The sequence below is a fragment of the Nocardia sp. NPDC006630 genome (genome assembly GCF_040611495.1).
In the GTDB taxonomy this organism is placed as follows: Bacteria; Actinomycetota; Actinomycetes; order Mycobacteriales; family Mycobacteriaceae; genus Nocardia.
Genome location: NZ_JBEXOK010000009.1, coordinates 284519 through 397638, shown reverse-complemented (window position 1 = coordinate 397638; position 113120 = coordinate 284519). Strand labels below are relative to the sequence as shown.

The following is a 113120-nucleotide window of genomic DNA, read 5'->3' as shown; positions in this document are numbered from 1 at the left end:
AGCCGCCTCGTCCGGGTCGATCCGCCCGTCGTCGGGCACCTGCCCGCGATAGAACAGCCGCGACCACACACCGTCCGGATAGTCGCCGTCGAATCCGGTGGCGGTCGGCCACACCGAGAAGCCGTATTCGTCGACACTGAGTTCGGTCACCCCGGGTGCGAAGGTGTCACCGCGCATCCCCGCCCAGGTGACGTGGTAACCCGAATCCTTCAGAATCCGCAGCAGATTCGGCTCGTGCGGTTGCAGCAGGTGGGTGAGAGTCCGGTGGCCGGCCGTATGCGGATACCAGCCGGTGAGAAAGGAAGCACGGCTGGGGGAGCAGACCGGATGCTGCACAAAGGCATTCGTGAAACGGGTGCCGCGCTGCGCCAGTGCGTCGATGTGCGGGGTGTCGATGTGCGGGTTGCCGAACACGCCGAGTGCGTCGGCGCGCAGCTGATCAGGAATGAAGAAGACGAAATTCGGACGTTGAGACATGAGAGTCCTCACTGGTCGGCGGATGCGGCCGCGGCGCGGGCGGCGGCCAATTCGGTTCGGAGTGCGGCTGATTCGCGGTGGTAGGGGCGGTACATGAGGGTGATGAACAGGCCGTTGCCGACATTGACGACGACGATCAGCCACAGGAACGCTGCTTGCAGGCCGACGGAATCACCGAAATATCCCAGCGCCAGCGTGCTCAGGGCCCAGCCCGCGGATTCCGCGCCGAGCATGAGCGCGAAAGCGGCACTGCGCAGTTCGGGCCGGGTCACCGCCATCAGAATGGGCCGGGTGCTGCCCGGGCCGAAGCCCTGCAGCAGGCCCAGGATCGAGAACACGACGATGTAGTGCCACAGCCCCGGCCAGGCGACCTGCGAGGCCAGCGCCGCAGAGCCCGCCCAGCCGAGTACCGCGGCCTGCCACACCGCCAGGCGTCCGGCGCTGGGAAAGCGTTGTCCGGCACGGTCTCCGGCATAGCCACCGGCGACGGTGCCCAGTACGTAGGTCAGCATGGCGAACGGGGCCACCAGTGCTGCGTGCGCGGTGCTGAAATCGCGGACACTGACCAGATAGACCGTGCCGAAACTGAGGAAGGCCAACTGGGTGGCCGTCAGTCGCTGCACCATCATCAGCCGCAGGGTGTGACTGCCGAAGGCCGCGGTCAACTGGGCCCGTCCCCGTGTGCTCTTGCCCAGCAGGGGCGCGGCATCGCTGGCGCCGACGCCCGGATCGACAAAATAGCGCCATACCAGCAGCCCGAACAGCACGGTGATGGCCCCGCAGGCGAAGAAACCGTAGCGCCAGCCCTCCGGTATCCGCGACAACTGGCCGAGCAGCGGACTGATCACCGCGCCCAGCACCGCGAATCCGGCATAGAGCCAACCAGCAGCGCGACCTCGCTGATGCTCCGGGAACATATCCGCGAGCAGACCGTTGACGAGGGGACCTCCGGCCGCGAGGCCGACCGCGCCGATGGCGTAGAGCAGCAGCAGCTGTGGGAAGTTCTGCGCGAATCCCGCTGCGACAGACCAGATTCCCCAGAGTCCGCAGAAGATGACCAGCACGTTCTTCCGGCCCAGCCGGTTCGCGACAGCGACCCAGATCGGGCCGAAGATCATGCCGATCACCTTGCTGACCGCCACCAGGATGCCCAGGGCGGACAGCTTCAGATCCAGCGCGGCTCGGATCGCGGGGAAGAGGGTGGAGACGACCGCGCCTTCGCTGTTGTCCATGCTGATCAGTCCGCTGAGCAGCGCGAGCTGTCGCCAGCTGCGGGCGTCATCGACCGGTGCCGCACCGGGGCGCGCGCTGGCCGGCGTACCAGCTGCGAGCGCGGACCCGAGCGGGGCATCGTGGCCCGGGTTCGTGCCGATCGGCGGCCCCTGGGCAGTCGCGGGGCTCATGGTGGCGGTGCGGTCGGTCGAATCTGGAGATACTGGTTGCATGGCGACCTAGTCGTTTGGCGGCATGGCAGCGAGAGGCCGAAAGCCACTGGGGGAGAGATAGATACGTTGTTCGTCCGGAAATTCGAGGACGATGCGCACGGGACCGGCCGCTAGGGGCCGAGATGATCACCGATGCTCTGAGAGGTGCGCCGAACCCGATTCAGTCGGAGGCGTGCGCCGAAGCCGGTTCGGGCCGGTCGAGCGATCGCTGCGCGGCGGCCTGTGCCAACTCTGCCCAGCGCTGAACGAGTGCCGCGGTGCGCGGCTGGTCCGCGGCATGCCAGGACACCGGGATCGCGTAGTTCCGCAGCCGCTGTTCCAGATCCTCGGCCAGATGGGCGCGGCCGGTTTCTCGAAGGTGCCGCGCGTAGGTGACGGGATCGTTGTAATAGGTGGGCCCGGTTTGCAGGGTGGCCTGCATGGGATCGGGCAGGGCGCCCGGACGTCCGGCGTAGGTGTTCCACCATCCGGCCAGCCGAGATCGCATGGCGGCGAGCAGATCCGGTTCGGTTTGCAGCAGATCCTCGGTCAGATGCGGATCTGCGGTGACGTCGAACAGCTGCTCCCATTCGGCTCGGAAGCAACCGGGGTGATAGGTGCGAATGTAGAGGTGATCTCGGGTACGCACGGCGCGCTGATAGGTGTGTGCGCCATGTCCGAGTACCAGATAGTCGCGTGATTCGAGGGTTTCGCCACGTACGGCCGCTGCGAACGATTCACCTTGCCAGCCTGCGGGTTTCGGTAGCCCGACCAATTCGCACACGGTCGGCGCGTAATCGATGTTGTAGAGCAGAGCGTCATTACGGCGATCCGCATCGGGCAGTGTGTCGGTGACGCCGGGCCAGTAGAAGACCAGGGGCAGCCGGTGCGTGGGTTCGTTAGCGAGACCGTGTTCGGCGTAGGAACCGTTCTCCCCGAGGGATTCTCCGTGATCGGCACTGACGATGATCGCCGTCTCCTCGGCGATGCCGAGCTCCTCGAGCACCGCGAGCAATTGCCCGAAGTGGTGGTCCCAGTATGCAATAGCGCCGTCGAAGCCATTGATCAGGTGCTCGAAGTCGGCCCGCGAGGCAATCGCGTCGGGCATATTGTGCGGCACCGGTGAGCGCCCGTCGCCGCGCAGCGAGTAATTGAGATCCAGAGCGCTTCGCGGACCGTAGATTTCGGCGTGGGCCGCGATGGTGTCGGCATCGGGCCACGCCTGGACCGGCCCGGATGCGGCCATCCGGTCGGTCCACTCCACCGGCTGCGTGTAGTCGGTGTGCGGTTCCCAGTAGGTCAGGTGCAGATACCAGTCCTCCTGATCGGCATGGCGGCGAATCCAGTCCATGGCCGCACGATTGACGTCCGCGGCATCCTCGTCGCCCCAATTCGGCGTGGCCCGAATGGATTCGCGGAAATTGCCGTGAAAATAGTAGGCCCGGTGGCGTTCGGCGAACACCGACACGGCCGCGGTGTGATAGCCGCCGAATTGCAACAGCTGACCGAGCAGCGGACGGTCGGGTTCCGGGCCGTGCCCGGCGTCGAGCCGGAACCGCGCCGCCTCGCCGAAGTGACCGATCACGCCATTGGTGATGCCGAATTGTCCACTGGTCAAGGCTGTTCGCGAGGGCATACACGGGGAGTCGGAGCAGTAGTACCGGTCGAAGACGACCGACTTGTCGGCCAGGCGTTGCAGATTCGGCGTGGTCGGGCGGTGGTAGCCGTAGGGGGTGGTGTGGTCGGCACGCAGGGTGTCGACATCGACGTAGATGATGCGCATGGCGTTCCTGATGGAAAGTAGGGCAGGGCGAGCCGTCAGCGCGGCCGGCCTGCTTCCAGGCGGGCCAGAGTGAGTTCCAGCCAGACGATGAAGCCGGAGGCGTACGCATAGCCCTGTTCATGGGTCATGGTCTGAATCTCGCGGGCCCACTGCGGGTCCAGTTCGGGCAGTTGCGGATCGTAGGAGTCGGGGATCGGCGCGAGCGGCGATTGCGCATCGTGCTTCTTGCGGTAGTCGAGTTCGGTGCGGACGATCTCGATGGCGATGTCGCGGTCGAGCGAGCCGGCGAAGAGGAAGCGCAGCTTGAAGTCCGGATCCATCGGCCGCGGGGAGGGCTCATAGGGTGAGCGCGCCCACTCCAGCAGGGCCTGCCTGCCTGCCTCGGTCATGGTGTAGACCTTGGCGTCCGGTCGGCCGTCGCGCGGATCGACCTCGAACTCGATCCAACCGCGTTCGGCGAGTTTGGCCAGGCGCCGGTAGATCTGCGGAAGTTGGACCCCGTAGCCGAGATAGCGGCCGGGGCCTTCCATCCAGCGACGCAGGTCGTATCCGGAGCAGCGGCCCAGCGCCAGCACACCCAGGATCATGTAGTCGAGCTGCATCGAACTTCTCCTCATTCTATGTTCTTAGGAACATATGACCACCATCACATTTTCGCTGTGAGGTGTCAAGAGCCCGCCGGGTCGGCGGCACAGCGGAATCCGGCATGACCGCTCGAGCTGTCCGGGGTATTGGCCGAGCGGGCCGCCACGCGGTAGCGGAAGCAGTACGAGTCGTGGCACATGTGCGAACCGCCACGAATCACCTTGCCGCTACCGGACTTCGGGCCCCGCGGATCGATCAGCGGTGGTGCTCCGTGGTCGACGGTCCACCAATCCGCGCACCATTCCCACACGTTGCCGCAAGTGTTGTACAGGCCGAAATTATTGGGCGCGAACGCATCCACGGGCGCGGTGCCGCGAAAGCCGTCGGCGGCAGTGTTCTTTGCCGGGAACGTGCCACGCCAGATATTGCAGTGGTATCCGCCGTCCGGATCCAGCTGGTCACCCCATGGGTAGCGGGCCTGCTCCAGGCCGCCACGCGCCGCGTATTCCCACTCCGCTTCGGTGGGCAGGCGCATCCCGGCCCACGCGCAGTACGCCCGGGCATCGTTCCAGGACACGTGGACGACGGGATGGTCATCGCGATCGCCCAGCGTGCTGCCCGGTCCTTCCGGCGATTCCCACGTTGCTCCGGATACCGCACACCACCAGGGAGTTCGATCCGGCCGCGGCGATTCGCGGCGCAGCGCCCCCGGAACGAACCCGGCGAAGACATATGACCAGCCCAGGCGCTCGGCCTCGGTGCGATAGCCGGTATCGGCCACGAAGGCCGCGAACCGCTCGTTGGTGACCGCACGGGTGTCGATCAGGAAGGGGCTCAGCCGAACCGATCGCACCGGGCCCTCGCCGTCGCCGGGGTAGCCGGCGCTGTCGGTGGTGCCCATCAGGAACTCGCCGCCCGGCAGCAACACCATCTCGCCGGAACGTCGGCGGTCAACGACGCTGCCGCCGATGTCCCGCGGGGTCGCCGCTCTCACCGGTGTGTCCACTTCGGACAGTGCGATCGTGTCGTCCCGGGGCGGAGCGCAGCAACTTCGGTGTGGTTCGCCGGACATGGCGGCTCCCTTCTGCATCTGCTCGGATTATATTCCTGAGTACATATGGCTAGTCGCAGGCGTCAGTCAGGCCGGCGTAGAGCTCGGCGCTGTGCGGGTGATGTCGGCGAGGTCGGTGGCAATGGCCCGCAGCTTCTCGGCTGTGAGCAGGCCGCGTGCCACCGAGGCCACATCCAGGAGCGAGGCCCCGGTGAGGGCTTGCAGGATCTCACTGTCGGCGAAGGCCGGGATGTGCCGCCGGAGTACTTCCCCGGCCGCTCGGTGGGCCAGTAGCTCCTGGATGGGGGTCTGCACCGAGAGGGGACCGGACGGGAAGTCCTCGGGGCGGGGTGCCGGTGCGGCGGACTGTTCGGCGATCTCGCGCTGGGCCCGAACCAGCAGGTGCTCGGTGGTGACCGGCCCCGTCGTCGGTAACCCGAGACGCTCGAACTGACTGTGCGGCGCGTCGGTGTCACGCATGAGCGCCACCAGCAGACCCGCCATGCGCAGTTCGATTGTGTCGTCGATGATCGGATTCGACTGTGCCGGATCGGTTTCCAGATCGAACAGCAGTGTGCCGAACTGGTGGGCGTTGATGAGTGCGCGACCGGGCACCCGAATGGTCTTGAGCCCCTTCGTGAACGAGAAGGGCTCGGCCAGCTCCATATCGACCAGTTCCGCCGGCGAGAATCGCCCCCGCATATGGGTGGGCATCAGTGTGTGCTCGTGCAGCGGCTGATTGCCGGGGTCCGCCGGAGCGCGCATGTAGACGTACCTGCCGTCGGTGACATTGACGTGACCGCCGTGCATACCGAACAGTCCGGCCTCCCGAATCGGGTCGTCCGTGGCCGTGGGCAGCGGCCTGCCCTGCATATCGGGCGTGGGCTCGATGCCGAAGCAGTCCAGGATGGTCGGCGCGAGATCGATGGTCTGCACCAGCGCCCCGCGGCGCTGCCCCGCCGCGTCCGCGCGCGGGTCCCAGACGAACAGCGGCAGCCGGACCAGCTCGTTGTACCAGGGCTGCACACTCTTGGCCCACCAACCCTTTTCGCCGAGCAGGAACCCGTGATCGGTATTGACGATCAGCAGTGTGTCGTCCCACATCGCATGCTCGTCCATGAAGTCGAGCACCCGGCCCAGCGAACGGTCGCACATGGACAGCAGCGCCGCGTATTCGTAGCGGGCGTGCTGGACCTGTTCCTCGGTCTCGGTCACCCGCTTGTAGTCGGGCCAATCGAAATGCGGGCCGTCGTAGTCGTGCGGGTAGAGGTCCTTGTACTGCTTCTGAGTGAAGAACGGCTCGTGCGGATCGAAGGTCTCGATCTGCAGGAACCAGCGGTCCTGCGCCGAATTGTCGTGCAGGAACTCCAATCCGGCGTCGAAGGTGAGCGTCTGCGGTTGCTTGTCCTCGGTGTCGAGATACCGGCGGTTGATCCAGTCCTGGCGATAGGCCCGGTGCCGCAACCGCTTCAGATCCTCGGGGATCTCCGGATCGGCGACGTGCCCCTTCCAGGGGTCGCCCTCCTGCCCGCGGAAGAACTCCCAGGTGTCGTAGCGGGTGTGATAGGTCGCGCCGCCGTCCTCCCAGTAGTGCTGATGGTCGCTGGCCAGATGGCTGTACACCCCGGCGCGGCGCAGCAATTCGGGCAGCGAGTCGTCGAACGGTTCCAGTGGACCCCAGCTGCGGTGCAGGAAGTTGTAGCGGCCCGTATGGATTTCGCGTCGCGCCGGCATGCAGGGCATGGAGCCTGCCCAGCAGTTGTCGAAGGTGGTGGTGCGTTCCGCCAGCCGGGCGAAATTCGGGGCGTGGGTCCAGTCGCCGCCGTAGGGCGGCAGCATATGCCGGTTCAGGCTGTCGAACATCACCATGATCGCTCGCATCAGGTGGCTTCTCCGATCATTCCGGAAGGTCTCTATATGTTCTTGGGAATCTAGCTAAGACTGGCAGCCGCAGTGAGGGAACGTCAATGCCACGATTCATATTGATTTTTAGGCGGTGGAAAACCAAGGGGGAGCGCCTGGGGTCGATATGTGTATGTTCTCTAGAACATAGTGCGGAATCTTTCGATCGACCCCGGCCCTCGTGAGTCGACGCGCGAGGTCAACGCCGCGTGATGAGGAGGTCGCGGCGCAGCACTGCGGTCAAGGTCCGCATCGCACCGGCCATATCGAAGGATTCGTCCTGCAGCCATTGCTCCTCGAGGCCCGACATGGCCGCGATGACGATCCCGGCCACCGCGACCGGATCCACGTCGGCGCGCACATCGCCGGCCGCGATTCCGGCCGCGATGACACCGGCCAGATTCTCGCGGAAGGCGCGGATTCGTTTCTGCGCCCAATCGCGGGCGAACTGCGGGGTGTCCTCGCCCCCGAGGTTGCCCAGGTGAGCCAGGCGCGTGAGCTCACGATTGCGCTGATTGCGGTCGACCAGGTCGTCGATGATCTCCAGGGCCCGCAACAGTGCCGGTCCCTCGTAGTCACGGCCGATCTCGACGGCGTCGAACGACTGCTCGTCGCGTTCGGCCAGGGTCGCCGCGAGCAGCGCCTCTTTGCTGGAGAAGTGGTGCAGCAGACCGGATCTGGTGATGCCCGCGGTATCCGCGACGGCGGCCAGCGACGTGCCGCGATAACCGTGGGTCGCGAAGAGGGAGAGGGCGGCGGTGACGATCTTGGCCCGGCGGGCCGCACCGGTCTGTTCCGCATCGCGGGTTCTCGCCACTGGTCCGGACTCCTCACACTCGACTGCCTGGGGTTTCGTACCGAGCCTAATATCGCGGCGCGCCGCCGCGGTGCGGGCATCACCGTGCACTCTTGATGGGCAGCACCGCGAGCGCTCCGGCGCCCGCGACCACCGCCACCGCGGGAAACAGTGCGCCGTAGCCGCCGGTGGCCGACACGATCCCTGCGGCCGCGAGGGGAGCGATCACATTCGGGAGTGTGGCCGCGATATTGACGATGCCCAAATCTTTGGCGAAGGCCTCTTTGTCCGGGAGGATCTGCGAGACCAGTGCTTGATCGACCGACAGGAAGATCCCGAAGCCGATGGTCACCACCACGCCCCACAGCAGCAGCCCCGTAACCGTCGGCAGCGCGAGTGGCACCAATGCGGACGCGGCGATGACCAGCCCACCGGCCAGGGTGAGCGGTTTGCGGCGGCCGGTGCGGTCCGACCAGGGCCCGGCGACGGCGATCGCCACCAGCAGGCCCGGCAATCCGACCAGCCCGATCAGCGGAACGAGTTTCGCCGCGGATGCGGCGCTGAGTCCGACGTACCCCTGCGCGATATACATGGTGTACGTCAGGACCATGTAGTAGCCGCCGAGAATCAGGAAGCGGCCGAGAAACGCCCACCACAGGTCCGGACAGTGGCGGGGGTCGATCCACAATGCCTGCGCGGCAGTCTTTGCCGAGAATTCGGGCCGTGGTGCGTCGCGGTTGTCGGGCTCGGGATTGAGCACCACGAAGCCGACGACGGCAACAACGATCAGGCCCGCGAAGAGCAGATAGCCGAGTGGTATGCGCGCCGAGAACGCCGATGCGGCAAGGGGTCCGAGCATGGCCGCGACGATCGTTCCCAGCCCGGCAAGCGTCGAGTACCGTCCGCGGAGCCGGACCGGAACCCGGTCGGGCAGGATCGCCGAGAGCGGTCCGTATACGGCATTCGCGCCGACATGCACCACCATCACCGCGATCACCAGCATTGCCAGTGAGGTCGAGAGTCCGGCGGTGATCAGGCCGACCGCGCCCATCAGTACACCGATCAGCATCCAGGGCGCGCGGCGGCCGAACGCGGACCGAGTCCGGTCGGACAGGACACCGACCAGCGGTTGTGTGACCAGCGCCGCCGTGGCGGCGGCGACATGCACCACGGCGAGATTCCCGACCTTGGCCGCCTCGTCGATGTGCTGAACCTGCAGTGCGGCAAAGTAATTCGACACGGCGAAGGTCAATTGCGGAGCGGCGCTGACAAACGGCACGGTGCGCAGCAGTCGCCGCATACCCGTGCGGCCCTCAGTGTTCGTGCGTGACATGCGTTTCTCCGGGCACGGCCAACGCGTCATCGGCCAGTCGCCACATGCGCTCGACCTGCGCGCGGAAGGTATCGCGGCTGTATTCGGGTAGCGCGAAAACGACTGGGGCGTCCCGGCGAATGCCCTCCATCGCCAGGCGTGCCACCTCGGCGGGCTCGATGCTCATCGGAATCACCCCGGTGCCGAAGGGCTCGGCGGCCGGGCGGCCGAACGTCGCGGGGCGGGTGCGCTGGGCATCGAGGATGCGGGTGGCGGCCTGGCCCGGGCACAGGGTGGTGACGCCGATGCCTTCGGCGGCGAGTTCGCCGCGCAAGCCCAGGGATAGCCCGAGGATGGCGTGCTTGGTGGCGCTGTAGAGCGCGGTGCCCGCCGGATCGGGCAGAAAGGCGTGGGTGGAAGCGGTATTCATAATCTGCCGCCACCCGCTCGCGGCGCGCATGCGGGGCAGGAACGCGTGCAGGCAGTTCAGCATCCCCTCGATATTCACCGATGACAGCCAGCCCCAATCGCCGATCGACGAGTCCGCGACCGATCCGAACAGCAGCACTCCGGCGTTGTTGCACAGCAATTCGACCGAACCGAATGCCTCGCAGGCGGCTTGCGCGAGGGCCTCGGTCGATTCCGGGTCGGTCACGTCGACCTGTGCCCCGAGCGCTTCTATTCCGTCTGCCCGCAGTGTCTCGGCGACCGCCCGTGCGCCGTCGCCATCGATATCGGCGACGATGACCGACATACCGTGTGCGCCGAGCTCGGCCGCCAATGCCGCACCGATTCCGCCCGCCGCACCGGTCACGACCGCGCTGCGGCCGGCGAACTCCCCGGAGTCGGGGTTCTTGATTTCGGACATCGGCGTCCCTTTCCTCGGTGGATAGACGCACGCAAGCTAGCACACTGACTCGTCAGTCGGTTAGCCTTCGTGGGATATGCCGGATCCTCCGAGAAAGAGTTCGATCATGCTCCCGTATCGCGTCCTGGCGGTCGCGCTCCTCGCCTTCGCCACTCCGATATTCGTGCCCGCTTCCTCCGGTGCCGACCCTGTGAACTCTGGTTTTGCTGTGCCGGAGCGGGATTCGTTCTACGCGCCGCCCGCGGACCTGGGCTCCTACTCGCTCGGGGGACTCATCAATTCCCGCGCGATCACCACATCGCTGCGGGTACCGGTCAGCGCGTGGCAATTGGCCTTCCGCAGCAACGATTCCCGCGATCAGCCGCGGCTGGCGGTCACCACGGTCCTGGTTCCGCTCACACCGTGGCCGGGTCCCGGCCCACGTCCGGCGGTCTCGGTGCAGGTGGCCGAGGATTCGACCGGCGCACAGTGCGCACCGTCGTATCAGCTGGCCTCGGGGGGATTTCGGGGCGATACCGTCGAAGGGCTGCTCGCCCGCAATTGGGCGGTGGCGGTACCCGATCACGAGGGGCCCGAATCCGCTTTCCTGGCCGGAATGCAGGCCGGGCACACGGTCCTGGATGGCCTTCGCGCAATCGAGCAGTTCGGGGCGGCGGATCTGGGCCCGGACACCCGCTGGGGATTGACCGGCTACTCCGGCGGCGGCTTCGCCACCGCGTGGGCGGCGCAGCTGCAACCTGGTTACGCCCCGGAGCTCACCTTCGCGGGCGCCGCGATCGGCGGGCTCCCGGCCGACCTGCCTGTCGTGGCCGCCAATGTCGACGGAAGTCTGTTCGCCGGCTTCGGTTTCGGCGCCATGGTCGGCCTGCGCCGAGAGTTTCCCGAAGCAGATATCGACAGCGTACTGAACGATCGAGGCCGCGCGGACCTGGCCCGCGCCGACGGCAAGTGCATGCTCGAGCTGCTGGCGAACTTTCCCTTCCAGTCGGTCGCCGCGGGCACGGCGCTCGCTGATCCCTGGCACGATCCGAGATTGATCACTGTGCTGCAACACAATTCACTGGGGGAGGGGGCGCCGGTGATGCCCATCTACAGCTATCACTCGATGGCCGACGAGGTGGTGCCCGTCGGTCAGGACGACGACCTCGTGCGTACCTGGCGCGGGCGAGACGCCGATATCGTGATTGTCCGCGATCCGGTCGGCACGCACGCCCAGGAAGCGTCGAAAGGTCAAGCGGGAGCTGATGATTACCTCGCAGGCCGGTTCGCCGCTGTGCCACGCTGACCGGACGAGGTACGGCCGCCGCGGCACCGTGTTCATCGGTTTTCAGGGATGTGCGGCGGCGGCCACCGCACTGGCGGCGAACCTGTTCTGGAGAAACTCCTGCGCTCGTGGCATGTGCTGGATCGATTCCAAGCCGTGCTCGCCGATCGGGTCCCGGACCGAAACTATCGCCGCGCCCCCGGCCCGCCACTCGGCGACCAGGTTGTCGCTCTGGGTAACCGGAATGATTTCATCGGTCAGCGCGTGGTAGTTGTAGATGGGCATGGTGGGGGCTGATGCGCCGAGTGAGTTGTCGCGCAACAGATTCGCGAGCCGGGGATCACGCAGTGGGTCGGCGACCACGCTGAGGTCGGTCAATCGGCGGAATGGAAATCCGTACAGCAGGTCGTCGACACAGGAGTTGCCGGCGGCGGCCAGGGTCGCACGACCACGCTCGTTCAGTAGGGTGCCGATTCCGGCCTCCGGGAACTCGCGCTCATAGCCGACCAGGATGTCGATGTTGTACGAGGAGAAGATGCCGCCGTCGAAATGCGCCGTGAGAGCGGTCAGGTCCGCTGGTACGCCGCCCATCGCGGCACCGGCGAAGCTCAGCTCAGGAGCGTAGTCCGGTTGCAGTTGCGCGGCCCAACCGGTCGCAGCGGCACCGCCCGAGTAGCCGTCGAGCGCCCAGACGGCGTCCCGGCCCACACCTGCCGGGCCGAATTGCTCCACCGCCCGAATACCGTCGAGGACGGCGTGAGCCGATTGCGGTCCGGTCAAGAATGTCGACTTCGGTCCTTCGAAATCGGGTACAGCGACCACCCAGCCCCGCATCAGCATCCGAGTTACCGCTTCGCCGGATTTCAGATAGCCCTTGGCAATTCCGTACGACGGTGCACAGCGAGTTCCGGTGGAGTCCTCCGGTATCTGCTCCGAGACGATCGGCCGCGGCCCCGGGCCGGACCACGGCGCGGTGGGAACCAGCACCGTTGTGACAGCGAGCTCGGGCAGATCGCGAGAGTCGTTGGTGCGGTACGACAATTGCCACGCCCGCACCGGCACGCCGATATTCGCGGCGACCTCCCGGCTCGACGTCAGTTGCCCGTCACGATAGGACGCGAGGTCCGGAGGTGGTGCGTAGAACGGATCCGCTTCGGGCACAACGGAACCGGCAACGAGGGGAGCGTTGTCGGCCCAGGCCGGTGCGGCTGTGGAACAGGCGAGGGCGAGGATCGCGGCGGCCGCTACTCGGGTGATCATGGATTCTCTTTCAGCCGGCCGGGCGCAGGCAACTGGCGAGTGCGTCGACGAGGGAGCACCAGGTCGAGGGGTGCACCGGTATGTAATTCGCGGGAACGCCGCCCTGAGCGATCAGCGTGCGGTAGGTGTCGACCGCCTGGGTGGGCACACGCGTGAGCGCCGGATCGTTCTTCACATCGACGGTGTACAGGCCGAAACGGGGTGCGTAACTGCCCCATTCGTAGTTGTCGGTGAGACTCCAGTAGTTGTAGCCGATGACGTTCATACCGTCCTGGACGGCGCGTTGGACCCAGTAGACGCTGTCGGCGAGATGATCTGCGCGCCCGTAGCCGTCCGGTCGCATCGCGCCGTTCTCGGTGGGCATTCCGTTCTCGACGACATAGAGCGGACGTCCCGGATACGCCTCGGCGTAGTGCCGCAGCGCGTAGTAGAGGCCGTCGGGAGCGGTCGTGGCCTTCCACGGCTCGGAGAAGGTATTCGCGTAGCTGAGGTCCGTCGGTGACATCGAGTAGTAGTAGTCCAGCCCGATGAAGTCGAGCTTGTCCGCCACCCGGTCCAGGAAGGTGGTGTCGACCAGGGATTCGGCGACCGGGAAGTAGGCGATATTCGACGAGACCTGGGCGTCGTGCTGTTTCGAGTGGATGTAGTCGTAGATCTCGCGGTGCACCCGGACCCACCGATCGAGGGCGCCCGGTACGTCCGGCGCGCCCAGTCCGCCGACCTGCATCTCCTCGAACGCGTACGCGGACGGTTCATTGACGGTGATCCAGAGCGGGTCGGCGCCGGCGTAGCGGTCGACGACGCGACGGGCATTGGCCAGCCACTGCTGCGTCATTTCTTCGTTCCGCCAGCCACCCCGGTCGAACACCCAGCCCGGATACACCCAGTGGTCGAGCGTGATCATCGGCCGCATACCGGCCGCGCCGATCGCCGCGATCACATCGTCGTAGTACGCCCAGGCCGCCGGATTGTACTGTCCCGGTGCGGGTTCCAGCCGCGCCCACTCGATGCTGACCCGGAACACGCGCGCCCCGAGATCGTGCGCGCGCTCGATATCCGCACGGTACCGGTGCAGGAAGTCGACCGAGGTGCCGATCGCATCCCGGGTCTTGCCCGAGGCGGCGAAACGCGACCAATTGCTGTCAGGCGAGGTCCCCTCGGATTGGATCCCGAACCTGCCACACCCCACAGGAATCCGGCGGGCAATGGCCCCACGGGCGGGCTACCGGAAGGTTCGGCGGTCGCCGGTGCCGCCGACAACATCGCCAAAACCAATACGACAGACGCGATTCCAGCTCTTCGCCGCACCAATGCTCCTCACGCTCGACCCTCCACCGGTGGTGGAAGAGATTGCGCGAGATACTAGCTGACTGATGAGTCGGTCTGCTAGCTTTGCCTGATTTGATGGGGCAGTTGCGTGCGGTGATAGGCAGAAGCTCTCAGATCTGAGATCGGCGGTGCGGGTCGTCATCGGGCAGCCAGGCGTCGGGGCGGTGAATGCCGAGATCGCCGACGCTGTCGCAGAGTGCGTCGACCACCGCGAGCACGGTGGCCCGCTTCTCGTTCGCGCGCCGGACAAGTGACCATGTCCAGTACACCGCCGGTGAGACGATCTCGCGGCGGACCAGGTCTGCCGGAATGGGTGCGGCCATATCCTTCGGCGACCGCAGCACGGGCCGGGTGCTGCGGCGGACGTGATCGAAGAACGCCGATCCGGTGATGCCGCCGTCGCCGATCCGCGCGCTCTGCGCGCCGGTATCGCGGGCCAGCTGCTCGGCGTAGACGTTCCAGGAGGACCAGGAGGTGGTGTCGTCGTCGAGCAGCACGAGGGTTTCGGCTGCCGGCACGGCGGTGGTCCGGGTGCCGGACGAGACGGCGTGCAGTCGATCGGCTCCGATCAGTCGAGCGTGTAAACCCAAGTCCGCCAAGTCTTTCGACCGCACCCAGCACACCGCGAGATCGAGGCTGCCGTCCGCGACCCGAGCGGCCTGGGTGTGCGATGGCGCGACCCAGGCATCGAGATGGATCCGCGCAACCGCGGTGGTGCGCGCAGTCAGATCCGGGGGTAGCCAGCTGACGTATCCCAGGCGCACCTTCTCGGCTCCGGACAACCGGCGGGCGTTCAACTGCAGGTCATCGGCGCGAGTCAGCAGGGCGTGCACCTCCGGCAGCAGAGTCGCGCCCGCCGGTGTGAGCGTCACCGATCGGCGGTCGCGATCGAACAGCCGCACGCCCAGATCCCGCTCCAGCGCCTTGATCTGCTGCGACAGCGACGGACCCGCGATCAGCAGCCGTGCGGCGGCCCGGCCGAAGTTCAGCTCCTCGGCGACCGCGACGAAGTACCGCAGCTGGCGTAGTTCCACCTCTCGATGCTACGTCGGTAGGAGGCTGTGCCTAATACAGCGGAGGAAGCCGGTCGTGGTGCGGCTGGGGGCCACAGGCACATGATGAATGCACCCACTCGTGAATGGAGACGCGCCGTGCAAGAGTTCCTGGTCGAGATCACCACTACGGTGCCCGCGGGCACCGAGCCGGCCGAGGCGGATCGCCGGCGTGCCGCCGAGGCCGTACGCGCCCGTGAACTCATCGCCACCGGGCATCTGGTGCGACTGTGGCGGCCGGTCGGCGAGCTGCGCAGCATCGGCATCTGGCGCGCCGCGGACCGGACCGAGCTGGATGAGGAGGTACTCGGAACCCTCCCGCTCCGGGCATGGATGTCGGTGAAAGTCACAGTGCTCGAACCACATCCGAACGATCCCGGCCCGACGGGCGCCGCCGGGTCTCGCCGCATCGACGAGTAACGGGGCAACCCATGACTCAGCAATTGCCGGCTGTCTCCACATCGCGGCCCGTGGTCCGGAAAGCGCCGTGGGGCTTGGTCATTCAGGCCGCCGCCGCATTGGCCGCGGGCATGGGGGTGGGCCGGTTCGTCTACAGCCCGATCCTCCCGCTCATGCACGCCCGGGCCGGATTGTCCGCCGTCGACGGTGCGCACCTGGCCACCGCCAACTACATCGGATACCTCGCCGGCGCACTGCTGGGCATCGCCGCGCCGCGGTGGGGGCGCTCGCCGGTCGCGCTGCGCATCGCGTTCCTCGCCCTCATCGCGAGTCTTGCCGCCATGCCGTGCACCGAGAGCACGCCGATCTGGATGACGCTGCGGCTCATTGCCGGTGTGGCGAGCGCTCTGATCTTCGTCATCACTGTCAACTGTCTGCACAGCCGCCTGGACGGTCACTCCGGCCATATGGCGGGCTGGGCCTTCGGTGGCATCGGCGCGGGCATCGCACTGTCCGGGGCGCTGGTTCTCGCACTGCGCCTGATCGCGGACTGGCGAGCAGCGTGGTTCGGCGCGGCTGTTCTCGCGGCGATCCTCGCGGCAGCCGCCTGGCGGCTGCACCCGGACTCCGCCGCTGCGGTCGAGTCGAACAAGGTTGCGCCCCAGTCGCTTACGGCACCCTCGCGGCGCCTGTTCGCGGCACTGTTCACCTCCTACACGCTGGAGGGCGTCGGATACATCATCGCCGGCACCTTCCTGGTCGCCGCCATCGAGCAGAGTTCCCCGGGCGGTCTCGGCAGCAGCGCCTGGGTTCTCGTCGGCATTGCCGCCGTCCCCTCGGCGGCCCTGTGGACCTGGCTGGTCCGCCGCTATTCCCGCTCGGTCCTGCTGAGGGCCGCGCTGCTGCTGCAATCCCTGGGCATCGCTCTCCCCGCCCTATCCGGCAGTCCCGCAGCCGCATTGGCCGCCGCGGCACTGTTCGGCGGCACCTTCGCGGGCATCAGCGTGCTGGCCCTGGCCGCCGGCGCGACCCTTCGAATGCCCCATGCGGTCGCGGTCTTGACCAGCGGCTATTCGGCCGGCCAGATAGCCGGCCCCCTCCTCTCCGCGCCACTCCTGCACAACGGCTACCGCCCCGCCCTCCTCCTGGCGTCCGCAATAGTCCTCACAGCTGCTTTCGCTGCCCTCCCGCTTCGGAAATCGTGACCGGAGGTCACCCCTCCACGGCGTAGTTGTCGGTGACGCTCTCCACGGATTCGACGAACGGAAGGGCCCCGACCTGATCGATAGCGTTCTCGGCGATACCGATTACCAATGGGTCCGGATATGTGCCGTAGACAACCATTCCACCCAGTGCTCTGAGCTGAACGCGAAAGGCCTCCGCGTCAGTGACAGCGGGGCTCAACGGCGAGAACCGCACTCGATACACACCTTCGTCGACCATGCCGCCTCCTTGTCGATCCGGACTGACTTTGCGGTTGTGGTTTGCCCGTTTTTCCGCTGCGTACACATTGTTCTTCGCATACACATTGCTCCGGTGCGATTGCGGGCGGGATGCCGGGGTATCCGGACGAAGGAGGTGGACCATATGCCGAAGGAATGGGCGAGGCCTGAGGACACGACGTCTTCGGCGGAGCCGCCGCGTACGCGAATCACCCTCAGTCCCGATGGCCCGGCGATGGTCGAAGGGCCGGTGGAATTGGTGCGAGCGGATGGTACGACTGTGTGTTCGGACCGATTCCTGGTCGCTTTGTGTATGTGCCGGCGCAGCAAGAGTTTCCCGCTGTGCGACACCAGCCACCGCAAGCGGGCCAGGCGCACCGCAGAGTAGGGAGCTGCACCGCGTCAGCCCGTGGTGGAGGGGCGTAGTGAGCTGTGCCCCGCGCGCCAGCTATCGAGCGTATGCCGGCTGAAGCGGTCCTCGAGCAGATTGGTGGCCTGAATACCGAGCACAACCGATTCGGTGAGCCCCGGTTCGCGAGCGAGCAGATTGGCGACCACGTCGTGGCGCATCACCTGTTCATGCACCGCGTCCGCTTCGACATGCTCCGCATAGAAAATCAGGCACTCTGGTGCGGCGCCGAGCCTTTCGAGCGCGGCGATCATCCGGCGCGCCCCGGGCGAGGAGGTGATCTCGGCTGCGGCGAGGTGCCCGACCAGTGCGCCACGGTGTTCCCGATGCAGCCCGAACAGCGACATCATGTTCACGATGGCCAGCATCGGAGCCGGGACAGCGTCGAGGTAGTGCAGATACTCGGTGTTCAAACCGGCTGCGGCCATGAGGTTCACATACAGCTGAGCGTGGATGCGGTCACCGCGCCCCCCGCCGAATTCATCGAACTCGACCGCGACCAGGGATGCCTTCTCCTGGCCTCGCAGACGGGGGATCACCCACGCATGCGGGTCGCCTTCCTTGTGATGGTAAATCGAACGGTGCACGAAGAATTCGCGGAGCTGCTCGTGATCTCCTTCGGCGAGGAGATAGTCCGCGATGCCCGAATCATCGGCAGGCGACACCAGCAGGGCCCGGATTTCCTGTTGCACATCGGAGCCACCAGCCACGCTGTCGCGCAGCGCATCCAGGAACGGCTGTTCTATGGCAGCGCGAAAACGCAGCAGATCAGGGTCCCATTCCCAGGCGGAGTCCACGGCGTGAAAACTCTGATAGTGCAACTCGTAGCAGATATGCAGCGCCAATTGCAGGTCATCGCCATAGGGGTCGGCGTTGCCGGGGTGGGGTAGTGGGGTGCGAGTGGGTGGTGCGGTGCGCAACACGTTCACGACTGCCGCGGACAACTCGCCCCGCGGCACGGGCAAGCGCCGAGGCTTGTGAAGGACATCGTTCAGCGTTGACTGCGCCGGGTATGGCTGGACGTTGGTCACCGTTGATCACGCTCCTGCTTCGAGGCTCAGTTCCGCCAGGGCGAATTCGCTTGTCAGCCGAAAGGATTCGACGAGCCCCGGCAGGCCGGACGCCGCAGCGATACGTTGCCGGGTGGCACCGGTGCCGTGCTGGTGCACTGCGGTCAGCAGTCGCGTCGCCTCAGCGGTGTCGCCGACTTCCTCGAGTTCATCGGCGATCCACTCGGTCAGGTTTTTCACCATCTGCACCGCGGGAACTTGCCTTTGCTCGATCGGATCGATCGCGGGTCCGTCGAGACCGTAGCGAGCCGCCGCCCACACCGCGGCCGCGGCCGTCTGATCATCGATAGGGGGTCCTTCGATTCCGGCTTCCAGCTTGCGAATCGCGGTGTGCACCAGACCCCGGGTCAGCAGCGCCTGCAGGACGGCGTCGTCGACGGTGGCGGCGGTGTCCACTGCGCGCACTTCCACGGTGGGATAAGCGTCGGAGGGTCGCGCCATCCAGAACGACATATGGTCGTCGATGAGGACACCGCACTCCATGAGGATTGCTATCCGCTCTCGATATTCGTCTGCTGAACGCGAGAACGGCGGTAGCCCGGCACCGGGAAACCGGGCCTGTTCCGCGATCCGCCAGGAGCTGTAACCGGAATCGCGGCCGTTGTGGAATGGTGAATTGGCGCCGATCGCGACCAGAATCGGCAGCCAGGGCCGCAGGTGATTCACCACGGCGACGGCTTGCTCCGCGCTGTCGACGCCGACATGCACATGAGCCCCGCACGCGGTGTAGGACCGCGTCATTTCCCCGTACCGCTGGTGAATCCGTTCATATCGACTGTGCGTGGTGACGTCTTCGGGAGCGCCGCAGGCCGGTGCTGTTCCGACCGGCAGCACGGCCAGGTCGCACTGATCGGCCGCGGCCGCGAGTCGTTGCCGGGCGGTGCTCAGATCAGAGCGCAGCCCTTTCATGCCGGTATGGACGCCCGATACCGATTCGATCTGAACTTTCTGCAGTTCCGGTTTGAACCTCTCGGATTCGCCGGGATCGAGATCGGCAAGCAGCCGACCCAGAACCAGATCCGCCTCCGGTGTCGGAACTCCGGTGGCGTCGACAAGGAGAAACTCCTCCTCGAATCCCACTGTGCGCCCATGGTTCATCGGTTCCGCCTTCTGCCGAGGTGCCTGATTTCGGCTCGGACATGTTTCTTCTTCGCTACCGAACCGCGGTGTCGGAGTGACCGGCGCGCCGATTCGCGAATAGCCCGTATCGGCAAGATCAAACAGGTCCGCGCCGAAACCACTGCGGCCGACGGTCTCGTCCGCTGAGGACCGCCGCCCATAGATTCGGGCTATGACTGCATAGGAGGTGAGGGGCTACCGGGTGGACGGCGCCGGGGGCACGCTCGAATGGAACCCGCCGATGCAGCGGACGAGAGGAGTCGATCATGACCTGTCAGCGCCGTCGCCCCACCTTCCCGGAATGGCTGGGGTACACCGTCGGTCGCCCCATGCCGGAAGATCTGCGCGGCTGGGTACTGCATGACCTGACCGGAAAGCACGCGTACACAAGGCATCTCGTGCGCGGCATGGTTCCGTTCCTGCCGATCTTCGCCGTCTTCCTGCTGCTGTTCCCCGGGCCGCTGTGGCTGCGCGGCGCCATGACACTGCTGGCGCTGATCCTGGCCCTGTTCTACTGCGCGGCCTATATGGCCCCGAATCGCGCCTACCGGCTGACCCAGCACGGTCTGCCCGCCGATCTGGACGCGCCGGGAGTCCTGCACGCCACCAACCTGGAGCGGGTTCGCTACGCCCACAACCATCCGCACTGACGACACACAATCCTTCCGCCCGAGACGCGCCGTGACGTCGAATTCATTCGGTCGCATATCTTCTCGCCTGGATGTTCGATTGTTTCGTCTCGGTATCGAATCCGGATTGGCGGACGTTCGCGAGGTAGCGTCGAATCCGCACTTCACACAGTGTTATTCGTGGAATCGGAGGCGCGGATATGCGTGGTGGCGGTCGTGTAATTGTTCCGAGGCTCGTCAGTGAAATTCTGGAATTCTGTGATCGTTACCGCGTCGCATCGATCGTGAGGAATCTTCGGTGACCGCGCTGATCGATCTCTCGATAGTCGCCGAACCCCGGGTTCGGACTGTCGAGTGCCGCACGGTCGAAGTGCTCACTTGCATCGATGACATCGACCGTTTGCGGGCGGTGGTGGCGCCTGTAGTCGAGCGTTGCCATCGGAGGTGGTGCGGGCGAAATGATATTGATGCCTTCCCGCCGATCGGCCGCTGGCAGCATATCGAGCGCCCACCGACGCCGACCGGCTGCCGCACCCCGAGGGAGCACATCCGCATTGCCGCGCTCGGCCGCCGCCAGCACCTGGACCCGGTCCACGCACTCGAAGCCGCGCTCATGATGACCTCGGGCTGCCCGGCCTTCGTCATCGCCGGCGACCCGGGCCAGGATGCTCGCCTGCCCCGCAGTTCCTCCGGGGCCCGCACGCTGGTGATCACGCTCTTCGCGCTCGATGGTGATGATCTCTCGCTGGCCGAGGGCCTGCTCACCGCGGTCCTGGAACTGTGCGATGCGACGCTGCTGCGCCGCAACCTGCGCCACGATCAACTGGCCCTCACCGACTGAAGTTCCACCCCGGCAGCAAGGCGGCGGCAATCGTCGCCGGTAGCTCGCGTCGGCGGCGATCAGCAGTAATGCCGTCGCCCCCGATGCGATACCGCCGGAAATGGAATCTTACCTAGGGTCATATGTATTGACCCTCAGCGTGATTCACAAAATTAGTGAGTATGCGCTCGATGCGGAAGATGTGATCCTCGCGCGTCGCCCAGTTGAATTCGGCAGGCTATTCGACAAAGGCTTTGATACGTTCGAGCGTCTCGCGCATGCCGTCGGTATTGGTCTTGCCCCGGGTGAGACCTGCCACCGCCCAATACAGCCGCAGCACCGGTGTGCGGTGCAGTCGGAACGATTCGGTGACGTCGGTACCGCCCTCGACCGGTTCGAACACGTAGCGCCAGGTATTGATCTCCATACCGCCGGGGCCCAGCACGGTGAAGGCGAATTCCCGGCCGGGTTCGCAGGCGATGATGCGGCAGACAGTCCAATACTTCAGGCCCCACCCGTTGCGGTTGACATGCCCGCGGAATTTCACCCCGACAGCGGGCGCCGTCGCACCACCGACCCATTCTGCGGCGAAGGTTTCCGGACTGAACTTCCCTGTGTTCGTGATGTCGCTGACGAGCCGCCAAATCTCTTCGGCGGGAGCGGCCATCCGAACTGTCACACTGCCCTGCATGCCCGTACGCTAACAGGCCGCCGAGTCTGCTGCCGCGTGGTCATACTCCGCACAGCGGCGTGATGTCCGGCCGGCCGCCGGTCGTCGGCGAGGTCAGGTAGAGGCACGGATTCTCGTCGGCGCGCACGATGGCGGCGCGCACCTGTTCCCACTGCGATGGCTCCAGGCCCGGGGTTCGTGACAGGACGAAGCCGGATATCCGTCCGGGATCGGTGACCAGGGCCCACGAGTAGTCCTCGCCCAATGCGGTGACGATGTAATTGACCGGCCCGTCGAGCTGGTCCTGTGTCGGCACGCCGGGGAAGCTCACATGCAGCTGCGCTCCTGTCGCGGCATCGGCGACGCGGGCGGTGCCCTGTATCTCGTTGCGAGCCCCGGTCCACGTGGTGCACGTATTGTGTACGGACACATCGCCATTGGCGTCCTGCGCGTAGTCGGCGCGGGTATCGCGAGCGCAGATCAGATTGAAGTACTGCGGTATCGCGGCCAACTGATTCCAGGCACCGAGATAGCGGGTCAGCTCCAGGCTGGGCACCGGTTCGGGCGCGGGAGCGGCATGGGCGGAAGCCGGTGCGGCCAGCGCGGCGAGGCTCAGAGCGCAGGCGATCGGCCGAAGTCGGCGAGCGAGTTTCACGAGTCTTCTCCTCCATTGGCGCAGTCGGATCGATACTACATAAATCGATGCATAATCGATTCAGAACCAGGCGCATCGAGCATCGACTCTCGCGCTCCCCGGCGGATCCGGCTGCCCGCGAGGCCGTAGTACGGGATCTCGCCGCGAGAAAGGCAGAATAGGACGATGACCGCACGTTCCGTTTCTCCGGCCGAGAGCGGGCTCAGTTATCCCGTGCGGATTGTCGCCGAGCGCCTGGGCATCCCGACCGCGACGCTCCGGACCTGGAATCAGCGCTACGGCATCGGGCCGGCCGCCCATCAGCCGGGCCGGCATCGCCTCTACACCGAGGCGGATATCGCTCTGCTCGAACGCATGCGCGCACTGATCGATGCGGGGGCGAGCCCGTCCGGCGCCGCCGAGCTGGTGCGCGCGGGCAGCGCGCGGCGCGGCGACACCGCGCCCCTCCTGCGGGCGGCATTCGCTTTCGACACGGCGGCGGTGTCGCGGCTGCTCACCGCGCATCTGCGTGATTTCGGTGTGACCGGCACCTGGGACCTGCTGTGCAGGCCCGCCTTCGCGGACATTGTGGCGCGGCAGGGCGAGGGCGAGGGCTGCATCGATGTCGAGCATCTGCTGTCGTGGTGCGTGATGTCGGTACTGCATCGCACCAATCCGCCTCCGGCGAGCGGGGTTCCGGTGCGGGTGCTACTGGCCTGCACCCGCGGGGAGGCGCATTCCCTGCCGCTCGAGGCATTGCGCGCGGCCCTGGCCGAGCGCGGCGTGGGCGCGCACATGCTGGGCGCGGATGTGCCGACCGACGCGCTGTCCGGCACGCTCGGGCGGCTCGAGCCCGGGGTGGCGGTCATGCTCTGGTCGCAGCAGGAGTCCACGGCGCTGACCTCCGCGGTGCGGGCCGGGATATCGGCGGGCGCGCAGGTCCATGTCGGCGGTCCGGGGTGGGCGGCGGTCATCCTGCCGGAGCAGGCGATCCGGGTCGCGGACCTGTGGGATGCCGTCGAGCGGCTGAGCTGATTTCCCGGCGCGTCAGGTGCCCACCTGCGCGGACTCGGTGGCGTCCGCCGTGCGGCCCAGCAGATGACGCAGTGCCGCTTCGAGTTCCGGGGTGCGGAATCGATGGCCCGCGGCGTGCAGTCGAGCCGGAACGACCCGCTGGCTCGCCGCGGCGAGTTCCCGGGCGCCCTGTCCGCCCAGTAAAAGCGCCGGTCCGAAGCCCGGTACCGGCAGGATCGCGGGGCGGTGCAGTACACCGGCGAGCACCCGCGTGTATTCGCTGTTGCGCACCGGTTCGGGCGCGACCGCGTTCACGGCGCCCGACAGCGAGTCGTCCCACAGCGCACGGTGATACACGTCGATGAGATCGTCGATGCCGATCCACGACAGCCACTGCCGGCCGTTGCCGATCCGGCCGCCGAGGCCGAGTGTGAACAGCGGCCGCAGCAGGCGCAGTGTGCCGCCGGCCGGTGACTGGACGATCCCGGTCCGCACCCGCACCACGCGGCATCGCGCGGTCTCGGCGGCCTCCTCCCAGTCGGCGACCACATCGGCGAGGAACCCGTCGCCGCGTGCGCTGTCCTCGGTCAGCGACTCGTCGCCGCGGTCGTAGCCGTAATAGCCGATCGCCGATGCGCTGACGAAGGTGGAAACGCCTGCGCGGGTGGCGAGTTCGGCCAATGCGCGGGTGGGTGCGATACGGGAGTCGGCGATATCGCGCTTGTGCCGCTCGGTGAAGCGGCCCGCGATGGACGCGCCGGCCAGATGGATGACCGCATCCACGTTCGCGAGCAGATCCGGCGCCGGTGCGGCGGGATCCCAGCGGCGTTCGCCGGGGTTCCGGGGAGCGTGCCGGACGAGCCGGATGACCGTGTGGCCGCCGGTGCTGAGAAATGCGGTCAGCGCGGTCCCCACCACGCCGCCGGCGCCGGTGACGGCAATGGTCGAGCGCGGGAATCCGTGCTCGGCCGCGATTCGATGGGCAGCCAGATCATCGGCCAGCTGCTGATAGCGGTAGTCGAAGGTGGGGCGTAGCAGCCCCGCGGGCACCGGTGTCTCGACGCGGTCGAGGACGCGGGTGTGCGTATCGTCGACCGCCTCGAACTCGTGCGTGTGCCGCCACCGGACCGCCACTCCGGCCGGCATGGAGGCAAGGCCGTCCACCCCGATCTCATCGGCGAACCGATGCGGTGGGTCATAGGCGTTCGGGTCGTGGCGGGCGACCCACCGCAACCCGCCCGGCAGTGCCAGGACGGCCTGGCCGTCGGCCAGCGACGCGGACTCCCGGATCAGCGACAGCGGCTGCCACGGTGGCGACAGCCGGGTGAATGCTCCCGGCCGGGCGAACCAGTCGAAAACCTCGGTCAGCGGTGCGGCGACAGTGCTCGAACACTCGATGCCCATGTCTCGACTGTAGCCAGACCGCCGGCAGATGCAACGTTTATGAATCGTTTCACTATGCGAATCGAAGGCGGAGCGGACAGAATGAACCTATGGTTACTGCGCAGACGCGGCAGTCATTGCCGCCGAATGAGTTCCGCTCAGGTCGCGTCTGCTGGGTCAACTCTGATCGGTCACCGTGTCGTGGTGTTCGTGCAACGCCAGGATCACCGCCGTGAGCACCCGATGCGCGGCCAGCAAATCCTCGGCGGGGAATTCGCTCATGGCGGCGCGGACGCGCTGTCCGACCGGGATGAAGAACTCCTCGGCGGCCTCGCGGCCCCGGATGTCGTGATACAGGATGACGCGTCGCCGGTCACCGCTGTCGGAGCCGCGACGGAGGTGGCCGGAGGCGATCATCCTTTCCACCAGGTAGGTGACCGCCGCCGGCGATATGCCCATCAGCTTGCCGAGCTGGCCGGGGGTCAGCGGCCGTCCCGCGAACTCCGCTGTCGCGATGTGCAGCAGGGCGCGGAAATCATTGGGGCGCAGTTCGTTCGAGCGTGCGAACACGTGACCGAGCTGTTCGGATATGGCGGTCAGTGCGCGGATGTCGGCGCCGATCCCGGCTTCCAGCGCCGCTCGCTCCGGTGTTGAGCCGGTATGCGCGGCTGCCGTCAGGTCGCTCTCGGTCACCGTCGAAGCCTATCGCCACGAGGTATCTCTCTTGTCCGATAGTTAAGAATCTGAAATAGTTCACCGGGTGGGTGCATGGGATCGATATGCGGCGCTGATGACTTCCCGCCGGTCGTGGGCGCTGCTGGTGGCGCTCGCCGCTCTGGGCGCGGCGCTGATCGGCGGAGTCGGGAACAACAATGCGTCGGGCGATTCGCCCGAGTCATTGCCGCACAGCGCGCAGTCCGCTCGCGTGGAGCGTGCCCTGGCCGAATTCCCCGATACCGGCGTTGCGTCGGCTATCGCGGTCGTGACCCGAGTCGATGCCGGACCATTGACCGAAGCCGACCGGTCGGCCGCTGCCGCCGCCGTGGCCCGCGCGGTAGCCGCCGGTGCCGGTGGGGCCGGCGCCGCCGGCGGGCTGCGCCCGGCTCCGGACGGTGGGGCGGTGATCGGGCAGATTCCGGTTCCCTCCGACCTGAGCGGGCGTGCACTGACCGACCGCATCGACCGGATCAGGGCGGCGGCCCATGCGGGGCTCCCCGCGGACCTGACGCTGCAGATCACCGGCGGACCGGCATTCGCCGCCGATATCGCCGACTCGTTCTCCGGGGCCGATGTCACTCTGCTGGCAGTCACCGCGCTGGTCGTCGCGGTGCTGCTGATCATCACCTATCGGTCGCCGGTGCTGTGGCTGGTGCCGCTGTTGCTCATCGGCGCGGCAGATCAGGTGGCGAGCAGCGTGGGAATCGGTCTGGCGCGGTTGACCGGCTTGACCCTGGACGGCTCCACCTCGGGCATCACCAGCGTGCTGGTGTTCGGTGCGGGCACCAACTACGCGCTACTGCTGATTTCCCGTTATCGCGATGAGCTGCACCGCAATCCGGATCATCGGGCGGCATTGCGCCGGGCGGTGCGCCGCGCCGGGCCCGCCATTCTGGCGAGCAATCTCACCGTGGTCATGGCCTTGCTCGTGCTGTTGCTGGCCACGGTGCCCAGCACGCGGAGTCTCGGCGTGTTCGGCGCGGCCGGCCTGCTGACGGCGCTGATTTTCGTGCTCCTGGGATTGCCCGCCGCGCTCGCCCTGTGCGGGCGGAATATCTTCTGGCCCTTCGTTCCGCGCCCGGATCAGGGGGATGTGGCCGAGGAGGGGGTGTGGCACGCGGTGGCGACACGGGTGGTCGCGTCACCCGTGGTGGTCGCCGCCACCGCGGCAACGGTGCTCGCGATCTTCGCCTGCGGGCTCTTCACGGTCGATATCGGGCTGTCGCAGACCCAGCAATTCCGGGTGCGCGCCGAATCCGTCACCGGATTCGACACGCTGGCAGCGCATTTCCCCTCCGGGTCCGCCGATCCCACGGTGGTGCTGGCACAGTCTTCGGCGGCACCGGCGGTGACCTCGGCATTGACCGGCACCGCGGGTGTGGTTCAGGCGACGCCGACGGGCACGTCGCCGACGGGCCTGGCGAGATGGTCGGTGGTACTGGACGCCCCACCGGCGTCGGACCACGCGTTCACGATCGTCGAATCGCTGCGCTCCCGATTGGCCGCGGTGCCCGGCGCCGACGCGGTGGTCGGTGGCGGAGACGCGAAAGCGTTCGATGCGCGCTCGGCCGCTGGACATGACCGCTGGGTGATCATGCCGCTCATCCTGGTGGTGGTGCTCGTCGTGCTGCTCGGCTTGCTGCGCGCTGTTCCCGCCGCGCTGCTGCTGGTCACGGTCACGGTCATGAGCGCGGTCGCCGCGCTGGGACTGGGTAGTTGGATCAGCGTGCACGCCTTCGGTTTTCCCGCCGTGGATACGAACGTTCCGTTGTTCGCCTTCCTGTTCTTGGTCGCTCTCGGTGTGGACTACACGATCTTCCTGACCAGCCGGGCGCGGGAGGAGACGCCCGCGCACGGCACCGAACAGGGAATGGTGCGGGCGGTGTCGTCCACCGGCGCTGTCATCACCAGCGCCGGCGTGGTGCTCGCCGCCGTGTTCTGCGTCCTGGGTGTGCTCCCGCTGATCACTCTCACGCAGATCGGCATCGTGGTGGGTGTGGGGATCCTGTTGGATACCTTCGTGGTCCGCACAGTGATCATTCCGGCACTGTTCGCCATTATCGGTTCCCGGGTCTGGTGGCCGAGTCGCCTGGCGCGGACGCACACAGATCGTGAATAGCGGTGTGCGGGTCAGCGGGAGGTGACAAACCCCTGCGCGACCATCCAATCGCGTGCGACGTCGGCGGGCTCACGACCTTTGACGTCGACCTCACTGTTCAACGCGGTGATCGATTCATTGGTCAGCCGCGCCGAAATCGGCGCCATGATGGCCGCGATCTGCGGGTGGGCGTCGGCGAAGGATTTGCGCATCACCAGTGCCGCATTGTATTTCGGGAAGAACCCGAGATCGTCCTGCAACAGCACCAGCCCGAGCGCGGGAATGCGGCCGTCCGTCGCGGCGACCGACCCGAACTTGCACTGCGTGGCATCAGCGGTGGCCTGGTAGACCACCGCGTCCTGCACGATCTGCTTGTGCACCTTGCCGGCGTCGATCCCGTACTTGTGCGCCATCCCCGGGAAACCGTCCTGGCGCACATTGAATTCAGTGCCGACACAGGTTGTGGCCGCGCCGGGATCGGTGGCGATGAGCCGGGCATAGTCGGAGAGGGTCACCACCCCGGTCTCCTTGGCGGTGCGGGCGCTGGTGACCATCGCATAGGTATTGTTCATCGGCGCCATATCCGCCCAGACGATGCCGTGTGCGGCCAGATCGGCATCGCGGACGGCGTTGAACTGCCCGGCCTCGTCCGGAATCGGGGTCTCGTTGCCGAGATAGTTGATCCAGCCGGTGCCGGTGTATTCGTAGGAGATATCGATCTGCCCGTTCAACTGCGCATCGCGAACGCTGTTGGAGCCCTGGATATTTGTCAGATCGCGGACATTCGCTCCGGCAGCGGCCATCGCGAACTCGATGAGATAGCCGAGGATGTTCTGCTCGGTGAAGTCCTTGGAGCCCACGGTGATCGACACACCTTTCAGTTCCGGCACCGGGTGAATGCTGCCGGGCCCCACCTGCAGTGGCACCGCGCTTCCGGATTCCAGGCCGCACCCCGCGAGCACGAATATGGCCACGAACCCCAGCGCCGCCGCACGCAACGCGCGCGTCCTCACTTCAACCCCCGGGGACCGAGGAACTGTTCCGCCAGTGCACCGAGCCAGTCGACGAGCAGTGCCAGCGCGACCGCGAGTACCGCGCCGACCACCAGGGTCACGTTGTCCCGCAACTTGTATCCGGTGTCGATCAGGATGCCGAGACCGCCCGCGCTCACCAGGAACGACAGTGTCGCGGTGCCGACGGCGAGCACCAGGGACGTGCGCAGTCCGGCCAGGATGTACGGCACCGCGAGCGGAAATTCGATGCGGCGCAAGACCGTCAGCGTCGACATGCCCTGGCCGCGCCCGGCATCGATGAGCGTGGCATCCACCTGCTGGTAGCCCAGAATCGTATTGCGCAGCACCGGAAGCAGTGAGCAGAAGGCGATGGGCAGTACGCCGATCCAGAAGCCGGTGGTGCGGGTGGCGAGGTAGAACAGCACGATCAGGCCGATGGCGGGAGCGGCCGCGCCGATATTGGCGATGCCGATGAAAAGCGGTGCCAGACGGCGATATCCGGGCCGGGTGAGCAGGGTGCCGAGCGGTACCGCCACCGCGATCACGATCACCACGACGGTCGCCGAGATCAATACGTGCTGCCAGGTCACATGGGCGATATTGGAGACGCTGATACTCGCCTGCTGGGTGACGGTGAGAGTGCGCCGGAACGCCCACACCAGGACACCGGCGGTGAGGACCAGCACGATTACCGGTTGGATGAGCAGCCGCAGCCGTTCGGCCCGGCGAACTGTCGCCGGCGCGCTCGTGGCCGGTGCGGCGGTGGTGGTGATCGCGGCCGTCACTGTTCGGCGCTCGTATGTGTTGCGCGCAGGGCCGACAGATGTCCGACGAGCGTATCGATGGTGATCAGTCCCGCGTATTCGCCGCGACGGCCGGTGACCACCGCCGTGGCCGTCTGCTCGGCGAGCAGGGCCGCCAGCGCCTCCTGCAGTGTCGACTGCAGCGCGAGCGGTTCGCCGATCGGCAATCCGATACCCCGCAGCGAATCCGCATGCGCCAGTTGCTCGTTCGACACCCAGCGCAGGGGCCGCTGCTGCGCGTCGCAGATCAGCGCCCACGGCCATTCGCGTCCGGCCAGCGTGGTCCGGAGCGTCTCGACGGTATCGGTCTCGGTGACGGTCGGGCAGTCCCCGAGTTCGACATCGCGGACTCGCGTGAGCGTGAGCTGTTTGAGCGAGGCGTCCCCGCCGACAAATCCGGCAACCGTCTCATCGGCGGGATCGGCGAGGATCGCCGCCGGGGTGTCGTACTGCAGAATGCGGGAGTGGTTGCCCAGCACCGCGATTCGATCGCCGAGCTTGACCGCCTCATTGAAATCGTGGGTGACGAAGACGATTGTTTTACCCAGATCGGACTGCAGCCTGAGCAATTCGTCCTGCAGCAGCCCACGGGTGATCGGATCCACCGCGCCGAACGGCTCGTCCATCAGCAGCACCGGCGGATCGGCCGCCAGCGCGCGAGCCACCCCGACCCGCTGCTGCTGACCGCCCGAGAGCTGCCGCGGATACCGGTTGCGATAGGTGCCGGGATCGAGGCCGACCAGCTCGAGCATCTCATCGGTGCGCGCGGCGACCTTCTTGCGATCCCACCCGATCAGACCCGGCACTGTCGCGATGTTTTTCGCGACGGTGAGATGGGGGAACAGCCCGGCCTGCTGAATCGAATAGCCGATGCCGCGGCGCAAATGGTCCGCATTCACCGAGGTGACATCGCGTCCGCCGATGGTGATGGTGCCCGATGTCGGCTCGATGAGCCGGTTGATCATGCGCATGGTGGTGGTCTTGCCGCAGCCGGACGGCCCGACCAGCACGACGATCTCACCCGCGGGGATGGTCATCGACACCGAGTCGACGGCCGGATCGTCCTGTCCCGGATAGCGTTTGGTGACCTCGGTCAGCACGATCTCGACACCGGACACCGCCGATGCCGTGCCGTCGCCGCGGATTTCGGTGTCAGTCACGAATTCCCCTCGAAGTGGTGAACCGTCCGATGAGCACGAAGACCGCGTCGAGCAGCAGCGCCAGCACGACGATCAGAATCGTCCCGGCCAGCGCCTGCGGCAGCGCGTTCGGACTGCCGAGCCGGGCCAGGCCGGAGAAGATGAGATTGCCGAGCCCCGGCCCCTTGGCATACGCCGCAATGGCGAGGATGCCCATGATCATCTGGGCGCTGACCCGCATGCCGGTCAGGATCGACGGCCAGGCCAGCGGCATTTCTATGCGCGCGAGCACCCGCAGCCGGTTCATGCCGACACCGCGCGCGGCATCGACGATCGCCGGATCGACCGAGGCCAGCCCGACAATGGTGTTGCGCAGGATCGGTAGCAGGGCATAGAGCACCAGCGCGGTGACGGTCGGCCCGACGCCCAGCCCGAGCCACGGAATCAGCAGCCCGAGCAGTGCGAAGGAGGGCACCGTGAGGATCGCGCTGGCCAGTGCGGTCGCCGCCGCCGAGCCGATCGGACTGCGATAGACCAGCACTCCGATCAGTACGGCGATCACCGTCGCGATCAGCAGTGACTGCACCACTGCCGAAACATGCAGGTACGAATCGGTGACGAGCTGCGCCCGCCGGTGCACCACGAATGTCCAGAGTGTGTCCAGGGCCCTACCTCCCCGTTGCCCGTTATACCCGGACCCTAACCCGATCCCGCGTCCCTGGGGACGGAAATCGGCCCGCTCGGTGCCTCGATCATGATCCGCCGAGTATTTGCGCGCCGGGCGCGGCGGGGATGCCTCCGGGATCGGCCGGATCGCCGGGGTAGTAGGCGGCGGTATGTGTGCCGTCGATGAAGTCATCGGTCCAGCCGGACGTGAGTCGTTGCAGCACCGTGACATTCGCCGCCTGCGGTACGCCGCACAGGAGTTCGCCGATACCGTCGGAACTGGCGCCCTCCGCATCGGTGTGCTCGCCCGCGGGGATGCGCACGCCGATGAAGGGCCGGTGCAGCAGGGCTTCCATGGCTGCGGTGCCGCCGCCGAAGTTATTGCACAGCGAGGGCGGGGCCGACACTGTGAGCATGGGCAGGCCGGTCGCATCCAGATCGGTGAGCGCGGTTTCGGTGTTGTTGCCCAGGAAGGACTTCACCGGGTCCAGCAGCACCAGGCCACGCAGCTTCGACCAGGTCGCCGGGGCGGTGGTGTGCAGACGATGCGCCACGTATTCGACTGCCTCGGCCCCCGCGGAGTGGCCGATGAACACCAGCTGTCCGGGCATGGCCGGGACCGGCCGTCCGGAACCGGCCGCAGCGGTTTCGAGGCTGCGGGCCAGGGGTCCGGCCGGATCGTCCGCGGTGGCGAACAAATCGGCCACCTGATTCAGGAACGGGGTGTTGTCGCCGAGGTTCTGCAGCGTGCAGCCGGACAGATTCAGGAACGGCAGACTGGGCGCGAACGCGAGATATCCGGCGTCCGCCAGGGTTTCGGCGAGGGCCGCGACATTGTCGTTGTCACGCGCGAAACCGTGCTGCACCCAGACCAGGCCACGCGGTTGTCCCGTGGGCAGGTACCAGGCGGCGCTCTGATGCAGAGTGCTCGCAGCGCAGGCTATCTCGACCGATCCGGGTAGTCCTGGCGGTTCGGCGGTGCCTACTCCGGTGACGGCGGCGGTGCACACCGCGGCGAGGATGGTCAGGGTCGAACCTCGAAGGCTCATCGCGACTCCAGTGGCGAGCACGCCGGTTTCCCTTGACGGAATGGCGTTTCTGATATTCGGACGATCATTGGCGGGCATACGAAGGGTGTCAATAGCCTGGCTGGGTAGACGATAAAAGCTGGACAGCGCCGCATGATTGCGGATATGTTTCGATCAGCGAAACGGTGTTTCGGAATATGAACAGGCGTCGTGTGCCGCGCCCGCTGTGAGGAGTCGCCCGGTGAGATCCGCGCTCTACGTTCCCGGTAATCGTCCGGAATTGTTCGACAAGGCGCTCTGTGGCCCGGCCGACGTGGTGCTGCTGGACCTCGAGGACGCGGTTCCGCTGGGGGACAAGGACTCCGCGCGAGCGGAGGTGACAGCTTGGCTGCGCACTGTCACCGCCGCCCATCCCCGCATCTGGGTCCGGGTGAACTCCGGTGCCGCCGCCGAGCGGGATCTGCGCGCCGTCGCATTGCCCGCCGTCGCGGCGATCTGCCTGGCGAAAGCCGAATCAGCGGAACAGGTTCGGGCTGCCGATAGCATCCTGAGCGCACACGAAGCGGTGCCCGGCCGTATTCGGATCTGCCCGCTGCTGGAGAGCGCCGCTGCCATCCTGGCGGCCGCCGAGATCGCCGCCGCGCCCCGAGTATCCCGATTGCAGCTGGGGGAGGCCGACCTGTGCGCCGATACCGGAATCGACCCCGGCGATCGTGACGGGCTGCTCGCCGTGCGTACCCAGGTGGTTCTGGTCAGCGCGGCCGCCGGCATCGATCCACCGGTCGGACCGGCCGAGACCGACTTCCGCGATCTGGACGCGCTGCGTGAATCCACGAAGGTGCTGGCGCGCATGGGCTTTCGTGGCCGCTCGTGCATTCACCCGGCCCAGGTGCCGATCGTCAACGAGGTGTTCACCCCCACCGCGGCCGAACTCGCCCGCGCCCGAGATCTGGTGGACCGCTTCGAAGCCGCGAATGGCGGCATTGTGTTCGATCCCGAGGGGCGCATGGTGGACCTGGCCGTGATCCGGCGGGCCCGTAGGCAATTGGCGGACGCGCCTGCCGGGTGAGCGCTCATGTTCCCTGACTTCAGTGCTCGCGCAGCAGCCGGCCCGCGCCTTCGACCCGGTCGTCCAGCCCGTGTTCGCGCAGCGCGTGCCACAGTGTCGCGGCGTTGATCGCGATGACCGGCTTGCCCAGTTCGTGTTCGAGTTCGTCGGCGAGTCCGACGAACGAGAGGTTCGTGCCCACCTGGACGATGGCCTCGATATCCGGTCCGTCGAGCGCCGCGACCACCTGCCGCAGCCGGTCGGATTGCACCCGTGCGATATCCATGGCCGTCGGGCAGCGCAGCCCGGTGATGGCGGCGACGTCGAAGCCCGCCTCGGTGAAGAAGGCGCCGACCTCCCTGTCGGCAATGGGCTGGTACGGGGAGAACACGGCGATGCGCTGACATCCGAGCGTATGCAGCGCTGCCCGGCAGGAACTCGCGCCGGTGGTCACCGGCAGGCCGGTGCGGTCGCGCAAGCGCTGTTCGAAGGCCGCATTGCCGTCGACACCGCCCCAGAACGTCTCCGCGGACATGCCCATGACCATGCGATCCGGCTCGGCGGTGAGCACATCGCGGACCGCGGTGTCGATGGAGGCGCGGATCTGTCCCAGGAGCGCCTGGAAGTCCGCGTCGTTGCCCATGACCGGATCCGGGATGTACATCGATCCCGCGCGATAGCTGATGCCGGGCAGCCCGGCCTTCCAATAATCGTGCTCGACAACGGTATTGGTGCTGGGCACGATCACCCCGAAAACGGCTCGGGTTCCCACGGCATTGGTCATCGTTTTCCTCGGTGGTGCGCGGTATCGGGAAGATGTTCAGGCGGTGCGGGTTGCTGTGCGGGACAACGCGTCCGCCACCGCGCGATGGGCGCGATCGCGGTCGGCGGCGCGATCGAGGAGCAGGGCATCCACGAGCAGCGGGGCCACGATGGTCATGGCGGTCTCCTCGACGAGCGCGGCATCCTCGATACCGGCCGCCCGGGCCGCGGCGCGGAAGGGTGCGAGTAGGTCCAGGACGTAGCGCTGGCGGAGCTCGGCGCATTCCGGATCGGTGGCGGAGGCGGTCACCAGCGCGCGCAGGAAGGCGGCAACGGGCTTGTCGCGCAATCGATCACACAGCAGATCCACCTCGGTGTGCAGATCGGCCGCCGGGTCGCCGGTGGTCTGGGGTGACGGGTGCGGGGCCACCGCGATCAGAGCGGCGAGGAAGTCCTTGGGTGCGGGCCAGTGCCGGTAGATGGTTGTGCGGGCGACCCCCGTAATGCTGTGCAGCCGTTGCGGAGTCAGCGCGCCCGCGCCCTCGGTGAGGACGAGCTGCAGGGCTGCGGTGAGCACGATCGCTGTGGTGTCGGCGGCGGGTCCGGCCGGTCGTCCGGGTCTGGTCACGGTAATAAACGATACATCTTGTTTTGCTTATTCGTAAGCGCTACATTCTGTATCGGAAACACTGCTTCCCTCAGGAGGACCCATGCGTCCGCATGTCGAACTCATCGACGAAAAAGATCTGATCTGGCATCTCGCCGAACTCGAGCACGGCGCCGGTAGCGCGCAGCAGCGCAATCTCAGCTATGACGAGGAGGATGGCTCGGCCTCCCTCAAGGTCCGGTTCACCAGCGATTGGACCCGGCCCGCGGGCGTGCACCGCGCCGAGACGGAATGGTTCGTACTGTCCGGGCGCGTCACCATCGGTGCTACCGAACTCGGCCCGGAGGGCTACTGGGCGGCTCCGCCCGGAGTGTGGACGCCGGAGCTCTCGGTGGCGGCGGGAACCGAGATCCTGCTGTTCCGCGAATTCGGCGACTGGCACTTCGATATCGCCGGCGCCGACCGCGAATTCGTCCGTCCCGACCAGAAACTCGTCGTTCTGGATTCGGCCGCGATGCCGTGGATCGACGTCAAGGACGGCAGCCCGATGCGGTTCGATCTGGGCGGCACACCCGTGCCCGGGCTCTACATCAAACTGCTGCACCGCGATGAGAAGACCGGGTTCTACACCCGCTTGATCAAGGCCAAACCGGGCTGGCGGGAGGTGCCGCTGGCGCATCATCCGTGCAGTGAGGAGGCGTACTGCCTGGACGGTGGTTTCGAGTACAACTTCGGAACCATGTGGCCCGGTACATATTTCTGGCGCCCGGCCTTCATTCGCCACGGTGATTTCACCGCGGACGCGGAGCGGGGCTGCACGTGGCTGCTGCGCTCGGACGCCGACCTGGTCGACTGGTACACCGACAATGCTCAGGTCGTCATGACCGGTGACGCCACGAATTGGGGCCCGGATTTTCCGCAGAGCATCGCGCCGCGGTTCATCTCACCGGTTCGCTCCGCCTCCATCGGCGCGTGGGCTGATCCCACTCATCAGTGACACACCGTTTTCGGGCCCATCCGAGGTGATCGGATGGGCCCGAAGAAGTTCGCCCGGAGTAGAGCATCCGGGGTCAATGGTCGCGCAGCAGCGACCCGGCGCCCTCGATTCGGTCCGTGATTCCATTGTCCCGCAGTGCCATCCACCACGTGGCGGCATTGATGGCCAGTACCGGCTTGCCCAGCCAGCGTTCGGCCTCATCGGCCAGCCCGACCATGGACAGATTGGTCCCGCACTGCACGAGCGCATCGACGCCGTCGCTGTCGGCCTCCAGCAGCGCCTCGCGGAGCCGATTCTCGGGGACGTGCGCAATGGATACCGCTGTGGGGCAGCGCAATCCGATAATGGTCTGCACCTCGTACCCGAGTTCACCGAAGAACCGCACCACATTCTCGTCGCCGACCGGCTGATACGGGGTGACCACGCCGATCCGCTGTGCCCCGTACAGCTCCAGGGCCCGGCGGCACGCCTCGGCCCCGGTCGCTACCTCGAGCCCCGTCACCTCGTGGATCTGCGCGACGAATCGCCTATTGCCCTCCACCCCGCCCCAGAAGGTTTCGGCCGACATGCCCATCACCATGTAGTCGGGCTCGCAGGTCAGCACCCGCTCGCAGGCGGCGACCAGCTCGGCGCGGATCTGGTCGAGCAGCCGTCCCATACCGGCGTCGTCGCTCATATTCTGATCGCGAATGTGAATGCGGCCGAAGTGTGCGGTCACTCCGGGCACGCCCATGCGCGCGAAGTCCGGCTCCACAACGGTATTGGTGGACGGGGCCAGTACCCCGAATTTGGTGCGCCAGCCGAGCACATCGGGCATCGGATCATCTCCTGGTAGTGCGGAGTCGTATCAGTCGGCGAACAGGTCGCGTGTGTGGAAGGGGGCGGCGGCGAAGCGGCGCAGTACCTTCCCGGTGGTCAGCCACTGCACGTGTGCGCCATTGCGGGTGCGGGTGACGGCGCGCTCGGCCAGCCAGGGGGCCACGGTCTCGACGCGGTCGGCGAGAATGTTGAACACCTTGCGCGCCTTCGCCAATTCGGCGGGGTCGCGGTATCCGTCGACGAGCAGGTCGGTGACCACCATGCCGGGGCTGAGCAGTCCGACGGTCACCTGATCGGGGGATTCCTCGGCGAGCGCCTCGGTCAGATAGGTGACGGCGCGCTTACTCGCGCCGTACACCCCGAGTCCGGGTACCGACCGGCCGTCACTGCCCAGACCCTCCATATTCCAGATATGCCCCCGGCCGCGCGCGGCCATGGCCGGTACCGCGACGGCGCAGCCATTGAGCACGCCGAGGAGATTGGTGTTCAGCACTTTTCGCGCCTCGTCGGCCGTCAGCTCCCACATCGGTGTGCGCGGGTGCGAGACGCCCGCATTGTTGATCCAGATATCCACACCCTCGAAACGCTCGGCCGCCGCATCCCAGAACCCCTGCACCTGTGCGCGATCGGTGACGTCGGCGGCGTGAACCAGTGCGCTCTCCGGCAATTCGGCGCGCACCTTGCCGATCCGTTCGGGGTCGGTACCGCATACCGCGACGCGATGACCGCCGGCCAGCAGCGCCTGCGCCATGCCGAATCCGATGCCGCGGGTGCCGCCGGTGATCGCCACGGTCTTCATTCGCGCTCCAGGACGCCGTGCAGGACGGCGGACAGGCTGTTGTGCTGGAAGAGCTGATACACCACCGCGAGCGTGCCGCCCGCACCCATTCCGGGCTCGGCGTCGATCATGAACTCCCGCCCGACGAGGCGGCGTCCGTCGTTCCGGTGCAGGCGCACGAAGTTCGCGCGCCCGTAGGCCAGCCCATTGCCCCAGATGTCGGGGCCCTCGTGGAAGGAGCGAATACCGTCGCGGCGCACCGTGAATCGCGAATCGGATTCGATCGGTCCCGAGAGGATCAGGTGATGCTCGGCGGCCAGCAGGCTGAGCGGATCGACCGCGAGCGTCATGCGCACCTTGCCGAGGGCCTGCTGCTCGGCGCTCCACAGCTCCAGATCGCCCGAATACCGGCTCTCGTCCTTGGTGGGCACCGTGAACGGCACTGCTCCACAGCGGGTTTCGGTATCGATGCGGCCAGGCACCAGTTCGGGGTCGCGGGTGTAGACGCCATTGAACACGCCCACCACCGCCGGGCCCTGGTACAGCACCGAGGAGTACACCTGGGTGTCGTCGATGGTCTGGTTCCAGGTGTTGAGCGATACCTGCCAGCCCGGGCCGTAATAGCCGGCATCGACGAATCCGCCGTAGGGCTGGCCCGCACCGTAGAAATCGGGCCCGGTGTAGATCCGGTCGCCGTCGGAGTCGATCACCCCGAATTCGAAGGGGGCGCCGAGCGCGAAACGCCCGGCCAGCTTGCCACCGCCGGTGAGCCCGCCGTCCATGAAGTAGGTGGTCTCACCGTCGGCGAAGACCGACGAGCGGCGGATATCCTCGAACCCGAGCCAGACGCCCTCCGCGTCGAAAAGTGAAGGCCGGCCCACCCATTCGCCGGTAATACGCTGCTGCCAGCTGCTCGGTGCCGCGGTCATGACTCGAGCTCCCGGCGCACCCGTTCGGATTGTTCGGCCCCCAGCAGCCGGGTGACCTGCGCCCATACCGGATCCACCTGTGGGCTGAAGAGATTGGCGCGATTGGCCAGGTCCCGGGCCGGGAGATCGGCATCCACGGCGGGAACTCCCTTGTCCACCAGTGTGAGCCAGTGCCGCAGATACGCGTCGACGCTTGCACCCAGCGCGCCGAACGCGGTTTCGGTTGCCCGGCAGACCACCATCCACGGCGACATGAGCGCTCGCTGCCGCGGCCCGATCGCCGCGGGCGAGACGCCGTCGATCTCCCAGGCCGTCTCGAGCACCGGCGTCAGCGGTAGAAAGGCGGCGTCGAGATACTCCAGATTCACCGCCAGATCCACGCGTGGAATGAGATCCAGATGCATGGCGTAGTAATCGCCGCCGTACACCGAGTCCAGCGTGAAATGCGGTACCGCGGAATCGGTCCCGGTGAACGCGAAGATCATATGGCTGTCCAGCCCGATCGGCGGCACCACCAGATCGACGGTGACGGCCTTGTCGATCGCATCGCCGTGCAGCACGCGCAGCCGTCCGACCGGCTCCGGCGATAGGGCACCGGTCAGCGCGATGTCCTCGGCGACGGTCAATCCGAGTGCGGTGGAGAGTGTTTCGAGGGTGCGCTCACTGAGCGCGGCCGGCAGGCTCATAACGGTGTTCCTCCATTGCGCGCCTTGTGCACCCAGGCGCTGGCGAGTTCGGGATTGTCGCGGCGGCCCGGTGAGGCGATGACGGTGGCGGTGCGTCTCGGGGCGTCACCGGTGATGAGGTCGTCGCCCTCCACCCACCAGCCCTGTTTGATGAGCTCCGCGCGCCGCCGCCGATAGGCGACCTGCAGTGCGTCGCTGCGCACATGCAACTCGTCCGAGAGGTCGAAGGGCAGCAGCTCCGGGCGCTGGGATTCCACCACCGGGCGATCCTGCAGCAGGATTTTCTCGATGCGCTTGCGGGCGTTGGCATCGGCCCACGAACCGGTGAAGAAATTGCGGAAGCCGAGGATCTTGACCAGCGTCCGGTCCTGGGACAGCGGAATATTGAAGTCGTAGAGGATCAAATCGCCGATCGGCAGCCGCACATGCAATTTCACGATGTTCGGCAGATACCAGGCATTGGTGACGGTGACGTATTCCGGTTGCGGCTTGCGTTTGGCGAGCAGGCCCCACAGCCCCTTGGGCGGCGGCGGGCTGAGCTGGAAATCGGCCTCGGCCGACCAATCCGTCTGATTCACCCGGAAATCCGGGATCTCGGGCTTATCGGGGTTGCCGAAGGCGGTGCCGTGCACGAACGGGGTGTGCGAGGCGTCGGCGACATTCTCGAAGGTGCGCTCGTAGTTGGCGTCGATCACCATATCGACCTCGACCGCGCGGAATGACGGATCGTCCCACTGCGGTATTTCCGGAATGGGCGGGCGCTCCGGCTCCGGCAGATCGCCGAGGAATGCCCACACCATGCCATGGCGCTCGAGGGCGGGGTAGCTGTCCACCCGGGCTTTGCGCGGGATGGTGCGTTCGGGCGCATTGGCCGGAATGCGTACGCAGACGCCCTCGGCGTTGTACTGCCAGCCGTGGTAGGGGCAGGTAATACAGTCACCGGTGACCTTGCCCATGGACAGCGCGCCGCCGCGGTGCACGCACAGATCCGACAGGCAGGTGACGGCTCCGGATTCGGTGCGGTAGAGCACAAAATCCTGTCCGAGGCAGGTCACCCTGCGTGGTTCGCGACCGACTCGATCAGCGAATTCGACGGCGTACCAGAAGTTCTTGAGCACTCGATCTCCCTATCGCCGTTTCAATAGCATGCCGTCGTCGAAGCCTGCGAGTTCATCACGCGCGGTGGCCGAATCACGCAGATGCGCATGCAGGAACAGCGAGGTGAGCCGCGCGAATCCGGGAAGCGCGTCGGTATCGGCCGGACCGTCCAGGAATGCGCGCGCGGCGGTCGGATCGGCGTCCGCGATGCCGAAGTGGTTGGCGCCCGGCACGATGGCGAGCAGGTGGTCGCCCTCCGGCAGGGCCTCGGCGAAGGTGCGCGCCACCGGGTCGGGCCGGTCCTCGCCTTCGCCGTAGCGGTCGGCGCTGCCCTTGATGACACCGTCATTGGTGCCGACGCCCAGCAGCACCGGACAGTTCACCTGCGCCGGCAGCACCGTCCCCGGATCCCAGCCGAGCATGGTGGCCACCATGGTGTGCGCACCCCAGGCGAAAACAGCACGCACGGAAGGGAAATAGCCTGCCGACTGCAGTACTACGGTGCCACCGGCGGAGTGGCCGCCGAGCGCGATCCGATCCAGATCCAGTGCGCCGCGCAGTGGTTCGGTCTCATTGAGTTCGGCGAGCGCTGACAGCACTGCCGGAATGGTGGGACAGGTGGGCCGAGTGCCGTAGGTATCGGGCCGGGCGGCGGCGATATCGACACCCGGGGTCAGGCCGCGCACACCGCCGAACAACTCGGCCACCCGATCGAAAGTCACGACGACGAAACCGGATTCGGCGACCGCGGTGGCGTATCGGCGATAGGAGTCCTGGCCGACATTCACCCCGGACAGGAACACCACCACGGGGTAGGGCGCGGCGGCGGGGTCCGGGGCGAAGACGCCACTGAGCCGTTCGGCATCGGAACCGGAGGCCACCGCCGGGTAATACACCTTCATATGGGCGGTATCGAACGGCGCCGCACCCTCGGTGCGCACCGACCACCACAGCGAACGGATCATGTTCACGCCACCGGTCTCGGGAGAACGCGGTCGCCGCCCCACAGGGCGCGCACCAACCGCTGGGTCAATTCGGGTCCGAACATGCGCTCGCCCATGACATTCGCGGGGTCACGCTCGGCGATATTGCGGCGGATCCGCAGATCCCGGGCCGCGAGCGCCGCCTGTTCGGCAGCGGGAACGGCTGCGGCCGCATCGACCCAGCCGAGCCACTGGTCCACCTTCGCGGTCAGCAGGTCCCGCACGGTGTCGAGATTGGGGCGGGTGGCGGGGAAGGAATAGCAGTAGGCCGTGGGGGAGAGGCTGGCGCGAATGAAACCGGTGCGGCTGGTGAACCAGGTGAAGTCCGGATGATCCTGCTTGAACTGCAGCCACGGGGCATCCGCGTCCGCGTAGTAGCTGTCGAAGTAGTCGCCGTCGCCGACCAGATCACCGCGCGGGACGCCGTCGACATAGAACCAGCCCTCCGGCCAGAGCAGCAGCGCCGAGCCCAGATGGGGTACGCGAACCTGCGGGCCGAGCCAGGCGGTCAGGTGCAGGTTCACGAAACCCGTTCGCGGATCACCGATCCAGGAATGCACCAGCCAATCGATCTCCGGACCGGAGTAGGCGGCGAGACTGCCGGAGGGCCCGGTGGCCGGGTCGCCGTAGGACTGGAGGTCTTCGGTGCAGGGGTCGCGATGCAGTTCGAAGCGGTCGGCGATCTTGTCCTTGAGCTCACCCAGCAGGGCCTGCCACTCGAGGAACGTCTCGGTCACATCGATTCTGGGTGCTTCGTCGACCATCTGCTCGACGTGTTGCACGGTTTCGCTCATGGCAGCTCCGGTTGGGTGGTCAGGGTGGCGGGCTCCCGGATGAGGGCGGCGAGCGCGGGGCGCGGCCGTCCGGCGACCAGGTCGGTGCCCTTGGATACATTGCGGTTCACGGCTTGTGCGGGGCGGACCAGTGCGTGCACCCGGGTGGCTCCGGGCGGGGCGGTGGTGATCTCGGGGTGACTGATGACGCCGGTGAAGGGGCCGCTCCAGGCGGTCCAGAGGGTGAAATCGGGGCTCAGTGCGTAGACGGCCGCGACCAGGCCGCCCTGCGGATCCAGGCCGGCGGCGACCACATTCAACCGGTTCTCTGCCGATCGCTCCGGCAGGCCCAGCCGGGACTCCCATCGTTCGACGGGGGAGTGCGGGACCGCGACCACATCGACGTCCTGGATGGCGGCCAGTCGGAATGTCTCGGGGAACAAGGCATCGTCGCCGACCACGAGCGCCAGTCGGCCCCAAGGCAATTCGAAGACCTCCACCCGGGAGCCGGTGTCGGTGAGCCAGGGGTGCCGGTGCGTGCGGTGCAGCTGGGGCTGGTATCCGGCAATGCCTCCGGCGTTCACGAGTAGTCCGTGCTGGGCGTCGCCTACGCGGACGGTCAGCACCGCGTGTGCGGAGGTGCCCTGTAGTGCGGCGATCACCTGGGCGGCGGACAGCGTCGCCGTTTCCGGGAGTACCAGCAATTCCGGGCCGGCCGAGGCTGTCTCGGCGATCACATCGAGGTCGGGCAGGACGGCGGCGACCTGCAGCGTGTCCATGCCCGCCGGTGCTTGCCGAAGCGAGGGCTCGGCCAGTAGTGGCGCGTACAGCCGCGGGCGCCGGACGGCAAGGATGTCGGTGCCGTCCGGTCTGCGTTTGTCATCGGCCAGATCGATATCGATATCGGCGAACACCAGCGACTCGCCGGTTGCCGGAGCCTTCGCCACGGTCGCGCCGTCCGGCGCCACGATCTGGCTCTCGCCCGCGCCGTGCAACCGATCCGGCGGGACGCCCAGCCGTGCCGCGATGGCCGGCAGCTGCTGCGCCGGGAGCAGCGGACCCACCTTGTTGGCGGCCACCACCCACACCTTGTTCTCCGCGGCGCGGACCGGAATGTGCAGGCTCGCTTCATCTGTCGCGAACGAGTTGAGACTGTTGAGCAGCAATTGCGCACCGCGCACCGCCAGCGATCGCGCCACCTCGCAGGTCACGCCCTCCATGCAGGCGTACATGCCGATGCGCCCGAGCGGGGTGTCGATGACGGGTGAATCGGTCTCGCCGGGATCGAGATGGTCGTTCTCCGCGCCCATCAGAATCTGCTTGTCCGACTGCCCCAGCAGCGCGCCGTCGGGGCCGAACAGCACACCGGTGCCGGTGGTGCGGCCGTCAGCGCGGGCGAGGGTGACGCCGATCTTGACGTACATCCGGTGCCGCGCGGCGCGTTCGGCGATAGCGGTCAGGAATGAGTCCCCGGGGCGGCAGGCCATTCGGTACGCGTGGGCGCGGCTGGTGTACCACGATAGGTGATTACAGAACTCGGGCAGTACCACCAGTTCCGCGTTCGCCGCCGCGGCGGCATCGATCATGCGAAGGCAGGCGTCGAGGTTTTCCGCGACATCCGTGCCCGCGGCGAGTTGTGCGGCCGCGACTCGGGTCATGAACTCGCACCCTCCTACTCGGTGCATGTTTCGGAGATCGAAACACTGTTTCCAATAATCGTGATTCTGTACCGGTCGCGCTGATCTGTCCAGCGGTCGGCGGATATTTCATGTCGCGGTAATCGCTACGGGACGAATACCGGCTGTTTCCAGGCGGTTACGTGCCACTGCGGCCTTGACACTCGCAGGTGGCGCAGGTTCAATATGGCAACTGCGAAACCGTGTTTCCACTAGCGAAACACGTGCTGGAGGTGAGGATGTCGACGCGAAACGCATCCGGAGTGGACCGCACCCTCGGTTCCCGGCTCACCGTGCTGCTCGCGGCAGTGGCAGGGCCCATGGCCGGCATCGAAATCGTGCTGCTGGACAAGCCGCTCGGCGGAGTCGTCGGACTACCCGGTGCGGTTGTCGGGTATATCGCGCTGACCGCCGTCGGGCTCGGGGTGATCGCGATACTGCCCGCGGTGCGGTGGCGACTGATCGCCTCCGGGCGCAGGACGGGCGTATGCGGTGTGCTTGCGGGAGCGGGACTGGTTGTCGCGGGCGCGATTCCGAGCATCGGGGCGTTCACCGGCGGTGTGCTGGCCGTCGGCGTGCTGATGGGCGCGGTGCTGGTGGCCGGACTCGCATCGGCCGGTCGGGCGCGTACGGGCTACGCGGTACCGGCGGCCGGACTGGTCGGGGGTGCGCTGGCGGCCGGCGGCAGCGCGCAGAATCCCGGAATCGCGCTGGTGGCAACAGGTTCGACAGCGGTGGCATTGGGAGTGGCGCTGTTCGCGCTGCCTCGGCCCGCCGCCGCGGAGCCCGGCGGCCGCGCCCTGCGGCCGGGCCGGGAGGTGTTGCGGATATTGCCCGCCTATGCCGCAACGGGTTTCGCCGTGGGAGGCACAGTGCTCCCGGCCCTTCATCTGCTGCTGTTTCGCTGGAATGTGCTCGACGCCGACCATCCCTGGTATCTGGCTCCGGCTGCCGCGCCCATGGTCATCGTCGCGGTGCTGCCCGGCCGGCGTGCCGGCGCGATCACACCGTGGCTGATTCTCGCCGCCGGGGGTTCGCTTCTGGTCGCTACCGCGCCCGGTGCGTGGCAGCTGACGGCCGGAATCGCCGTGACGCTCGCGGCGGCGGTTCGTTGCCTCGCGGTGCTGGATTCGGTACTGAGTCAAGAGTTTTCGATTGCTGCCGACCTGACGCGAAGTGCTGTCACCGCGTGCGCGGTTGCGGCGGGCGGCCTCGCCGGTCTCGGGCTCGCCGTCGCAACCGGGCACGTGTGGGGAACGGGGTCGGCCCTGGCTCTCTCGGCGCTGCCGGTGCTGGCGGCCGCACTGTTCACCGTCCGCGCCGTCCCCGTCGCGGCCCGCGGCCGTATTCCGGCCGGTTCCCGCACCGCGCTCGCCACCGAAGGAGGCATCCGATGATGCGTACATTCCTGTGCGGCTGCGCCGCATTCGCGGTCACGGCATTGACGGCGATCGCCCCGGCCGCCGCCGCGCCCGCTGCCGCACTACAGGTCAGCGCGACCGGTGATCTCGCGGAGGCGCAGCGAATCACAGTGGGCGGTACTGGATTTCAGCCCGGACTTGCCGCCGTGGCGGTGGGCATGTGCAAGCAGGGCTTCACCAACGGCCTGAAGGATTGCGACCTCGAGGGGGGAGCGACCTTCGTGAACATCGCTTCCGACGGCACCTTCAAGACCGTGACTCTCACTGTGCGACCGCATTTCAACGGCATCGACTGCACGCATCAGCAGTGCGTCATCGCCGCCGCACCACTGCCCGGCACCGAACCCGCCGCCGTCATTGCGGCCAATTCGGCGTCGGTGCTGGTCACTTTCGCGGGCTCGCAACTACCGACCCTCACCCCGGCTCCGGCGGTCACCACCACCGCGGCTGCTGCCACCGACACCAACGGCCCCTCCGCGGTGCTGTGGTCGGTGACCGCGGGCCTGCTCGTCATCGTCGCCGGAACGGCCTTCGCCGATCGGCGGCGGCTCTAGTAGATCCCAAGGAGAACAAGATGTTTCGCACCCTCTTACGATCCAGTGCCGTGCTCGCGGGCCTCGCGGCCATCGCACTGTTCGGCGGCGCACCCGCACAGGCGGCCTCCGTGCAACTGAGTCAATCCGGTGGCGTAGGCGCCGGGCAAGCCATCAGCGTCTCGGTGAGCGGCCTGGCTCCCAATCTCGCCTCCGTGGCCGTCGGTCAATGCAAGTCGCAAATCTCCGGCCCGAACGACTGCAACCTCGGCGGCTCGATCCTGGGCAATGCCGACGGTTCCGGTACCTGGCAGGCGAGCCGTAACTCCATCACCCTGGTCGGCTCGATCGGCGGCGTCGACTGTACGTCGGCACCGGGCGCCTGCACCATCTCCGTCACCAGCCTGACCGACCCCACCAATATCCTCGCGTCCATCCCCCTGACCTTCGGCTGAGAAACGGTATGAGAAGCAACATCTTTCGAGGTGTCGCGGGCGCGGCGGTCACGGCCGCCGCGCTGCTCGCGACCAGTGCCCCGGCCATCGCGTCTCCCGTCCTGCACCCGACCCCGTCCGGCGATGTCACGGTGGGTCAGCCCATCACCGTGGCTCTGGACGGCCTGCCGCCCAATCTCCCGACCGTCGCCATCGGCCAATGCAAACCCCAGATCACCAGCCCCACCGACTGCAACCTCGGCGGTTCGCTGCTCGGCGTGGCTGACGCGCAGGGTGTCTGGAAACCCGGTGACCGAGGGGCGGTGGTGACCCTCGTCGCCTCCGTCGGCGGCATCGATTGCACCGCTGCCCCCGGAGCCTGCACCCTGGCGGTCACCAGCCTGACGAACGCCACCGACATTTTGGCCGCGATCCCCCTGACCTTCACCGCACCCGGCGGGCCGACCGGTACCAGCAGCGCCACGGCCGAGCCTGCCGGCTCGTCCTCGTCTTCTTCCACTGTCAGCGTGGTCATCATCGCGATCGCGGTAGTCGTGGTCCTCGCGGCCATCGTGGTCGTGGTGCTCCGCCGCCGCAGACCTCGATAATCCCGCCCGGCGCATCGAGCGCTCGTGGGCCGCTTGCCGTTTCGCGGCCCACGAGCTACCGGGAAGTGGTTCATGATGCGGCGCATGTGAGAGCGCCGATCACACCGAACGGTTGTCTCCACCGGTGGCAGTGACGGTGGGGTAGGCGCCGGCGGGCATGCCCGGTCCGCCGGGGCGGAAGGCGGCGGGGGAGTGGATGACCGAGGTCCGGCAGTATTCGCGCAAGCCCTCCTCGGCGTATTCGCGGCCGTAGCCGCTGGATTTGATGCCGCCGAAGGGCGCGCGCAGCGACATGCCGGTGCGGTTGTGGGTATTGACGAAGGTGAACCCCGCCTCGATGTGGGCGGCAAAGGCGAAAGCCCGGGATTCATCGGCGGACCACACCGAGGCAGCCAGCCCCAGCTCGGAATCGTTTGCGCGAGAGATGGCTTCGAATTCATCGCGGTAGGTCAGAAGCGGGACCGCGGGCCCGAATTGTTCGGTACTCACCAGCGGCGCACTGTCGGGGAGATCCAGCGCCAGGATCGGGGCGACGAAGTATCCCGAGGATTCGGGTACGTCCGCCAGCGGGAGGATGCGGCCGCAACGGGCTCGGGCATCCGCGATCAGTGCGGTGACGCGATCGGCCGCGTCCCGGGTGACCACCGGGCCCATGGTGACCGCTTCGTCCAGTGGGTCGCCCACCGTCAGAATGCGCTGTGCGGCTTCGAGATACGCCTCGGTGAACTCTTCCGCACGGCGGTGCGGCACGTAGAGTCGTTTGGCGGCCATGCATACCTGACCGGCCGTGGCGAAGGACGCGAGGACCAGGCGGTCGTAATCGTCCGGAGTCAGGGCGAAGTCGTCGAGGAACACGGCCGGATCATTGCCGCCCAATTCCAGCACGACGGGCGTGATGGCCTGACCGGCGGCAGCCGCGATGCTGCGGCCGGCCACCTCGCCTCCGGTGAAGGCGACCTTGCCGACCAGGGGATGGGCGACGAGGGCATGCACCAGATCAGCGCCGCCGTGCACGACCGTGGTCACCGGGAAGAGTTCCGCAACCCGGGTGACTGTGAGCGGAGCGAGGGGAGACGGCTTGAGTATCACCGTATTTCCCGCAGCGAGCGCCGGGCCTACCTTGAGTAGGGAGAGAATGATCGGCGCATTCCAGGGCGTGATCGCCGTGACGACACCGTACGGGCGAGCCGCGAGGGTGAGGCGCCCTTGGGCGTCGTCGATTCGGATATCGCTGTACACGGTAGCCGCGCATTGGCATATCCAGCGCAGATACGTTGCAGCGAAGGATATTTCGCCACGGCAGTCGGCAATGGGCTTGCCGGTCTCGCGTGCCAGCAGCACGGCCAGCTCGGAGCGTTCGGTATCGAGCCCGTCGGCCGCTTCCGACAGCTTTGCCAACCGGTCCGGCAGTGGCCAGGCCGACCATTCCCGGAATCGGCGATCGGATTCGCGCACAATGATATCCGCCGCCTCCGGTGGCGTGATCGGCACCGACCCGACGATCTCCCGCGGGCGGGCCGGGTTTTCCCGCGTGATTCTCATGATGCCCGCTCCAGCGAATCCATCAGGCACGCACGTCGCAGATGAGCGCGGGTTGCCACCGGATCGGCGGCCAATGCGCGCAGCTGGTCGCGGTATCCGTCGTCGTGGCCGCGCAGCCGCGACCAATTGGCGTGGCTGGCCCGCTGCACGTGTTCGATGGCGACGGTGCGCCGCAGTGCTGCCGCGCGATCGAGGATCTCCTGCGGCGCACCGGCAATGACGTCGGCGAGCGCCCCGGCCATGCGCACCGCATCGTGGATGCCGCTGTTCATGCCCAGTCCGCCCAGCGGGTTGTTGGCGTGCGCGGCATCGCCCATGAGCAGTACGCGTCCGTCGCGGAACCGCGGCGCCACCCGCTGATGCACTCGATAGAGCGAAGCGTGGGCAATGCGCCATGGCCGTCCGAGATCGGCGACACCCGTCAAACGCTCAGGGAGGCGGGATAATTCGAGATCGTCGGCCGATCCATCGGGTGTCGGCAGCAGCACCCGCCAGTGGTCCGGGGTGCGCAGTAGCACCAGCCATTCCGCCGGGTCGAAGACGTAGTTGATGGGCGCGATACCGGGCAGTGCGGCGGTGAGGTCCTCCTCGACCGACGCCACGAGGAACCGCTCGGGGTAGGTGTTGCCCTCGAAATTCGCGCCGGTGGCGCGCCGGACCGCCGAATGCGCACCGTCCGCGCCGATCAGCCAATCGGCGTGGACCGCACCGGCGGAGGTGGCCACGGTGATGCCGTACGCGCGGCTCCGCACGCCCTCGACCCGATGATCGAAGCGCACCTCGACCGACCCCGGCAGTGCATTCAGCAGGATCGGTGTGAGCTTGCTCTGCTCACACTGCACGCGGTACGGAAAGACCGTATCCGGCGCCAGCACCGCCATATTCAATGTGGCTATCTCCCCGCCGCCGCGTTCGCGGTACTGGAAGGTCTCGGCCACTATCCCTCTGCTCAGCAGTGCGTCCACCACACCGAGCTCGTCGAGCATCTCGAGCGTCGGCGGATGGAAAGTGGACGCACGCGATTCGGTGGCCAGCTCGGCACCCGCCTCCAGCACCGTCACGTCCACGCCTCGCCGGGCGAGAGTCAGTGCGGCGGTGAGCCCCACCGGCCCCGCCCCGGCGATCGCGACGGTGTTCATGCGGTGTGCAGGGCGAAACGCCCCTCGACGCCGACAACCCGCGCGCCGGTGAAGAAACGCAGCGTCTCCGCCGTGCCTTCCTCGCCGAGACCGGAGATGCCCCAGGCCGGGCGCGGGGTCATGAGGTTCAGGCTCATGACCGAGGAGCCGTTCACCTTGACCTCTCCGGCTCGGATGCGGCGGGCGATGGCGAGCGCGAACTCGGTATCCGTACCGCACACATAGGCTTCCAGCCCGTACGGCACGGCATTGGCGAGCCGCGCCACGTCCTCGACGCTGTCGTAGGTGGCCACGCCGGCGACCGGGCCGAACACCTCATCGGCCAGATCGTCGTCGAGCAGCGTGGGGGCGAAATAGTTTCCGGCCTCGGGAGTGACGCCGAAGCTGCGGCACTCGCGGCCCGCGATTCCGCTGCGCAGCGCTTGGACGTGACGTGAGTGCACCAGCGGCCCGAACTCCGTGTCCGGATCCAAAGGCGAACCCATGCGCAGCGATTCGAGCCGCTTGCCGATCGCCTCGGTGAGCTCGGCAGCCCGGTCCGAGGGCAGGATCAACCGTCCCAGCGCCCGGCACCATTGCCCGTTCAGCGTGGTGAGCAATTCCGCACCCATCCGCGCGGCCGTGTCGAGATCGGCATCCGGGAGCACGATGAGCGGGTTGTTGCCGCCCAATTCCAGCTGACAGGGCCGGAACAGCGGCGCGGAGGCGGTGGCGACCGCCCGGCCGCCCACCACGCCACCGGTGAACGACACCGCCTTGATTCGAGGATCGGCGACCAGGTGCGCGCCGGTTTCCGCGCCGCCGTGCACGAGCTGGAACATTCCGGCAGGCACGTGCTCGGCGATCACCTCGGCCAGCAGCACCGCACTGTAGGGCGTCAGCTCGCTGACCTTGAGAATGACCGGGCACCCGGCCGCCAGCGCATTGGCGACCTTGTGCGCGGCCATGGGCGCGGGCGCGTTCCACGGGACGAGACACAGTGCCGGACCCAGCGGTAGCCGGTGCACTTCGACACCTTCCCGGTCGTCGCGGAGCGCCCCGGTGCGAATCTGCATGGCCGCCAGGCGGAATGCGCCGGAGACAATGACACCCAGCGGTTCGGCCTGCCGGATCGGCACACCCGTCGCGAACGCATCGAGTTCGGTAATGGCGGACAGCCGGGTATCGAGTGCGCCGGCGATCGACTCCAGCATCTCCGGGGTGATACGCCCGGCCGCCCGATCGGCGACCGCGAGCGCGCGGGCCACGCGGTCGGGCGCGGTCGCCACGGCCCGTGCGACCGCGGCGCCGGAGGCCGGATCCTCCAGCGCCACCCCCAGATCCACCGCCGGAGTGCGCCACACACCGTCGACGAGATCGCGGATCGCGGGCAGTTCGGGAGTCATCGCGCGACCTCGCTGGTGGCGCGGTCCTGGGTGCCGGCGCCGGCCGTCTCGGAAGCACCGGTTGCCGACCGTGTTTCGTTCATCGCCCGAGTCTCGGCCGTCATACCCGCGGATTCCATCTCGGAGGTGTTGCCCGCAGGTTTCGGTTCCGGCGTGGAGTCACCGCTCGTATTCGGCAACTGCGGCGGGAGACTCGGCGCCGGTGTCTCGGGTGCGGGCGCGAACAATTCGTTGGCCTTGGCCTCGGTGACGATGCGGGCGACCTCGAGCATTCCGCGCTCGGCGGGAAAGGTCATGACAAGCCCCATGGCCAGATCCCGCAGTGCCCGTCCGGCAATTCCGTCCATCGAGGCCGCCGAGGTGCCGCCCGCCTTGAGCGCACCCAGCGCGACCCGGAAGCAGGCCTCGGTGACCGCGCCCTTGCCGAGCCGCCACTGCGTGAAGACCTCCTGTTTCGGCTTGAACGGCACCTCGGCGGTCTCGACCGTCAACTGGTAGCGCAGCCACAGGTAGGCGGTCTGCAGATCGCGGGTCATCTCACCGAACAGCACCTGGTGTACGGGGGCCGAGGCAATGGGTGCGCCGGTATCGGCGAACGTTTTCGTTGTTGTGGCGGTGAGGATTTCGTCGTACACACGCTGGGCGCATCCGGTGTAGACGGCGGCGATGGCGAGCTGATTGCCCACGAAGCTGCCCCGGCTCATGGTGAGCATCTTGGTGAATGCGCCCGGTATGCCGAGTGCTTCGCTGTCGGCCACGAAGACATCGGTGAGCCGGATGCCATTATTGGCGGTCGCGCGCATTCCGAGGCCGTCCCACGGCGCGCGCACGGTCACTCCCGGCGCGTCGCGCGGCACGAAGAAGGTGGCCAGACCCTCGGCGGTGCTGTAGCCCTCGAGTTTGGCGGAGGTCAGGTAGTAGTCCGCGACCCCGGTGGCGCAGCCGAAAGACTTCTCCCCATTGAGAATCCAGCCGCCGTCCACCTTGTGCGCGGTGGTGGCGATGGTGATGTTCGCCCCGGAGGTCTTGACCGACTCGGAGGCGAAATTCGCCAGCCACACCCCGTCCGCCATCCGGGTGAGCACCTTCTCGGCGAAGGCGCGCACCACCGGAATCTCGGCCTCGTCGAACAGCCCGGCCCCGATCGCCTCCAGCGGCAGCAAACCGCGTGAGGCACTGGTGTTGTGGAAGAAGTAGGCAAGTGCCGTGGACGGGCAGGCGGTGCCCATGGCGTAGGTGGCGGCGGCGAGATCGCGGAGGGTGCCGCCCAGGCCGCCGAACTGCTCGGGCACCACCAGGCCCAGCAGTCCGGCCTCGCGGAGCAGGCCGATATGCGAGACCGGGAAGGTGGCGGTCCGATCGGCCTCGGCGGCGGCCGCGCGCAGGGCGGGTAGCACAGCCTCGACCCGTTGGGCGCGTTGACGTTCCGCGTCGGTCATATCTTCGACGAGTCGTTCACCGATCATCGGGCAATCCCCTCGTAATAGGTCCGGTCGTGATAGATGAGCGGGGCGGCCGGTCGCGGAGTCGCCGCGTCCTGGACCATCCCGAGCACAATGGTGTGATCGCCTGCCGGATAGCAGGCGGCGACAGCGCAATCCACCCAGGCGACGGCATCGGCGAGCACGGCCGCGCCGGTGGTCGCGGTATCCCAGCGACCCGCCGTGAAACGGTCGTCGAGGCCGGGGCCGGCGAATCGGCTGCCGACCTCCTCGTGGTCACTGCCCAGCACATTGACCGCGAAAACACCGCTGCGCCTGATCATTCGGCAGGTCGCACCGGCAGATGCCACGCAGACCGAGACGAGTGGGGGTTCGAGCGCCACACTGGTGAACGAGCTCGCCGTCATGCCGTGCCGGCCACCGTCCTCGGCGAGGGTGGTGACCACGACGACGCCAGTTGCCCACTGCGCCAGCACCGTACGGAGATACTGCGGCTCCATCTGGAACTCCGTTTCGGTAGTGGAAACGCTGTTACGCACAAGGTAACGCCGCGATGTGGGCGGGCGCAAGGGGAACAGCAGGGGGAGGGTGTTTCCCATCGGGAAATCTGCCGCCTAGACTCGGCGGCGTGCCCGATATCGAATCCGACACTCAGAGCCGTTCGATCGCCGCCGTCGAACGCGCCATGGACGTGCTGCTGCTGTTCGGACGCAGCGGCCGGCCCGATCTCGGAGTCACCGAGATCGCCAATGAACTCAATATCACCAAGGCGGCGGTGCACCGGATCCTCACCGCCCTGCGCAGCCGGGATCTGATCACCCTGGAACCCACCACCCGCCGCTACGCGCTCGGGCATGCCGCGATGGCGCTCGGCCGGGCTTATCTGGCGCGGACCGATCTGCGGGTGATGGCGGCGCCGGAGCTACGGCGCCTGGCCTCGCTCACCGGTGAGACCGCCACCCTGTCCATTCGCCGCGGCGACACACGGATGTATGTGGACCAGGTGGTCCCGGATCAGGAACTGCGGATGGAAGTGGCGCTGGGACAACCGTATCCACTGCATTCCGGCAGCTCGTCCAAGGTCATCCTCGCGTATCTCCGCAAGGAAGAGATCGAGGAGTATCTCGGGCGCCACGAGCTGACCGCGTTCACCGACGCCACCGTCACCTCGCAGCGCAAACTGCGCACCGAGCTGAACGCGGTGCGCAAGCGCGGTTATGCGGTGTCGCTGGGGGAGCGGCAGATCGGCGCGGCTTCGGTGGCCGCGCCCATTCTCGATCACGACGGCGGCGTGGTTGCCGCCATCAGCGTATGTGGTCCGCTGTCGCGGTTCGAGCCGCGGATGGAGGAGTACGTGCCGATGCTGCTCAAGGCCTCCGGTGCGCTGTCGACCCAACTCGGTTACTCCGGTTAGAGATTCGCTCCGGGTTTGAAGACACCGAGCGCCGCGGCGGTGAGCACGCTGCCCCAGATGATCCATACATAGGGCAGGCAGCCGTTCACGCTGCGGCGCAGGATCCGCTCCACGTCGGGGCTGGAGCCCTGGGTCTGTAGTCGCACAAAGGCGGGACCGAAGGGGCGCAAGGTGATTCGGATACCGAGTCCCGCGGCGACGGCGGCAGTGTAGAGCAGAATCTTGCCGCCCAGCCAGCGCGGATTCGTGGTGACGCCGAACGGGTCGTGGGCCAGCAGTGTGTAGCTACCGGCGGCGGCCATAGCCGCGATCACCGCGACTCGAATGCTCAGATCGGCCTGCCGCACAATCGCGATCCGGCCGTGGGTGCGGTGCGCCGCGATCGCCAGTGCCAGCCACCCGATGGCGAAGACCCAGACCGCGGCCACGAACCACCAAGGGAACAGCGCGATTCCGAACAGGGTGCCGCCGTGTGGATCCATCGCCATCAGGGTGACGCCGCTGGGCAGGAACAGCACCAGGCAGATCTTCGGTCCCAGATCCAGTCCGCTCATAATGGCCAGAGCCGTCGCCCGCGCCGGAGGCGTCTGCGCGGGGTCGATGACAAAACGGCTCGAATAGAACACTCCCAGATCACCGCCCAGCCAGAATACGAACAGCACCAGGTGCAGCAGGATCCACCATCCGTAGTGGTGCGGTCCCATGGAAATCCCTTCGGGGAGAGTATGAATCAGTGCAGGACGGTCAGCGCGGTGTCGAGATCGATCACATCGGCGTACTTGGCGTCGAGGTCCAGGAGATTGGCCTCGTGCAGCCGTGGGTCGCGGTCGCCGCAGGCATCGGCGACCACCAGGGGGCGGAAGCCGTGCTGCAGGGCATCGGTGGCGGTGGCCCGGACGCAGCCGCTCGTGGTGAGCCCGGTGACCAGGACGGTGTCGATCTGCTGTGCCGTGAGGGTGGCGGCGAGCGAGGTGCCGTGGAATCCGCTGGCGTACTGCTTGGTCACCACCACGTCACCGGGTAGCGGCGCGGGATCGGCCAGGAAGTCGCCCAGTGGATTTCCTTCCTCGAAAGCGTTGAGCGCCGGTACCTTTCGCCGGAACAAGCCGCCGTCGGCACTGCCGGGCCGATAGCTCACCCGGGTGAAGACGACGGGGCGGCCGACGGCGCGGGCGCGCGCGACCAGTCGCGCCGTCGCCCGCACGGCGTCCTCCACCGGAGCGCGCAGCGGCGAACCGTCGGTGAGATATGCCGCGCAGACATCGATCACCAGCACGGCCGGACGGAGGCCGGGGCCGAGCCGGGCGGCGAATCCGTGACGGCGATAATCGTCGGCCAGATCGGACACCGGAACTCCTCTCAGAGCACGCCGGAGCGAGTCAGCTCGGCGATACGGTCGGCATCCAGTCCCAGCAGGGTCCCGTATACGTCGGCATTGTGTTCGCCCAGTTCCGGGCCGGGATGGCGGACCGAGCCGGGCGTCTCGCTGAATTTGGGAAACACGTTCTGCATCGGGATTTCCCCGAACTCGGGATGTGCGAGCCGCACGATGGCCTCCCGGGCCGCGAAATGCGGATCGGCGAACATATCCCGTGCGGTGAAGATGCGCCCGGCGGGAACCCCGGCCTCGTGCAGGGTGGCGAGCAGTTCGTCGGCGGACAGCGTGGTTGTCCACTCGCCGATGATGTCGTCGAGTTCGGCCATATGCTCGCCCCGGCTGGAATGGGTGGCGAACCGCTGCGCATCCGCCAATGCGGGCTGTCCCATGGCCTTCGCCAGTCGGGTGAAGACGGTGTCCTGGTTGGCGGCGATGAGAACCATATCGCCACCGGCGGTTCCGTAGACATTGCTGGGTGAGACGTTCGGCAGCACCGGTCCGGTGCGTTCGCGCTGGTAGTCGGTGATGCCCCACTCCGGCAGCAGCGATTCCATCATGGCCAGCACCGCCTCGTAGATCGCGGCATCGACGATCTGCCCGCGCCCGCTGTTTCGCCGATGATGCAGCGCCGCAAGCGTTCCGATGGTCGCGAACACCGCTGCCAGCGAATCACCCAGGGAGATACCGGTTCTCGCGGGCAGATGGTCGGGGTCGCCGGTGGTGTAGCGGATGCCGCCCATGGCCTCGCCGATGGAGCCGTAACCGGCGCGTGGCGAATACGGTCCGGTCTGGCCGTAGCCGGTGACGCGGGTGAGGATGAGGCCGGGATTGCCGGCGCGCAGGGTGTCGTAGTCGAGCCCCCAGCGTTCCAGGGTGCCGGGGCGGAAGTTCTCCACCACGATATCGGCCCGGGCGATGAGATCCCGCGCCAGTTGCTGTCCGGCCGGGGTGCGCAGATTGCAGGTGACCGATTTCTTGTTGCGCGCCACCACCGGCCACCACAGTGAGCGCCCGTACGGCTTCTCCCGTCCCCATTCGCGCATGGGATCGCCCCGGCCGGGAGATTCGAGTTTGATCACCTCGGCTCCGAGGTCGCCGAGCAGCTGGCCGCAGAACGGGCCCGCCAGCAGCTGGCCCATCTCGATCACCCGCAGATCGGCCAGCGGCCCGGGCGCGGGGGTGTGCAGGTCCGGCATTCGGCCAACTCCGTTCTGTCGCACCGGGAGGCGTAGTCGAGCGCGCCTCCGGTAAGAATGGATACAATGTATCCCGTAGCGAAACGGCTAGCAAGATCGAGCTGATATGCGATCTGCTGCGCGCCGGATCACCTGGTACTGAGGAGAATTCGTGGACATCACGCTCGTCGAGGTCGCGCCCAGGGACGGCCTGCAGAATGAATCGCGGCTGATATCGACTGCCGGCAAGATCGAGTTGATCCGGCGCGCGGTGGATGCGGGCCTGCGCCGCGTCGAAGCGGTCAGCTTCGTGAACCCCGCCCTGGTTCCGCAGATGGCCGATGCCGAGGCAGTCATGGCGGGTGTGCCGCGGGCGGACGATATCTCCTATGCGGGACTGGTTTTCAACGATCGCGGGCTCGACCGGGCACTCGCCGCCGGAGTGGACGAGATCAATGTGGTCGTGGTGGCGACCGATACCTTCAGCCGGCGCAATCAGGGCTGCGCCACCGCCGAGGGCATTCACCGCTGGCAGCGTCTCGCCGACCGCGCCGCCGCATCGGGTCTCTGGCGCACGGTCACCATCGCCGCCGCCTTCGGGTGTCCCTTCGAAGGCGAGGTCGCGGAATCGGCGGTCCTGGACTTGATCGCTCGGGTCGCAGACTCCAACCCGGATGAGATAGCGCTCGCCGACACCATCGGCGTCGGCACCCCCGACCGGGTACGCCGACTGGTGCGGGGACTTCGTTCCATTGCACCGAATGCGGTGCCCCGCTGCCACTTCCACAACACCCGCAATACCGGGTATGCGAATGCCCTCGCCGCCCTGGAAGCCGGAGCCCGGGTGCTCGACGCCAGTATCGGCGGTATCGGCGGCTGTCCGTTCGCGCCCGCCGCGACCGGCAATATCGCCACCGAGGATCTGCTGTACGCGTTGGACCGCATGGGAATCGGCAGCGGCGTCCGGCTCGATCTCGCCATCGAGGCGGCGACCTGGCTGGGCGGGGTGCTCGGTGCGCCGGTGCCCGCGCTGCTCGGGAGGGCGGGGGCCTTCCCGGCCGGAGTAGGCGGGTAGCCGGACGGGAGATCCCGGGTGCCGCGGCCGGGTGCGCCGCGGCACCCCGGCGGTTGTCAACCGGTGTGGTCCGCAGGTCTGCCGGGACGGACATCCCGCAGTGGTTGCAGCAGCGGTTCCAGATTCGGTGCCGTGGCGAGCCGGAAAGTGGTTTCACTGAGTCGATCGGCGACCTCTGCGGCCAGTGCCGATGCGGTATTGAGCCGGAACTTGGTCGCCAGTTCCTGAGGTGAGAGGGGATTGCCGGGACCACCGCGATTCACCTCCACCCGTTCGGTGATTCGATGGCCGTTGCGCAGTCGCGCGGTCAGGACGGCGGGAAACTGATGCGGGAAAGTGCTGTCGCACTGCGGGTCCGGGACGCAGCGAACCTTTGCCGCCAGTGCGAGCCGTTCCGGATCGCGGGCCGCGGCATCGGTGAAATCCTCGTGGAACAGGCCGAGTCCGCCGCCGCCGATAAGGGCGGCCGCGACGGTGTAGGGGCCGGAAAAGGCCGCGTGATAGCCGGATTCGGGGACCGCCTTGGCTGCGGCGGGGAAACCGATGGTGCGCAGCGCCGCAGTGGGTGCGCCCAGTTCGAGATCCTCGATATCGTGCGGGTCGATGCCTCGGGCGCGCAGGCGCAGTGCGGCGTCGATGCCCGCGTGCGTGAAATGGTTGCAGGGGTAGGGCTTGAAGAAGACGCCGGGCAGTTCCCAGTGGTCGCCGAGCCCGGCCAGGATGGCGCCGATATCGGTGCGGTCGCCGCAGAAGGCTTGGAGCAGGCCGAATCTGCCCTCCAGGACGGTCGGGGGACCGGTCAGGCCGGTACGTGCCAGGCCCGCCGCGACCACCGCGCCGTGTGCCGCCCAGCCGCAGTGCACGCGTTTGACGGTGCCGCCGGTGCGATTGGCCTCCAGTAGACCGGAGCCCATGCTGGCGGCGATTGCCATGGCATGCGCGATTCCTGCGGCATCGAGGCCGGAGAGCATGGCTGCCGCTGCCGCCGCGCCGACCGCGCCGCAGATGGCAGTGGCATGCAATCCGCGCTCGAAGAACACGGAATTGCCCAGGGCCGCATCGTATCCGGCCATGCCGATCCGCACGGTGATCTCGATTCCCACGGCTACCGCATCCAGCAGTGCCGCTCCGCTCGTACCCCGGTGTTCGGCGACCGCCAGCGCGGCGGGCACCACCGATGCGGACGGATGCAGTACCGAGGGCAGGTGGGTGTCATCGAAATCCATGGCGTGCGCGAGGGTTCCACCGAGCAGCGCGGCGCTGGGTTGCGGCGAGCGCCCGGGTAAACCGAGAGCGGTCGCGTGTGGTCGCCCACCCCACTCGTCCACCAGGGCGCGTACCGCGACGGCAGGCGAGGTATTCAGAGCGGCCAGGCTGTTGCCGAGGACGTCGAGGACCCGGCGGGCGGCATCTGCTCGCAGTTCCGCGCCCACGCCGCACAGCCGGGCGATCTCGGCGAACTCCGCCAGCTGCTGGACCACGGTTCGGTCGTTCATCGTCGCACCGCCGCGAGCGGGCGAACCGGGGAACCGGTACCGCCGACAATGCGCAAAGGCGCCAGCAGGAAGACGAATTCGGTGAGTCCGGCCGCGGCGAGATCCTCCAGTGCCAAGTGTTCGAGAATGTAGATCCCGGATTCGACGAGCAGCACCCGGTGCACGGGGAGCACGCTGTGGCCCGCGCCCGGTGAAATGCATTCGTACGCTGTGGTATCGGAACCGGTGGCGACCACATCCCGCGCGGCCAGCCAGCGTGCCGCGGCGACACCCACCCCGGGCACGCCCGATGCTGCTCCGAGGTAGGCGTCGCGGTCGCCGAACAGCCGGGACCAACCTGTGCGAATCAGTGCCACTTCACCGGACTCCGGTTCGGTCCCCGCCTGTTTCGCGGCTCGGATCAGATCTTCGGCGGTGATCTCATAGCCGCCGGGGAGTACCTCGACGTCGTGCAGGCGCGCCACGTCGAGTAGTACGCCACGCCGCAGCAGTCCGGGCAGCTGTTCGGCGCCGTGCCGGGTGAATGCCCCGCCGCGCTGCGCGGCGTACGCGTCGACGCCGTCGTGCAGCAGCCCGTCGTGGCTGACATGGCTGAGCGCATCGATATGCGTCCCGACATGCCCACCGGTCACAATGATCTCGTTGGCGGCCGAGCCGCCATCGGGGCGCATCATGTCGCCGTGCCTGCGCACGAGCGTCATCCGGAAACCGGGATGATTCGGTGAACAGGGCATGCCGGTGAAGAACGGCTGTCCCAGTTCGATGAGTTCGACACCGGCGGCGACGGCCGCGACCAGTGCGTCACGCTCGCTCACCGAACCACCCCTGCGGCGCGCAGATCCGTCAGCGCCCGCTCGTCGACGCCGTAGCGGGACAGCACTTCGGCGGTATGGGCGCCCAGCGGCGGTCCGGTCCACCGAATCTCGCCGGGCGTCTCGGAGAGGCGAAACAGGATGTTCTGCATACGGATCGGGCCGAGTTCCGGGTCGAGCAGGGTGATGATCGACTCCAGCGCGCGGAACTGCGGATCTTCCACGATATCGGCGGCGGTGTAGACCGGTGCGACGGCGGCCTCGGCCTCCTCGAAGGCGCTGAGCACCTCCGCGGTCTTGCGCGCCGAGATCCAGGAACCGACGGCCTCATCCAATTCCGCCGCGTGCCCGGCACGTCCGGCGCCGGTGGTGAACCAGGGCTCGGCGATGAAGCCGGGTCGCCCCACCAGGCGCATCACGCGCTCGGCCACCGACTGCGCGCTGGTCGAGACCGCCACCCAGCCGTCGTCCGCTGTGCGATAGATATTGCGGGGTGCGTTGTTCGAGGAGCGATTGCCGGTCCGCGGCGGGAGTTGCCCGAGCTGATCGTAGGCGACGATATGGGGGCCGAGCAGTGTGAGTATCGGCTCCACGATGGCCAGATCGATCTGCTGCCCGTGCCCGTCGCGGTCCCGGGCGCGCAGCGCTGTCATTATCGCGAAAGCCGTTGTCACGGCGGCAATCCCATCGGCGAGGCCGAAGGGCGGCAGGGTGGGTGGCCCGTCGGGTTCCCCGGTCATGGCCGCGAAACCGCTCATGGCCTCGGCGAGCGTGCCGAAACCCGGCCGCCGTGCATAGGGGCCGACCTGCCCGAAGGCGGTGACCCGTGCCAGCACCAGCCGCGGATTGATCTCGCGCAGTGCGGAATACCCCAGACCCCAGCGCTCCAGTGTCCCGGGGCGGAAGTTCTCGATCACCACATCCGCGTCGGCGACCATGCGGCGGAACAGCTCCTGGCCCTGCGGTGCACCCAGATACAGCGTCACCGACCGCTTACCGCGCCCGATCATCTTCCACCACAGCCCGACCCCGTCCCGCTGCGCGCCGTGGCTGCGCACCGGATCTCCGCCGGGATGCTCGATCTTGATCACCTCGGCGCCGAAATCCGCCAGCAGCGTGGCCGCCAGCGGTCCGGCGAAGAGTGTCGCGGCATCGAGGACTCGGATTCCGGCGAGTGGACCATCCATTGCGCAACTCCTTACCGCCGCAGTGTTTCCCACAACGAAACATTGAAGTGTGTTGCGGCGTTGACTACCAGCGAATAGTACTGCGATGATCGCATAGCAAGTCAATATGTTTCGCAGAAGGAAACTGGAGTGGGTTGTGGCGGAGACTGATCTACTGATCCGGAACGCTCGCGTGGTGAGCCCCGGCGTCACCTCGGCCGGTGTGCCCGAGCCCTCGGATATCGCCATCTCGGGTGGTGTCATCACCCGCATCGCCGCCGCGATCGCGCCCGAATCCGCGGCCGAGGTGATCGATGCGGGCGGGCTGCTGGCCTTCCCCGGAGTGGTGGATGCGCACCAGCACTGGGGCATCTACGCCGATCTCGGGCAGGACACCGAGACCGAGAGCCGCGCCTGCGCACAGGGCGGTGTCACCACCTCGCTGAGCTATCTGCGCACCGGGCGCTACTACCTGAATCGTGGCGGTTCCTACCGGGATTTCGTCCCCGAGGCGCTCGGGCGGATGGCCGGCCGCTCCTATGTGGACCACGGCCTGCACCTGGCTCCCATGACTCGTGAGCACATCGACGAAATCCCCTATCTGGTCGAGGAATTCGGTATTACGTCGTTCAAGATCTTCATGTTCTACGGCGGCCACGGTCTGCACGGTCGCTCCAGCGATCAGGCCGAGTTCCTGATGATCGGGCCGGAGGAACGCTACGACCTCGCGCACTTCGAATTCGTCATGCGCGGTCTGCAGCGCGCCCGCGAGCGATTCGGCGACGGTCTGTCGCTGTCGCTGCACTGCGAGACCGCCGAAATCATGGCCGCCTACACCGAACTCGTCGAAGCCGACGGCTCGCTCTCCGGCTTGCGCGCCTACAGTGCCTCGCGCCCAACGCATTCGGAGGGACTGGCCATCGCCATGGCCTCGTACCTCGCGCATGAGACCGGGTTCCCGAATATCAACCTGCTGCACCTGTCCTCGGCCAAGGCCGTGGATGCCGCGCAGCGCATGGCAGTTGCCTTCCCGCACATCGACTTCCGCCGCGAAGTCACCATCGGTCATCTGCTCGCCGACGTGGACAGCGCGCACGGCATCGGCGGTAAGGTGAACCCGCCGCTCCGCGAACGCGCAGACGTCGAAGCGCTGTGGCGGCATGTACTCGCGGGCGAAATCGACTGGGTGGTAAGCGATCACGCCTGCTGCCGGGCCGAGCAGAAGTTCGGGGCGGACGCCGGCGATGTCTTTCTCGCGAAGTCCGGCTTCGGTGGCGCTGAATACCTGCTACCGGGGCTGGTCGGCGCGGGTCTCGAACGAGGTCTTCCGCTGGCCCGGATCGCCGAACTGACCTCCGCCAACCCGGCCCGGCGCTACGGCCTCGGCGGTAAGGGGGCACTGTCCCCGGGATACGACGCCGACATCGCCCTTGTCGACCCCGGCGCGCGGTGGGTGGTGCGCGCCGCCGATTCGGAATCAGCCCAGGAATACACACCTTTCGAAGGCTTCGAGATGACCGCGCGCGTGACGGACGTCTTCCTTCGCGGTCGCCGAATCGTTCGCAATGGCAAGGTTCAAGGCGAGCCATCCGGCCGCTATCTGCGGCGTGGCGTCGCATAACGCAAAACAGTAGTGGTGCCACGATCCGCACTCGGGTCAACGTGCGGCAAGTCGTCGGGCTTCCCCGCGTGATGGCCTCTGACATCGCATTACGGCATACGAAAGCATGGCCGATATAACTGTTTCGCCAGAACGCATGGGCGCCAGCAATTTCTGGGTACATACCGTCCAAGCCGGGCGCGACCCGGAGGCACGATAAGTTAAGAAGTACGATTATGCGTAGAGCAACGGCGCTCTTCGCCGCATTACTGTTGGCCATCCTCTTTTCCATCACCTACGTGACAAGTCCGAAGGCGCAAGCCGATGTCTGCACCGGCGATTGGGCCATAGGTATCGGCGGTCTCGGGGACAACACCTCGTCGGTGTTCGCTCCCACCGTGGACCAGCCTGTCGGGTACAACTCCGCCGACCCGATGTCGGGGTTGAACGAACTCGACCGGCTTTTCTGGTTGCATCGCAGCCAATGTCCGGACGACCACATCAAACTGATCGGACACAGTGAGGGCGCGGGCATCCTGCACGCCTGGGTCACCGCGCACCAGGATGTCGGCAATGCCAATGCCATTCTGCTGGCCGATCCCAAGCGCGATGCCGGGCCCGGCTGGGCCGGTTTGGCATCGACTCCCGGGAGCGGCATCATCGGCTATCCGCTGGCCGGTGTGGACGATTGGTTCGGCGGCTTCCCGGTATTGACGGTGTGCAACCACGACGATCAGATCTGCGATACCTCGGCTGGTTGGCAGGGGTACCTCTTCGGGGGTGCGCATAATCGCTACGATTTCAACGTCTGGGACTACGGCGACTGGGATTCCGGTGTCTGGTACCGGTAATCGGTGAATCATGGGGGATCAGTAGCCATTCGGCACTGGTCCCCTTTGGCTGAACCCGTGCCCCATCGAGGTGCACACAGCCGTTCCGTTGAAGGTGATTTGACAGTTCGCCCCGGCATAGGTGACCGAATACTGTGGATCGTGGTAGTTGCCGGGTGCGAGGCGTGGCAGTGCGGGATTTCCGCCCGGCAGTGTGTGACTGCCGCCGGCGCTCCACTGGGGGCGCGCCGGCCAGCCGATCGAATCGATGACGATGGCAGGAACATTCGGCAGCGGCACCTGCATTCCGGCGTAGAGCACGTTCATGTACGAAGCCGGGACTGTGAGGTCGCATCCCACCGTGCCATTCGCGGCGATCGAGCAATTCCACGCGCCCAGGGCGAAATACGCGGTGTCGCCGACGAGTATCGGACCCGGTGCGTCATCGGCGTGCGCGGCGGCCACCCCGGACAGGCACGCGAGAATCCAGATAATTGCTCCGCAAACTCCTGCGGCGGCGACTTTTACGGCTGCGGCCACGGCATCTCCTCGGATGCGCAATGAATCTCAGGTCTCCCCGACCATGAACAAAAACTATCACTTTACGGCGCAAAGACAAGAGATCTGTCGAGGGGCCTTACATAATAAATTGCACGCTGCCCACCCCTGCTGACCTCGGATCGAGCGACGAGGCAGCATATTCGTTCGCACAGCGAAAGACTCTGCCCCCGTGGGGGTTCGAGGGTAGGCTGCCGAAGTTCCGCGTCCGGGATGTGCGGTGATCGGCGGCGGTGAGTGTCGTGCACCGCGGTGGAGTTCATTGATGTCAGGTTCGGTCCCAGTTGTTCCCGTCGCGCCGATCGATGTTTCCGGTCCGCGTGTGCCGATGTACACCCCGCAATTCGCAGCCGATCCGCATCGGGCCTACCGGGAGATGCGGGAGAAGTACGGGGCGCTGGCACCTGTCGAGCTGGCTCCGGGCGTGCCCGCCACGCTGGTGCTCGAATATCGCACGGCGGTACGCATTTTGAATGATCCGGAACGTTTTCCGGCCGATCCCCGGGTCTGGCAGGAAGGGGTGCCTGCCGACTGTCCCGTATTGCCGATGATGCAGTGGCGGCCGAACGCGCTGCGCAATGCGGGGAATGTGCACGCGCGGTATCGGCAGACCAATACCGCCGGGTTGGCCGGGATCGACCAGTTCGGGCTGCAATCGGTTGTGGAGCGGACCGCCGTATCGCTGATCAATGCGTTCTGTGCGTCCGGCTCCGCGGATCTGGTGCGCGACTACGCTTTTCCGCTTTCTTTCGAGGTGCTGAACCATCTGCTCGGCTGCCCTGCCGATATTGCCGGGCAGGCGGCGGAGGGGTTCCGCGCCATCTTCGAGGGTGTCGGCGCGGAAACCGGTAACAAGCTCCTGGTCGGCGCACTGCAGCGCCTGGCCCTGCACAAGCGGGCGCAACCGGGCGACGACGTCACCACCCGCATGCTCGAGCACCCCGCCCGGCTCACCGATACCGAGATGGTGCACCAGCTGGCCACCCTTTACGGCGCTGGTATCGAGCCGCAACAGAATCTGATCATCAACACTTTGCTGCTCATCCTGGCCGACGGCCGTTTCGGCGGAATTGTGCTGGGCGGCAGCCTGTCCACGCGCGACGCCCTCGACGAGGTGCTCTTCGACGACCCGCCCATGGCCAATTTCTGCATCAGTTTCCCGCGCCAGCCCGTCCTGGTGGAGGACCGCTGGCTGCCCGCGAACCAGCCGGTGGTGGTCAGCATGGCCGCCTGCAATACCGACCCGGCGATCCGTGCGGGGCAGCTGGCCGGAAACCGATCGCACCTCGCGTGGGGAGCGGGGCCGCACTCCTGTCCCGCGAGTTCCCTGGCCTACCTCATCGCGCAGGAGGCCATCGATCAGCTGCTGGACGCCCTACCCGAAATCCGCCTGGCGGTACCGCTCGGCGAATTGGCTTGGCGTCCAGGGCCTTTCCATCGTGCCCTGGTAGCCCTCCCGGTCCGCTTCACTCCTTCGGCGCCATTGCCGGAGCGGATATGAGTGCCCCGCCGGCGCCGGCCGATCAGCGCTGGATGTTCTCCAGATCCTCGAGCAAGCTCGGGTGGATGGGCTGCCAGCCGAGGGTCTGCCGGGTGTGGGTGCTCGACGCAGGCTGATCGGTGGCGAAGATCGGCCCGAGTGGTCCGAACGTCTCTTCCGGAACAGCTTCCACCGCGATCCCCAGCCTGCGGCCGATGACCGCGGCCATATCGCGCACGGCATCGCCTTCATCGGCCACGGCGTGCCATGCGGTTCCGCCCGGCGCCTTCTCCAGCACCAGCCGGAAGAGTACGGCCGCATCGAGTGCGTGCACCGCGGGCCAGCGCTGGGCGCCGTCACCCGGATAGCCGGCCACCCCGGTGCGGCGGGCGATATTGGTCAGCAGACCGGCGAATCCGCCCGTGCCGTTGTTGTGCACCGTGCGCGGCAGGCGCACGGCGGCGCTCCGCACCCCGCGTGCTGCCAGGTCCAGCACGGCATTGACCGAGACACCGCGGCCGCCGACCGGTCCATCGGTAGGGGAGGGATCGGCCTCGGTGGACGCGCGGCCCGGCACCCACGGAGTGCCCGAGGCCGTGATGAACGGCCGGTCGCTGCCGATGAGTTCCTCGCCCAGAGCTGCCAGCGCGGCACTCTCCTCGGCAACCGCCGCCGCGACCGCGGCGGGACTGCTGAAGTCATTGGCGAAGGCCAGATGGATCACGCCCTCGGCCCGTGCGGCACCGGCGCGAAGCGTGGCCAGATCGGCGAGACCACCCCGAATCGTCTCGGCCCCAGCGGTTTCGAGTGCAGCCGCCGACGAATCGGAGCGAGCGAGCGCAAGCACGGTGTGCCCGTTGCCGAGCAACTCGGCGATAACGGCCGACCCGATCAAACCGCTGCCGCCGGTGATGAATACCTGCATGACTCTCCCTGGAAAGTGATGGGACCGTTGTCTCATCACTGTAGCAGGGTGATGAGACAACGGTCCCATCATCTATGGTGTTCTCATGGCGCGATGGGAACCCGGTGCACGTGAACGACTAGTCCTGGCCGCAGTGGACCTCTTCACCGAACTGGGCTACGACGCCACCACCGTCGCCCAGATAGCCGAACGCGCCGGCGTCACCAAGAGCACCTTCTTCCGCCACTTCCCCGACAAACGCGAACTCCTCGCCGCCGGCCAAGAGGCCCTGAGCCAACTTCTGACCGAGGGCATCGCCGAAGCCCCCGCCAACGCCACCCCCCTCGAAGCAGTAGCCGCCGGCCTCGAACGCGCCTCCACCGCCATGGGCCCGATGAACCGCGAACTAGCCCCCCGCCTCCAAGCCGCAATAGCCGCCAACAGCGAACTCCAAGCCCGAGACGCCCTCAAAAGCGTCGGCCTGGCCGAAGCCATGTCCAATGCCCTCCGCGCCCGGGCGGTCCCGGAAGCAACCGCCCACCTCGCCGCAGAACTAGGCGTCCTAGCCTTCAAACAGGGCTACGCCCAATGGCTCCAAGCCCAACCGGACGCCGCCCTGGCGTCGTATGCCCTGGCCGCCCTCGAAGACCTAAGAGCCGCAACCCAATCCCTCACCTGACGGCTCTGCGGGCTGTTGAGCCGGGCACCGACTAACGAAGTCTCGACTCGAGGGCGTGGCGGATCAATGCCCTTGCCTTGTCGCCGGTTTCGGACTGTGTAGCCAGTAAATCGAACGCGCGGCCATACTGGACTATCTCCCTCGGTTGGGTGACTGTCAGCTCGGCAGTGACGGTTTCGACCATGACCCGGGAGTTGTCGAACATGGTGAAGTTCGTCATCGATACCAGGTAGGCCGACTTGGCCGGAACGATTCCGAGTGAAACCCTCGGCATTCCCACGACCGCCAGCAGCCGATCCAGCTGTCCGATCATGACCTGATCGGTCCCGACCGTGGTCCGCAGGGCTTGCTCGGCTATGACGAAGTGGAACCGGTGGTTCCGGCGGTATAAGATTTGTTGCCGTTCAAGGCGTTTCGACACACCTTCGTCGATATCGTTTGGTACTTGCTGGAATTCGACGACCTGTCGTAGCACGCCCTCGGCGTACTCGGCCGTCTGGAGTAGGCCGGGAATCAGGAACGGGTGATACACACGCATGACCTCTGTCTCGGCTTCGAGTCTTAGGGATGCATGCTGCCTTCGTTTGGTGCCGGTGCCGAGGATTCGTCTCCACTCGAGCCATGCGGCTTCTATATTCCGCAGGGTGGCAATCAGGTCGGGTAATTCACTCTCGGAACCGGTTTGGGCGCACCACGTGCGTATATCGGCGTCGGTGGGTTTGGTCTTGCCGTACTCGATCTTCGAGACCTTGGTCTGATGCCAGCCGGCGCGCTTTGCAAGATCGCTGCCGGAGATACCCGCGTCAAGGCGAAGCTCCCGGAGGCGTGCCCCGAGAGCTTCCTTGGCTTGATCGAGCGAACCAGTCACGGTGCGCCGTACTGTGACAACGGGACCGCCAGGGACCACACCCGCTCCTTGACGGTTCGGATGTACTCGACAATTCGTGGATCGGTGGTTACAGCCCCACCGAGCCAACGCCCATTCTCGCCGGGCTCGAACACGGTGAACGCCACCACCGAGTCATCGAATATCCACCAGTCGTCGGCGGTCAACTCGTCGGGGCTGATCAGGTGCCGTGACAGGTAACGCACATCCTCTCCTGCCTCCACATTGAGGCTGGCCACATGTTTCGCATACCTGGTGTAGTTGTTGTGCGGCACCGTGACTACCCGTGTCCGGTTGACCGCGACGCCTCGGGCAGTCGTCTCCAGTACCTGGTTCAGCCAAGGCTGAAACCAGCTGTAGTCCTCTGGATCCCCTGCGAGGAACCGCGCGAGCGGCGGGTACTCCGGCGGGTAGTAATCGTCTCTGACTTCGAGGTGGAACGCTTCGTGGCGAGCCTCTCGGAACAGGTCGTTGAATGCTTCACCCTGCACTAGCAGCATTGCCGTAGAAGGTCCTTCCGAGTTTCGGGACTTCGACACACGTCTCGCCGACGAGGATATCCAGTTGTCCGAGAGTCTCGGAGTCGGTGACCGGAGCACCGGACAAGGTGAAGGTTCCCCGGCCGGTGTCAGTCATTGCCGCTCCGATGAACGTGTCTGGTTCCGCGAAGCCTGTCAGTAGGTGCGGAATTTCGATGATCCCGAGTGTGCCTGTCTCCCAGCCTTGGACAAGGTACGTGCCTTGATCTGTGGAGTAGAGCGACGGACAGCCCCCGCCTTCGGTGCCGCCTTTGCCGAGGAAATGTAACCGCATGATCGGTCTCCAATCGGATATGCGCGCCCATGCTCGCGCAGAATCAATGATCCTCGGTCTCAGACCGTTTGGAACACAAACAATGGGATCTGAGCATGTTGGAGCATGGATCTGGCTTAAGTCCCATCTCGGTTCATAGCCTGCATGTATGCGTCCGGGCAGGTGCAGTTGTCCCGTCTCCGGTCGCCTCGGCAACCGACGGCAGGAGTGGCTGTGAGCGAGCAACACTCTCGACTCTTCGAGTTCCCTGGTGGTGTGCTCGAACTACAGAGCGCCGGAGACGCGGACGAGGGTTACGCCGGGTTCCATCTCCAGTTCTACGGATGTGCCGAAGCCGAAGGCAGAGTGAACGAAGGAGCCATAATGCATTGGAAGCCAGCATGCATTGGATACCTGCGTACCGATGTGTCCGGTGTGGCCCAATTGTGGGATCAGTCCCAAATCCGAAGGCTAGCTGAGCGTCTCGGGTACGACTTCGCCGATATGGTGATCTATGACCCGAAGTTCGGACGTCCGCCACTGGCGCGTTTAAGGGCGCAGGCGACCCGCTTGGACGCTGAAGCGGTGGTAGTCCCCAGCCCTGAGCATTTCGAGGGTGGGGAGATACCGGCGGCGCTGGTGCTCCAAGTGGACGTGATCGTCGTGAACCCCGAAGAGACCTACGCGCGACGGTCCGTGAGTCAGCTTCCGCAGCACAGATGATGTTGTTGTGCAAGGGATCTGGATTGAGTCGAAGTGTCATCGAATTGATGCAGTAGGTTGGATTGTGGCGTCGGCGGGGATGCTGTCGGCTCTAGTCTCGATGCCGCCCTGGGGTGGCCGAAGGGGGGAGGCGTTCGTGATTGTTGCCGTGTTCGCTCGCAGAGTTCGGGCAGGGGTGTCGGTGGAGGATTTTGTGCGGGCTTGGGCGCCGGATAACGGGGAGCCATATCCTGCGGGTGTCGAGGTTGGGGTGGACCCCGCTGATGATCGCCGGATTTTGACGATCATCAGGTTCGAGGGGGATATGGAGGCGTTTCAGCGGGCGATGCCGCGGTTGATTCATCCTGAGTCGCATCGGCGGGTGGATGAGTTGGTGGAGTCGACGGAGTTGGAGAGTGTTTACGAAACAGTCGCTGTGACTGTGTGACAACCTTGCCGCAGATCGTGTTGTGGCGGGCGTGTGGGCAGAATGCCCGTTATCGTCGGACGGGTGGCCAGTAAATCGGCGTCGCCGGCCGTGGAGTTGGCGGTGGGCGAGCAGACGGTGCGCGTGTCCAATCCGGATCGGGTGTATTTCCCCGAGACCGGGGCTACCAAGTTTGATCTGGTGCAGTACTACCTGAGCGTGGGGGACGGGATCGTCAATGCGCTGCGGGATCGGCCGTGCATGATGCACCGGTTTCCCAAGGGGCTGCCGGGCGGCAAGGTGCATCAGAAGCGGGTGCCTGCCGGTGCGCCGGACTGGATTCCTACTGTGCAGCTGTATTTTCCGCGCTACGGGCGGACCGCCGACGAGCTGTGTGTCGAGAAGCTCGCCGATGTCATATGGGCGGTGCAGATGTCGACCGTGGAGTTCCACCCCTGGAATTCCCGCCGCTTCGATACCGAGATGCCCGACGAGTGGCGGATCGACCTGGACCCGATGCCGGACTGCCCGTGGTCGCGGGTGCAGCGGGTGGCCGGTGTGGTGCACGAGGTGCTCGACGAACTCGGTGCGGTCGGCTGGCCGAAAACGTCCGGCGGCAAGGGATTACACGTGTATGTGCGCATCACACCCCGCTTCGGGTTCCAGGAGGTGCGACGGGCCGCACTGGCCTTCGCCCGCGAGGTCGAGCGCCGCGCCCCGGAAGACGTCACCACCGCCTGGTGGCGCAAGGACCGCGACCCGAGTCAATTGTTCGTCGACTACAACCAGAACGCCCGCGATCACACCATCGCGGCCGCGTATTCGGTGCGCGGCGTCCCGGAGGCTACGGTGTCCACCCCGATCCGCTGGGACGAACTGCCCGACCTGCACCCCCGTGATTTCACCATGTCAACGGTCCCGGCCCGCTACGCCGAACTCGGCGACCTGCACGCCGGCATCGACGAAGCCGTCTACGACCTCGAACCGCTACTGGAATGGGCCGACCGAGACAAGGTCGAGGTAGCGGACCTCGACGAGGACTGAATCAGACTGCGCCGCCGCGCAACCAGTCGGGCCAGGCAATGGTCCAATCGCCGTTCTGCCAGATATCGAGGGGATCGCCCCCGGTATTGCGCACCTCCACCACATCGCCCGGAATAACGAAGTCGTAGAACCACGCGGCATCGTCGGGGGAGATGTTCAAACAGCCGTGCGAGACATCGGTATTGCCCTGCGCCCACATACTCCCGGCCAGTTCGTGCACATAGATCCCGTCATGGGTGATGCGGACCGCGTGGTAGATGGTCGTGCGATAGCCCATACCGGAATTGACCGGCAGCCCGTAGCTGGAAGAGTCCATGGTCACCGGATTCCTGCAGTCCAGGACCGTGTAGACCCCCGGCCGGGTCCAGAAAGACAGCACATTGCCGCCGACCACCGCCGTGCCGCCCTTGCCCATCGATGTCGGCATGGTGCGCACCAGGTTTCCGTTCTCGAACACCTCGATCTGCTTCGTATTGTCATCGGCGATCGCGACATGCGCGGGACCGATGAGCACCGACACCCGCTGGTCGCGCAGCCCGTAACCGCCCTCGGCGAGTGGCGCGCCGAACAGCTCGGCCGCGACGGTGATCTTGGTTCCAGGCGCGTAGTACCGCTCCGGCCGCCAGTGCGCGTTCTGATCGTCGAGCCAATACCAGGCCCCGGTCACCGCCGGTACGGTGGTGATCTTGATGCGCGCCGCCGCCACCTCCCGGTTCACCGGCTCGTCGAAATGCGCGACAAGTACGAAACCCACTCCGTAAGTGTCGTTTTCGGCAAGGTCGACCTTATTGGCGGACCGCAGCGAGACATCGATGAGCCGATCGGGCAGCACTGTCGAGCTGGTCGCCGTCGCGCTGACCTCTCCGGTTTCGCCCTGCGCCACGGCTTTCGCGGTATAGGTGTGGCCGTAGCCGAGCGGTTCGCTACTGGTCCAGCTGCGCTGATCGGGCGCTGATACCCCCGGCAGCGAACGGCCGGTTTCGTCGATCCACTCGACCTTCCGCAGCGTCCCATCGGCGACGTTGACCGTGCCGGGCTTACGCGCATCGACATTGTGCGCATCGGCCGCGGGATCGAACCGGATCACCGCGGGCTTGGGCGGCGGCGCCGGTTCGCCCGCGCATCCGGCAAGGGCGAGACCACCCGCTCCGGCAATGCCGATCAGCAGCTCACGACGTCGCAAGGCCACCGCATATCCTCCTTCGCCGGGTGTACGACCGGCTCTGGTCAGCATGCGACAGCTACCCCCGCCCGCCGCGCCGACAAGCCACACCTCCACCGAACCGACACACTTTCTCGATCGACGAGCGCTGAATGGCATGGGTCCCGGCCTGCGGATCGAGTACGAGCCGGCCCGGCGTACTGCATTCGCAGTACGCCCAACGGCCTCCGCACGCACGATGCCGACTACAGAGCCGTAGAACGATCATGGCGACATGGCGAAATTCCTGTACCGGCTCGGTCGGTTCTCGTTCGAGAAGCGGCGGCTCGTCGTCCTGCTCTGGCTGGGGGTCATGGCCGCGCTGGTGGCCGGAGCCGCCAATGCGCCGACGCCCCCGCCGGATACGTTCTCGATTCCGGGAACCGAATCCCAGCAAGCCTTCGATCTGCTCGGCGAACGCTTTCCCGGCACCAAATCCGATGGCGCACAAGCTCGTATCGTCTTCGTAGCGCCCGAAGGCCAGCAGATCAGCTCCGAACCGAACAAGGCCGCGGTCGAAAAGATCGTGTCGGACGTGTCCGGCGGTACGCAGGTCAAGGGCGTGCTCGACCCGTTCCAGACCGGTGCGGTCAGTAAGAACGGCACGACCGCCTACGCGACCGTGAGCTACGGCGCGACTCCCCAGGACCTCACCGACGCCACCAAGAATGCGCTCACCACGGCGATCGACAACGGTAAGACCTCCGGGGTCACTGTCGAGGTCGGTGGCACCGCGCTGATGGCCAAGCCCGAAATGGGCGGCGCCACCGAGGCCATCGGCATCGCCATCGCCGCCATCGTGCTGATGATCACCTTCGGTGCGTTCGCGGCAGCGGGTCTGCCCCTGCTCACCGCGCTCATCGGGATCGGTGTCGGCATCGCCGCCATTGTGGCGATCGGCATGTCCACCACCACAACAACTCTCGCCATGATGCTCGGGCTCGCGGTGGGCATCGACTACGCGCTGTTCATCGTCTCCAGATACCGGACCGAACGAGCCGAGGGCTACAGCGCCGAGGAATCGGCGGGCCGCGCGGTCGGAACCGCCGGATCCGCAGTGGTTTTCGCGGGACTCACCGTGGTCATCGCACTGGGCGGCCTGGCCGTTGTCGGTATTCCGGCACTCACCAAGATGGGTCTGGCCGCAGCCGGCACCGTCGCGGTCGCCGTCACCATCGCGCTGACTCTGCTGCCCGCGCTGCTCGGATTCTTCCAGCGGGCGGTCATGCCGAAGGCCTTCCGCAGGGCGCTGGCCGCTGACGCGAAGACTCCGGCCGACGCGAATGCCCTGGCCGCCATGCCGATTGCGGAGAAGAAGCCCAATATGGGCACCCGCTGGGCCACCTTCGTCGTCCGCCGCCCGGTGGCAGTGCTGCTGCTCGGCCTGGTCGGCATGGGTGTGCTGGCGCTGCCGGTGTCGAGCCTCGAACTCGGTATGCCCGGTGACGAATCGCAGCCGACCTCGACCACCCAGCGCCGCGCCTACGATGCGCTGGCCGAGGGCTTCGGCCCGGGTTTCAACGGCCCGCTCACCGTCGCCGTCGATGTCAAGGGCGTCGGTGATCCGAAGGCCGCGCTGGACCAGGTCACCAAGACCCTGGCGGCGACCAAGGACGTGGTCTCGGTCTCGCCCGCGATGTTCAACCAGGCCGGTGATGCCGCCATGCTCACCGTGGTGCCCGCCAGCGGCCCGTCCGCGACCGCCACCAAGGATCTGGTGCACGCACTGCGCGGCGAGGCCGGCGGCCTGAAGTCGGCGACCGGTGCGACCGTGCTGGTCACCGGTGCGACCGCCATGAATATCGATGTCTCGCAGAAGATGTCCGACGCACTGCTGCCGTATCTCGCGGTGGTGGTCGGCCTGGCAATCCTGTTGCTGATGGTCGTATTCCGCTCGATCGCGGTCCCGATCAAGGCGGCGCTCGGCTTCCTGCTCTCGGTCGGCGCGGCCTTCGGTGTGATCGTCGCGGTCTTCCAGTGGGGCTGGCTGGCGAACATCATCGGCGTCCATCAGACCGGACCGGTGATGAGCATGATGCCGATCTTCCTGATCGGCGTGGTGTTCGGACTCGCGATGGATTACGAGGTCTTCCTCGTCACCCGCATGCGTGAGGCCTACGCACACGGGGAGAGCGCACACGATGCCATTGTCACCGGTTTCCGGCACAGCGCCCGGGTGGTGGTGGCCGCGGCGGCCATCATGATCGCGGTGTTCGCCGGGTTCATCGGCGGTGGCGAACCGATGATCAAGATGATGGGCCTCGGGCTCGCCTCGGCGGTCTTCTTCGACGCCTTCATCGTCCGCATGACGCTGGTGCCGGCGGTGCTCGCACTGCTCGGCGACAAGGCCTGGTGGCTGCCGCAGTGGCTGGCGAAGATCCTGCCGAATGTGGATGTGGAGGGCGAGAGCCTGAACCATCTGAAGGCGGAGGAGCCGGTCCGAGAACTCGAATCCGCCAACGCCTGAATCCAGTAGCACCGGTAGGCCGTCCCGAGGGGGCGGCCTACTTTGCTGCGCCTGAGCGCACTCGGGTGGTGCGCCGATCTCTCCCCTCCGCACAGATCGGTGCACCACCGCGAGCCGTCGCGCGACGGCCAGCACGACGCTGTCCCGGCCATCGGCTTTCACAGCCTAGGTCAGATCCCGCAGCCCAGCAAGCAAAATCAGTAGAAAATGAACCGGATATTACTGTCGTAAAGGGCCGGTAATGCAGTAGATTCGGTTTACATGCAGCCTGAGTACGCCACGTTCCTCGCGGCCTGTGTGCGGGAGCGGCGGCGGGAGCTCAATTTCAGCCTCGACGATGTGATCGCCGCCGGTGGGCCGACCCGGCGCACGCTCGTCCGCGTCGAGGCCGCGAATCTGGGGCCTGCGCCGAAGCCGGTCACCTTCCGGCGTCTCGATTCCGCGCTGTCGTGGGGGAGTGGCAGTGCCGCGCGGGCCTATTGGCGTGGTGAGAAGCCGCAGGCCGCGACAGGTCGAAAGCTCGATGCGGGCACCGCTTTCGTGGCAGTCCCGGCGGCGCTGGCGCTGGATCTGTTCGGGGTGCAGATCGAACTGAATCAGGTCCTGGCCGAAGATCCGGCCGATCCTGGCCGGCTGCGCGCGAGTGTCGATCGCCTCAATACCGATCTCGGCCGATTGCTCGGCCTGTACCTCACCGACCTGCTGGAACGGAACTGGCAGGCGGACGGATCGGCGCTGCCGCTGGTCGAACACGCTTTCCGGGAGCTGCTCAGCGCACCGGTTTCCGAGGACGACCCGGACTACGAGGAGAAGCTGTACCGGCGGTGGCTGATCGGCGACACGGCGGGCATTGCGGGTGAACTCACGGGTAGATTCATGGGCAGGCTGCAGCAGGCGCGTAAGGATTCGGGGGAAAACCAGGTATGAATGTCGTCGCGGATCGAGTCAACCGACTGTGTGGGTTGCTTGGATCTTCCGACGATCAGGCCGACCTGAATGCCGTCATCGCCACGGCCGCGCACGCGATTCTCGATCGCACCGTCACTCCCGCCGAGATCGCCGCAGTTCGTCGCGGCGACGGTGGTGCACCACCGGATCTATTGCGCGCCATCGCAATACATTTCGATGTCGACGCCAGATACGTGCTGGAACCAGACCTCGAGGAGATGCGGGTACTGGATCAGAAGCTCGCGATACTCGAGACCGCGCGCACCCTGGGCGTCAAGCTCGGCGCGGTGCACTTCCGGGGCGGCGCCATGGATGTCGAGGCATTGGAATTGCTGGTCACCACCATTCGAGATGCGCGGTCCGCCGCGCACCCGCACCCCGTGGATGCACCGCATGGCGGGCGCTGACCCCCTCGCGACGCTGGTCGCTGGGCTCGAGATTCCCACTCCCTGGAATCTGCAGCGATTTGTCGACCTGCTCGCCGAACAACGCGGCAAACCCATTGTGCTGACCGGACATCGAGGCCTGCGTGCCGCCGGATTCCCGTGCGGACTGCTCGCGGAGATGGACGATCTGACGCTCATCGTCTACGAGGAGCGGTCCTCTCGCTACATGGTCGAGCACACCGTGCTGCATGAGATAGGCCACCTGCTGCTGGGACACGAGGGCGAGCGCATGCAGGATTCCCTCGGCGAATACCTCGGCGGATTTGTCGGATCGGCCTCGATCGCGCGAATGGAGACGGTGCTCGCGCGGGGCGTCTTCGATACCGCCAAGGAGCTCGAGGCGGAGACCTTCGCGAACCTCATCATGCCCGATATTCGCCGCCGTCCCTTCGCGCCGCTGCGCAATATCTTCGTGCGCGGCTGAGGAATTCGCCGATGCTGCCGCCGTACTCGTCCATGCCCGAAGCGATCGCGTGGCCGCTGTGGATCATTACCGCGACCGTGACAATTCTTCGATTGCGCTGGTGCAGTGACACTTTCGCACAGCGGCGCATCAATGGCGCGCTGGTCGGATCCACGATCGCGTGGCTGCTGCTCATCGCGACGGCGCAGCAGTGGATTGTGCAGCTGTTCGGCGGGCTGACTCCCGCACGGCAGTATCAGCTCGCGAATGCACTCATGATTGTGGTGACCGCCGAGGCGTACCTGATGATTTCCCATGCGCGGCAACAGAACCCGCTGTCCCCGCGGATCGTCTACGCCGCAGCCGCCGCCATGGGACTCGGCTATCTGGTGCTGGGCAACCCCGTGGTCGCCGGTGGCGGAATCGTCCTGCAGTACCCCGGTTGGGAAGCCGCGCCGATGACGGTCCTGTTCGTCGTCTTCCCCTACGCGTGTTCGGTATTGCTCGTCGCCGCCTGCGTCCAGGAGCTGCGGGCCCGGCCGCCGCTCGCCGCGCGCGTGTTCTATGTGCTGTTCATGGCCATCTTCGCCGGTCTGATCTGCAGTCTCAGCTTCGGGCTCAGCACCTCGTTCGTCCTCGCGACCGGGCACGTGAACGCCTTCACCGAATACGCGGCGAACACCGATCGAATGGCGTTCGTCATGGACATCATCGCCTTCACTCCGCTCGCCGCTATTCCCTTGGTGCTGCGGGCTTTCGACGCGGTGCGCGGTGATCCGGTGGCGCGCGCTCTCGCCGAGCTCACCCCGCTGTGGGAGGGGCTGACCGCCGCGTGTCCCGACATAGTCCAGCCTCGTCCGGACAGTGCCGGGGCCACCTACCGATTGCATCGCATGGTCATCGAGATCAATGACGCGATCCTGTCGCTGCTGCCGTATGTGCCCGACCATGACCCCGCGGCGGCCACCGATCTGGCGTCGATCGCCCCGCTGCTGCGGGCCGCGCGTGATGCGAAGCTGGCCGCGACGCCGCCCAATATCGCCGCCCGGCAGCTCGAGATCCCCGGTGGCGCCGACCTGCAAACCGAAACCCAAGTCCTGTCCGCCCTCGCAAAGGAGTGGTCCAGATGCCGGCCGTCCCCCATCCCCCCTGGCGCATTCCATTCGTAGGCGACGCCCTCTCGCTGTCGGCGCAGACGCCCGCGCAGAGCATTACCGGCTATGCCGGGCTCGGTGAGGTGTTCGAGGTGCGAGTGCTGCGCTATCCGCGCATGCTCATTGTGAATTCGGCCGAGTTGGCCGAACCGATTCTCGACGATGCCGCGTGGACGAAGGTCAACGGTCCGGCCTTCCGCCGCCTGGCGCCCATGGCACCGACCGGGCTGCTGTTCACCGGCACCGAGGACGCGCTGTGGAAGCTCGCGCATCAGCGCCTGCAACCGGCCTTCAGTCGCATCGCCATGCGCGAATACCACGCGAGCATGAATCCGCTCATCGCCGCGCACGTCCGCCGCTGGGCCGAGGCGCCGCAGCCGGTGAACATCACCGATCTGACGCAGGACCTGGCCTACGACGTCATCACCCAGGCCGGATTCGGCGCTGTGCTCTCGCGGGCGCAGCGCAATGATTTCGTGCGCACCATGTTCGCGCTCATTCGGGCCACCAACCGCGGCAAGATCATTCCGTTCCTCGACGCCGTCCTGGGCGTGAATCCCACACCGCCGCACGCCCAGGCGCTGCGCAGACATGTCGAGATGATCATCGACACCCCCGGCGCGAACGCGCCCATTCTGCGGGCGCTCAGCGACACCGACCCCGAGCAGGGTGCACCGCTGACGCGGGATCAGATCATCGATCAGGCCCTCGTGCTGCTCATCGCCGGACACGAGACCACCTCCGGCACAGTGGCATTCGCCCTCTATGAACTGGCCCGCAACCCGCAGATCGCCGAGCGCGCGCGGCAGGAGATCGCCGAAACCGGTAAGAGCCCAGCGGAACTCGAATACGAAGACATCGTCGGATTGCGCTATCTGCGGGCCGTCATCGACGAAACTCTCCGCCTGCACCCGGTGGCACCGGCATTCATTCGAAGCGCGCTGTCGGACACCACCCTCGGCGCGTACCCGGTCACCCCGCACGACTGGGTGTATCTGAACCTGCTCGCAATCCACCGCGACCCCACCCGCTGGGACGACCCGGACGCCTTCTCACCGGACCGATTCCTCGCCGGACCCACCCCCAAGTCCTACAAACCCTTCGGCACCGGAGCCCGGGCCTGCATCGGCCGTGCGCTGGCACTGCACGAAGCCGTGCTGACCCTGGTGCACGTACTGCACACCCAGACTCTCACCCCGACCGGATACCGCCTGGACATCGAGGAATTCCCGACCCTCAAGCCCCGGGATTTCACGCTCGCGCTGACCGCCCACCAGTACTCGAACTGAATCCGGCAGAACGCGGCACTCGATCTGCGGAACGCAGTACACAGCGCGCCTATGTACTGCATCCGCAGTACACGTGACGGCCTTCACACGCACGATGCCGACTACATGGCCGGGCTACGACCATGGGGGTATGGCGAGATTCCTGTAGGCCGTCCCGGGTGGGCGGCCTACCGGTCTCTTGCAGGCCTGCCGATTAGGGTTCTCAACGACGAGAGGAAAGCATGATGACCGCAGAGTGGTCGCAGTGGCCGCGACGGCACAGCCGTGCCGTCGATGTGGTCATCGCCATTCTGCTGTGTGGTTTGGCCACCTATGCGAGCCGGTTGGCCGATCACGGTGCCGGGCAGGGCGCGGTGGTGGTTCGCCCCGCGTCGCTGGCGGTCTTCGGATTGTCGGCACTGGCCTCGTTCACCCTGCTGTGGCGGCGAATGTTCCCGCGTGCGGTACTGGTGATCACCACCGCCTGCGGAGTTGCCATCGGCGCCCTGGGTTTCGAGGTGTCCATCGTGACCGCGGGTGCGGCCTTGGTCGCGGCGTATTCGATCGGGCTCTGGACACCGGATCTGCGCACCGCGAAGGTCGCACCGGTGATCGCCGGCGGCGTCCTGCTCATCACCTCGCTCTTCCACCAGTTCTGGCCGCTGCTGAATCCCGGGCGCATCACCCTGGTGGCCGCGGTGCTCGTGGCGGGTGCGTTCGCCGAGGCCGGGCGCAGCAGGCGGGACTATCTGGCGGCCCTGCACGCACGCGCCGAACTGGCCGAGCGCACACGCGAGGAGGAGGCGCGGCAACGCGTCGGGGAGGAGCGGCTCCGGATCGCGCGCGAGCTGCACGATATCGTCGCGCACCATATGGCCCTCGCGCACGCCCAGGCCTCCACCGCCGCATACCTGCTGCGCACCAAGCCGGATCAGGCGCAGGAGATGCTCGATCAACTGGCGGGCACCACATCTGCGGCATTGCGGGAACTCAAGGCCACCGTGGGATTGCTGCGTGAGGACGACTCCGACGCTCCGCTGGAACCGACTCCGGGACTGGCGCAATTATCGGAACTGCTGACCTCTTTCGAGCGGACCGGTCTGACCCTGTCGCTGTCGATCACCGGGGTGCCGCGCCCGCTCTCACCTGGTGCGGATCTGACGGCGTACCGGATCATTCAGGAGGCGCTCACCAATGTCACCAAGCATGCGGGAACCTCGGCGGCGACGGTGCGGCTCGTCTACTCCCGGCTGCTGCTGACGATCAGTGTGACCAATGCGGGCGGCGCCGTCCCCGAACCTGTTCGCGGCGAGGAGGATTCGGATAGCCAGGGCTATGGTCTGATCGGCATGAACGAACGCGCGGTCTCTGTCGGCGGTCATCTGCAGGCCGGGTGCCGACCGGACGGCGGCTTCGAAGTCACCACCGAACTTCCCCTCGAGCCACCGAAACCCCCTGACGACGAGGACAAAACACTATGACCATCCGTGTTCTGCTGGCCGACGATCAAGCCCTGCTGGCCGGAACCTTCCGGCTGCTGATCGATTCGGCCGAGGATATGGAGGTGGTCGGCATTGCCGGAAACGGGCGTGAGGCAGTCGAACTCGCGCAGGCGGCCAAGCCGGATGTGGTGGTCATGGATATCCGCATGCCGGGGGTCGACGGTCTCACCGCGACTCAGGAGATCTGCGCCGACCCGGACCTGCGCGAAACCCGCGTGCTGATCCTCACCACCTTCGAACTCGACGAGTATGTGGCACAGGCTTTGCGCGCCGGCGCGAGCGGATTCCTGGGCAAGGACGTGGGCCCCGAAGAACTGCTGCGCTCCATTCGCGTGGTCGCCGCGGGTGATTCGCTGCTCTCGCCCACCGCGACCCGCACCCTGATCGCGCGCTACCTCGCCCGCCCCGAAAGTCGCGTCAGCGCAGCCGAATCCCTCGAGGTCCTCACCGCCCGCGAGCGCGAGGTCGTCGCCATGGTCGCCGAGGGCATGTCGAACGAGGAGATCGCCGAGAAGATGTACGTCAGCCCGCTGACCGTGCGCACCCACGTCCAGCGCGCCATGTCGAAGGTGGGCGTCCAGAACCGCGCCCAACTCGTCGTCATCGCCTTCCAATCCGGCCTGGTCCGCGTCGAGCCGCCCCGCCAACTCTGACGGAATCCAAACCCCTGCCGGTGGCTCTGGCGCCAGAGATGCAGCCGAATGGCGGTACTGCGCGCCGAGGCGCGGTTACTTCACCGAGCTGCGGTCAAGCGCCGGAACAACTGTCGGAGGCGTTCGCGGATACCGGAGGCGTTCCGCGTTGCGGGAGAGGCGGTTTCGACCGCTCCCTCGGCCGCGGTCGCCTGCGCGAATCGCACGTGTAGCTGTTCGCGGACCTGGTCCGGGGTGTAGGCCCGCCGGCGGCGCTCGGCACGCACCACGACCACACCGGTGGCGACCACTCCGGCCGCACCCGCCAATCCCACTGCCTTCCACCACCTCATACCGCATAGGCTACGGGCATGACGGGTACCGGCATCGGACTGGACCGAGCACTCGAGCTCACCAGAACCGGCGACATCTGGCTTTTCCGTGGACATTCGGCCGCGGACCGGGCGATTCGCATGACCACCAACAGTCCGGTCAACCATGTCGGCATGTCCGTCGTGATCGACGATCTGCCCGCCCTGATCTGGCACGCGGAACTCGGCCGCTCACTCCCGGACATGTGGTCCGGAACCGCGCACCGCGGCGTCCAATTGCACAATCTGCGTGACGCGGTCATGGTCTGGTCCCACCGCTACGAACAGCAGGCCTGGTTGCGCCAGCTCAACCGCCCGATAACCCCCGGTATGGAAGAAAGCCTGCTGCGCACCATCGCCCGCCTGGACGGCACCCCCTTCCCCTCCACCACCGCGCTCGCCGGCCGCTGGCTCCGCGGCCGCGCCCAGCTGCCCCGCCGCAAGTCCCAGCAGCCCACCGCCCGCCAACTGGAGAGCGCCTACTGCGCCGAAATCGTCGCCGCCACCTACCAGGGCATGGCCCTGCTCCCCTCGAACCGCAGCCCCAATTGGTATGACCCGGGCCGATTCTGGAGCGGCGATCGACTGCACCTGGCCGACGGCTACGAACTGGGCGGCGAAATCTCCGTCGAGATCCCCGCCGCCACAGCCGATCCCGCCACCTGAGCTTCGCCGATACGGACGTGCTGCGGCACGGGGTGTACCACCATGATTCATCAGGAAGCATCTGTTTCCGGAGGGAGAAGGTGGATGTTCACCGACGAGCAGTTCCAGCAGTCACTGCGGCAGCCGCGTCTGGCGCAACCGATTCCGGCGGTGCTGACCAATCGCGCCGTGCCGGTCGACGTCCTCGACGAAGCCGCGCTGACCGCCATGACGCAGACGTGGTTCGACGAATACGAGAAGAAGATCGAGTTCTATGGCGAGCACGGTCTCGATATCGCCTGGACTCTCGATTGGGCGAAAAAGTACTGGTGGAGTTGGCAGACCCGGGACATGAGCCAGAACCACGAGCTCTACACCGAGAATCTTCGCTACAAGGATGTGACGACTCTCGGCGCGACCATGGTCGGGCTCGACGAATTCGTTGCCTACAACTTCGCGTTCTTCGATGCCATCCCCGATTGGCGTTACGACCCGATACCCGGGCAGTGCTATATCGACCTGACGCCGGACGGTGAGGTCCGAATAGTCGTGCGCTACTACGGAAGTGGTCATCTCGTGGGCCCGTTGAAGCTGCACCCCTACGGTGCGGATGCCGCCGCGATCCCGGGCAATGGCGCGTTCATCCAGTGCACCGCCGTCGACCGCTATCACTTCAACGCCGACCACCTGATGTACGAGGGCGAAACCCTCTACGACCTGCTCGACGGCGTACAACTCGCCGGAATCGTCCCCGGCCCCTCGACCACAGCCTTCAATTGGCTGATGCGCGGCGCGGGCCTCGCCACCCGGGCCATCACCCGACTCCACCGTCCCGCCACCCAGCCCTCCCGCTGGGCACCCAGGCGACAAGACAGAAATTTGGACTGATCTGTCGATGCTTCACGATTTGCTTGCGCTGCATTACGGTCCGAGGGATGCGATGGATGGCGGCTCTTGTGTGTGGGGTTCTTCTCGGTTTCGCGGCGCCGCAGTCGGCGTGGGCGGACGAACCGGCCGCGTATCCGGTCGAGACGGTTCCGGCGGCCGGGGCGCTGTTCTACCCCAGCGCGCTCGGTGTGGTCCCGCGCCTCGGCGGCCCGCACTTCTGCTCGGCGGGCGTCGTGGACTCGCCCTCGCGCGATCTGCTGGTGACCGCGGCGCACTGTGTTCTCGGGCCGGGCGCGCTCATCGAGTTCGCGCCACTGCTGCACGATGCGGAACTGCCCGCAGGAGTGTGGACGGTGACGGATATGTACATCGACCCGGCGTGGCAGCAATCGTTCGATCCGCGCCATGACGTCGCGTTCCTTCGCGTCGCGCCGCGCGATGGAAAGAAGATCGAGGATGTGGTGCCGGGGCTGCCTCTGGGTGAACCGCGCGTGGGTGAGCCCGTCACCGTCAGTGGGTATCCGCTGGGCAGTGGTGGTCGGCCACTGACCTGCACCGCACCGTTGGAGGCCGTGGCGGACGGCTCCGCGATTCACTGCGGTGGTTTCGGCGAGGGGACCAGTGGCGGGCCCTGGGTCCAGAACGGTCAGGTCGTCGGCGTGATCGGCGGACCTGAACAGGGCGGATGCGCCCCAGATGTGGAGTACAGCACGCCTTTCGGGCCCGACGTCCAAGCGCTGCTGAGCCGCGCTGCGGCAGGCGGCAAAGGCGATGTGCTCCCGATCGGTTTCCTGGCGAACGACTGCTGAAAGCGGCGTGACATTTCCGGAGGCGTCCGGCAGGGTGCCACCGGCGGCGATTATGTTGGTGGTGACCATGTTCGACCATCGGGGTGAGGGTGATACCGGATGTTGGATTACGGGCTCGATCTATCCGAGGTGAAGCGCGATATCGCGCTGCCCGACTTGGTGATCGAAGGAGATGAGCTCGACGCCCTGGTGGCAGCGCACGCCGATTGGTCCGTACCCACACCGGCGGTGGGGTGGACGATCGCCCACCAGATCGCACACCTCGCTGCGGCTGATGCGAACGTTCTCATCGCGCTGAAGAACCCGGAAGCGTTCGACATCGTGCTGCAGCAGGCGGAAGCCGCAGGCGGCCGAGTCGCTGATCTCGACGCCGCCGCGGGCGCAGCCCAACCTCGATCGGAACTGCTGCGGCAATGGCGCGAGGTCCGAGCCGACGTGGCTGCGGCGCTCCGGGATATTCCACTGGACCAAGGGTTTCCGTGGTTCGGCTCGCAATTGACCGCAACCCTGATGGTGCCGCTCCGGCTGATGGAGACGTGGGCGCACGGCCAGGACGTATTCGATGCGCTGGGTGTCTCACGCCCTGCCACGGGTCGGCTCCGGCATGTGGCCGCATTGGGAGTCGCCGGGCGCGAGCTGTCGTTCTACGCTGCCCAATTGCCCACCCCGGCAGCGCCTTTCCGAGTCGAGTTGAACGGTCCCGAGGGCGCGACCTGGGTATGGGGCCCGGAGGATGCCGAACAACGGATTCAGGGCAGTGCCCTCGACTTCTGCCTTCGAGTCACCCAGCGCAGGTCTCTTGCCGAGACCGGCCTCACGGCGGTGGGCGCGGACGCACAGCAGTGGCTGGAAGTCGCTCGCGTCTTCCTCTGAACTCCTACTGGCGCGGAGCCATGGGCGCGAGGCCGAGATCGGCCAGTGCGGCCGCACCGCGCGCGGCATGCTCGCCGCCGGCGAGGACCAGGGTTCGTGCTGACTGGTACTTGCAGCCCGCGGCGTCGAATGCCGCTGCTGCGGTGAGCAACTGGTCCTGGTCTTTGGTGAACAAGGCTTCGGCGCGGTCCACAATCGCTGTGGCTATGGGGTTTCCGGCCACGATGGTGCGGGCTTCGCTCAAACGTGCACCGGCGTCAGGGTTTCCGGCGAGCACGGTGGCTTCGGCGCGCAGCGCCACATACCAGTGCAGCCAGATCCAGGTGAGCCAGCGCCAGACCTCGCCGGGCTCGGGAGCCATTCGTTCCAGCGCCTCGTCTGCGCGGCCGTCGTGCAGCAGCAGGATCGAGTCGAAGACGGCCTTGTAGCCGTGGGCATGTTCCGGTGGGGTGTCGAGCTGGTTCATGACGGAGGTCCATTCGGACCGGGCGTCGTCGTCCGCGCGCAGACCGTGGATCATCTCCACTCCGGCCACCGCCGCACCGAGAACCGATCCGGCAGGATGGCCGCTGCGGTGCCACGATTCGAGGAATCGCACACTGCGGGTGCGGACTTCGCCGGCATTGCCCGCGAGCGCGTCGACCACCAGCAACCAGCAGGTGGCGCGGTGCCCGACCTCGGCCAGCAGCGGATGATCCGCGAGTTGCCTCGCCCACCGCCGAGCGCCCCGCAGATCTCCCACGCCGAGGCAGGCCTCGGTGGCCTCGCCGAGCGCGTCGATCAACTCGTGGATGCCCGCCGGAGTGTCCTGGACGGACGAGAGCAGCGTGATCCGCCGTCGTGCCGTGGCCGCTGCGGCGAAGGGGTCACCGCCCCAACTCTGCGTGCCGGCGAGGGTGTCGAGCGCGGCGGATTCAGCGAGCGGGTCGCCGGTGCGGTGCGCGAGTTCGACCGCCCGTTCGGCGCCCGCGATCGTGTCCGGTACGACTGTGCCGGGCGCACATTCGGCGACAGCGAATGCCTCGGTGAGCGCACTCCCGGCTTCGGCCAGCGCCACCGCGGCCAGGGCGACCGGATCATCGCCCGCCGATGCCCGCGCCTGGCCGATCACTGCGATCGCCTCGTCCTGCGGCAGGATGCGGGCGAACTTGCTGCCGAACCGGTAGGTGACGGTGACGGCGGTGGCCAGGTCGGCGGCGGCCCCGGCGGTATCTCCGGCGCGCAGGGAGGCTTCCGCGGCGGCACGGTGGAGGCGGAACATATCGTCGCCGCGCATCTGGCATCCGGCCACCGCGGCCGCGCTCCGCAGCAGCGCCGCACCGGCGGCCGGGTCATCGGCGAGCGCGGCCGCCTGCTCATAGCGCATCTGGGATTCGCCGGTCAGGTGCCGGATGAAGGACAGGTCCGCCAGATACCGGGCGAAGCGATACGCCTCCGGGCGCTGCTCGGGCCGGTCGGCCACCCATGCCATGGCGGCGCGGAAATCGTCTGCCACCGCGTCGAATCCGGCCCGCCAGTCCGGGCGCGCGACGGTCAGATCGGCGGCTGCGGCCAGACACCAGCGCAGGTGCCGGGTCCGGGCGTCGACGAGTTCGCCTGCCTCGGTGAGCTGTTCGATTCCGTACTGGCGGATGGTCTCCAGCGCCCGGTATTCGGTGCCGTGCGGGGTCGCCGTCACCACCAGCAGGCTCTGTTCGACGAGCCTGGCCAATCTGTCTGCGACAACACCTTTTTCGGAGTCGGTGACCTCCGCGGCGGCTGCCACCGTGAACGATTTCATGAACACCGACACCTGGCGCAGCAGCACGCGGTCCTCGGGCTCCAGCAGCCCGTGGCTCCAATCCAGCGCCGCCCGCACCGAGCGGTGCCGGTCATCGCCGCGCGCGCCGCCCGCCAGCATTCGCAGCTGATCGGACAGACCCTCGGTGAGGCCGTCCAATCCGAGTGTGGTCCAGCGGGCGGCGGCCAGTTCGATGGCCAGCGCCACGCCGTCCAGTCGGCCGCAGAACTCCGAGACCTGATCGCGCAGAGCATGATTCGGCGGCCAGCCACTGGCGGCCGCGCGGTCCATGAACAGCATGACCGCATCCGATTCGCCCTCACCGGCCAGGGACATCGGCGGGACCGGGTAGACCCGTTCGAACGGCACCATCAGCCGGGCCTGACTGGTGGCGAGCACCGTCACCCGGGGGCAGGCCGCGAGCAGGCGTTCGATGAACAGCGCCACGCCATCTCGCACGTGCTCACAATTGTCCAGCACCAGCAGGGCATGCCGGTCGGCCAGTGCGGCCAGGACCGACTCGTCCATGCCGCGGCCGGGTTGTTCGCCGATGCCGAGCGCATTGGCGACCGTGCCGGCCACCACGCAGATATCCGAGCTGGTGATCGGTACCAGGTCGACGAACCACACGCCGTCGGAGAATTCGCTCGCCGCGTCGGCGGCGATCGACAGCGCGAGCCGGGTCTTGCCCACACCACCGGGGCCGACCGCGGTTACCTGCCGGTGCTTTTCGATGAGCTCGGCCAATTCGGCGCGCTCCCGCGTCCGGCCGATGAACGAGGTCAGCGGCGCGGGCAGAACCGGGGCCGGATGTGATCGGTCGGTGCGGGCGAGTTCGGCGGCGCGCTGGGCGAGCGCCCGCCGGTCCGGAACCTCCAGCTTGCGCAGCAGCGAGGACACGTGGCTCTCCACCGTGCGTACCGAAATGAACAGTTGCGCACCGATTTCGGCATTACTGAGATGTTCTCCCAGCAGCGCCAGCACCTCGGCTTCCCGCGCCGAGATCTCCACTGTTGCCACCACGGTTCTCATCCTGCCCTATATCGGCTTCCTTCCCAGTGCATGCCGGTGGATTCCCGTAGTGCACGCAGGTGGTCCGTGCCCCGATCAGTGGTGGGTTCCGTGATCGGCACGGATGTGGGGCGGTGGCGCCGGAAGCCACGCTATGACCACGTCCAGAGCGGCTCACCAGCCGCAGTGATCGGGTCGCTTCGGCCCACTACCTCAGGAGTCACCATGAGCACCTCTTCCACCCAGGGCATCAAGACCGTGCTGCACACCGTGTCGGACCTGTCGGCCGCCAAAGCGATGTACACCGCACTGCTCGGCCTTCCGCCGCAGACCGATTCGTCCTTCTACGTCGGCTTCGACACCGAGGGTCAGCACATCGGCCTGGTCCCGGCCGGTGGCGCCGAGAATCTGACCGCACCGGTCGCCTACTGGCACGTCCCGGATATCGAGGCGAAGCTCGCCGAGGTGACCGCCGCCGGAGCCACCGTCAAGGAGCCCGCACACGAAGTCGGCGGCGGCCGGCTGGTGGCCACCTTCGCCGATACCGACGGCAATGTCCTCGGGCTCATCCAGGACCGATAAGCACCTGCCCAGCGGCTCCTTTGCGCCGCATCGCTGGTGACAATCGCAGCGGTGCGCCTGTATATGCTCGTCCGATGAACGGATCCGCTACGACCGGCTCACTGCCGCACGAGGTGCGGTCGTGGCGCGCGGGCGGGCGGTGGGTGCAGACGGCGGCCGGTCGGGTGTTCGTGCGCTCGGGTCCGGGCGCCGGGCCGACTGTGCTGCTGCTGCATGGATATCCCTCGAGTTCCTACGATTTCCGGCGCATTGTCGATCAGCTCGAGGGCAGGGCGTGGGTGGCGCTGGATTTCTTGGGGTTCGGGTTCTCGGAGAAGCCGCGTCCGCATCGGTACAGCCTGTTCGAGCAGGCCGATATCGTCGAGGACGTTGTTGCGGGCAGTGTCAGCGGTCCCGTCGTGGTGCTGGCGCACGATATGGGGACCTCGGTCGCCACCGAGCTGCTCGCGCGGGATATCGAAGGCGCACTGTCGTTTTCGATGGAGCGCGTGGTGCTCGGCAATGGCAGTGTGATTCTGGAGAAGGCATCCTTGCGGCCGATTCAGAAGATTCTGCGTGGTCGGCTCGGGCCGGTGGCGGCGCGGCTGGCCAATCGGGTGCTGTTCACTCGTGAGTTCGCGCAACTGTTCTCGGCGCGGCATCCGCTGTCGAAGGACGAGGCTGCCGCGCAATGGGCGCTGCTGTCCTATGAACGTGGCCACCGGATCATGGATCTGCTGACCGCTTACCTGGATGAGCGTGTGGTCCATGCCGCCCGCTGGCACGGTGCCGTGCGCGACTGGGACAAACCCCTCGGATTTCTTTGGGCCACAGGTGATCCGGTCGCCACGACGGCGGTTCTCGACGGACTGCGAGCGTTGCGGCCCGGCGCCGCCGTTATCGAACTACCCGGCCTGGGCCACTATCCGCAGATCGAGGACCCTGGCGCCTATGCCACCGGCGCCCGGCGACTGCTCGGTATCGAGGACGGTCCCGGTACGTAGTATGGTGTGCGGGAACAACTGAACAGGATGCACGAAAAATTGTCCCAGAATGGTGTTTCGGGACAGCACGATTCGCAGGTTGTCGCGACCTCCGTAGTGTGAAATCCCTTGGGGATCCGGTGCTTTCTTCGTATGTATTAGAAGGAAGCGGACTGTGAATTTTCGTGTGAATATTGTCGGGGCGGGTATGAGCGGGCTGGCGCTTGCGCACGGTCTCCATCGTCTGGGCATCGAGGTAGCTGTTTTCGAGCGGGATCCTTTTCCCGGTGCTCGGCCACAGGGATACCGCATTCAGCTCGACGCACCGGGGCTCGACGGTCTGCGGCGCTGTCTGCCACCGCAGCTGTACAAATCCTGTCTGGCCACAGCCGCATCGCCACCACCACGAGTGACTGTGCTGGACCAGCACCTGAAGGTCCTTGCCGATCGGGCAGTGAGCGAACGTGCGAGGTCGGGGATGATCACCTCGCTCGCGTTCGACCGCGCGACGCTGCGGCAGCTCCTGCTGGCCGGTCTGCCCGCCGACGTGCACTATGGCGCACAGTTCGCCACCTACGACCAGCTGCCCGACGGCCGCATCGCCGCCCACTTCGCGGACGGTCGCATCGTGGCCGGGGATCTGCTGGTCGGTGCGGACGGCGTCAACTCGGCAGTGCGCCGAAAGCTGTTGCCAGAGGCCGAGATCGAGGATGCCGGGCTACGGCTCATCTACGGGAAGATCCCGCTGCCGGATCCGGCCTCGCAGGCATTGCCGGACTGGGTGTTCGAGAGCATCTTCACCGTGGTGAAGGGAGCGGGCGGCACGCATATGGGCGTGGGCCCGGTCCGGAACTACGTCGCCTGTCTGGTCGGCGCGACCACCGATCATCCGTGCATGCCGCCGTTCGCCGCATTGCGTCGGCTCGACGGACCGAATCTTCGCGACCTCGCACACCGCATTATCGGACCCGGCCACCATCCCGACATCGACCGCATACTCGGCAGTTGGGACACCGCCACCTTGATCCCCCTGCGCATCTCCACCGCCGGCGCCGTGCGGCAATGGGATTGCCACGGCGTCACCCTGATCGGTGATGCCGTCCACGCCATGAGCCCGGTACTGGCCATGGGTGCGAACACCGCGCTGCGGGATGCGGGGGAGTTGACCACCTCGATATCCGCGGCACTCGAATCCGGAACATCCCCGCACGATGCGGTCCGTCGCTACGAAATCGGCATGCTGGAGTACTCCTCGGCACTGGTCGCCGCGTCCCGGCGCACGGGTCAGGAGCGCGTCGGGCAGCGCTGAACCTGGTCAGCGGTCCACACGGCGGAACCGGTATCCGTCACCGGAACCGCTATATCTGCGGGACTCACAGCGGTAGCCTCGAAGTGGTCCTTCGATACAACGAGGCCTGTGATGCACGAAATGGCTATCACCCAGAGTGTGGTCGAGGCCGTGTGTGAGCACGCGGCGGGCCGGACGGTGTACAGCGTCACCATTGCGGTCGGCGCGCTGTGCGCGGTGGTTCCCGATGCGATGCGCTTCTGTTTCGAGCTCGCCACCGAGGACACCGTTGCCGCTGGGGCCCGGCTCGAAATCGAGCTGGTCCCCGGTCAGGCGAACTGCCGATCCTGCGGCGCCGAATTCACACTGGTCGACCTGATCCTGTTGTGCCCCTGTGGAAGTGCCGATCTCGATGTGACCTCCGGACGGGAACTCAAAATCCGGTCGATGGAAGTGAGCGAAGAATGTGCGCAACCTGCGGATGCGGCAACGATACGGCGGCCGTGATCACCGTCCCGCACGAACACGAGCACGCCGCCGGGCACAGCCATGAGCACGATCAGCACAGCCACGATCATGACCATGAGCACGGGGCAGATCATGTCCACCTGCCGGTGACCGAGACGATCACCCTGGAACAGAAGATTCTGGCGAAGAACGACATACTCGCCGGTCACAATCGCGCCTGGCTCGAACAGCGAAAGATTGTGGCGTTCAATATGACCAGCTCACCGGGCGCGGGTAAGACCACCCTGCTCGAGCGCACCATCCGTGAGCTCGGCGAGCCGCCGATCGCGGTGATCGAGGGCGATCAGGAGACCCTGCTCGATGCCGAGCGGATCCGGGCCACCGGCTGTCCCGTTGTGCAGATCAATACGGGCGCGGGCTGCCACCTCGACGCCGAGATGATGCGCCGGGCACTCGACACCCTGGCGCCTGCGGACGGCACACTGCTGTTCATCGAGAATGTGGGAAACCTGGTGTGCCCCGCGCTGTTCGATCTGGGCGAGCGGAGCAAGGTTGTGGTGATCTCGGTGACCGAGGGCACCGACAAACCACTCAAATATCCACACATGTTCGCAGCCGCCGGGCTCGTCATCGTAAACAAGATTGATTTACTTCCGTATGTGGACTTCGACCTGGAGAAATGCCGAGAATATGCGCGTTCGGTGCATCCGGGCGTAGAAATTCTGCCGATGTCGGTAACCACAGGAGAAGGCGTTCCGGCCTGGTATGCGTGGCTCGCGAAGGAGTGCGGCCTGATTGCTTCCGACCGGCCTTGATCACGCTGGAGGCCGAGCCTAGACTCATGTGATCGGGGTCACGTTCAGGTGATGATCTTCAAATAGGGAGAGACCATCACCAGCGTGTCCGTGCTCCAGAAGGGTGGCTTCCGTGCCAACTCAGGAAGCAGTCAAAGCCGAAGAAACGCTGATCCATGTCTTGTGGATCAATGCCGGCCTCAGTTGTGACGGTGACTCTGTGGCGCTGACTGCCGCCACTCAGCCGAGCATCGAAGAGATTGCGCTAGGGGCGCTTCCGGGCTTGCCGAAAATTGCGGTGCACTGGCCGCTCATCGATTTCGAATGCGGCCCGACCGGCGGCGCCGACGACTTCCTGGAATGGTTCTTCAAAGCCGATCGCGGCGAATTGGAACCCTTCGTGCTGGTGGTCGAGGGCTCGATACCCAATGAGCAATTGCACGAGGAGGGCTACTGGTGCGGATTCGGAAACGATCCGGCCACCGGGCAGCCCATGACAACCAGTGAATGGCTGGACCGGCTCGCGCCCAAGGCGACCGCCATCGTCGCGGTCGGGACCTGCGCGACCTACGGCGGCATTCACGCCATGGCCGGTAACCCGACGGGCGCCATGGGCGTCCCGGACTACCTGGGCTGGGACTGGAAGAGCAAGGCCGGTATTCCGATTGTTTGCGTGCCCGGCTGCCCGATCCAGCCCGACAACCTCTCCGAGACCCTGACCTATCTGCTGTACATGGCGACCGGTCAGGCCCCGATGATCCCGCTGGACGAGGCGCTGCGGCCGAAGTGGCTGTTCGGCGCCACCGTGCACGAAGGTTGTGACCGGGCAGGCTATTACGAGCAGGGCGAATTCGCCACCGAGTACGGTTCGCCCAAATGCATTGTCAAACTGGGCTGTTGGGGCCCGGTCGTCAAATGCAATGTGCCCAAACGCGGTTGGATCAACGGCGTCGGTGGCTGTCCGAATGTCGGCGGCATCTGCATCGGTTGCACCATGCCCGGATTCCCCGACAAATTCATGCCATTCATGGACGAGCCGCCCGGCGGCAAACTGTCGTCCACGGCATCCGGGCTTTACGGATCGGTGATCCGCAATTTGCGGCACATCACGGGTCGCACGGTCGACAAAGAGCCGCGCTGGCGGCACAAGGGCGAAAAGCTGGAAACCGGCGCGTCGCGCACCTGGTAGGAGAAGCTCGATGACACAGATCATCCCGGAGCCGTCGCACCGAAAGATCGATCCGGACAGTCTCGTCGAAATGGCGTGGGATCCGATCACCAGAATCGTCGGCAGTTTGGGCATTTACACGAAAATCGATTTCGAGAATCGTGAGGTGGTCGAGTGTCACAGCACCTCCTCCATCTTCCGCGGTTATTCGATCTTCATGCGCGGCAAGGATCCTCGCGACGCGCACTTCATCACCAGCCGCATCTGCGGTATCTGCGGTGACAATCACGCAACGTGCTCGTGCTATTGCCAGAACATGGCATACGGTGTGAAGCCGCCGCATCTGGGCGAATGGATCGTCAATCTCGGCGAGGCCGCCGAGTACATGTTCGACCACAATATCTTCCAGGAGAACCTGGTCGGCGTGGACTTCTGCGAGCGGATGGTCGCCGAGACCAATCCCAGCGTGCTGGCCAAGGCCGAGAACACCGACGCCCCGCACGCGGGTGAGCACGGCTACCGCAAGATCGCCGACATCATGCGGGCGCTCAACCCGTTCACCGGTGAGTTCTACCGGGAGGCATTGCAGGTCAGCCGGTACACCCGCGAGATGTTCTGCCTGATGGAAGGCAGGCATGTGCATCCCTCGACGCTGTACCCCGGCGGGGTGGGCACGGTCGCGACCATCCAGTTGATGACCGACTACATGTCCCGGCTCATGCGCTACGTCGAGTTCATGAAGAAGGTCGTGCCCATGCACGACGATCTGTTCGACTTCTTCTACGAGGCCCTGCCCGGCTACGACCAGGTCGGCCTGCGCCGCACCCTGCTCGGCTGCTGGGGCTCGTTCCAGGATCCCGAGGTGTGCAATTTCGCCTACAAGGATATGGAGGCCTGGGGCAACAAGATGTTCGTGACCCCGGGCGTGGTGGTGGACGGCAAGCTGGTCACCACCTCCCTGGTCGATATCAACCTCGGCATCCGAATCCTTTTGGGCAGTTCGTATTACGACGACTGGACCGATCAGGAGATGTTCGTGAAGACCGATCCGCTGGGCAATCCGGTGGATCGGCGGCACCCCTGGAACCAGCACACGAATCCGAAACCGCAGAAGCGGGATATGGACGACAAGTACAGCTGGGTCATGTCACCGCGCTGGTACGACGGCCAGGATCATCTTGCGCTCGACACCGGCGGCGGGCCACTGGCCCGGCTGTGGTCGACGGCGCTGGCCGGGCTGGTCGATATCGGCTACGTGAAGTCCACGGGCCACAGCGTGCAGATCAATCTGCCCAAGACCGCGCTCAAGGGCCCGGTCAGCTTCGAATGGCAGATTCCGGTCTTCGGCAGCAATACCTTGGAGCGCAATCGGGCTCGCACGTACTTCCAGGCCTATGCGGCGGCGTGCGCACTGCACTTCGCCGAACAGGCGCTGGTGGAGATCCGGGCCGGCCGCACCAAGACCTGGGAGAAGTTCGAGGTGCCGGACGAGGCCATCGGCTGCGGTTTCACCGAGGCGGTGCGCGGCGTGCTCTCGCATCACATGGTGATCCGGGACGGCAAGATCGCGAACTACCACCCGTACCCGCCGACGCCGTGGAATGCCAACCCGCGCGACAGCTTCGGCACGCCGGGACCGTACGAGGATGCGGTGCAGGGTCAGCCGATCTTCGAGGAGAACGATCGCGAGCACTTCAAGGGCATCGACATCATGCGCACCGTGCGCAGCTTCGATCCCTGTCTGCCCTGCGGTGTGCACATGTATCTCGGCGAGGGCAAAACACTGGAGAAACTGCACTCCCCGACACAGACGCTCACCGCGGAGTGAACAGCACCGGGCGACAGGAGAGATGAAGTGGACGATCGCCCGGGGGATCGAGACGACGGCGCTGTCGACGAGAGCTATTGGCGCACAGCCGGTGAGCGGATAGAGACGCTGCTGGATGCCAGTTCGGCGGGCGGCGCGGTCGCCAGGGAGCGCGCCGAGCAGCTGGTGCGCGAGGTCGCCGATCTGTACGGGGCCGCGCTCGCGCGGGTGCTGCAGCTGGTCGACGCGCACACCGTCGACCGGCTGGCCGGTGACGATCTGGTCGCCAGTCTGCTGCTGGTGCACGGAATGCATCCGCACGACGTGCATCGCCGGGTGCAGGCGGCCCTGGACAGCGTGCGGCCCTATCTTGGATCGCACGGCGGTGACGTGACTCTGCTCGGTGTCGCGGAAGGTGTGGTGCGGCTCGAACTTTCGGGTAGCTGCCGCACCTGCCCGTCCTCCTCGGTGACGCTGGAACTGGCGGTGGAAGATGCTGTCCGTGCCGCAGCGCCGGAGATCGAATCCATCGAAGTGGCTGCGGCACAGCAGGAATCGTCGAGCGGACTGATCGCGGCCGATTCGCTGTTCTCCCGCGTGCACGCCACCGGCCATGCCTCGGGCAGCTGGGTCGCCGCACCGGAGCTGGCACAGTTGCAGCCGGGTGAGGTGGGCGGTTTCGCGCTGGCCGGTATGACCATCCTGGCCTGCCGTGTCGGTGAGGACCTGTTCGCCTACCGCGATCACTGCCCGTCCTGCGATAAATCGCTCGCGGGCGCGGCACTGCATCGCCGGGTCGGATATCCGGTCGGTGACGCCGTCCTGCGATGTCCCTCGTGCCGTGCGCATTTCGATGCCGTGCACGCCGGCGCGCGAGTCGACGGCGACGGCCACCTCGAACCCCTGCCGGTGCTGGTGCGCTCGGGTGAGTTGTCGGTGGCTGTCCCGGTGGGGGTGGGCGGATGACGACGCCGTTCCGCGTGCTGCAGCGCATCACCGCCAATCGCAAGCCCGCCGTCCCGGCCGGTGAGCGGTGCGAAATGTGCGCGGAGACGATCGCTGACGAGCATCACCATGTTGTGAATGTCGAAGGCAGACAGCTCATGTGCGTGTGCCGCGCATGCTATCTGCTGTTCATCGACGGCAATGCCACCCTGCGCTATCGGGCCGTCCCGGACCGCTATCTGTCCTTTCCGGATTTCACGATCAGCCAGGGGGAGTGGGATGCCCTCGATATTCCGGTCGGCCTCGCCTTCTTCTTCCACAATTCCGCGCTGGATCGGACCGTCGCGTTCTATCCGGGTCCGGCCGGTGCGACGGAATCCGAGCTGCCCCTGGCGGAATGGGGTGCGGTCCGCGAGCGTCATCCGGAGCTCGACGTGCTGGCCGCCGATGTCGAAGCGCTGCTGATCCGGGTACCCGAGCGCGGCACCGCCGAGGCCACCTGCCTGCTGCTGCCCATCGACGCCTGTTATGAATTCGTCGGCCGGATGCGCACACTGTGGCGTGGTTTCGACGGCGGGCAGGACGTGCACCGCTATATGGACGACTTCTTCGCCACGGTGTCCGCCCGCGCGCGGCCCGGCGGTGTGCGATGAGCCCCGTCTACTCCACCACCTTCGCGGTCATGGGGATCGAACCGGAACCGTATGCGGTGGCGCCGATTCTGTCCGCACGCGTCGGGATCGCCGCGCTCGGCGAGGACCCGGTCCACGCCATCGCCCTGCGGGCCCAGGTGCGGATCGAACCGTACCGCCGCTCCTACACCGATGAGGAGAGCAGCGGCCTGGTCGATCTGTTCGGGCCGCGCGAACGCTGGCGTGATACCCAGCGGTCCTTCCTCTGGATGCATTGCGCCACCATGATTCCCGGCTTCAACGGCGGGACCGAGGTGGATCTGCCGATGCCGGTCACCTATGACTTCGAGGTCACCGGATCCAAGTATCTGCATGCGCTGCGTGAGGGCACGGTGCCCTTGGTGTTCCTCTTCAGCGGGACGGTATTCTTCAGGGGCACCACCGGATTCGCGATTCAGCAGATCCCGTGGGACCGCGAGGACAAGTTCGACATGCCGGTCTCGGTCTGGCACAACCTGGTGGCGGCGCACTTCCCCAATGCCGGATATGTCCGTCTGACCTCGGAAACCCTTGCCGCGCTGGCCGCGTACAAATCCAGTCACGGACTGCTCGGATTCGATGACGCCGTGACCAAGCTGCTGGCCCATGCCGCCGAGGAGGCGTCATGAGCGGGGCGGGATCCACCGCGGTCCGTGCCGTCGCCGACGCGGTGCTGTACGAGGGCTATCTGCTCTATCCCTACCGGTCGACATCGGGAAAGAATCAGTCCCGCTGGCAATTCGGGGTACTCGGCCCGGAGGGTGCGGCGCAGTCCGGCCTCGGCGAGGACTCGGAGATCTCGGCGCAATGCCTCATCGAAGCGAGCGAGGGAGCATCGATCCACATCGCGGTCCGCTTCCTGCAACTGCAGCGCCGGGAGGCTCAGAACCGGGCCGGGACGCCGACTGCGGAACTGACGGTCGGCGCACAGTCGTGGATCACCTGGGACGAGGCGGTCGAAGGCGAAATCGCTTTCGGACCGCTGCCGCCCGCCGGCATGATGCTGCCGTTGTTCGTGCCGGGTGGAACCGAGATCGAGGATATTTCCGATACCGGAGGAGATTTCGCCGGGCGGTTGGTGCGCACGCGCCTGCCGCTGGCCGGGGAGCTCACGCTGACCGCCGAGAACGATGGACCGTACCTGCGATTGACGGTGCGGGTTCGCAATGTCGGCGCACCCGCGGCCGATAGCCGAGATGCCATCGCCCGCTCGTTCATCGGCGCGCACGTCATCGCCGAACTCGAAGGCGCACAGTTCGTTTCGCTGCTCGAACCCGAGCCGGACGCCGCTGCCGCCGCGGAGTGCTGCGTGCACCACCGCTGTTTCCCGGTCCTCGCGGGCGCGGAGGGTGATCGCGGCACAGTGCTGATCTCACCGATCATCCTCTACGACTACCCGCAGATCGCCGAACAGAGCAAGGGAGCGCTGTTCGACTCCACCGAGATCGACGAGATCCTGACCCTGCGCGTCATGACCATGACCGATGAGGAGAAGGCGCAGGCGCGCGCCACCGATCCCCGTGCGGCACAGATCATCGACCGCTGTGACGCCATGACACCGGAGTCCATGCAGCAGCTGCACGGTGTGCTGCGTGATCCGCATCTGGGCGAGCCCCGCCTGGTGCCGGAGATTCCCGAGGGCGTCGACTGGTGGGATCCGCTCGCCGACACTGCGGTCGCACCCGAGTCGGATGCGGTGTCGGTCAATGGCATTCGCGTCAGCAAGGGCAGCCGCGTGCGCCTGCACCCGTCCCGTCGCGCCGATGCCCAGGACCTGTTCTTCGACGGACAGATCGCCCGGGTCACCACGGTGCACGAGGATGTCGACGGCCAAGCCCACGTCGGCGTGGTCATAGAGGACGATCCCGCAGCTGACCTGCATGAATGGTACGGCCGCTACCTCTACTTCGCGCCGGACGAAATCGAACCTGTCAGCAGCCCAGAAAAGTGAAGGGAAGTTATCCGCCATGGAAGTAATGGGAGTGATCGCGACCGTAGTGGTCGGTGTGGTCGTGGTGGCAGGGCTGTACCTCGGTGTCCGATCGATACCGGATGTACGGCGCTACCTGAAGATTCGCCACATGTGAGATGACGGCCCGCGTGCTGGTCGCCGGTATCGGCAATATCTTTCTCGGCGACGACGGCTTCGGCCCGGAGGTGGTGCGGCGACTGCCGCGGCATCCGGATACCGCTGTGCGCGTTGTCGATTACGGGATTCGCGGTATGCACCTGGCCTACGACCTGCTGGACCCGTGGGCCGCGCTGGTGCTGATCGATGCGATACCGAATCACGGCGTGCCGGGCGAGATCAGGATCTTCGCACCGGAGCCGAATGCCTCCGGCGCCGCACAGCTCGATGCCCACGCCATGAATCCGGAGGCCGTCTTCGCGAGTGTGCGCGCGCTCGGCGGACAGCTGCCGCGCACCGTTGTGGTCGGCTGCCAGGTCGAATCCGTGGACGAACGCATGGGCCTGTCCGAACCGGTCGAGGCCGCCCTCGACGCCGCCGTCGCCGCGGTGGATCGGGTGCTCGCCGAGCTGCTGACCACCGCAGGGGAGGAGTGAACCATGTGCCTGGGTATTCCGGGACGCGTCGTGGAAATTCTCGACGGGTACAACAACCAGGTCGCCCTGGTGGATGTCTCCGGTGAGAAGCGGAAGGTGAATATCGGTCTCCTGGAAGATGATCCGGCGCAACCGGGTGATTGGGTGATCATTCACATGGGCTTCGTGGTCGAGAAGACCGACGAGGCGGGTGCGGCATCGGCACTGGCCGGACTGCGCCTGCTCGGGAGTGGTGACGAGCCGTCCGGTGATTTCCCATGAGACGCGCGCGTCGGCGGCTGCTGGTCGCGGGTGTGGTGCAGGGTGTCGGATTCCGGCCCTTCGTCTACAGCACCGCGGCCGAATTGGCGCTGTCGGGCAGCGTCTCCAACGACAGCTCCGGCGTGATCATCGAAGTCGAAGGCGCACCGGCGGATCTCGCGGAATTCGCGCGCCGGATGCGTACGCAGCCACCACCGCTCGCCGTCGTGGAATCGGTGCGCGAGAGCGATATCCCCGTGCGCGGTGGTACGGGCTTCCACATTGCCGACACCTCCCGCACCGGCGGCGGGCGCACCCTCGCCTCACCCGATGTCGCGATGTGCGCCGATTGCGCCCGGGAACTCGCCGATCCGGGCAACCGCCGCTACCGGCACCCGTTCATCAACTGCACGAACTGCGGTCCGCGCTTCACGATCATCGCGGATCTGCCCTATGACCGTGACCGGACCTCCATGGCGGACTTCGCCATGTGCGAGTGTTGCGCCCGCGAGTACGCCGACCCTGCGGACCGGCGTTTCCACGCTCAGCCGATCGCCTGCCCCGAGTGCGGGCCGACCTTGACGTTCGATGCCCGGACCGCCGGAGCGCTGTCACCGGGATCGAAAGTCCCTGTGGAGGAACGCAATACCGGCAGCATCGCGTTCTCGCGAGCCTGGCGGAGTGTCGAGGCGAATGTGCTCGCGCAGGCTGTGCGACACCCGGAAGTCGATGTGCTCACGCGGACCCCGCGGAATGGCGGCGAGTTCGCGCTCGCGCAGGCACGAGAACTGTTGCGCGCGAGCGGAATCCTCGCGGTCAAAGGTATCGGCGGATACCACCTGGCCTGCGATGCCGCCGATGATGCCGCCGTGGCTGAGCTGCGCCGCCGGAAACGCCGCGGCGACAAGCCATTTGCCGTCATGGTCCCGGACCTGGCCACCGCCCGCGCGATCGCCGAGGTCGACGAGACGAGTGCCGCCCTGCTGACCGGCCCGCAGCGCCCGATTGTGCTGCTGGCTCGCAAGGCCGGTGCGCTGGCCGACTCGCTCGCGCCGGGCAATCCGGATCTGGGCATCATGATCGCGTACACCCCGCTGCACGTACTGCTCTTCGGCGGTCCCGATGATCGTCCCGGCCCGCAGGTGCTGGTGATGACCTCGGGCAATCTCGGCGGCGAGCCGATCTGCTACGACGATGCCGACGCCCGCGAGCGCCTGGCCGGGCTGGCCGACGGCTGGCTGTCGCACAACCGCCGCATTCTCGTCCCCTGTGACGATTCGGTGGTCCGCGTGGTCGACGGTATCGAACTGCCGATCCGGCGCTCGCGCGGATACGCGCCACTGCCGCTGGCACTTCCGGTCCCGGTGCCGCCCACCCTGGCGGTCGGCGGCGACCTCAAGAACACCTGCGCGGTCGCGGACGGCCGCTATGCCTGGCTGAGCCAGCACATCGGCGATATGGACGATCTGGCCACCCTGCGCGCCTTCGACGAGGCGGAGCGGCATCTGGAGGTGCTCACCGGAGTGCGGCCGATTCAGCTGGCCGCCGACGCTCATCCGCTCTATCGGTCCACCGCATGGGCGCGCGAGCACGCGGGTAAGCGGCCCGTGCGCACCGTCCAGCATCACCACGCCCATATCGCCTCCGTGATGGGTGAGCACGGCCTCGGCGAATCGGCGACCGTGGTCGGGCTCGCCTTCGACGGCACGGGTTTCGGCCCGGACGGCGCGGTGTGGGGCGGTGAGGTACTGCTGGCGGGCTACAAGGGATACCGGCGGCTGGCACATCTGAAATACGTTCCGCTGGCCGGTGGTGATGCCAGTGTGCAGCGGCCCTACCGTATGGCGCTCGCTCATCTGCGGGCGGCCGGAATCGAGTGGTCGGACGATATCACCGCGGTCGCGGCCTGTCCGGCAGACGAAAGACGAGTGCTGGCACATCAATTCGAGACCGGGCTCGGGTGCGTGCCGACCTCGAGCATGGGCCGGCTGTTCGACGCGGTGTCATCGCTCGCCGGTGTGCGGCACATCGCCGACTACGAAGCGCAGGCGGCGATCGAGCTCGAAGGCATCTCGCGCGGTATCGATCCGGCAGCCGGCACCTTCGGGACGGCGTACCGGTTCGGAATCGACCGGGAGGCGGACCCCGTCGTCATCGATCCGGCACCCGTGATCGCCGCGGTCGTCGCCGATTCGACCGGAGGTGTCGCACCCGCGGTGATCGGCGCGCGCTTTCACGATGCCGTCGCCCGGCTGGTCCTGGAACTGGCGAACGCCTTCGCGGGCGAATCGACCACCGTGGCCCTGTCCGGCGGCGTCTTCCAGAACGCCCTACTGCTTTCGCAGTCACGAACTGTGCTGCGGGAAAACGGATTCCATGTCCTGAGTCATCGACGGCTGCCGCCGAACGATGGTGGTCTCGCATTCGGGCAGATTCTTGCCTCGGGTGCGGGCTGAGCGAAAGGAGAGCCGACAATGTGCCTGGCAGTCCCAGGGAAGGTGCTCAGCCTCCAGGAGCGTGACGGCACGCTGATGTCCGTCGTCGACTTCGGGGGCGTGCACAAGGATGTGTGCCTGCAATACATTCCGGACGCCGCCATCGGTGACTACGTGGTGGTGCACGTCGGCTTCGCCATCCAGCGGCTCGATGAGGTGTCCGCGTTGCGCACACTGGCCGAATTCGAGCATCTCGGGGTGCTGAAGGAGGAATTCGGCGATGGTTTCGCGCTGGCCGCCAAACAGTCGGGTCTCGCCGACCCCACGGCCGTGGGCGCCGAACCCGCTCAGCCACAACACGATACAGAGGTGCCGTCATGAAGTATCTCGACGAGTTCAGCAATCCTGAGCTGGCCAAGAACCTGCTCGACAAGATCCGCGCCGTCACCACCCGGCGCTGGGCGATCATGGAAGTGTGTGGTGGACAGACCCATTCGATCATCCGCCACGGCATCGACCAGCTGCTGCCCGATCAGATCGAAATGATCCACGGGCCCGGCTGTCCGGTCTGCGTGACCCCGCTCGAGGTGATCGACAAGGCGCTCGAGATCGCCGCACAACCCGGGGTGATCTTCTGTTCCTTCGGCGACATGCTGCGGGTGCCGGGCAGTAAGAAGGACCTGTTCCACGTCAAGAGCGAGGGCGGCGACGTCCGGGTGGTGTACTCACCGCTGGACGCGCTGAACATCGCCAGGGAGAATCCGGACCGGCAGGTGGTGTTCTTCGGCATCGGATTCGAGACCACGGCGCCCGCCAATGCGATGACCGTCTATCAGGCGAAAAGGCTTGGCATCGAGAACTTCTCGCTGCTGGTCTCGCATGTGCTGGTACCGCCCGCCATTGCCGCCATCATGGAATCGCCGAGCTGCCGCGTACAGGGTTTTCTCGCGGCCGGACATGTGTGCAGCGTGATGGGCACCGAGGAGTATCCGCCGCTGGCCGAGAAGTATCGGGTGCCGATGGTGGTCACCGGTTTCGAGCCGCTCGACATTCTGGAAGGTATCCGCCGCACCGTCATCCAGCTGGAGGAGGGCAGGCATGAGCTGGAGAACGCGTATCCGCGCGCGGTGACCCTGGAGGGCAATCCCGCCGCGAAGGCGATGCTCACCGATGTCTTCGAAGTCACCGACCGGGCCTGGCGCGGAATCGGCGTCATTCCGCTGAGCGGGTGGCGGCTCTCGGATCGCTACCGTGATTACGATGCGGAACAACGCTTTTCGGTGGGCGATATGCACACTGCGGAATCCTCGATCTGCCGCTCCGGCGAGGTATTGCAGGGCCTGATCAAACCGCACGAATGCGCCGCGTTCGGCAAGGAGTGCACGCCGCGAAATCCGCTGGGCGCCACCATGGTGTCGTCGGAGGGCGCCTGCGCGGCCTACTACCTGTATCGACGCCTGGATCTGCCCGCGGAGGTGGCTCATGCCTGACGATATCGGAATGCCGACCGCCGCTCCGGCGATCGATATGGAGAACTGGGTGTGCCCGATGCCGCTGCGGGATTCACCGAATATCGTGATGGGGCACGGCGGCGGGGGCGCCATGTCGGGGGAGTTGATCGAGCATCTGTTCCTGCCCGCCTTCGGCTCGGCTGCCGAGGCGGGGATGGGCGATTCGGCGGTCATCACCCTGGGAGGCGCGCGGCTGGCGTTCTCGACGGACTCGTTTGTGGTGAAGCCGTTGATATTTCCCGGTGGGTCGATCGGTGATCTGGCGGTGAACGGCACGGTCAATGATCTGGCGATGTCGGGCGCGCGGCCGATGGTGCTGTCCACCGCGTTCATTCTCGAAGAGGGAACAGCGCTTGCCGATATCGCGCATATCGCTAAGGCGCTGGGCACCGCGGCCTTGGCGGCCGGGGTCAAGCTTGTCACCGGCGATACCAAGGTGGTCGATTCCGGGCACGGTGACGGCATTTTCATCAATACCGCCGGTATCGGCATTGTCGACGACGGCGTGGATATCCGCCCGCAGCGGGCCACCGCGGGTGATGTGGTGATCGTCAGCGGCGATATCGGTGTTCACGGCGTCGCGGTGATGAGCTGCCGGTCGGGGCTGGAATTCGGGACCACGGTGGTCAGCGATACCGCACCGCTCAATGGCCTGGTCGCGGCCATGCTCGCCACCGGCGCTGATGTGCACGTGCTGCGAGATCCCACCCGAGGCGGGGTGGCCGCGACGCTCAATGAGATCGCCGGGGTCGCGAAGGTCGGTGTCGCACTGGATGAAAGGAAGCTGCCGGTACCTCCCGAAGTACGCGATGCGTGCGGGCTGCTCGGGCTGGATCCGATGTATGTCGCCAACGAGGGCAAGCTGATCGCCTTTGTCGCACCGGAGGACGCGGATCGGGTCCTGGCCGCCATGCGGGAGCATCCGCTGGGCGCCCGGTCCGAAGCCATCGGGGTCTGTGTGAGCGAACATCCGGGCATGGTGGTGGCTCGCACGGCGTTGGGAGGTACCCGGGTGGTCGCCCTGCCCGCCGGTGAACAGCTGCCACGGATCTGCTGAAAGGCGTTGGTATGACCGGGCTCTCGGGAACCGAGATATTCGCCCGGTACGCCTACGCCCCCAACCGGCTCGGCTATTGCGGGCCGCCTGAGGCCACCGCCCTGCGCGACGGTGCACCGGAGCAGGTGCGTGCGGCGGCCCGGCGGTTCTCGGGGGCCTGGCCATATCTGCGGGTCATGTCCAGGATGACCGGGATCGCCGACCCGCTCGATCCGCGCCTCGTCGAATCATATTGGCTCGGTGGCGGTCTGGGCGCGCAGCTCGATGCCGCGGAGTTCACCGCCGAACTGCTTTCGCTGATCGGGCCGCTCGCCGGCCAGTACTGGGCGCATCTGACCGCCGACCTGGCGGGGGAGGCGGCCGCCAATCACTGCTTCCACGTATTCGGGGTCTACCCGTGGTCCCGGTTTCTGGGAAAGGGCATGGACGGACATCCGCTCCATGTCCTCGACAGCTGCCGTATCGGCTGGGGAACCATTGTCGAGCGCTCCGGCGACGATATCTCGATCACCGGTCCCCGGTTGGTCTGGGACGACCACGTACTGCGCCTGTCGGAACCCTCGGAGCAGCACGCCGTGATCGATGGTTTCGGCTCGGAGGCGACGATCGGCGACCAGGTCGCGGTGCACTGGGGCAGGCTCTGCGGCCGCCTCGACTCCGCGCAGGTGCGCGACCTGCAAACGAGCACCGAACACCAGTTGCTGGCCACCAACCGCCGCCTGGCCGGTGGGGCACCTAGTTCTGTGCCGAAGGACGGATGACGAGTTCGTTGACATCGACCGTCGCGGGCTGACCGATGGCGAAGCCGATAGCCTCGGCAATCGCCGATGCGGGGATGGCGAGCCGGTCGGTCGCACCGCGCGCCGCCGATCGGGCCGCGTCCGAACCACCGCGGTCGGTGAGCTCGCTGTGGGTGAAGCCCGGGCTGACGACGGTGACGCGAATATCCTTGCTCTCCTGGCGCAATCCCTCGGACAGCGCGCGGACGCCGAACTTGGTGGCGCTGTAGACCGCTGCGGTCGGGTCGACGCGCAGGCCCGCGACCGAGGCGATATTGACGATGTGACCGCTGCCCTGCGCCTGCATGGCCGGCAGCACAGCGGCGATGCCGTAGAGCGTGCCGCGCAGATTGACGTCGATCATCTGCTCCCATTCGTCGATGCGCAGATCGCTGATAGGGGACAGCGGCATCACCCCGGCATTGTTGATCAGTACGTCGACCCGGCCGTATCGATCGACAGCGGTGGCGACGAACACCCGGACGCTGTCCAAGCTGGTGACGTCGAGTTCGAGGCCGTCGAGCAAACCTCCGGCAGCGCGTACGCCGGCCGCCAGGACCGCGAGCCGATCGGTGCGCCGGGCGCCCGCGACCACCTGATGTCCCAGCGCGGCGAGGTGACGGGCGGTGGCCTCGCCGATCCCGCTGCTGGCTCCGGTGATCAGGACGACCTTCTGCTCGGTGTGCGACGAGGAAGTCATTGCGCTCCTAGGACTCTGGTGAGGTGACAACCCAGTACATCCGGGATGCGCCGGTTCTGGAAGGCAGTGTGAACCTGGGTGCGCGACACCCTGGCCAGTTCCGGCGTGGCTATCATCGCCAGCATGGGATCCCGTGACAATGAGCTCGGTGAGTTCCTTCGGGCCTGCCGCGCGCGGATCGAACCCGCCGAGGCCGGGCTGTCCGGCGGTGGGTCGGGCCGTCGGGTCGCGGGGCTGCGCAGGGAGGAAGTGGCGGTGCTGGCCGGAGTCAGCGCTGATTACTACGCACGGCTGGAACAGGGGCGTGAGCGGAATCCTTCCGCGCAGGTCATCGATGCGATTGGGCGTGCGCTGAAACTCACCGCCGACGCTCGCGGTCATCTGTATCGGCTGGCAGGGTTGAATCCCCGTGTGTTGCCCGAGAATTCGCGGGACCGGGTGCACCCGTCGCTGCTGCAACTGCTCGATGCGTTCCCCCGCGCCGGCGCGTATGTGCTGGGACCGGCGTTCGACGTGCTGGCGGCCAATTCGATCGCCGAGGCCTTGCTGGCGCCGTTCGGTGCCGAGCGGAATATGCCGCGCATCCTGTTCACACATCCGGAGGCCAGGACCGTTTTCGCCGAGTGGCCCGTGGTGGCCGCCGCCACGGTGCATGCGTTGCGCCTGAATGCCGGGCACTACCCGGCGGATCGGGATATCAGCGGTCTTGTCGCCGAGCTCACCGAGAGGTCCCCGGAGTTTCGTACGCTGTGGGCCGATCAGAAGGTCGGGGGTCTCGATCGTGCGTTCAAGGTCTTCGTCCATCCCGATGCCGGGCGAATCGAACTGACCTACCAGACCTTCGATGTGCGCGATGCGCCCGGACAGCAGTTGCTCGTGGGCACCCCGGAGCCCGGAAGTCGCAGCGAGGAAGCGCTCGCCTATCTCGCTGCCATGTCGGCTCCGGCCTGAGCTCGTCCTGTCGCAGTGATACCTCGAGAAACCAGCACCCAGGAGTATCGGACGTCATGCCCTTCGCTGATGAACTCATCAATGACCGCACCGCGCGCGATCTGCTCGGCGCGATCGAAAAGGCCGCGCCTACAGCTGAATTGACCGCTTTGCGAGCCGCGCCCGGCAAGCTCGGCCCCCTCGCCCTGCGACCGCGCGCCGATCTGCTCCGCGATGCGCTTCTGGCGGATGTGCCCGGCACGTACGCCGAACTCGCCGGTGTCGTGCGCACCGCCGCCAACGGTTCGGAGCCATTCGGGGGGTGGCTGATCTGGCCGGTCACCAGCGCGATCGCGGCTCGCGCCGTGGCGGAGGGCAGCAACACCGCGTTCGATGACGCGATGGCGCTGCTGGCCGATCTCACCGGGCGGCTCACCGCGGAATTTGCGATCCGCACGCTGCTGCGCCACGATCTGGACCGGGCGCTGGGCGTTGTCGCCGGGTGGGCCACCTCCGGCGATATCGATGTCCGCCGGCTGGCGTCCGAGGGAACCCGGCCTTATCTGCCTTGGTCCACAAGGGTTCCCGAGATCATTGCCCGTCCCGGAGTCACCGTGCCGATCCTCGACGCGCTCTACCTCGACGACAGCGAATATGTCCGACGCTCGGTGGCCAACCACCTCAATGACCTCAGCCGCGACGAACCCGATCTGGTGGTCGCCACCGCCCGGCGCTGGCTCGCCGCTCCAGGACCCGATACCGCGCGCCTGGTGCGCCACGCTCTGCGCACCCTGATCAAAGCCGGCCACCCGGGGGCACTGGAGTTGCTCGGATTCGCCCATGCCGCAGTCGAAATCGACGGTCCGCTACTGGACCGGAGGACCGTTGCGCCCGGCGGCAGCATCCGCTTCACCGCCACCATCCGCAATTCCGGCACCGATCCGGCGCGACTGTCCATCGACTACGTCATCCACCACCGCAAGGCAAACGGCGGCCAAACCGGCAAAACCTTCAAACTAGCCACCTGCACCCTCGCCCCCGGTGAAGTGCACACCATCGACCGCGAGCACTCGTTCCGCCCGATCACCACCCGCCGCTACTACCCCGGCGGCCACGCAATCGAATTGCGTATCAACGGTATTGCCTCCGACCGCGTCACCTTCGACCTCGAAGCGGAACCCGCCTGACCGGACGCGGGACGCTCAGCGCTCGTTGTTCCACATCCGGAACACCGAACAGCGGCGCTTCTCACCAAAGGTCACCGTCCACAGATTCGCGAACGTCCCGAGCTTGCGATAAACACCCGTCCCTTCGATCGCGGCTGTATCCCCATTGACCGCCAGCACCGACCACTGGAATTCCCACCCGCCCTGCTGCCAAGCCTCTCGACCCAACCATCCGTCCACGATGGCCGCACGACCGATCCACGAAGTCTCATAAGGCCATTCGTGATACTCGGCCTCCTCGGTGAACAGCCCGGCAATATCCTCCGGATCGGACGTCTTCCACGCCCGCACATACCGCTCGACCCACGCGTCCACCTGCTTCTCGGTAATCGCGACCATGATTCCCCTTTGCTCTCCGGCACTTTCGACGCATCCTCGGCCGATCCACGAACTCGGAGAAGGCTGCGGTGTTCCTGGGTGCCCGGCTCCCAGGAACACGCTCGGCTGGAGGTCGATGCCGGCCGCATCAGTGCACTCGGCATCTGCGCATCCGGCGGCTACGTGCTGTCCACCACCCTGAGCTGATGCCCCGAACCTCTTGGGGCGCAGTCGTTTCGAACGGTTGTGCATGAATCTCCAATCCCAAGGAGAGTATGTACATGGAAATATATGCATCTATCTATGTATTACGGGTGGGTCGCAAACAATGCGCAACGGGCTCGGTTTCATACCGGCCGCTAGGCCGGAGCAAAAGGGCCTCCGTAGGGCCCGGCGAATGCATTGTTCGCTGAGACCGATCGCCTCGGTCAAGGCCATCATCCCGCATGAAACGGTCGTTCTTGTTTAGGGTGGGGGTATGCCGCGCATCAGTGAGGAACTTTGGGCCGAACGGCGTCGTCATGTGTTGACGAGTGCTTGGGGGTGTTTCGCGCGGGATGGGTTCCATGCGGCGTCGATGGATCAGATCATCGGTGCGACCGGGTTGTCTTCGAGTGCCGTGTACCGGTACTTCCGGAGCAAGGACGAGCTCATCGACGCTACGGCGGCGGAGGCGCTCGAGCTGATCGGGAGTCTGTTCGATCGATTGCTGGCCGCTGAGCCGACGCCGACCCCGGACGAGACGGTTGCCGTGCTGGTGGAGGACCTGCACAGCAGGGGGGAGCAGGAAGGTTATGACCTCTCGCAATTGGCGATGCAGGCGTGGACCGAGGCGCTTCGGCGGCCGCACCTGCATGAGCTGGTCAACGCCTACTATCGCTCCACCCGGGCGAACTTCGCCGAGCTCGCCCGGCGGTGGCAGGTTGCCGGATACCTTGCGCCGGATGCCGATATCGACGCTGTGGCAGCGTTATTGACGACACTGATGCCGGGTCTTATCGTGCTGGAACACCTCGGTGACGGCTCTTCGGCGCAGCAATTGATCGCCGGCATAAGCGGTTTCGCCTCGGCCTCCTCGCTTCGAGACGGGGCTCGCGGTCGAAATCCGGTGTGAATGCGGGATTGCGCCCAGCTGTCAGGTCAACGGCGTGAGTAAATCCTGCTGTGGCGGCCAATCCACCAGGGGCATAGCGAATGTGGCGAACTGTTCCATATGGGCAGTCTTGTGGTGCGCATCGAGTGCCGCCTGATCTGAGGCAGCCGTCCTCCTGCCGGATGATGTCTTCCAGTGACCGCATCCGGGCGAGTACCCGGTCTCGGTAGCCGGGCAGCGCCGTGAGTCGGCCGACCGCACACACGGCGGATTCGCCTGCAGCGCTGGCTGTTTCGGCGACAACTCCCGCGCCGAGCCAGGGTGAATCGAACTCCACCGCATCGGCGCCCAACCGGTGGGGCTCGGTGGTGTAGAAACGCAGCCGGAGCCCATCGGGATCGGGAACCACCAGCAACCAGCCGATCAGCGCGACAATCGGGGGTGAATGCGGGATGTCGAGGGTATCGAGCCGTGCAACCCAGTGGTCGATCGCCACTCGATCCGTGACGGACAGGGTGAGAAGGTCATAACCGTTGAGAGCCTTGGCCGTCACCGGATCCAGCCGTAGCTCCAGTCGGCCGGGGAAGCCGGGAACATCGAGGATGACGGCGAAGAGTGTGCCGTCGGCGCGACGGTGATCGAGCTCGGTCAGACGATGCGCGCCGAGGACGGTGCGATACCAGTCGGCACTGCGCTCGAGGTCGGTGACGGGCAGTTTCAGGTGATGGATTCCGCGGTGTATCGGGTTCGCGGGGGCGCTCATGATCAGATCAACTCCGTCGGACGCGTGATTCGGATGCGGTGGCGTTATCGAATGGGGAGATAGCTCGAAAGGTCTTGCAGCACAGTGCCGCCACTGGCCGGAACCTCGTTTGCAGCCAGGTATCCGTCCGGTCGGACAAGCAGCGGCCTGTCGAGCCCGGGCATGTGCCGAACGGTCACCACTCCGTGCCGGACAGGCTGCGCCGAGGCCTGCCCGATGTCGCCGGGCAGCGCAAGGGTCCAGTTCAGGCCGGCGCTGGGGACGATCAGTGGCGAGACGCGTCCGCCGATACGCGGTGATCCGTGGTCAGGCTCATCGGTATAGGCGATATCGAGCTGCGCGAGTTTGGTGGTGATCCAGTCGGTGACGCCGGGTGTGGCGGCGGCTGCGGTCAGGACACGATTGCGGAGATCGCCTGCGACCGGGTCGCGCAGATTCGCAAGTGTGGCGAATTGGCTTGTGAAGGAGACCATTCCGGTCGCGACAGGGTGCCGCTCATGGTGATAGCTGTCCAGCAGTTCGACCGGTGTGAGCCCTGTCAGTACCGCATGCAGTTTCCAGGCGAGATTTCCGGCATCCTGAATGCCGGTATTCATGCCCTGAGCTCCCGCCGGGCTGTGGGTGTGTGCGGCGTCGCCGACCAGGAAGACATTCCCGGCCCGGAAATAGGCTGCCACCCGTTCCTGTACGCGGTAGGTCGATGCGGCCACCACCTCGATCACCCGGGCTTCGCTGGAACGCGAACCACGCTCGGCGAGAAGGCGTTCGATATCAGCGAGTGTCGGGGGCGCCGGACTGGGCGCCGAGGCCACCATGCGATGCAGGCCGCCGGCAAGCGGGGACAGCAGCAGCATGCCGTTGGCGGAAAGAAAGAACGTGGTGTCGGATTTGGCGTCGTCGTCATCGAGACTCAGCCGCACATCGGCAATAGCGAATCGCTGCTCGTGCGCCGCACCGGGGAAATCGATTCCGGCTGACGTCCGGACCGCACTGTGGACGCCGTCGCAGCCGACGATGTAGCGCGCGGATATCGCGCGCAGCATGCCATCGGGGCCCGCGACGGTCGCGACCTTCCCCGGGAAATCGGTGGCTGCACCGAGGAATTTGTGACCGCGATGCACCTCGCCGCCCAACTCCTTCAAGCGCTGCAGCAGATGCGCCTCGGTGGTCTGCTGGGAGATCAGCAGCACGAAGGGGTATGGCGTCTGCAGGTCGTCGTAGCCTGCCCGCAGCAATGTCCTGTCGCGATCGTGCAACCGAAACCCCCGCCCACGCTCGCCGGCCTGGACCAATCGCGCACTGACATCGATTCGCTCGAGATATTCCAAGGTGCGGGGCTGTACGGCCGCCGCTTTACTGCCGGGCTGAACCTCGGTGAAGCGGTCGATCAGTACATGGTCCACGCCCAGTTGACGCAGGCTTGCCGCGAGTGTCAGTCCTGCCGGTCCGGCACCGACGATCAGCACGTCGGTCTGGGCGGGAAGCAGCGGAATGGATGTCATCGCCTTCTCCTAAAACGAAACGATCGTTTCCGTATAGATTTCAGAGTAGCTCCCAGTGGGCCGTCAGCGCAAACGTTCATTCCTCTTTGGTGCTACCGCTTTTCGAGATTCAACGCACGGACGGACTGGCCGCTCGACAATGAACCCGGCAACGAACTGAAGGTGAGTACATGAGCAGAGCCATCGAGAATCTGATCGCCGCCTATGCCGAGCTGGTGGATGGCGGCGACTTCGCAGGGCTGGGTGCGCTGCTCGCCGATGCGAGCTTCGGCAGCAGTGGAGGATCGGTCAGTGGGGCTGAGGCGATCGAGGCGATGTTCCGCGGCACGGTGATCGTGTATGAGGACGGCACGCCGCGCACCAAGCACGTCACCACCAATCTCGCGATCGAGGTGGACGAGGCTGCGGGCACGGCTGGGTGCCGGAGTTATTTCACGGTGCTGCAGGCGTTGCCCGAATTACCCTTGCAGCCCATTGCAAGTGGCCGCTACCACGACAGTTTCGCTCGGCGTGACGGGCGGTGGCGGTTTGTGGAGCGCCGGGTGTTTGTCGATCTTGTGGGTGATGTCAGCAGGCATCTGTACCCGCGCGGGGGTCAGGCGGCGGGTGGGAAGTAGCGCAGGCCGTCCATCAGGAGGTCCAGTAGGCGGCGGGCCAGGTCGCGCTGGTCGAGTTCGCCTGCGATGAGGGTGATTCCGCCCAGGCTCATCAGGACGTCGGTCGGGTCGATGTCCGAGCGGATCGTTGTGTCGGCGGCGCCGGCGGTCAGGAGTTCTGCCAGGGCGTCGGTGAGTAGTGCGCGGGTGTGCATGATGTCGGCTTCCGAGACGAGCAGGGTGCGCAGGGCGTCTGCCATGGCGTTCTTGGTGGCCATGAAGTCGATGAAATGGTCCATCCAGGTTCGGAGTGCCTGGGGTGCGGGAACATTCGACAGGAGGTCGAGGGCGGAGTCGCACAGTCTGGTGACTTCGTTGCGGTAGGTCGCTTCGACCAGGGTCTCGCGGGTGGGGAAGCGGCGATACAGGGTGCCGATGCCGACGCCCGCGTCCTTGGCGATCGCTTTGAGTGAGGCCTGGGTGCCCTCGCGGGCGAAGGCCTGTGCGGCCGCCTCGAGGACGCGGTCGTGATTGAGCTGCGCGTCGGCGCGCAGGGGGCGGGATCCTGCGGGGGGCATTTTTTCGACGTCTCCTGACTGTTGATAAACGGAGCCGGGTCCGCTTATGCTGGGTAAGCGGACCCGGCTCCGTTTATCAGTGTAGAGCGTCGTCAGGAAGAAGTAGTGGGATGAGTATCAGTCGTGTCACCACGCCCTTCGGTGCGCAATCCACCGCATCGGAAGTCATTGCGGGCCTGGACCTTACGGGCTACCGGGCGATCGTCACCGGCGGCGGGTCCGGAATCGGCACCGAGACGGCTCGTGCCCTCGCCGGCGCCAACGCGGAGGTGACCCTGGCCGTGCGCAATGTCGAAGCCGCGAAAGCTGTCGCAGAGGAGATCATCGGCGTCACCGGTAATGACAAGGTCCGTATCGAACCACTCGACCTCGCGGACCGGGCGTCGATCGCGGCGTTCGCCACCGCCTGGCACGGGCCACTGCATATTCTCGTCGACAATGCGGGCATCATGGCCACACCGGAACTGCGCACCCCGCAGGGCTGGGAAATGCAGTTCGCCACAAACCATCTCGGCCATTTCGCACTGACCGGTGGTCTGCACGACGCGCTGGCGGCGGCGGGCACTGCGCGAGTGGTCGTGGTGAGTTCGGTCGGTCATCTGAACGGGCAGATCGTGTTCGACGACATCCACTTCCAGCGCCGGCCCTATGACCCGTGGGAGGCGTACGGGCAGTCCAAAACGGCCAATATCCTGTTCGCGGTCGAGGCGGCGCAGCGCTGGGCCGACGACGGGATCACCGTGAACGCCCTGAACCCGGGCAGAATCCCGGCCACGAATCTGAGCAGGCATATGGGCGCGGTGCAGAACGCGCCCGCATCATTCGAGCCAGACAGCACCGCGGTCTCGTGGAAGACCCCGGCGCAGGGCGCGGCCACCTCGGTCCTGCTGGCCACCTCGCCGCTGCTCGAGGGGGTGGGCGGTCGCTACTTCGAGGACTGCAACGAGGCCGAACCCCATCAGCCCGGCATTCGCCGCGGTGTGGCCTCGTACGCACTTGACCCCGGCAATGCCGAACGGCTGTGGCAGGTCTCGCTCGACCTGCTTGCCGAGCGGTAGCGGCTCAGGGGATTCAATCAACGATTGAATTACTGATTGACACGTGTTTCACTTCTCGGCATGGTTCAGAAGGTCGTCCCGGATCCGTGGCGGCCGACCACACCGATCGAGGAGACACCATGAGTGGCCGACTGTCCGGTCGTGTCGCGCTGATCAGCGGCGCGGCCTCGGGAATGGGCGCATCACACGCCCGCGCCTTCATCGCCGAGGGCGCCGCCGTCATGATCGGCGATATCACCGATGAGCCGGGGGAGCGGCTGGCCGACGAGCTCGGCGACCGGGCCGCCTTCATTCATCTGGATGTCACGCGCTCCGAGGACTGGACGGCCGCGGTGGCCGAAACCGTCCGGCGCTTCGGCAAACTCAATGTCCTGGTCAACAACGCCGGGATCTTCGATGGTGGCCCGCTCGGTGAGTACACCGAAAAGCAATGGCAGACAGTCATTGCCGTC

116 protein-coding genes (2 of these 116 running past the window's edge) are annotated in these 113120 nt (G+C 66.5%); 58 read left to right on the top strand and 58 right to left on the bottom strand.

What is annotated here, in order from left to right:
• The 9 genes from ABZX86_RS28015 to ABZX86_RS27975 form a co-directional block, all read right to left on the bottom strand.
• On the bottom strand, positions 1-477 hold the beginning of the coding sequence (locus tag ABZX86_RS28015) for a sulfatase-like hydrolase/transferase (RefSeq protein ID WP_355127638.1). It extends 975 nt beyond the left edge of the window; the window shows 477 of its 1452 coding nt (coding positions 1-477); its start codon is at positions 475-477; the stop codon falls past the left edge of the window.
• A gap of 8 nt (positions 478-485) precedes the next feature.
• A complete protein-coding gene (locus tag ABZX86_RS28010) occupies positions 486-1922 on the bottom strand; it encodes an MFS transporter (RefSeq protein ID WP_355127637.1) in 1437 nt (478 codons plus the stop codon).
• A gap of 160 nt (positions 1923-2082) precedes the next feature.
• Positions 2083-3684 (bottom strand): sulfatase, encoded by a 1602-nt coding sequence (locus ABZX86_RS28005; protein ID WP_355127636.1) that lies wholly within the window; start codon positions 3682-3684, stop codon positions 2083-2085.
• Positions 3685-3719: 35 nt separating this feature from the next.
• The gene (locus ABZX86_RS28000) at positions 3720-4286 is read right to left on the bottom strand and encodes a PadR family transcriptional regulator (RefSeq protein WP_355127635.1); all 567 of its coding nucleotides are present in this window, start codon (positions 4284-4286) and stop codon (positions 3720-3722) included.
• A 65-nt stretch (positions 4287-4351) separates the two neighbouring features.
• Positions 4352-5200: a formylglycine-generating enzyme family protein gene (locus ABZX86_RS27995; RefSeq protein WP_355127634.1), complete on the bottom strand. Its 849-nt coding sequence runs from the start codon at positions 5198-5200 to the stop codon at positions 4352-4354.
• Positions 5201-5407: 207 nt separating this feature from the next.
• On the bottom strand, positions 5408-7201 hold the full coding sequence (locus tag ABZX86_RS27990; RefSeq protein WP_355127633.1) for a sulfatase: 1794 nt from the start codon (positions 7199-7201) through the stop codon (positions 5408-5410).
• Between the two features lie 220 nt (positions 7202-7421).
• Positions 7422-8039, bottom strand: a complete 618-nt coding sequence (locus tag ABZX86_RS27985) for a helix-turn-helix domain-containing protein (protein ID WP_355127632.1) — start codon at positions 8037-8039, stop codon at positions 7422-7424.
• Positions 8040-8118: 79 nt separating this feature from the next.
• A complete protein-coding gene (locus tag ABZX86_RS27980; protein ID WP_355127631.1) occupies positions 8119-9351 on the bottom strand; it encodes an MFS transporter in 1233 nt (410 codons plus the stop codon).
• Entirely contained in the window at positions 9332-10198 is an 867-nt protein-coding gene (locus tag ABZX86_RS27975) for an SDR family NAD(P)-dependent oxidoreductase (protein WP_355127630.1), read from the bottom strand. The genes ABZX86_RS27980 and ABZX86_RS27975 overlap by 20 nt, the downstream gene beginning before the upstream one ends.
• Before the next feature lie 106 nt (positions 10199-10304).
• On the opposite strand from ABZX86_RS27975, the gene ABZX86_RS27970 reads away from it, so the two are divergent.
• Positions 10305-11483, top strand: coding sequence for a lipase family protein (locus ABZX86_RS27970; RefSeq protein ID WP_355127629.1), 1179 nt, complete (start codon positions 10305-10307; stop codon positions 11481-11483).
• A 42-nt stretch (positions 11484-11525) separates the two neighbouring features.
• Here ABZX86_RS27970 and ABZX86_RS27965 read toward each other — a convergent pair whose 3' ends face one another.
• The 3 genes from ABZX86_RS27965 to ABZX86_RS27955 all read right to left on the bottom strand — a co-directional run bounded on the left by ABZX86_RS27965 (position 11526) and on the right by ABZX86_RS27955 (position 15085).
• Positions 11526-12722 (bottom strand): lipase family protein, encoded by a 1197-nt coding sequence (locus ABZX86_RS27965; protein WP_355127628.1) that lies wholly within the window; start codon positions 12720-12722, stop codon positions 11526-11528.
• A gap of 10 nt (positions 12723-12732) precedes the next feature.
• Complete coding sequence (locus ABZX86_RS27960) at positions 12733-13911, bottom strand: family 1 glycosylhydrolase (protein WP_355127627.1); 1179 nt, start codon at positions 13909-13911, stop codon at positions 12733-12735.
• Positions 13912-14161: 250 nt separating this feature from the next.
• Positions 14162-15085 carry a LysR family transcriptional regulator gene (locus ABZX86_RS27955; RefSeq protein WP_355127626.1) on the bottom strand — a complete coding sequence of 308 codons (924 nt, stop codon included), beginning with the start codon at positions 15083-15085 and terminating at the stop codon, positions 14162-14164.
• Between the two features lie 117 nt (positions 15086-15202).
• Between ABZX86_RS27955 and ABZX86_RS27950 the strand changes: the two genes are divergently transcribed.
• Both ABZX86_RS27950 and ABZX86_RS27945 read left to right on the top strand, forming a co-directional pair.
• Positions 15203-15523: a muconolactone Delta-isomerase family protein gene (locus ABZX86_RS27950; protein ID WP_355127625.1), complete on the top strand. Its 321-nt coding sequence runs from the start codon at positions 15203-15205 to the stop codon at positions 15521-15523.
• Positions 15524-15534: 11 nt separating this feature from the next.
• Positions 15535-16707 (top strand): YbfB/YjiJ family MFS transporter, encoded by a 1173-nt coding sequence (locus ABZX86_RS27945; RefSeq protein ID WP_355127624.1) that lies wholly within the window; start codon positions 15535-15537, stop codon positions 16705-16707.
• A gap of 7 nt (positions 16708-16714) precedes the next feature.
• Here ABZX86_RS27945 and ABZX86_RS27940 read toward each other — a convergent pair whose 3' ends face one another.
• Positions 16715-16945, bottom strand: coding sequence for a hypothetical protein (locus ABZX86_RS27940; protein ID WP_355127623.1), 231 nt, complete (start codon positions 16943-16945; stop codon positions 16715-16717).
• A gap of 144 nt (positions 16946-17089) precedes the next feature.
• On the opposite strand from ABZX86_RS27940, the gene ABZX86_RS27935 reads away from it, so the two are divergent.
• On the top strand, positions 17090-17332 hold the full coding sequence (locus ABZX86_RS27935) for a CDGSH iron-sulfur domain-containing protein (protein ID WP_355127622.1): 243 nt from the start codon (positions 17090-17092) through the stop codon (positions 17330-17332).
• Positions 17333-17346: 14 nt separating this feature from the next.
• Here ABZX86_RS27935 and ABZX86_RS27930 read toward each other — a convergent pair whose 3' ends face one another.
• Both ABZX86_RS27930 and ABZX86_RS27925 read right to left on the bottom strand, forming a co-directional pair.
• Positions 17347-18318 (bottom strand): iron-containing redox enzyme family protein, encoded by a 972-nt coding sequence (locus tag ABZX86_RS27930; protein ID WP_355127621.1) that lies wholly within the window; start codon positions 18316-18318, stop codon positions 17347-17349.
• A 72-nt stretch (positions 18319-18390) separates the two neighbouring features.
• A complete protein-coding gene (locus tag ABZX86_RS27925) occupies positions 18391-19521 on the bottom strand; it encodes a glutamate--cysteine ligase (RefSeq protein ID WP_355127620.1) in 1131 nt (376 codons plus the stop codon).
• Positions 19522-19808: 287 nt separating this feature from the next.
• Here ABZX86_RS27925 and ABZX86_RS27920 point away from each other — a divergent pair, with 287 nt between their 5' ends.
• Both ABZX86_RS27920 and ABZX86_RS27915 read left to right on the top strand, forming a co-directional pair.
• Positions 19809-20192 (top strand): DUF5313 family protein, encoded by a 384-nt coding sequence (locus ABZX86_RS27920; RefSeq protein ID WP_355127619.1) that lies wholly within the window; start codon positions 19809-19811, stop codon positions 20190-20192.
• Positions 20193-20469: 277 nt separating this feature from the next.
• Complete coding sequence (locus tag ABZX86_RS27915) at positions 20470-21012, top strand: hypothetical protein (protein ID WP_355127618.1); 543 nt, start codon at positions 20470-20472, stop codon at positions 21010-21012.
• Between the two features lie 217 nt (positions 21013-21229).
• Here the strand turns inward: ABZX86_RS27915 and ABZX86_RS27910 are convergent, their stop codons facing one another.
• Entirely contained in the window at positions 21230-21682 is a 453-nt protein-coding gene (locus ABZX86_RS27910) for an SRPBCC family protein (RefSeq protein WP_355127617.1), read from the bottom strand.
• A gap of 40 nt (positions 21683-21722) precedes the next feature.
• The gene (locus ABZX86_RS27905) at positions 21723-22277 is read right to left on the bottom strand and encodes a lipocalin family protein (protein WP_355127706.1); all 555 of its coding nucleotides are present in this window, start codon (positions 22275-22277) and stop codon (positions 21723-21725) included.
• 204 nt (positions 22278-22481) lie between these two features.
• Between ABZX86_RS27905 and ABZX86_RS27900 the strand changes: the two genes are divergently transcribed.
• Positions 22482-23330: a MerR family transcriptional regulator gene (locus ABZX86_RS27900; protein WP_355127616.1), complete on the top strand. Its 849-nt coding sequence runs from the start codon at positions 22482-22484 to the stop codon at positions 23328-23330.
• Positions 23331-23342: 12 nt separating this feature from the next.
• Here ABZX86_RS27900 and ABZX86_RS27895 read toward each other — a convergent pair whose 3' ends face one another.
• Both ABZX86_RS27895 and ABZX86_RS27890 read right to left on the bottom strand, forming a co-directional pair.
• Positions 23343-24713 carry a TIGR01777 family oxidoreductase gene (locus ABZX86_RS27895; protein ID WP_355127615.1) on the bottom strand — a complete coding sequence of 457 codons (1371 nt, stop codon included), beginning with the start codon at positions 24711-24713 and terminating at the stop codon, positions 23343-23345.
• Between the two features lie 156 nt (positions 24714-24869).
• Positions 24870-25385 (bottom strand): MarR family winged helix-turn-helix transcriptional regulator, encoded by a 516-nt coding sequence (locus ABZX86_RS27890; protein ID WP_355127614.1) that lies wholly within the window; start codon positions 25383-25385, stop codon positions 24870-24872.
• A gap of 97 nt (positions 25386-25482) precedes the next feature.
• Between ABZX86_RS27890 and ABZX86_RS27885 the strand changes: the two genes are divergently transcribed.
• The gene (locus ABZX86_RS27885; RefSeq protein WP_355127613.1) at positions 25483-27528 is read left to right on the top strand and encodes an MMPL family transporter; all 2046 of its coding nucleotides are present in this window, start codon (positions 25483-25485) and stop codon (positions 27526-27528) included.
• A gap of 11 nt (positions 27529-27539) precedes the next feature.
• Here ABZX86_RS27885 and ABZX86_RS27880 read toward each other — a convergent pair whose 3' ends face one another.
• From ABZX86_RS27880 to ABZX86_RS27860, 5 genes are all read right to left on the bottom strand, one after another.
• The gene (locus tag ABZX86_RS27880) at positions 27540-28520 is read right to left on the bottom strand and encodes a glycine betaine ABC transporter substrate-binding protein (RefSeq protein ID WP_355127612.1); all 981 of its coding nucleotides are present in this window, start codon (positions 28518-28520) and stop codon (positions 27540-27542) included.
• Complete coding sequence (locus ABZX86_RS27875) at positions 28517-29305, bottom strand: ABC transporter permease subunit (RefSeq protein WP_355127611.1); 789 nt, start codon at positions 29303-29305, stop codon at positions 28517-28519. The genes ABZX86_RS27880 and ABZX86_RS27875 overlap by 4 nt, the downstream gene beginning before the upstream one ends.
• Complete coding sequence (locus ABZX86_RS27870) at positions 29302-30483, bottom strand: ATP-binding cassette domain-containing protein (RefSeq protein ID WP_355127610.1); 1182 nt, start codon at positions 30481-30483, stop codon at positions 29302-29304. The genes ABZX86_RS27875 and ABZX86_RS27870 overlap by 4 nt, the downstream gene beginning before the upstream one ends.
• Positions 30476-31126, bottom strand: a complete 651-nt coding sequence (locus ABZX86_RS27865; protein WP_355127705.1) for an ABC transporter permease — start codon at positions 31124-31126, stop codon at positions 30476-30478. The genes ABZX86_RS27870 and ABZX86_RS27865 overlap by 8 nt, the downstream gene beginning before the upstream one ends.
• An 88-nt stretch (positions 31127-31214) precedes the next feature.
• Positions 31215-32177, bottom strand: a complete 963-nt coding sequence (locus ABZX86_RS27860; RefSeq protein ID WP_355127609.1) for an alpha/beta hydrolase — start codon at positions 32175-32177, stop codon at positions 31215-31217.
• A 220-nt stretch (positions 32178-32397) separates the two neighbouring features.
• On the opposite strand from ABZX86_RS27860, the gene ABZX86_RS27855 reads away from it, so the two are divergent.
• On the top strand, positions 32398-33225 hold the full coding sequence (locus ABZX86_RS27855) for a CoA ester lyase (RefSeq protein ID WP_355127608.1): 828 nt from the start codon (positions 32398-32400) through the stop codon (positions 33223-33225).
• A gap of 19 nt (positions 33226-33244) precedes the next feature.
• Here the strand turns inward: ABZX86_RS27855 and ABZX86_RS27850 are convergent, their stop codons facing one another.
• Together ABZX86_RS27850 and ABZX86_RS27845 are read right to left on the bottom strand one after the other, a co-directional pair.
• Positions 33245-33988 carry an arylmalonate decarboxylase gene (locus tag ABZX86_RS27850; RefSeq protein WP_355127607.1) on the bottom strand — a complete coding sequence of 248 codons (744 nt, stop codon included), beginning with the start codon at positions 33986-33988 and terminating at the stop codon, positions 33245-33247.
• A 36-nt stretch (positions 33989-34024) separates the two neighbouring features.
• Entirely contained in the window at positions 34025-34594 is a 570-nt protein-coding gene (locus ABZX86_RS27845; protein ID WP_355127606.1) for a TetR/AcrR family transcriptional regulator, read from the bottom strand.
• A gap of 82 nt (positions 34595-34676) precedes the next feature.
• Here ABZX86_RS27845 and ABZX86_RS27840 point away from each other — a divergent pair, with 82 nt between their 5' ends.
• Positions 34677-35570: a DUF4437 domain-containing protein gene (locus ABZX86_RS27840; RefSeq protein WP_355127605.1), complete on the top strand. Its 894-nt coding sequence runs from the start codon at positions 34677-34679 to the stop codon at positions 35568-35570.
• Positions 35571-35643: 73 nt separating this feature from the next.
• On the opposite strand, the gene ABZX86_RS27835 is transcribed toward ABZX86_RS27840, so the two are convergent.
• The 8 genes from ABZX86_RS27835 to ABZX86_RS27800 are packed head-to-tail and all read right to left on the bottom strand — an operon-like array spanning position 35644 to position 43294.
• Entirely contained in the window at positions 35644-36387 is a 744-nt protein-coding gene (locus ABZX86_RS27835; RefSeq protein WP_355127604.1) for an arylmalonate decarboxylase, read from the bottom strand.
• A 30-nt stretch (positions 36388-36417) separates the two neighbouring features.
• Positions 36418-37188 carry an SDR family oxidoreductase gene (locus ABZX86_RS27830; RefSeq protein ID WP_355127603.1) on the bottom strand — a complete coding sequence of 257 codons (771 nt, stop codon included), beginning with the start codon at positions 37186-37188 and terminating at the stop codon, positions 36418-36420.
• Positions 37185-38096: a hypothetical protein gene (locus ABZX86_RS27825; protein WP_355127602.1), complete on the bottom strand. Its 912-nt coding sequence runs from the start codon at positions 38094-38096 to the stop codon at positions 37185-37187. Before ABZX86_RS27825 ends, ABZX86_RS27830 begins: the two co-directional genes overlap by 4 nt.
• Complete coding sequence (locus ABZX86_RS27820; protein ID WP_355127601.1) at positions 38093-38782, bottom strand: hypothetical protein; 690 nt, start codon at positions 38780-38782, stop codon at positions 38093-38095. Before ABZX86_RS27820 ends, ABZX86_RS27825 begins: the two co-directional genes overlap by 4 nt.
• On the bottom strand, positions 38779-39900 hold the full coding sequence (locus ABZX86_RS27815; RefSeq protein ID WP_355127600.1) for an aromatic ring-hydroxylating dioxygenase subunit alpha: 1122 nt from the start codon (positions 39898-39900) through the stop codon (positions 38779-38781). Before ABZX86_RS27815 ends, ABZX86_RS27820 begins: the two co-directional genes overlap by 4 nt.
• Before the next feature lie 9 nt (positions 39901-39909).
• Complete coding sequence (locus ABZX86_RS27810) at positions 39910-40845, bottom strand: dienelactone hydrolase family protein (RefSeq protein ID WP_355127704.1); 936 nt, start codon at positions 40843-40845, stop codon at positions 39910-39912.
• A 2-nt stretch (positions 40846-40847) separates the two neighbouring features.
• The gene (locus ABZX86_RS27805) at positions 40848-41657 is read right to left on the bottom strand and encodes an oxidoreductase (protein WP_355127599.1); all 810 of its coding nucleotides are present in this window, start codon (positions 41655-41657) and stop codon (positions 40848-40850) included.
• The gene (locus tag ABZX86_RS27800) at positions 41654-43294 is read right to left on the bottom strand and encodes a nitrilase-related carbon-nitrogen hydrolase (protein WP_355127598.1); all 1641 of its coding nucleotides are present in this window, start codon (positions 43292-43294) and stop codon (positions 41654-41656) included. Before ABZX86_RS27800 ends, ABZX86_RS27805 begins: the two co-directional genes overlap by 4 nt.
• A 257-nt stretch (positions 43295-43551) precedes the next feature.
• On the opposite strand from ABZX86_RS27800, the gene ABZX86_RS27795 reads away from it, so the two are divergent.
• Genes ABZX86_RS27795 through ABZX86_RS27780 form a run of 4 tightly spaced genes read left to right on the top strand, consistent with a single transcriptional unit; the run spans position 43552 to position 46308 of the window.
• Positions 43552-44709: a hypothetical protein gene (locus ABZX86_RS27795; RefSeq protein ID WP_355127597.1), complete on the top strand. Its 1158-nt coding sequence runs from the start codon at positions 43552-43554 to the stop codon at positions 44707-44709.
• Positions 44706-45287 (top strand): neocarzinostatin apoprotein domain-containing protein, encoded by a 582-nt coding sequence (locus ABZX86_RS27790; RefSeq protein ID WP_355127596.1) that lies wholly within the window; start codon positions 44706-44708, stop codon positions 45285-45287. Before ABZX86_RS27795 ends, ABZX86_RS27790 begins: the two co-directional genes overlap by 4 nt.
• Positions 45288-45307: 20 nt before the next feature.
• Positions 45308-45721, top strand: a complete 414-nt coding sequence (locus ABZX86_RS27785) for a neocarzinostatin apoprotein domain-containing protein (protein WP_355127595.1) — start codon at positions 45308-45310, stop codon at positions 45719-45721.
• An 8-nt stretch (positions 45722-45729) separates the two neighbouring features.
• A complete protein-coding gene (locus ABZX86_RS27780) occupies positions 45730-46308 on the top strand; it encodes a neocarzinostatin apoprotein domain-containing protein (protein WP_355127594.1) in 579 nt (192 codons plus the stop codon).
• A gap of 99 nt (positions 46309-46407) precedes the next feature.
• Here the strand turns inward: ABZX86_RS27780 and ABZX86_RS27775 are convergent, their stop codons facing one another.
• From ABZX86_RS27775 to ABZX86_RS27755, 5 genes are read right to left on the bottom strand one after another with little or no spacing between them, the layout of a single operon-like run.
• On the bottom strand, positions 46408-47850 hold the full coding sequence (locus tag ABZX86_RS27775) for an aldehyde dehydrogenase family protein (RefSeq protein ID WP_355127593.1): 1443 nt from the start codon (positions 47848-47850) through the stop codon (positions 46408-46410).
• Positions 47847-48989, bottom strand: coding sequence for an NAD(P)/FAD-dependent oxidoreductase (locus ABZX86_RS27770; protein ID WP_355127592.1), 1143 nt, complete (start codon positions 48987-48989; stop codon positions 47847-47849). The genes ABZX86_RS27775 and ABZX86_RS27770 overlap by 4 nt, the downstream gene beginning before the upstream one ends.
• On the bottom strand, positions 48986-50374 hold the full coding sequence (locus ABZX86_RS27765) for an aldehyde dehydrogenase family protein (protein WP_355127591.1): 1389 nt from the start codon (positions 50372-50374) through the stop codon (positions 48986-48988). Before ABZX86_RS27765 ends, ABZX86_RS27770 begins: the two co-directional genes overlap by 4 nt.
• Positions 50371-51840, bottom strand: a complete 1470-nt coding sequence (locus ABZX86_RS27760; protein ID WP_355127590.1) for an acyl-CoA dehydrogenase family protein — start codon at positions 51838-51840, stop codon at positions 50371-50373. Before ABZX86_RS27760 ends, ABZX86_RS27765 begins: the two co-directional genes overlap by 4 nt.
• Positions 51837-52316: a flavin reductase family protein gene (locus tag ABZX86_RS27755; RefSeq protein ID WP_355127589.1), complete on the bottom strand. Its 480-nt coding sequence runs from the start codon at positions 52314-52316 to the stop codon at positions 51837-51839. The genes ABZX86_RS27760 and ABZX86_RS27755 overlap by 4 nt, the downstream gene beginning before the upstream one ends.
• Before the next feature lie 128 nt (positions 52317-52444).
• Between ABZX86_RS27755 and ABZX86_RS27750 the strand changes: the two genes are divergently transcribed.
• Positions 52445-53230, top strand: coding sequence for an IclR family transcriptional regulator (locus ABZX86_RS27750; RefSeq protein WP_355127588.1), 786 nt, complete (start codon positions 52445-52447; stop codon positions 53228-53230).
• On the opposite strand, the gene ABZX86_RS27745 is transcribed toward ABZX86_RS27750, so the two are convergent.
• Genes ABZX86_RS27745 through ABZX86_RS27735 form a run of 3 tightly spaced genes read right to left on the bottom strand, consistent with a single transcriptional unit; the run spans position 53227 to position 55804 of the window.
• The gene (locus ABZX86_RS27745; RefSeq protein ID WP_355127587.1) at positions 53227-53934 is read right to left on the bottom strand and encodes a hypothetical protein; all 708 of its coding nucleotides are present in this window, start codon (positions 53932-53934) and stop codon (positions 53227-53229) included. The genes ABZX86_RS27750 and ABZX86_RS27745 overlap by 4 nt on opposite strands.
• A gap of 26 nt (positions 53935-53960) precedes the next feature.
• Positions 53961-54578, bottom strand: coding sequence for an isochorismatase family protein (locus tag ABZX86_RS27740; RefSeq protein WP_355127586.1), 618 nt, complete (start codon positions 54576-54578; stop codon positions 53961-53963).
• Between the two features lie 11 nt (positions 54579-54589).
• Positions 54590-55804, bottom strand: coding sequence for a CoA transferase (locus ABZX86_RS27735; protein WP_355127585.1), 1215 nt, complete (start codon positions 55802-55804; stop codon positions 54590-54592).
• A 151-nt stretch (positions 55805-55955) separates the two neighbouring features.
• Here ABZX86_RS27735 and ABZX86_RS27730 point away from each other — a divergent pair, with 151 nt between their 5' ends.
• On the top strand, positions 55956-56858 hold the full coding sequence (locus tag ABZX86_RS27730; RefSeq protein ID WP_355127584.1) for a hydroxymethylglutaryl-CoA lyase: 903 nt from the start codon (positions 55956-55958) through the stop codon (positions 56856-56858).
• 56 nt (positions 56859-56914) lie between these two features.
• On the opposite strand, the gene ABZX86_RS27725 is transcribed toward ABZX86_RS27730, so the two are convergent.
• The 3 genes from ABZX86_RS27725 to ABZX86_RS27715 are packed head-to-tail and all read right to left on the bottom strand — an operon-like array spanning position 56915 to position 60353.
• Positions 56915-58354: an MmgE/PrpD family protein gene (locus tag ABZX86_RS27725; RefSeq protein WP_355127583.1), complete on the bottom strand. Its 1440-nt coding sequence runs from the start codon at positions 58352-58354 to the stop codon at positions 56915-56917.
• Complete coding sequence (locus ABZX86_RS27720; RefSeq protein WP_355127582.1) at positions 58351-59169, bottom strand: cyclase family protein; 819 nt, start codon at positions 59167-59169, stop codon at positions 58351-58353. Before ABZX86_RS27720 ends, ABZX86_RS27725 begins: the two co-directional genes overlap by 4 nt.
• Complete coding sequence (locus tag ABZX86_RS27715) at positions 59166-60353, bottom strand: CoA transferase (protein WP_355127581.1); 1188 nt, start codon at positions 60351-60353, stop codon at positions 59166-59168. Before ABZX86_RS27715 ends, ABZX86_RS27720 begins: the two co-directional genes overlap by 4 nt.
• Positions 60354-60489: 136 nt before the next feature.
• Here ABZX86_RS27715 and ABZX86_RS27710 point away from each other — a divergent pair, with 136 nt between their 5' ends.
• Positions 60490-61953, top strand: a complete 1464-nt coding sequence (locus tag ABZX86_RS27710; RefSeq protein WP_355127580.1) for a dihydroorotase family protein — start codon at positions 60490-60492, stop codon at positions 61951-61953.
• Between the two features lie 215 nt (positions 61954-62168).
• Complete coding sequence (locus ABZX86_RS27705) at positions 62169-62783, top strand: cutinase family protein (RefSeq protein WP_355127579.1); 615 nt, start codon at positions 62169-62171, stop codon at positions 62781-62783.
• Positions 62784-62801: 18 nt separating this feature from the next.
• Here ABZX86_RS27705 and ABZX86_RS27700 read toward each other — a convergent pair whose 3' ends face one another.
• A complete protein-coding gene (locus tag ABZX86_RS27700; protein WP_355127578.1) occupies positions 62802-63302 on the bottom strand; it encodes a hypothetical protein in 501 nt (166 codons plus the stop codon).
• A gap of 283 nt (positions 63303-63585) precedes the next feature.
• Here ABZX86_RS27700 and ABZX86_RS27695 point away from each other — a divergent pair, with 283 nt between their 5' ends.
• On the top strand, positions 63586-64821 hold the full coding sequence (locus ABZX86_RS27695; RefSeq protein ID WP_355127577.1) for a cytochrome P450: 1236 nt from the start codon (positions 63586-63588) through the stop codon (positions 64819-64821).
• Between the two features lie 22 nt (positions 64822-64843).
• Here the strand turns inward: ABZX86_RS27695 and ABZX86_RS27690 are convergent, their stop codons facing one another.
• Positions 64844-65725 carry an SDR family oxidoreductase gene (locus ABZX86_RS27690; protein WP_355127576.1) on the bottom strand — a complete coding sequence of 294 codons (882 nt, stop codon included), beginning with the start codon at positions 65723-65725 and terminating at the stop codon, positions 64844-64846.
• A gap of 85 nt (positions 65726-65810) precedes the next feature.
• Here ABZX86_RS27690 and ABZX86_RS27685 point away from each other — a divergent pair, with 85 nt between their 5' ends.
• Positions 65811-66383 carry a helix-turn-helix domain-containing protein gene (locus tag ABZX86_RS27685; RefSeq protein WP_355127575.1) on the top strand — a complete coding sequence of 191 codons (573 nt, stop codon included), beginning with the start codon at positions 65811-65813 and terminating at the stop codon, positions 66381-66383.
• Between the two features lie 31 nt (positions 66384-66414).
• On the opposite strand, the gene ABZX86_RS27680 is transcribed toward ABZX86_RS27685, so the two are convergent.
• Genes ABZX86_RS27680 through ABZX86_RS27670 form a run of 3 tightly spaced genes read right to left on the bottom strand, consistent with a single transcriptional unit; the run spans position 66415 to position 68082 of the window.
• Positions 66415-67251 carry a helix-turn-helix transcriptional regulator gene (locus tag ABZX86_RS27680; RefSeq protein ID WP_355127574.1) on the bottom strand — a complete coding sequence of 279 codons (837 nt, stop codon included), beginning with the start codon at positions 67249-67251 and terminating at the stop codon, positions 66415-66417.
• Positions 67248-67769, bottom strand: a complete 522-nt coding sequence (locus ABZX86_RS27675) for a DUF6879 family protein (protein WP_355127573.1) — start codon at positions 67767-67769, stop codon at positions 67248-67250. Before ABZX86_RS27675 ends, ABZX86_RS27680 begins: the two co-directional genes overlap by 4 nt.
• The gene (locus tag ABZX86_RS27670; protein WP_355127572.1) at positions 67750-68082 is read right to left on the bottom strand and encodes a hypothetical protein; all 333 of its coding nucleotides are present in this window, start codon (positions 68080-68082) and stop codon (positions 67750-67752) included. The genes ABZX86_RS27675 and ABZX86_RS27670 overlap by 20 nt, the downstream gene beginning before the upstream one ends.
• Before the next feature lie 213 nt (positions 68083-68295).
• Between ABZX86_RS27670 and ABZX86_RS27665 the strand changes: the two genes are divergently transcribed.
• Both ABZX86_RS27665 and ligD read left to right on the top strand, forming a co-directional pair.
• Entirely contained in the window at positions 68296-68784 is a 489-nt protein-coding gene (locus tag ABZX86_RS27665; protein WP_355127571.1) for a hypothetical protein, read from the top strand.
• Between the two features lie 469 nt (positions 68785-69253).
• Positions 69254-70234 carry a non-homologous end-joining DNA ligase gene (ligD, locus tag ABZX86_RS27660; protein ID WP_355127570.1) on the top strand — a complete coding sequence of 327 codons (981 nt, stop codon included), beginning with the start codon at positions 69254-69256 and terminating at the stop codon, positions 70232-70234.
• 1 nt (position 70235) lies between these two features.
• On the opposite strand, the gene ABZX86_RS27655 is transcribed toward ligD, so the two are convergent.
• Entirely contained in the window at positions 70236-71423 is a 1188-nt protein-coding gene (locus tag ABZX86_RS27655) for an Ig-like domain-containing protein (RefSeq protein WP_355127569.1), read from the bottom strand.
• A gap of 247 nt (positions 71424-71670) precedes the next feature.
• Between ABZX86_RS27655 and ABZX86_RS27650 the strand changes: the two genes are divergently transcribed.
• From ABZX86_RS27650 to ABZX86_RS27615, 8 genes are all read left to right on the top strand, one after another.
• On the top strand, positions 71671-73902 hold the full coding sequence (locus ABZX86_RS27650) for an MMPL family transporter (RefSeq protein WP_355127568.1): 2232 nt from the start codon (positions 71671-71673) through the stop codon (positions 73900-73902).
• A gap of 261 nt (positions 73903-74163) precedes the next feature.
• Positions 74164-74829: an XRE family transcriptional regulator gene (locus ABZX86_RS27645; RefSeq protein ID WP_355127567.1), complete on the top strand. Its 666-nt coding sequence runs from the start codon at positions 74164-74166 to the stop codon at positions 74827-74829.
• Between the two features lie 35 nt (positions 74830-74864).
• Positions 74865-75257 (top strand): hypothetical protein, encoded by a 393-nt coding sequence (locus ABZX86_RS27640; protein ID WP_355127566.1) that lies wholly within the window; start codon positions 74865-74867, stop codon positions 75255-75257.
• On the top strand, positions 75244-75720 hold the full coding sequence (locus tag ABZX86_RS27635) for a hypothetical protein (protein WP_355127565.1): 477 nt from the start codon (positions 75244-75246) through the stop codon (positions 75718-75720). The genes ABZX86_RS27640 and ABZX86_RS27635 overlap by 14 nt, the downstream gene beginning before the upstream one ends.
• A gap of 11 nt (positions 75721-75731) precedes the next feature.
• Entirely contained in the window at positions 75732-76868 is a 1137-nt protein-coding gene (locus tag ABZX86_RS27630) for an MAB_1171c family putative transporter (RefSeq protein ID WP_355127564.1), read from the top strand.
• Complete coding sequence (locus ABZX86_RS27625) at positions 76826-78142, top strand: cytochrome P450 (RefSeq protein ID WP_355127563.1); 1317 nt, start codon at positions 76826-76828, stop codon at positions 78140-78142. The genes ABZX86_RS27630 and ABZX86_RS27625 overlap by 43 nt, the downstream gene beginning before the upstream one ends.
• Before the next feature lie 224 nt (positions 78143-78366).
• The gene (locus tag ABZX86_RS27620; protein ID WP_355127562.1) at positions 78367-79602 is read left to right on the top strand and encodes a histidine kinase; all 1236 of its coding nucleotides are present in this window, start codon (positions 78367-78369) and stop codon (positions 79600-79602) included.
• A complete protein-coding gene (locus tag ABZX86_RS27615) occupies positions 79599-80276 on the top strand; it encodes a response regulator transcription factor (RefSeq protein ID WP_355127561.1) in 678 nt (225 codons plus the stop codon). The genes ABZX86_RS27620 and ABZX86_RS27615 overlap by 4 nt, the downstream gene beginning before the upstream one ends.
• An 80-nt stretch (positions 80277-80356) precedes the next feature.
• Here ABZX86_RS27615 and ABZX86_RS27610 read toward each other — a convergent pair whose 3' ends face one another.
• Positions 80357-80608 (bottom strand): hypothetical protein, encoded by a 252-nt coding sequence (locus ABZX86_RS27610; protein ID WP_355127560.1) that lies wholly within the window; start codon positions 80606-80608, stop codon positions 80357-80359.
• Between the two features lie 18 nt (positions 80609-80626).
• Here ABZX86_RS27610 and ABZX86_RS27605 point away from each other — a divergent pair, with 18 nt between their 5' ends.
• The 4 genes from ABZX86_RS27605 to ABZX86_RS27590 all read left to right on the top strand — a co-directional run bounded on the left by ABZX86_RS27605 (position 80627) and on the right by ABZX86_RS27590 (position 83841).
• Positions 80627-81292 carry a hypothetical protein gene (locus ABZX86_RS27605; RefSeq protein WP_355127559.1) on the top strand — a complete coding sequence of 222 codons (666 nt, stop codon included), beginning with the start codon at positions 80627-80629 and terminating at the stop codon, positions 81290-81292.
• 84 nt (positions 81293-81376) lie between these two features.
• On the top strand, positions 81377-82159 hold the full coding sequence (locus ABZX86_RS27600) for a nuclear transport factor 2 family protein (protein ID WP_355127558.1): 783 nt from the start codon (positions 81377-81379) through the stop codon (positions 82157-82159).
• 56 nt (positions 82160-82215) lie between these two features.
• Positions 82216-82968: a trypsin-like peptidase domain-containing protein gene (locus ABZX86_RS27595; RefSeq protein WP_355127557.1), complete on the top strand. Its 753-nt coding sequence runs from the start codon at positions 82216-82218 to the stop codon at positions 82966-82968.
• Positions 82969-83067: 99 nt separating this feature from the next.
• Positions 83068-83841 carry a TIGR03084 family metal-binding protein gene (locus ABZX86_RS27590; protein ID WP_355127556.1) on the top strand — a complete coding sequence of 258 codons (774 nt, stop codon included), beginning with the start codon at positions 83068-83070 and terminating at the stop codon, positions 83839-83841.
• Between the two features lie 4 nt (positions 83842-83845).
• Here the strand turns inward: ABZX86_RS27590 and ABZX86_RS27585 are convergent, their stop codons facing one another.
• A complete protein-coding gene (locus ABZX86_RS27585) occupies positions 83846-86644 on the bottom strand; it encodes a LuxR C-terminal-related transcriptional regulator (RefSeq protein ID WP_355127555.1) in 2799 nt (932 codons plus the stop codon).
• A 213-nt stretch (positions 86645-86857) separates the two neighbouring features.
• Here ABZX86_RS27585 and ABZX86_RS27580 point away from each other — a divergent pair, with 213 nt between their 5' ends.
• From ABZX86_RS27580 to ABZX86_RS27495, 18 genes are all read left to right on the top strand, one after another.
• Positions 86858-87214: a VOC family protein gene (locus tag ABZX86_RS27580; protein WP_355127554.1), complete on the top strand. Its 357-nt coding sequence runs from the start codon at positions 86858-86860 to the stop codon at positions 87212-87214.
• Between the two features lie 74 nt (positions 87215-87288).
• Entirely contained in the window at positions 87289-88197 is a 909-nt protein-coding gene (locus ABZX86_RS27575) for an alpha/beta fold hydrolase (protein WP_355127553.1), read from the top strand.
• Between the two features lie 154 nt (positions 88198-88351).
• The gene (locus ABZX86_RS27570) at positions 88352-89485 is read left to right on the top strand and encodes an NAD(P)/FAD-dependent oxidoreductase (RefSeq protein WP_355127552.1); all 1134 of its coding nucleotides are present in this window, start codon (positions 88352-88354) and stop codon (positions 89483-89485) included.
• A 111-nt stretch (positions 89486-89596) separates the two neighbouring features.
• The gene (hypA, locus tag ABZX86_RS27565) at positions 89597-89971 is read left to right on the top strand and encodes a hydrogenase maturation nickel metallochaperone HypA (protein ID WP_355127551.1); all 375 of its coding nucleotides are present in this window, start codon (positions 89597-89599) and stop codon (positions 89969-89971) included.
• Positions 89929-90747 carry a hydrogenase nickel incorporation protein HypB gene (hypB, locus tag ABZX86_RS27560; RefSeq protein WP_355127550.1) on the top strand — a complete coding sequence of 273 codons (819 nt, stop codon included), beginning with the start codon at positions 89929-89931 and terminating at the stop codon, positions 90745-90747. Before hypA ends, hypB begins: the two co-directional genes overlap by 43 nt.
• Positions 90748-90859: 112 nt before the next feature.
• A complete protein-coding gene (locus tag ABZX86_RS27555; protein ID WP_327146000.1) occupies positions 90860-91915 on the top strand; it encodes a hydrogenase expression protein HypE in 1056 nt (351 codons plus the stop codon).
• 10 nt (positions 91916-91925) lie between these two features.
• Positions 91926-93722 carry a nickel-dependent hydrogenase large subunit gene (locus ABZX86_RS27550; protein WP_355127549.1) on the top strand — a complete coding sequence of 599 codons (1797 nt, stop codon included), beginning with the start codon at positions 91926-91928 and terminating at the stop codon, positions 93720-93722.
• A 27-nt stretch (positions 93723-93749) separates the two neighbouring features.
• Positions 93750-94667, top strand: coding sequence for a NifU family protein (locus ABZX86_RS27545; RefSeq protein ID WP_355127548.1), 918 nt, complete (start codon positions 93750-93752; stop codon positions 94665-94667).
• Positions 94664-95299 carry a DUF5947 family protein gene (locus ABZX86_RS27540; protein ID WP_355127547.1) on the top strand — a complete coding sequence of 212 codons (636 nt, stop codon included), beginning with the start codon at positions 94664-94666 and terminating at the stop codon, positions 95297-95299. The genes ABZX86_RS27545 and ABZX86_RS27540 overlap by 4 nt, the downstream gene beginning before the upstream one ends.
• A complete protein-coding gene (locus ABZX86_RS27535; RefSeq protein ID WP_355127546.1) occupies positions 95296-95946 on the top strand; it encodes a DUF6084 family protein in 651 nt (216 codons plus the stop codon). Before ABZX86_RS27540 ends, ABZX86_RS27535 begins: the two co-directional genes overlap by 4 nt.
• Positions 95943-97268, top strand: a complete 1326-nt coding sequence (locus tag ABZX86_RS27530; protein WP_355127545.1) for a hypothetical protein — start codon at positions 95943-95945, stop codon at positions 97266-97268. Before ABZX86_RS27535 ends, ABZX86_RS27530 begins: the two co-directional genes overlap by 4 nt.
• A 137-nt stretch (positions 97269-97405) precedes the next feature.
• Entirely contained in the window at positions 97406-97882 is a 477-nt protein-coding gene (locus ABZX86_RS27525; RefSeq protein ID WP_355127544.1) for a hydrogenase maturation protease, read from the top strand.
• A 3-nt stretch (positions 97883-97885) separates the two neighbouring features.
• Positions 97886-98143: a HypC/HybG/HupF family hydrogenase formation chaperone gene (locus ABZX86_RS27520; RefSeq protein WP_355127543.1), complete on the top strand. Its 258-nt coding sequence runs from the start codon at positions 97886-97888 to the stop codon at positions 98141-98143.
• The gene (hypF, locus tag ABZX86_RS27515; RefSeq protein ID WP_355127542.1) at positions 98140-100578 is read left to right on the top strand and encodes a carbamoyltransferase HypF; all 2439 of its coding nucleotides are present in this window, start codon (positions 98140-98142) and stop codon (positions 100576-100578) included. Before ABZX86_RS27520 ends, hypF begins: the two co-directional genes overlap by 4 nt.
• Positions 100579-100596: 18 nt before the next feature.
• Positions 100597-100938 (top strand): HypC/HybG/HupF family hydrogenase formation chaperone, encoded by a 342-nt coding sequence (locus ABZX86_RS27510; protein WP_355127541.1) that lies wholly within the window; start codon positions 100597-100599, stop codon positions 100936-100938.
• Positions 100935-102047 carry a hydrogenase formation protein HypD gene (gene hypD / locus ABZX86_RS27505; RefSeq protein ID WP_355127540.1) on the top strand — a complete coding sequence of 371 codons (1113 nt, stop codon included), beginning with the start codon at positions 100935-100937 and terminating at the stop codon, positions 102045-102047. The genes ABZX86_RS27510 and hypD overlap by 4 nt, the downstream gene beginning before the upstream one ends.
• Entirely contained in the window at positions 102040-103125 is a 1086-nt protein-coding gene (hypE, locus tag ABZX86_RS27500; RefSeq protein WP_355127539.1) for a hydrogenase expression/formation protein HypE, read from the top strand. Before hypD ends, hypE begins: the two co-directional genes overlap by 8 nt.
• A gap of 11 nt (positions 103126-103136) precedes the next feature.
• Positions 103137-103886: a DUF6390 family protein gene (locus ABZX86_RS27495; RefSeq protein WP_355127538.1), complete on the top strand. Its 750-nt coding sequence runs from the start codon at positions 103137-103139 to the stop codon at positions 103884-103886.
• Here the strand turns inward: ABZX86_RS27495 and ABZX86_RS27490 are convergent.
• A complete protein-coding gene (locus ABZX86_RS27490) occupies positions 103861-104604 on the bottom strand; it encodes an SDR family oxidoreductase (RefSeq protein ID WP_355127537.1) in 744 nt (247 codons plus the stop codon). The genes ABZX86_RS27495 and ABZX86_RS27490 overlap by 26 nt on opposite strands.
• A gap of 123 nt (positions 104605-104727) precedes the next feature.
• On the opposite strand from ABZX86_RS27490, the gene ABZX86_RS27485 reads away from it, so the two are divergent.
• A complete protein-coding gene (locus tag ABZX86_RS27485; RefSeq protein ID WP_355127536.1) occupies positions 104728-105555 on the top strand; it encodes a helix-turn-helix transcriptional regulator in 828 nt (275 codons plus the stop codon).
• 56 nt (positions 105556-105611) lie between these two features.
• Entirely contained in the window at positions 105612-106721 is a 1110-nt protein-coding gene (locus ABZX86_RS27480) for a DNA alkylation repair protein (RefSeq protein WP_355127535.1), read from the top strand.
• A gap of 15 nt (positions 106722-106736) precedes the next feature.
• Here the strand turns inward: ABZX86_RS27480 and ABZX86_RS27475 are convergent, their stop codons facing one another.
• Positions 106737-107099 carry a nuclear transport factor 2 family protein gene (locus ABZX86_RS27475; protein ID WP_355127534.1) on the bottom strand — a complete coding sequence of 121 codons (363 nt, stop codon included), beginning with the start codon at positions 107097-107099 and terminating at the stop codon, positions 106737-106739.
• A gap of 457 nt (positions 107100-107556) precedes the next feature.
• Here ABZX86_RS27475 and ABZX86_RS27470 point away from each other — a divergent pair, with 457 nt between their 5' ends.
• Positions 107557-108192, top strand: coding sequence for a TetR/AcrR family transcriptional regulator (locus ABZX86_RS27470; protein ID WP_355127533.1), 636 nt, complete (start codon positions 107557-107559; stop codon positions 108190-108192).
• On the opposite strand, the gene ABZX86_RS27465 is transcribed toward ABZX86_RS27470, so the two are convergent.
• Positions 108074-108934 (bottom strand): VOC family protein, encoded by an 861-nt coding sequence (locus ABZX86_RS27465; protein WP_355127532.1) that lies wholly within the window; start codon positions 108932-108934, stop codon positions 108074-108076. The two genes, ABZX86_RS27470 and ABZX86_RS27465, sit on opposite strands and share 119 nt — an antisense overlap.
• 44 nt (positions 108935-108978) lie before the next feature.
• Positions 108979-110436, bottom strand: coding sequence for an FAD-dependent monooxygenase (locus ABZX86_RS27460; RefSeq protein ID WP_355127531.1), 1458 nt, complete (start codon positions 110434-110436; stop codon positions 108979-108981).
• 170 nt (positions 110437-110606) lie between these two features.
• On the opposite strand from ABZX86_RS27460, the gene ABZX86_RS27455 reads away from it, so the two are divergent.
• Positions 110607-111053, top strand: coding sequence for a nuclear transport factor 2 family protein (locus ABZX86_RS27455; RefSeq protein ID WP_355127530.1), 447 nt, complete (start codon positions 110607-110609; stop codon positions 111051-111053).
• Here the strand turns inward: ABZX86_RS27455 and ABZX86_RS27450 are convergent.
• On the bottom strand, positions 111032-111610 hold the full coding sequence (locus ABZX86_RS27450) for a helix-turn-helix domain-containing protein (protein WP_355127529.1): 579 nt from the start codon (positions 111608-111610) through the stop codon (positions 111032-111034). The two genes, ABZX86_RS27455 and ABZX86_RS27450, sit on opposite strands and share 22 nt — an antisense overlap.
• A gap of 110 nt (positions 111611-111720) precedes the next feature.
• Between ABZX86_RS27450 and ABZX86_RS27445 the strand changes: the two genes are divergently transcribed.
• Together ABZX86_RS27445 and ABZX86_RS27440 are read left to right on the top strand one after the other, a co-directional pair.
• Positions 111721-112668, top strand: coding sequence for an SDR family NAD(P)-dependent oxidoreductase (locus ABZX86_RS27445; RefSeq protein ID WP_355127528.1), 948 nt, complete (start codon positions 111721-111723; stop codon positions 112666-112668).
• 119 nt (positions 112669-112787) lie between these two features.
• Positions 112788-113120 carry the start of a glucose 1-dehydrogenase gene (locus ABZX86_RS27440; protein ID WP_355127527.1) on the top strand. It continues 408 nt past the right edge of the window, so 333 of the gene's 741 nt are visible here — the first part of the coding sequence; it begins with the start codon at positions 112788-112790; the stop codon falls past the right edge of the window.

Coding starts and splice junctions, on each gene's coding strand:
- ABZX86_RS28010 (WP_355127637.1), bottom strand. CDS start 1,922: ATGCAACCAGTATCTCCAGATTCGACCGACCGCACCGCCACCATGAGC.
- ABZX86_RS28005 (WP_355127636.1), bottom strand. CDS start 3,684: ATGCGCATCATCTACGTCGATGTCGACACCCTGCGTGCCGACCACACC.
- ABZX86_RS28000 (WP_355127635.1), bottom strand. CDS start 4,286: ATGCAGCTCGACTACATGATCCTGGGTGTGCTGGCGCTGGGCCGCTGC.
- ABZX86_RS27995 (WP_355127634.1), bottom strand. CDS start 5,200: ATGGTGTTGCTGCCGGGCGGCGAGTTCCTGATGGGCACCACCGACAGC.
- ABZX86_RS27990 (WP_355127633.1), bottom strand. CDS start 7,201: ATGCGAGCGATCATGGTGATGTTCGACAGCCTGAACCGGCATATGCTG.
- ABZX86_RS27980 (WP_355127631.1), bottom strand. CDS start 9,351: ATGTCACGCACGAACACTGAGGGCCGCACGGGTATGCGGCGACTGCTG.
- ABZX86_RS27975 (WP_355127630.1), bottom strand. CDS start 10,198: ATGTCCGAAATCAAGAACCCCGACTCCGGGGAGTTCGCCGGCCGCAGC.
- ABZX86_RS27970 (WP_355127629.1), top strand. CDS start 10,305: ATGCTCCCGTATCGCGTCCTGGCGGTCGCGCTCCTCGCCTTCGCCACT.
- ABZX86_RS27965 (WP_355127628.1), bottom strand. CDS start 12,722: ATGATCACCCGAGTAGCGGCCGCCGCGATCCTCGCCCTCGCCTGTTCC.
- ABZX86_RS27945 (WP_355127624.1), top strand. CDS start 15,535: ATGACTCAGCAATTGCCGGCTGTCTCCACATCGCGGCCCGTGGTCCGG.
- ABZX86_RS27940 (WP_355127623.1), bottom strand. CDS start 16,945: ATGGTCGACGAAGGTGTGTATCGAGTGCGGTTCTCGCCGTTGAGCCCC.
- ABZX86_RS27935 (WP_355127622.1), top strand. CDS start 17,090: ATGCCGAAGGAATGGGCGAGGCCTGAGGACACGACGTCTTCGGCGGAG.
- ABZX86_RS27925 (WP_355127620.1), bottom strand. CDS start 19,521: ATGAACCATGGGCGCACAGTGGGATTCGAGGAGGAGTTTCTCCTTGTC.
- ABZX86_RS27920 (WP_355127619.1), top strand. CDS start 19,809: ATGACCTGTCAGCGCCGTCGCCCCACCTTCCCGGAATGGCTGGGGTAC.
- ABZX86_RS27910 (WP_355127617.1), bottom strand. CDS start 21,682: ATGCAGGGCAGTGTGACAGTTCGGATGGCCGCTCCCGCCGAAGAGATT.
- ABZX86_RS27900 (WP_355127616.1), top strand. CDS start 22,482: ATGACCGCACGTTCCGTTTCTCCGGCCGAGAGCGGGCTCAGTTATCCC.
- ABZX86_RS27895 (WP_355127615.1), bottom strand. CDS start 24,713: ATGGGCATCGAGTGTTCGAGCACTGTCGCCGCACCGCTGACCGAGGTT.
- ABZX86_RS27885 (WP_355127613.1), top strand. CDS start 25,483: ATGACTTCCCGCCGGTCGTGGGCGCTGCTGGTGGCGCTCGCCGCTCTG.
- ABZX86_RS27860 (WP_355127609.1), bottom strand. CDS start 32,177: ATGAGCCTTCGAGGTTCGACCCTGACCATCCTCGCCGCGGTGTGCACC.
- ABZX86_RS27850 (WP_355127607.1), bottom strand. CDS start 33,988: ATGACCAATGCCGTGGGAACCCGAGCCGTTTTCGGGGTGATCGTGCCC.
- ABZX86_RS27840 (WP_355127605.1), top strand. CDS start 34,677: ATGCGTCCGCATGTCGAACTCATCGACGAAAAAGATCTGATCTGGCAT.
- ABZX86_RS27835 (WP_355127604.1), bottom strand. CDS start 36,387: ATGCCCGATGTGCTCGGCTGGCGCACCAAATTCGGGGTACTGGCCCCG.
- ABZX86_RS27830 (WP_355127603.1), bottom strand. CDS start 37,188: ATGAAGACCGTGGCGATCACCGGCGGCACCCGCGGCATCGGATTCGGC.
- ABZX86_RS27825 (WP_355127602.1), bottom strand. CDS start 38,096: ATGACCGCGGCACCGAGCAGCTGGCAGCAGCGTATTACCGGCGAATGG.
- ABZX86_RS27820 (WP_355127601.1), bottom strand. CDS start 38,782: ATGAGCCTGCCGGCCGCGCTCAGTGAGCGCACCCTCGAAACACTCTCC.
- ABZX86_RS27810 (WP_355127704.1), bottom strand. CDS start 40,845: ATGATCCGTTCGCTGTGGTGGTCGGTGCGCACCGAGGGTGCGGCGCCG.
- ABZX86_RS27805 (WP_355127599.1), bottom strand. CDS start 41,657: ATGAGCGAAACCGTGCAACACGTCGAGCAGATGGTCGACGAAGCACCC.
- ABZX86_RS27800 (WP_355127598.1), bottom strand. CDS start 43,294: ATGACCCGAGTCGCGGCCGCACAACTCGCCGCGGGCACGGATGTCGCG.
- ABZX86_RS27795 (WP_355127597.1), top strand. CDS start 43,552: ATGTCGACGCGAAACGCATCCGGAGTGGACCGCACCCTCGGTTCCCGG.
- ABZX86_RS27790 (WP_355127596.1), top strand. CDS start 44,706: ATGATGCGTACATTCCTGTGCGGCTGCGCCGCATTCGCGGTCACGGCA.
- ABZX86_RS27785 (WP_355127595.1), top strand. CDS start 45,308: ATGTTTCGCACCCTCTTACGATCCAGTGCCGTGCTCGCGGGCCTCGCG.
- ABZX86_RS27780 (WP_355127594.1), top strand. CDS start 45,730: ATGAGAAGCAACATCTTTCGAGGTGTCGCGGGCGCGGCGGTCACGGCC.
- ABZX86_RS27775 (WP_355127593.1), bottom strand. CDS start 47,850: ATGAGAATCACGCGGGAAAACCCGGCCCGCCCGCGGGAGATCGTCGGG.
- ABZX86_RS27770 (WP_355127592.1), bottom strand. CDS start 48,989: ATGAACACCGTCGCGATCGCCGGGGCGGGGCCGGTGGGGCTCACCGCC.
- ABZX86_RS27765 (WP_355127591.1), bottom strand. CDS start 50,374: ATGACTCCCGAACTGCCCGCGATCCGCGATCTCGTCGACGGTGTGTGG.
- ABZX86_RS27760 (WP_355127590.1), bottom strand. CDS start 51,840: ATGATCGGTGAACGACTCGTCGAAGATATGACCGACGCGGAACGTCAA.
- ABZX86_RS27755 (WP_355127589.1), bottom strand. CDS start 52,316: ATGGAGCCGCAGTATCTCCGTACGGTGCTGGCGCAGTGGGCAACTGGC.
- ABZX86_RS27745 (WP_355127587.1), bottom strand. CDS start 53,934: ATGGGACCGCACCACTACGGATGGTGGATCCTGCTGCACCTGGTGCTG.
- ABZX86_RS27735 (WP_355127585.1), bottom strand. CDS start 55,804: ATGCCGGACCTGCACACCCCCGCGCCCGGGCCGCTGGCCGATCTGCGG.
- ABZX86_RS27725 (WP_355127583.1), bottom strand. CDS start 58,354: ATGAACGACCGAACCGTGGTCCAGCAGCTGGCGGAGTTCGCCGAGATC.
- ABZX86_RS27715 (WP_355127581.1), bottom strand. CDS start 60,353: ATGGATGGTCCACTCGCCGGAATCCGAGTCCTCGATGCCGCGACACTC.
- ABZX86_RS27705 (WP_355127579.1), top strand. CDS start 62,169: ATGCGTAGAGCAACGGCGCTCTTCGCCGCATTACTGTTGGCCATCCTC.
- ABZX86_RS27695 (WP_355127577.1), top strand. CDS start 63,586: ATGTCAGGTTCGGTCCCAGTTGTTCCCGTCGCGCCGATCGATGTTTCC.
- ABZX86_RS27690 (WP_355127576.1), bottom strand. CDS start 65,725: ATGCAGGTATTCATCACCGGCGGCAGCGGTTTGATCGGGTCGGCCGTT.
- ABZX86_RS27685 (WP_355127575.1), top strand. CDS start 65,811: ATGGCGCGATGGGAACCCGGTGCACGTGAACGACTAGTCCTGGCCGCA.
- ABZX86_RS27675 (WP_355127573.1), bottom strand. CDS start 67,769: ATGCTGCTAGTGCAGGGTGAAGCATTCAACGACCTGTTCCGAGAGGCT.
- ABZX86_RS27670 (WP_355127572.1), bottom strand. CDS start 68,082: ATGCGGTTACATTTCCTCGGCAAAGGCGGCACCGAAGGCGGGGGCTGT.
- ligD (WP_355127570.1), top strand. CDS start 69,254: ATGCCCGTTATCGTCGGACGGGTGGCCAGTAAATCGGCGTCGCCGGCC.
- ABZX86_RS27650 (WP_355127568.1), top strand. CDS start 71,671: ATGGCGAAATTCCTGTACCGGCTCGGTCGGTTCTCGTTCGAGAAGCGG.
- ABZX86_RS27645 (WP_355127567.1), top strand. CDS start 74,164: ATGCAGCCTGAGTACGCCACGTTCCTCGCGGCCTGTGTGCGGGAGCGG.
- ABZX86_RS27635 (WP_355127565.1), top strand. CDS start 75,244: ATGGCGGGCGCTGACCCCCTCGCGACGCTGGTCGCTGGGCTCGAGATT.
- ABZX86_RS27630 (WP_355127564.1), top strand. CDS start 75,732: ATGCTGCCGCCGTACTCGTCCATGCCCGAAGCGATCGCGTGGCCGCTG.
- ABZX86_RS27625 (WP_355127563.1), top strand. CDS start 76,826: ATGCCGGCCGTCCCCCATCCCCCCTGGCGCATTCCATTCGTAGGCGAC.
- ABZX86_RS27620 (WP_355127562.1), top strand. CDS start 78,367: ATGACCGCAGAGTGGTCGCAGTGGCCGCGACGGCACAGCCGTGCCGTC.
- ABZX86_RS27615 (WP_355127561.1), top strand. CDS start 79,599: ATGACCATCCGTGTTCTGCTGGCCGACGATCAAGCCCTGCTGGCCGGA.
- ABZX86_RS27610 (WP_355127560.1), bottom strand. CDS start 80,608: ATGAGGTGGTGGAAGGCAGTGGGATTGGCGGGTGCGGCCGGAGTGGTC.
- ABZX86_RS27605 (WP_355127559.1), top strand. CDS start 80,627: ATGACGGGTACCGGCATCGGACTGGACCGAGCACTCGAGCTCACCAGA.
- ABZX86_RS27600 (WP_355127558.1), top strand. CDS start 81,377: ATGTTCACCGACGAGCAGTTCCAGCAGTCACTGCGGCAGCCGCGTCTG.
- ABZX86_RS27595 (WP_355127557.1), top strand. CDS start 82,216: ATGGCGGCTCTTGTGTGTGGGGTTCTTCTCGGTTTCGCGGCGCCGCAG.
- ABZX86_RS27590 (WP_355127556.1), top strand. CDS start 83,068: ATGTTGGATTACGGGCTCGATCTATCCGAGGTGAAGCGCGATATCGCG.
- ABZX86_RS27580 (WP_355127554.1), top strand. CDS start 86,858: ATGAGCACCTCTTCCACCCAGGGCATCAAGACCGTGCTGCACACCGTG.
- ABZX86_RS27575 (WP_355127553.1), top strand. CDS start 87,289: ATGAACGGATCCGCTACGACCGGCTCACTGCCGCACGAGGTGCGGTCG.
- hypA (WP_355127551.1), top strand. CDS start 89,597: ATGCACGAAATGGCTATCACCCAGAGTGTGGTCGAGGCCGTGTGTGAG.
- hypB (WP_355127550.1), top strand. CDS start 89,929: ATGTGCGCAACCTGCGGATGCGGCAACGATACGGCGGCCGTGATCACC.
- ABZX86_RS27550 (WP_355127549.1), top strand. CDS start 91,926: ATGACACAGATCATCCCGGAGCCGTCGCACCGAAAGATCGATCCGGAC.
- ABZX86_RS27540 (WP_355127547.1), top strand. CDS start 94,664: ATGACGACGCCGTTCCGCGTGCTGCAGCGCATCACCGCCAATCGCAAG.
- ABZX86_RS27535 (WP_355127546.1), top strand. CDS start 95,296: ATGAGCCCCGTCTACTCCACCACCTTCGCGGTCATGGGGATCGAACCG.
- ABZX86_RS27530 (WP_355127545.1), top strand. CDS start 95,943: ATGAGCGGGGCGGGATCCACCGCGGTCCGTGCCGTCGCCGACGCGGTG.
- ABZX86_RS27525 (WP_355127544.1), top strand. CDS start 97,406: ATGACGGCCCGCGTGCTGGTCGCCGGTATCGGCAATATCTTTCTCGGC.
- ABZX86_RS27520 (WP_355127543.1), top strand. CDS start 97,886: ATGTGCCTGGGTATTCCGGGACGCGTCGTGGAAATTCTCGACGGGTAC.
- hypF (WP_355127542.1), top strand. CDS start 98,140: ATGAGACGCGCGCGTCGGCGGCTGCTGGTCGCGGGTGTGGTGCAGGGT.
- ABZX86_RS27510 (WP_355127541.1), top strand. CDS start 100,597: ATGTGCCTGGCAGTCCCAGGGAAGGTGCTCAGCCTCCAGGAGCGTGAC.
- hypD (WP_355127540.1), top strand. CDS start 100,935: ATGAAGTATCTCGACGAGTTCAGCAATCCTGAGCTGGCCAAGAACCTG.
- hypE (WP_355127539.1), top strand. CDS start 102,040: ATGCCTGACGATATCGGAATGCCGACCGCCGCTCCGGCGATCGATATG.
- ABZX86_RS27495 (WP_355127538.1), top strand. CDS start 103,137: ATGACCGGGCTCTCGGGAACCGAGATATTCGCCCGGTACGCCTACGCC.
- ABZX86_RS27490 (WP_355127537.1), bottom strand. CDS start 104,604: ATGACTTCCTCGTCGCACACCGAGCAGAAGGTCGTCCTGATCACCGGA.
- ABZX86_RS27485 (WP_355127536.1), top strand. CDS start 104,728: ATGGGATCCCGTGACAATGAGCTCGGTGAGTTCCTTCGGGCCTGCCGC.
- ABZX86_RS27480 (WP_355127535.1), top strand. CDS start 105,612: ATGCCCTTCGCTGATGAACTCATCAATGACCGCACCGCGCGCGATCTG.
- ABZX86_RS27475 (WP_355127534.1), bottom strand. CDS start 107,099: ATGGTCGCGATTACCGAGAAGCAGGTGGACGCGTGGGTCGAGCGGTAT.
- ABZX86_RS27470 (WP_355127533.1), top strand. CDS start 107,557: ATGCCGCGCATCAGTGAGGAACTTTGGGCCGAACGGCGTCGTCATGTG.
- ABZX86_RS27465 (WP_355127532.1), bottom strand. CDS start 108,934: ATGAGCGCCCCCGCGAACCCGATACACCGCGGAATCCATCACCTGAAA.
- ABZX86_RS27460 (WP_355127531.1), bottom strand. CDS start 110,436: ATGACATCCATTCCGCTGCTTCCCGCCCAGACCGACGTGCTGATCGTC.
- ABZX86_RS27455 (WP_355127530.1), top strand. CDS start 110,607: ATGAGCAGAGCCATCGAGAATCTGATCGCCGCCTATGCCGAGCTGGTG.
- ABZX86_RS27450 (WP_355127529.1), bottom strand. CDS start 111,610: ATGCCCCCCGCAGGATCCCGCCCCCTGCGCGCCGACGCGCAGCTCAAT.
- ABZX86_RS27445 (WP_355127528.1), top strand. CDS start 111,721: ATGAGTATCAGTCGTGTCACCACGCCCTTCGGTGCGCAATCCACCGCA.